Annotated in this window: 111 protein-coding genes (1 of these 111 running past the window's edge); 64 read left to right on the top strand and 47 right to left on the bottom strand. The window is 36.0% G+C overall.

Going from position 1 to position 115,343, the window contains the following annotated elements; all coding sequences use genetic code 11:
• The 3 genes from WBG21_RS09175 to WBG21_RS09185 all read left to right on the top strand — a co-directional run.
• Positions 1 to 1,423, top strand: a 1,423-nt coding sequence (locus WBG21_RS09175; protein ID WP_340077138.1) for a T9SS type B sorting domain-containing protein, incomplete at its 5' end; no start/stop codon positions are given.
• A 12-nt stretch (positions 1,424 to 1,435) separates the two neighbouring features.
• On the top strand, positions 1,436 to 2,356 hold the full coding sequence (locus WBG21_RS09180; protein WP_340077140.1) for a PorP/SprF family type IX secretion system membrane protein: 921 nt from the start codon (positions 1,436 to 1,438) through the stop codon (positions 2,354 to 2,356).
• Positions 2,357 to 2,387: 31 nt separating this feature from the next.
• Complete coding sequence (locus WBG21_RS09185) at positions 2,388 to 4,295, top strand: OmpA family protein (protein ID WP_340077142.1); 1,908 nt, start codon at positions 2,388 to 2,390, stop codon at positions 4,293 to 4,295.
• A gap of 31 nt (positions 4,296 to 4,326) precedes the next feature.
• Here WBG21_RS09185 and WBG21_RS09190 read toward each other — a convergent pair whose 3' ends face one another.
• Positions 4,327 to 4,650: a hypothetical protein gene (locus tag WBG21_RS09190; protein WP_340077144.1), complete on the bottom strand. Its 324-nt coding sequence runs from the start codon at positions 4,648 to 4,650 to the stop codon at positions 4,327 to 4,329.
• A gap of 41 nt (positions 4,651 to 4,691) precedes the next feature.
• Positions 4,692 to 8,132, bottom strand: a complete 3,441-nt coding sequence (locus WBG21_RS09195; RefSeq protein ID WP_340077146.1) for a hypothetical protein — start codon at positions 8,130 to 8,132, stop codon at positions 4,692 to 4,694.
• 120 nt (positions 8,133 to 8,252) lie between these two features.
• Here WBG21_RS09195 and WBG21_RS09200 point away from each other — a divergent pair, with 120 nt between their 5' ends.
• The 3 genes from WBG21_RS09200 (at position 8,253) to WBG21_RS09210 (ending at position 11,147) form a co-directional block, all read left to right on the top strand.
• The gene (locus WBG21_RS09200) at positions 8,253 to 9,017 is read left to right on the top strand and encodes an exodeoxyribonuclease III (RefSeq protein WP_340077148.1); all 765 of its coding nucleotides are present in this window, start codon (positions 8,253 to 8,255) and stop codon (positions 9,015 to 9,017) included.
• A gap of 11 nt (positions 9,018 to 9,028) precedes the next feature.
• On the top strand, positions 9,029 to 9,988 hold the full coding sequence (locus WBG21_RS09205; RefSeq protein WP_340077150.1) for an OmpA/MotB family protein: 960 nt from the start codon (positions 9,029 to 9,031) through the stop codon (positions 9,986 to 9,988).
• A 121-nt stretch (positions 9,989 to 10,109) separates the two neighbouring features.
• Positions 10,110 to 11,147 (top strand): NADP(H)-dependent aldo-keto reductase, encoded by a 1,038-nt coding sequence (locus tag WBG21_RS09210; protein WP_340077152.1) that lies wholly within the window; start codon positions 10,110 to 10,112, stop codon positions 11,145 to 11,147.
• 593 nt (positions 11,148 to 11,740) lie between these two features.
• Here WBG21_RS09210 and WBG21_RS09215 read toward each other — a convergent pair.
• The 9 genes from WBG21_RS09215 to panC all read right to left on the bottom strand — a co-directional run bounded on the left by WBG21_RS09215 (position 11,741) and on the right by panC (position 20,046).
• A complete protein-coding gene (locus WBG21_RS09215) occupies positions 11,741 to 13,288 on the bottom strand; it encodes a M20/M25/M40 family metallo-hydrolase (protein ID WP_340077154.1) in 1,548 nt (515 codons plus the stop codon).
• Between the two features lie 133 nt (positions 13,289 to 13,421).
• On the bottom strand, positions 13,422 to 13,832 hold the full coding sequence (locus tag WBG21_RS09220) for a PIN-like domain-containing protein (protein ID WP_340077156.1): 411 nt from the start codon (positions 13,830 to 13,832) through the stop codon (positions 13,422 to 13,424).
• A complete protein-coding gene (locus WBG21_RS09225; protein WP_340077158.1) occupies positions 13,829 to 14,500 on the bottom strand; it encodes a DUF433 domain-containing protein in 672 nt (223 codons plus the stop codon). The genes WBG21_RS09220 and WBG21_RS09225 overlap by 4 nt, the downstream gene beginning before the upstream one ends.
• A 31-nt stretch (positions 14,501 to 14,531) precedes the next feature.
• Positions 14,532 to 15,893 (bottom strand): DNA repair protein RadA, encoded by a 1,362-nt coding sequence (gene radA / locus WBG21_RS09230; RefSeq protein ID WP_340077160.1) that lies wholly within the window; start codon positions 15,891 to 15,893, stop codon positions 14,532 to 14,534.
• A gap of 211 nt (positions 15,894 to 16,104) precedes the next feature.
• Positions 16,105 to 16,635: a DUF6265 family protein gene (locus WBG21_RS09235; RefSeq protein ID WP_340077162.1), complete on the bottom strand. Its 531-nt coding sequence runs from the start codon at positions 16,633 to 16,635 to the stop codon at positions 16,105 to 16,107.
• A gap of 39 nt (positions 16,636 to 16,674) precedes the next feature.
• A complete protein-coding gene (locus tag WBG21_RS09240; RefSeq protein WP_340077164.1) occupies positions 16,675 to 17,823 on the bottom strand; it encodes an alpha/beta hydrolase in 1,149 nt (382 codons plus the stop codon).
• A 42-nt stretch (positions 17,824 to 17,865) separates the two neighbouring features.
• Complete coding sequence (locus WBG21_RS09245) at positions 17,866 to 18,831, bottom strand: lysylphosphatidylglycerol synthase transmembrane domain-containing protein (protein ID WP_340077166.1); 966 nt, start codon at positions 18,829 to 18,831, stop codon at positions 17,866 to 17,868.
• Between the two features lie 2 nt (positions 18,832 to 18,833).
• Complete coding sequence (gene panD, locus WBG21_RS09250) at positions 18,834 to 19,184, bottom strand: aspartate 1-decarboxylase (RefSeq protein WP_340077168.1); 351 nt, start codon at positions 19,182 to 19,184, stop codon at positions 18,834 to 18,836.
• Positions 19,185 to 19,197: 13 nt separating this feature from the next.
• A complete protein-coding gene (panC, locus tag WBG21_RS09255) occupies positions 19,198 to 20,046 on the bottom strand; it encodes a pantoate--beta-alanine ligase (protein ID WP_340077170.1) in 849 nt (282 codons plus the stop codon).
• 107 nt (positions 20,047 to 20,153) lie between these two features.
• Here panC and WBG21_RS09260 point away from each other — a divergent pair, with 107 nt between their 5' ends.
• From WBG21_RS09260 to WBG21_RS09295, 8 genes are all read left to right on the top strand, one after another.
• The gene (locus WBG21_RS09260; RefSeq protein ID WP_340077172.1) at positions 20,154 to 20,969 is read left to right on the top strand and encodes a glycogen/starch synthase; all 816 of its coding nucleotides are present in this window, start codon (positions 20,154 to 20,156) and stop codon (positions 20,967 to 20,969) included.
• A gap of 11 nt (positions 20,970 to 20,980) precedes the next feature.
• The gene (locus WBG21_RS09265) at positions 20,981 to 22,825 is read left to right on the top strand and encodes a DUF4270 domain-containing protein (RefSeq protein ID WP_340077174.1); all 1,845 of its coding nucleotides are present in this window, start codon (positions 20,981 to 20,983) and stop codon (positions 22,823 to 22,825) included.
• 3 nt (positions 22,826 to 22,828) lie between these two features.
• Positions 22,829 to 24,676: a glutamine--fructose-6-phosphate transaminase (isomerizing) gene (gene glmS / locus WBG21_RS09270; protein WP_340077176.1), complete on the top strand. Its 1,848-nt coding sequence runs from the start codon at positions 22,829 to 22,831 to the stop codon at positions 24,674 to 24,676.
• Between the two features lie 90 nt (positions 24,677 to 24,766).
• Positions 24,767 to 27,526: a TonB-dependent receptor gene (locus tag WBG21_RS09275; protein ID WP_340077414.1), complete on the top strand. Its 2,760-nt coding sequence runs from the start codon at positions 24,767 to 24,769 to the stop codon at positions 27,524 to 27,526.
• A 22-nt stretch (positions 27,527 to 27,548) separates the two neighbouring features.
• Positions 27,549 to 29,033, top strand: coding sequence for a G-D-S-L family lipolytic protein (locus WBG21_RS09280; protein WP_340077178.1), 1,485 nt, complete (start codon positions 27,549 to 27,551; stop codon positions 29,031 to 29,033).
• Between the two features lie 242 nt (positions 29,034 to 29,275).
• Positions 29,276 to 30,784, top strand: coding sequence for a F0F1 ATP synthase subunit beta (gene atpD, locus WBG21_RS09285; protein WP_340077180.1), 1,509 nt, complete (start codon positions 29,276 to 29,278; stop codon positions 30,782 to 30,784).
• A 91-nt stretch (positions 30,785 to 30,875) separates the two neighbouring features.
• Positions 30,876 to 31,154, top strand: coding sequence for a F0F1 ATP synthase subunit epsilon (locus WBG21_RS09290; RefSeq protein ID WP_340077182.1), 279 nt, complete (start codon positions 30,876 to 30,878; stop codon positions 31,152 to 31,154).
• A gap of 52 nt (positions 31,155 to 31,206) precedes the next feature.
• Entirely contained in the window at positions 31,207 to 31,998 is a 792-nt protein-coding gene (locus WBG21_RS09295; protein WP_340077184.1) for a LytTR family DNA-binding domain-containing protein, read from the top strand.
• Positions 31,999 to 32,037: 39 nt separating this feature from the next.
• Here WBG21_RS09295 and WBG21_RS09300 read toward each other — a convergent pair whose 3' ends face one another.
• Positions 32,038 to 33,831 carry a M61 family metallopeptidase gene (locus WBG21_RS09300; RefSeq protein ID WP_340077186.1) on the bottom strand — a complete coding sequence of 598 codons (1,794 nt, stop codon included), beginning with the start codon at positions 33,829 to 33,831 and terminating at the stop codon, positions 32,038 to 32,040.
• Positions 33,832 to 33,929: 98 nt separating this feature from the next.
• Here WBG21_RS09300 and WBG21_RS09305 point away from each other — a divergent pair, with 98 nt between their 5' ends.
• The 9 genes from WBG21_RS09305 (at position 33,930) to WBG21_RS09345 (ending at position 42,993) form a co-directional block, all read left to right on the top strand.
• Positions 33,930 to 35,150: an aminotransferase class I/II-fold pyridoxal phosphate-dependent enzyme gene (locus WBG21_RS09305; RefSeq protein WP_340077188.1), complete on the top strand. Its 1,221-nt coding sequence runs from the start codon at positions 33,930 to 33,932 to the stop codon at positions 35,148 to 35,150.
• A 13-nt stretch (positions 35,151 to 35,163) separates the two neighbouring features.
• Positions 35,164 to 35,799, top strand: coding sequence for a dethiobiotin synthase (gene bioD / locus WBG21_RS09310; RefSeq protein ID WP_340077190.1), 636 nt, complete (start codon positions 35,164 to 35,166; stop codon positions 35,797 to 35,799).
• A 5-nt stretch (positions 35,800 to 35,804) separates the two neighbouring features.
• Positions 35,805 to 36,497, top strand: a complete 693-nt coding sequence (locus WBG21_RS09315) for a DUF2490 domain-containing protein (RefSeq protein WP_340077192.1) — start codon at positions 35,805 to 35,807, stop codon at positions 36,495 to 36,497.
• Positions 36,498 to 36,504: 7 nt separating this feature from the next.
• On the top strand, positions 36,505 to 37,773 hold the full coding sequence (bioA, locus tag WBG21_RS09320; RefSeq protein WP_340077194.1) for an adenosylmethionine--8-amino-7-oxononanoate transaminase: 1,269 nt from the start codon (positions 36,505 to 36,507) through the stop codon (positions 37,771 to 37,773).
• 26 nt (positions 37,774 to 37,799) lie between these two features.
• Complete coding sequence (locus WBG21_RS09325; RefSeq protein ID WP_340077196.1) at positions 37,800 to 38,390, top strand: SET domain-containing protein; 591 nt, start codon at positions 37,800 to 37,802, stop codon at positions 38,388 to 38,390.
• A gap of 84 nt (positions 38,391 to 38,474) precedes the next feature.
• The gene (locus WBG21_RS09330) at positions 38,475 to 39,671 is read left to right on the top strand and encodes a beta-ketoacyl synthase N-terminal-like domain-containing protein (RefSeq protein ID WP_340077198.1); all 1,197 of its coding nucleotides are present in this window, start codon (positions 38,475 to 38,477) and stop codon (positions 39,669 to 39,671) included.
• 11 nt (positions 39,672 to 39,682) lie between these two features.
• Positions 39,683 to 40,795, top strand: coding sequence for an AbiH family protein (locus WBG21_RS09335; RefSeq protein ID WP_340077200.1), 1,113 nt, complete (start codon positions 39,683 to 39,685; stop codon positions 40,793 to 40,795).
• A gap of 177 nt (positions 40,796 to 40,972) precedes the next feature.
• Positions 40,973 to 42,067 carry a biotin synthase BioB gene (gene bioB, locus WBG21_RS09340; RefSeq protein WP_340077202.1) on the top strand — a complete coding sequence of 365 codons (1,095 nt, stop codon included), beginning with the start codon at positions 40,973 to 40,975 and terminating at the stop codon, positions 42,065 to 42,067.
• Positions 42,068 to 42,126: 59 nt separating this feature from the next.
• Positions 42,127 to 42,993, top strand: a complete 867-nt coding sequence (locus WBG21_RS09345; protein ID WP_340077204.1) for a cupin-like domain-containing protein — start codon at positions 42,127 to 42,129, stop codon at positions 42,991 to 42,993.
• On the opposite strand, the gene WBG21_RS09350 is transcribed toward WBG21_RS09345, so the two are convergent.
• The 3 genes from WBG21_RS09350 to WBG21_RS09360 all read right to left on the bottom strand — a co-directional run bounded on the left by WBG21_RS09350 (position 42,983) and on the right by WBG21_RS09360 (position 45,588).
• Entirely contained in the window at positions 42,983 to 43,456 is a 474-nt protein-coding gene (locus tag WBG21_RS09350) for a regulatory protein RecX (RefSeq protein ID WP_340077206.1), read from the bottom strand. The two genes, WBG21_RS09345 and WBG21_RS09350, sit on opposite strands and share 11 nt — an antisense overlap.
• A 29-nt stretch (positions 43,457 to 43,485) precedes the next feature.
• Complete coding sequence (locus tag WBG21_RS09355) at positions 43,486 to 45,039, bottom strand: ribonuclease E/G (protein ID WP_340077208.1); 1,554 nt, start codon at positions 45,037 to 45,039, stop codon at positions 43,486 to 43,488.
• Positions 45,040 to 45,297: 258 nt separating this feature from the next.
• The gene (locus tag WBG21_RS09360) at positions 45,298 to 45,588 is read right to left on the bottom strand and encodes an HU family DNA-binding protein (protein WP_340077210.1); all 291 of its coding nucleotides are present in this window, start codon (positions 45,586 to 45,588) and stop codon (positions 45,298 to 45,300) included.
• A 138-nt stretch (positions 45,589 to 45,726) separates the two neighbouring features.
• Between WBG21_RS09360 and mutY the strand changes: the two genes are divergently transcribed.
• The 5 genes from mutY (at position 45,727) to WBG21_RS09385 (ending at position 50,137) form a co-directional block, all read left to right on the top strand.
• Positions 45,727 to 46,764: an A/G-specific adenine glycosylase gene (gene mutY / locus WBG21_RS09365; protein ID WP_340077212.1), complete on the top strand. Its 1,038-nt coding sequence runs from the start codon at positions 45,727 to 45,729 to the stop codon at positions 46,762 to 46,764.
• A gap of 45 nt (positions 46,765 to 46,809) precedes the next feature.
• Positions 46,810 to 47,262: a single-stranded DNA-binding protein gene (locus WBG21_RS09370; protein WP_340077214.1), complete on the top strand. Its 453-nt coding sequence runs from the start codon at positions 46,810 to 46,812 to the stop codon at positions 47,260 to 47,262.
• A 25-nt stretch (positions 47,263 to 47,287) separates the two neighbouring features.
• The gene (locus WBG21_RS09375; protein ID WP_340077216.1) at positions 47,288 to 48,604 is read left to right on the top strand and encodes a gliding motility-associated protein GldE; all 1,317 of its coding nucleotides are present in this window, start codon (positions 47,288 to 47,290) and stop codon (positions 48,602 to 48,604) included.
• Positions 48,601 to 49,161 carry a gliding motility lipoprotein GldD gene (gene gldD / locus WBG21_RS09380; RefSeq protein WP_340077218.1) on the top strand — a complete coding sequence of 187 codons (561 nt, stop codon included), beginning with the start codon at positions 48,601 to 48,603 and terminating at the stop codon, positions 49,159 to 49,161. The genes WBG21_RS09375 and gldD overlap by 4 nt, the downstream gene beginning before the upstream one ends.
• Positions 49,162 to 49,252: 91 nt before the next feature.
• A complete protein-coding gene (locus WBG21_RS09385; protein ID WP_340077220.1) occupies positions 49,253 to 50,137 on the top strand; it encodes a DMT family transporter in 885 nt (294 codons plus the stop codon).
• A gap of 52 nt (positions 50,138 to 50,189) precedes the next feature.
• Here WBG21_RS09385 and WBG21_RS09390 read toward each other — a convergent pair whose 3' ends face one another.
• Positions 50,190 to 52,259 (bottom strand): M16 family metallopeptidase, encoded by a 2,070-nt coding sequence (locus tag WBG21_RS09390; protein WP_340077222.1) that lies wholly within the window; start codon positions 52,257 to 52,259, stop codon positions 50,190 to 50,192.
• Positions 52,260 to 53,585, bottom strand: a complete 1,326-nt coding sequence (locus WBG21_RS09395; protein WP_340077224.1) for a M16 family metallopeptidase — start codon at positions 53,583 to 53,585, stop codon at positions 52,260 to 52,262. It lies immediately after the preceding gene.
• A 217-nt stretch (positions 53,586 to 53,802) separates the two neighbouring features.
• Between WBG21_RS09395 and WBG21_RS09400 the strand changes: the two genes are divergently transcribed.
• From WBG21_RS09400 to rpmA, 3 genes are all read left to right on the top strand, one after another.
• The gene (locus WBG21_RS09400; protein WP_340077226.1) at positions 53,803 to 54,267 is read left to right on the top strand and encodes a DUF4199 domain-containing protein; all 465 of its coding nucleotides are present in this window, start codon (positions 53,803 to 53,805) and stop codon (positions 54,265 to 54,267) included.
• Positions 54,268 to 54,355: 88 nt separating this feature from the next.
• Positions 54,356 to 54,931 (top strand): 50S ribosomal protein L21, encoded by a 576-nt coding sequence (gene rplU / locus WBG21_RS09405; protein WP_340077228.1) that lies wholly within the window; start codon positions 54,356 to 54,358, stop codon positions 54,929 to 54,931.
• 30 nt (positions 54,932 to 54,961) lie between these two features.
• Positions 54,962 to 55,222: a 50S ribosomal protein L27 gene (gene rpmA / locus WBG21_RS09410; RefSeq protein WP_340077230.1), complete on the top strand. Its 261-nt coding sequence runs from the start codon at positions 54,962 to 54,964 to the stop codon at positions 55,220 to 55,222.
• Positions 55,223 to 55,315: 93 nt separating this feature from the next.
• Here rpmA and ahcY read toward each other — a convergent pair whose 3' ends face one another.
• On the bottom strand, positions 55,316 to 56,632 hold the full coding sequence (gene ahcY, locus WBG21_RS09415) for an adenosylhomocysteinase (RefSeq protein WP_340077232.1): 1,317 nt from the start codon (positions 56,630 to 56,632) through the stop codon (positions 55,316 to 55,318).
• A 59-nt stretch (positions 56,633 to 56,691) separates the two neighbouring features.
• On the opposite strand from ahcY, the gene WBG21_RS09420 reads away from it, so the two are divergent.
• The 5 genes from WBG21_RS09420 to WBG21_RS09440 all read left to right on the top strand — a co-directional run bounded on the left by WBG21_RS09420 (position 56,692) and on the right by WBG21_RS09440 (position 62,614).
• Positions 56,692 to 57,324 (top strand): 4'-phosphopantetheinyl transferase family protein, encoded by a 633-nt coding sequence (locus tag WBG21_RS09420; RefSeq protein ID WP_340077234.1) that lies wholly within the window; start codon positions 56,692 to 56,694, stop codon positions 57,322 to 57,324.
• Positions 57,325 to 57,434: 110 nt separating this feature from the next.
• Positions 57,435 to 58,067, top strand: a complete 633-nt coding sequence (pnuC, locus tag WBG21_RS09425; protein WP_340077236.1) for a nicotinamide riboside transporter PnuC — start codon at positions 57,435 to 57,437, stop codon at positions 58,065 to 58,067.
• Positions 58,028 to 58,597, top strand: a complete 570-nt coding sequence (locus WBG21_RS09430; protein ID WP_340077238.1) for an ATP-binding protein — start codon at positions 58,028 to 58,030, stop codon at positions 58,595 to 58,597. The genes pnuC and WBG21_RS09430 overlap by 40 nt, the downstream gene beginning before the upstream one ends.
• Positions 58,590 to 60,140 (top strand): DUF4301 family protein, encoded by a 1,551-nt coding sequence (locus WBG21_RS09435; protein WP_340077240.1) that lies wholly within the window; start codon positions 58,590 to 58,592, stop codon positions 60,138 to 60,140. The genes WBG21_RS09430 and WBG21_RS09435 overlap by 8 nt, the downstream gene beginning before the upstream one ends.
• A gap of 248 nt (positions 60,141 to 60,388) precedes the next feature.
• The gene (locus WBG21_RS09440) at positions 60,389 to 62,614 is read left to right on the top strand and encodes a TonB-dependent receptor (protein ID WP_340077242.1); all 2,226 of its coding nucleotides are present in this window, start codon (positions 60,389 to 60,391) and stop codon (positions 62,612 to 62,614) included.
• A 12-nt stretch (positions 62,615 to 62,626) separates the two neighbouring features.
• On the opposite strand, the gene WBG21_RS09445 is transcribed toward WBG21_RS09440, so the two are convergent.
• Entirely contained in the window at positions 62,627 to 63,073 is a 447-nt protein-coding gene (locus WBG21_RS09445) for a Rieske (2Fe-2S) protein (protein WP_340077244.1), read from the bottom strand.
• A gap of 113 nt (positions 63,074 to 63,186) precedes the next feature.
• On the opposite strand from WBG21_RS09445, the gene greA reads away from it, so the two are divergent.
• Both greA and WBG21_RS09455 read left to right on the top strand, forming a co-directional pair.
• On the top strand, positions 63,187 to 63,663 hold the full coding sequence (gene greA, locus WBG21_RS09450; RefSeq protein WP_340077246.1) for a transcription elongation factor GreA: 477 nt from the start codon (positions 63,187 to 63,189) through the stop codon (positions 63,661 to 63,663).
• Between the two features lie 2 nt (positions 63,664 to 63,665).
• A complete protein-coding gene (locus WBG21_RS09455; RefSeq protein WP_340077248.1) occupies positions 63,666 to 64,058 on the top strand; it encodes an HIT family protein in 393 nt (130 codons plus the stop codon).
• On the opposite strand, the gene WBG21_RS09460 is transcribed toward WBG21_RS09455, so the two are convergent.
• Both WBG21_RS09460 and WBG21_RS09465 read right to left on the bottom strand, forming a co-directional pair.
• Positions 64,051 to 64,407 carry a hypothetical protein gene (locus WBG21_RS09460; protein WP_340077250.1) on the bottom strand — a complete coding sequence of 119 codons (357 nt, stop codon included), beginning with the start codon at positions 64,405 to 64,407 and terminating at the stop codon, positions 64,051 to 64,053. The genes WBG21_RS09455 and WBG21_RS09460 overlap by 8 nt on opposite strands.
• On the bottom strand, positions 64,407 to 65,552 hold the full coding sequence (locus tag WBG21_RS09465) for a sensor histidine kinase (protein ID WP_340077252.1): 1,146 nt from the start codon (positions 65,550 to 65,552) through the stop codon (positions 64,407 to 64,409). Before WBG21_RS09465 ends, WBG21_RS09460 begins: the two co-directional genes overlap by 1 nt.
• A gap of 118 nt (positions 65,553 to 65,670) precedes the next feature.
• On the opposite strand from WBG21_RS09465, the gene WBG21_RS09470 reads away from it, so the two are divergent.
• The 4 genes from WBG21_RS09470 to aat all read left to right on the top strand — a co-directional run bounded on the left by WBG21_RS09470 (position 65,671) and on the right by aat (position 69,226).
• On the top strand, positions 65,671 to 66,543 hold the full coding sequence (locus tag WBG21_RS09470; protein WP_340077254.1) for a flavin reductase family protein: 873 nt from the start codon (positions 65,671 to 65,673) through the stop codon (positions 66,541 to 66,543).
• 4 nt (positions 66,544 to 66,547) lie between these two features.
• Entirely contained in the window at positions 66,548 to 66,922 is a 375-nt protein-coding gene (locus WBG21_RS09475; protein ID WP_340077256.1) for a DUF3127 domain-containing protein, read from the top strand.
• Between the two features lie 99 nt (positions 66,923 to 67,021).
• Positions 67,022 to 68,398: a short-chain fatty acid transporter gene (locus WBG21_RS09480; RefSeq protein ID WP_340077258.1), complete on the top strand. Its 1,377-nt coding sequence runs from the start codon at positions 67,022 to 67,024 to the stop codon at positions 68,396 to 68,398.
• 192 nt (positions 68,399 to 68,590) lie between these two features.
• Complete coding sequence (aat, locus tag WBG21_RS09485) at positions 68,591 to 69,226, top strand: leucyl/phenylalanyl-tRNA--protein transferase (RefSeq protein WP_340077260.1); 636 nt, start codon at positions 68,591 to 68,593, stop codon at positions 69,224 to 69,226.
• 2 nt (positions 69,227 to 69,228) lie between these two features.
• Here aat and WBG21_RS09490 read toward each other — a convergent pair whose 3' ends face one another.
• On the bottom strand, positions 69,229 to 69,801 hold the full coding sequence (locus WBG21_RS09490) for a DNA-3-methyladenine glycosylase I (protein WP_340077262.1): 573 nt from the start codon (positions 69,799 to 69,801) through the stop codon (positions 69,229 to 69,231).
• Between the two features lie 93 nt (positions 69,802 to 69,894).
• Between WBG21_RS09490 and WBG21_RS09495 the strand changes: the two genes are divergently transcribed.
• Positions 69,895 to 70,497, top strand: a complete 603-nt coding sequence (locus WBG21_RS09495) for a thioredoxin family protein (RefSeq protein WP_340077264.1) — start codon at positions 69,895 to 69,897, stop codon at positions 70,495 to 70,497.
• A gap of 12 nt (positions 70,498 to 70,509) precedes the next feature.
• On the opposite strand, the gene WBG21_RS09500 is transcribed toward WBG21_RS09495, so the two are convergent.
• From WBG21_RS09500 to WBG21_RS09540, 9 genes are all read right to left on the bottom strand, one after another.
• Entirely contained in the window at positions 70,510 to 72,201 is a 1,692-nt protein-coding gene (locus tag WBG21_RS09500; protein WP_340077266.1) for a hypothetical protein, read from the bottom strand.
• Positions 72,155 to 73,156, bottom strand: a complete 1,002-nt coding sequence (gwsS, locus tag WBG21_RS09505; protein ID WP_340077268.1) for a grasp-with-spasm system SPASM domain peptide maturase — start codon at positions 73,154 to 73,156, stop codon at positions 72,155 to 72,157. Before gwsS ends, WBG21_RS09500 begins: the two co-directional genes overlap by 47 nt.
• A 181-nt stretch (positions 73,157 to 73,337) precedes the next feature.
• Positions 73,338 to 74,306 carry a grasp-with-spasm system ATP-grasp peptide maturase gene (gene gwsG, locus WBG21_RS09510; protein ID WP_340077270.1) on the bottom strand — a complete coding sequence of 323 codons (969 nt, stop codon included), beginning with the start codon at positions 74,304 to 74,306 and terminating at the stop codon, positions 73,338 to 73,340.
• Between the two features lie 67 nt (positions 74,307 to 74,373).
• Positions 74,374 to 74,550: a hypothetical protein gene (locus WBG21_RS09515; protein ID WP_340077272.1), complete on the bottom strand. Its 177-nt coding sequence runs from the start codon at positions 74,548 to 74,550 to the stop codon at positions 74,374 to 74,376.
• A 208-nt stretch (positions 74,551 to 74,758) separates the two neighbouring features.
• Entirely contained in the window at positions 74,759 to 75,481 is a 723-nt protein-coding gene (locus tag WBG21_RS09520; RefSeq protein WP_340077274.1) for a hypothetical protein, read from the bottom strand.
• Positions 75,482 to 75,523: 42 nt separating this feature from the next.
• Positions 75,524 to 76,231, bottom strand: a complete 708-nt coding sequence (gene truB, locus WBG21_RS09525; RefSeq protein WP_340077276.1) for a tRNA pseudouridine(55) synthase TruB — start codon at positions 76,229 to 76,231, stop codon at positions 75,524 to 75,526.
• Positions 76,232 to 77,029, bottom strand: a complete 798-nt coding sequence (locus WBG21_RS09530) for an undecaprenyl-diphosphate phosphatase (RefSeq protein WP_340077278.1) — start codon at positions 77,027 to 77,029, stop codon at positions 76,232 to 76,234.
• 42 nt (positions 77,030 to 77,071) lie between these two features.
• Positions 77,072 to 77,344 carry a DUF3098 domain-containing protein gene (locus WBG21_RS09535; RefSeq protein WP_340077280.1) on the bottom strand — a complete coding sequence of 91 codons (273 nt, stop codon included), beginning with the start codon at positions 77,342 to 77,344 and terminating at the stop codon, positions 77,072 to 77,074.
• Between the two features lie 47 nt (positions 77,345 to 77,391).
• Positions 77,392 to 78,270 (bottom strand): cell division protein FtsX, encoded by an 879-nt coding sequence (locus WBG21_RS09540; RefSeq protein WP_340077282.1) that lies wholly within the window; start codon positions 78,268 to 78,270, stop codon positions 77,392 to 77,394.
• 336 nt (positions 78,271 to 78,606) lie between these two features.
• Between WBG21_RS09540 and WBG21_RS09545 the strand changes: the two genes are divergently transcribed.
• From WBG21_RS09545 to WBG21_RS09555, 3 genes are all read left to right on the top strand, one after another.
• Positions 78,607 to 81,684, top strand: a complete 3,078-nt coding sequence (locus WBG21_RS09545; protein WP_340077284.1) for a leucine--tRNA ligase — start codon at positions 78,607 to 78,609, stop codon at positions 81,682 to 81,684.
• Positions 81,685 to 81,775: 91 nt separating this feature from the next.
• A complete protein-coding gene (locus tag WBG21_RS09550; protein ID WP_340077286.1) occupies positions 81,776 to 82,201 on the top strand; it encodes a VOC family protein in 426 nt (141 codons plus the stop codon).
• A 141-nt stretch (positions 82,202 to 82,342) separates the two neighbouring features.
• The gene (locus tag WBG21_RS09555) at positions 82,343 to 83,047 is read left to right on the top strand and encodes a zinc metallopeptidase (protein ID WP_340077288.1); all 705 of its coding nucleotides are present in this window, start codon (positions 82,343 to 82,345) and stop codon (positions 83,045 to 83,047) included.
• A gap of 155 nt (positions 83,048 to 83,202) precedes the next feature.
• On the opposite strand, the gene WBG21_RS09560 is transcribed toward WBG21_RS09555, so the two are convergent.
• The gene (locus WBG21_RS09560; RefSeq protein ID WP_340077290.1) at positions 83,203 to 83,673 is read right to left on the bottom strand and encodes an Lrp/AsnC ligand binding domain-containing protein; all 471 of its coding nucleotides are present in this window, start codon (positions 83,671 to 83,673) and stop codon (positions 83,203 to 83,205) included.
• A gap of 54 nt (positions 83,674 to 83,727) precedes the next feature.
• Positions 83,728 to 85,098, bottom strand: coding sequence for a saccharopine dehydrogenase family protein (locus tag WBG21_RS09565; protein WP_340077292.1), 1,371 nt, complete (start codon positions 85,096 to 85,098; stop codon positions 83,728 to 83,730).
• Between the two features lie 88 nt (positions 85,099 to 85,186).
• Here WBG21_RS09565 and WBG21_RS09570 point away from each other — a divergent pair, with 88 nt between their 5' ends.
• Entirely contained in the window at positions 85,187 to 85,579 is a 393-nt protein-coding gene (locus WBG21_RS09570; RefSeq protein ID WP_340077294.1) for a DUF423 domain-containing protein, read from the top strand.
• 81 nt (positions 85,580 to 85,660) lie between these two features.
• Positions 85,661 to 87,256 carry a phosphoenolpyruvate carboxykinase (ATP) gene (pckA, locus tag WBG21_RS09575; RefSeq protein WP_340077296.1) on the top strand — a complete coding sequence of 532 codons (1,596 nt, stop codon included), beginning with the start codon at positions 85,661 to 85,663 and terminating at the stop codon, positions 87,254 to 87,256.
• A 47-nt stretch (positions 87,257 to 87,303) separates the two neighbouring features.
• Here the strand turns inward: pckA and WBG21_RS09580 are convergent, their stop codons facing one another.
• The 3 genes from WBG21_RS09580 to WBG21_RS09590 are packed head-to-tail and all read right to left on the bottom strand — an operon-like array spanning position 87,304 to position 90,401.
• Positions 87,304 to 88,050 carry a uroporphyrinogen-III synthase gene (locus tag WBG21_RS09580; protein WP_340077298.1) on the bottom strand — a complete coding sequence of 249 codons (747 nt, stop codon included), beginning with the start codon at positions 88,048 to 88,050 and terminating at the stop codon, positions 87,304 to 87,306.
• 10 nt (positions 88,051 to 88,060) lie between these two features.
• The gene (locus tag WBG21_RS09585; protein WP_340077300.1) at positions 88,061 to 88,723 is read right to left on the bottom strand and encodes a DUF4271 domain-containing protein; all 663 of its coding nucleotides are present in this window, start codon (positions 88,721 to 88,723) and stop codon (positions 88,061 to 88,063) included.
• Positions 88,710 to 90,401, bottom strand: a complete 1,692-nt coding sequence (locus tag WBG21_RS09590) for an ArnT family glycosyltransferase (protein ID WP_340077302.1) — start codon at positions 90,399 to 90,401, stop codon at positions 88,710 to 88,712. The genes WBG21_RS09585 and WBG21_RS09590 overlap by 14 nt, the downstream gene beginning before the upstream one ends.
• Before the next feature lie 134 nt (positions 90,402 to 90,535).
• Here WBG21_RS09590 and WBG21_RS09595 point away from each other — a divergent pair, with 134 nt between their 5' ends.
• From WBG21_RS09595 to WBG21_RS09605, 3 genes are read left to right on the top strand one after another with little or no spacing between them, the layout of a single operon-like run.
• Positions 90,536 to 91,276, top strand: a complete 741-nt coding sequence (locus WBG21_RS09595; RefSeq protein WP_340077304.1) for a polyprenol monophosphomannose synthase — start codon at positions 90,536 to 90,538, stop codon at positions 91,274 to 91,276.
• Positions 91,273 to 92,610: a dihydroorotase gene (locus tag WBG21_RS09600; protein WP_340077306.1), complete on the top strand. Its 1,338-nt coding sequence runs from the start codon at positions 91,273 to 91,275 to the stop codon at positions 92,608 to 92,610. Before WBG21_RS09595 ends, WBG21_RS09600 begins: the two co-directional genes overlap by 4 nt.
• Complete coding sequence (locus tag WBG21_RS09605; RefSeq protein WP_340077308.1) at positions 92,610 to 93,020, top strand: DUF4296 domain-containing protein; 411 nt, start codon at positions 92,610 to 92,612, stop codon at positions 93,018 to 93,020. Before WBG21_RS09600 ends, WBG21_RS09605 begins: the two co-directional genes overlap by 1 nt.
• A 1-nt stretch (position 93,021) precedes the next feature.
• Here the strand turns inward: WBG21_RS09605 and WBG21_RS09610 are convergent, their stop codons facing one another.
• On the bottom strand, positions 93,022 to 94,017 hold the full coding sequence (locus tag WBG21_RS09610) for an NAD-dependent epimerase/dehydratase family protein (RefSeq protein ID WP_340077310.1): 996 nt from the start codon (positions 94,015 to 94,017) through the stop codon (positions 93,022 to 93,024).
• Positions 94,018 to 94,214: 197 nt separating this feature from the next.
• On the opposite strand from WBG21_RS09610, the gene tyrS reads away from it, so the two are divergent.
• Positions 94,215 to 95,510, top strand: a complete 1,296-nt coding sequence (gene tyrS / locus WBG21_RS09615; RefSeq protein ID WP_340077312.1) for a tyrosine--tRNA ligase — start codon at positions 94,215 to 94,217, stop codon at positions 95,508 to 95,510.
• 6 nt (positions 95,511 to 95,516) lie between these two features.
• Here tyrS and WBG21_RS09620 read toward each other — a convergent pair whose 3' ends face one another.
• The 6 genes from WBG21_RS09620 to WBG21_RS09645 all read right to left on the bottom strand — a co-directional run bounded on the left by WBG21_RS09620 (position 95,517) and on the right by WBG21_RS09645 (position 103,457).
• Positions 95,517 to 95,900: a hypothetical protein gene (locus WBG21_RS09620; RefSeq protein ID WP_340077314.1), complete on the bottom strand. Its 384-nt coding sequence runs from the start codon at positions 95,898 to 95,900 to the stop codon at positions 95,517 to 95,519.
• A gap of 11 nt (positions 95,901 to 95,911) precedes the next feature.
• Positions 95,912 to 97,531, bottom strand: a complete 1,620-nt coding sequence (locus WBG21_RS09625; RefSeq protein ID WP_340077316.1) for a glutamate synthase-related protein — start codon at positions 97,529 to 97,531, stop codon at positions 95,912 to 95,914.
• 86 nt (positions 97,532 to 97,617) lie between these two features.
• Positions 97,618 to 98,598 (bottom strand): acyl transferase, encoded by a 981-nt coding sequence (locus tag WBG21_RS09630; RefSeq protein ID WP_340077318.1) that lies wholly within the window; start codon positions 98,596 to 98,598, stop codon positions 97,618 to 97,620.
• Between the two features lie 86 nt (positions 98,599 to 98,684).
• Positions 98,685 to 99,047, bottom strand: a complete 363-nt coding sequence (locus WBG21_RS09635) for a T9SS type A sorting domain-containing protein (protein WP_340077320.1) — start codon at positions 99,045 to 99,047, stop codon at positions 98,685 to 98,687.
• Between the two features lie 175 nt (positions 99,048 to 99,222).
• Positions 99,223 to 100,581: a multidrug transporter gene (locus tag WBG21_RS09640; protein WP_340077322.1), complete on the bottom strand. Its 1,359-nt coding sequence runs from the start codon at positions 100,579 to 100,581 to the stop codon at positions 99,223 to 99,225.
• Between the two features lie 38 nt (positions 100,582 to 100,619).
• On the bottom strand, positions 100,620 to 103,457 hold the full coding sequence (locus WBG21_RS09645; protein WP_340077324.1) for a TonB-dependent receptor: 2,838 nt from the start codon (positions 103,455 to 103,457) through the stop codon (positions 100,620 to 100,622).
• A 180-nt stretch (positions 103,458 to 103,637) separates the two neighbouring features.
• Between WBG21_RS09645 and WBG21_RS09650 the strand changes: the two genes are divergently transcribed.
• From WBG21_RS09650 to WBG21_RS09670, 5 genes are all read left to right on the top strand, one after another.
• Positions 103,638 to 104,324, top strand: coding sequence for a response regulator transcription factor (locus WBG21_RS09650; RefSeq protein WP_340077326.1), 687 nt, complete (start codon positions 103,638 to 103,640; stop codon positions 104,322 to 104,324).
• Positions 104,324 to 105,367 (top strand): sensor histidine kinase, encoded by a 1,044-nt coding sequence (locus WBG21_RS09655; RefSeq protein ID WP_340077328.1) that lies wholly within the window; start codon positions 104,324 to 104,326, stop codon positions 105,365 to 105,367. The genes WBG21_RS09650 and WBG21_RS09655 overlap by 1 nt, the downstream gene beginning before the upstream one ends.
• 69 nt (positions 105,368 to 105,436) lie before the next feature.
• Positions 105,437 to 106,111, top strand: a complete 675-nt coding sequence (gene trmB / locus WBG21_RS09660) for a tRNA (guanosine(46)-N7)-methyltransferase TrmB (RefSeq protein ID WP_340077330.1) — start codon at positions 105,437 to 105,439, stop codon at positions 106,109 to 106,111.
• Entirely contained in the window at positions 106,111 to 106,752 is a 642-nt protein-coding gene (locus WBG21_RS09665) for a LysE family transporter (protein ID WP_340077332.1), read from the top strand. The genes trmB and WBG21_RS09665 overlap by 1 nt, the downstream gene beginning before the upstream one ends.
• A complete protein-coding gene (locus WBG21_RS09670) occupies positions 106,739 to 107,071 on the top strand; it encodes an MGMT family protein (protein WP_340077334.1) in 333 nt (110 codons plus the stop codon). Before WBG21_RS09665 ends, WBG21_RS09670 begins: the two co-directional genes overlap by 14 nt.
• Here WBG21_RS09670 and WBG21_RS09675 read toward each other — a convergent pair.
• Positions 107,068 to 107,475: a hypothetical protein gene (locus WBG21_RS09675; protein WP_340077336.1), complete on the bottom strand. Its 408-nt coding sequence runs from the start codon at positions 107,473 to 107,475 to the stop codon at positions 107,068 to 107,070. The two genes, WBG21_RS09670 and WBG21_RS09675, sit on opposite strands and share 4 nt — an antisense overlap.
• Positions 107,476 to 107,823: 348 nt before the next feature.
• Here WBG21_RS09675 and WBG21_RS09680 point away from each other — a divergent pair, with 348 nt between their 5' ends.
• The 5 genes from WBG21_RS09680 to WBG21_RS09700 all read left to right on the top strand — a co-directional run bounded on the left by WBG21_RS09680 (position 107,824) and on the right by WBG21_RS09700 (position 111,177).
• The gene (locus tag WBG21_RS09680; RefSeq protein WP_340077338.1) at positions 107,824 to 108,954 is read left to right on the top strand and encodes an Mrp/NBP35 family ATP-binding protein; all 1,131 of its coding nucleotides are present in this window, start codon (positions 107,824 to 107,826) and stop codon (positions 108,952 to 108,954) included.
• Between the two features lies 1 nt (position 108,955).
• Positions 108,956 to 109,195 (top strand): NifU family protein, encoded by a 240-nt coding sequence (locus WBG21_RS09685; protein WP_340077340.1) that lies wholly within the window; start codon positions 108,956 to 108,958, stop codon positions 109,193 to 109,195.
• A 135-nt stretch (positions 109,196 to 109,330) separates the two neighbouring features.
• Entirely contained in the window at positions 109,331 to 110,383 is a 1,053-nt protein-coding gene (locus tag WBG21_RS09690; RefSeq protein WP_340077342.1) for an NAD(P)/FAD-dependent oxidoreductase, read from the top strand.
• A gap of 50 nt (positions 110,384 to 110,433) precedes the next feature.
• Positions 110,434 to 110,781 (top strand): four helix bundle protein, encoded by a 348-nt coding sequence (locus WBG21_RS09695; RefSeq protein ID WP_340077344.1) that lies wholly within the window; start codon positions 110,434 to 110,436, stop codon positions 110,779 to 110,781.
• 75 nt (positions 110,782 to 110,856) lie between these two features.
• Positions 110,857 to 111,177, top strand: a complete 321-nt coding sequence (locus WBG21_RS09700) for a 2Fe-2S iron-sulfur cluster-binding protein (protein ID WP_340077346.1) — start codon at positions 110,857 to 110,859, stop codon at positions 111,175 to 111,177.
• On the opposite strand, the gene WBG21_RS09705 is transcribed toward WBG21_RS09700, so the two are convergent.
• Together WBG21_RS09705 and WBG21_RS09710 are read right to left on the bottom strand one after the other, a co-directional pair.
• The gene (locus tag WBG21_RS09705) at positions 111,174 to 112,151 is read right to left on the bottom strand and encodes an NHL repeat-containing protein (RefSeq protein ID WP_340077348.1); all 978 of its coding nucleotides are present in this window, start codon (positions 112,149 to 112,151) and stop codon (positions 111,174 to 111,176) included. The genes WBG21_RS09700 and WBG21_RS09705 overlap by 4 nt on opposite strands.
• A gap of 213 nt (positions 112,152 to 112,364) precedes the next feature.
• Positions 112,365 to 112,793, bottom strand: a complete 429-nt coding sequence (locus WBG21_RS09710; protein WP_340077350.1) for a hypothetical protein — start codon at positions 112,791 to 112,793, stop codon at positions 112,365 to 112,367.
• A gap of 207 nt (positions 112,794 to 113,000) precedes the next feature.
• Between WBG21_RS09710 and WBG21_RS09715 the strand changes: the two genes are divergently transcribed.
• Together WBG21_RS09715 and WBG21_RS09720 are read left to right on the top strand one after the other, a co-directional pair.
• Positions 113,001 to 113,726, top strand: a complete 726-nt coding sequence (locus WBG21_RS09715) for a glycerophosphodiester phosphodiesterase (RefSeq protein WP_340077352.1) — start codon at positions 113,001 to 113,003, stop codon at positions 113,724 to 113,726.
• Positions 113,723 to 114,946, top strand: coding sequence for a BaiN/RdsA family NAD(P)/FAD-dependent oxidoreductase (locus WBG21_RS09720; RefSeq protein WP_340077354.1), 1,224 nt, complete (start codon positions 113,723 to 113,725; stop codon positions 114,944 to 114,946). Before WBG21_RS09715 ends, WBG21_RS09720 begins: the two co-directional genes overlap by 4 nt.
• On the opposite strand, the gene WBG21_RS09725 is transcribed toward WBG21_RS09720, so the two are convergent.
• A protein-coding gene (locus WBG21_RS09725; RefSeq protein ID WP_340077356.1) for a TspO/MBR family protein crosses the window boundary here: on the bottom strand, positions 114,943 to 115,343 show its 3' portion. The gene runs 76 nt beyond the window's last position; 401 of the gene's 477 nt are visible here — the last part of the coding sequence; its start codon lies off the right edge, out of view; its stop codon occupies positions 114,943 to 114,945. The genes WBG21_RS09720 and WBG21_RS09725 overlap by 4 nt on opposite strands.

Here is a 115,343-nt window from a genome sequence, read left to right on the forward strand (position 1 = left end):
GACCGATACAGCTACTGTGGTGCCTTTACGATCCGATTTAGTAATGAACAAAGTAGTAGACAATGGCACTCCGAATGTAGGGGACAATGTGGTGTTCACCTTAACGGTTACCAACAATGGCCCTAGTGATGCTACGGGCGTATCGGTCACAGACAATCTTCCCAATGGTTATACCTATGTAAGTGATGATGGCGGCGGAGCGTATACCAATGGTACGGGCGTATGGACTATAGGAAACCTCAACAATGGAGCTACAGCCACCTTAAACATCACAGCAACGGTATTAGTAGCAGGCAATTATGTAAATAGTGCCACAGTTACAGGTAATGAACCCGACCCGAATCCTGGTGATGAGGCTGATACAGCCACTACAACTCCTGTTAATACTGGAGGTGCTGATTTAATAATGAGTAAAACAGTAAATAATACGAGCCCTAATAGAGGAAGTGAAGTAGTATTCTTCTTGACTGTCATTAATGAAGGCCCTGAAAATGCGACAGGTGTTATAGTAATGGATGTATTACCTAATGGATATGCCTATGTAAGTGATGATGGGGCAGGGGCTTATAATTCAAACACAGGAGAGTGGAATGTAGGAGATTTAAATGTAGGAGATCAGGTTATACTTGGTATTACTGCAATGGTTAATGATTCGGGGGATTATATTAATATAGCTAGTGTAAGTGCAGATCAAAATGACCCCAATCCTTCAGATAATACAGATAGGGCAAATACGATTCCTGTAACAGCCCTTATATCAGATTTAGGAATAGTAAAAAGTGTTAATGATACATCACCTGATATAGGGGATGATGTAATTTTCACCTTAACCGTAACGAACAATGGCCCTGACGATGCTACAGGTGTTATAGTGACAGACTTATTACCAGATGGATATATTTATGTATCTGATGATAGTGGAGGAGATTACGATGTAAATTCGGGAATATGGGATATTGGAAGTATAGCGAATCAATCTACAGCAATTTTAAATATTACTGTAACGGTTAATGATTCAGGAGACTATCTGAACATAGCTGAAGTGGTTTCAGATCAGTTGGATAATGATATTAATAACAATACATCATTAGCAGCGGTAATTCCAAATGAACCTACCGTAGATAATGTTGTTCCTGAAAAAGGAGTTTCACCAAACAATGACGGAACAAATGATTCGTGGATTATTCAGGGGATTGAAAACTATCCTGATAATAAGGTCAAGCTATTTAATAGATGGGGGAACCTTATTTGGGAAATAGATCAATACAATAATATTGACAGGGTGTGGCAAGGGATTGCAAATGAAGGGCTGTTTATAAGCGAAAGTTCTACAACCCCTGTCCCTGATGGTACTTATTTCTATGTGATAGACCTTGGCAATGGAGGGAAACCTTTGAGTGGATTTATAGTGATTAAAAGATAAAAAGAAAGAAAAGTGAAGAGAAGAAAGATCGTTTATTTATTTCTGTTAGGAACTATCTTGTGTACAAAAGTAGAAGCACAGCAGCAAGTGATGTTTACACAATATATGTTTAATGGAATGGCCTTAAACCCGGCGTATGCAGGTACCCATAACGCTATTTCGGCTACCCTGTTAGCAAGGGAACAATGGGTGGGATTAGATGGGGCGCCTAGCACCCAAACATTTACGGTACACTCACCAATTAATGAAACAAAGAAGGTAAGCTTAGGGGCAATGGTATTGCGCGATGAGATAGGGATAACAGAACAAACATCATTTACACTTGCATTTGCCTATCGGTTGCAATTAGGCGTTAATACACAATTGTCTTTTGGTTTGCAGGGGAATTATAACAATTTTAACTCGCGTTATAGTGATTTAAACATTAATGATCCTGTGTTTACAAATGCGGATGTAACAGTTAGCAAATTCAATTTTGGAGCAGGCGCATATTTATACACAGATCAATTTTTTCTTGGGGTATCTTCTCCTCAATTAATTAGAAATGAATTTGATAAAAACAATGCAGATTCTGATTCTTTTCTGGAAAGACATTATTTTGCATACACGGGATATGTATTCCCTATTTCGGAAAACGTAAAAGCAAAACCTAACGTGCTCATGAAATATGTTGAAGGAGCACCTGTAGAATTTGACATCAATGCAAACTTTTTATTCTATGAAAAGTTATGGCTGGGGCTTTCATACCGCTCTTTTGACTCTTTTGATGCCATAGCCCAATTTCAAATAACAAAACAGTTACAGATAGGCTATGCATATGATTTTGCTACAACAACAGATTTAAGAAGGGTAAATTCGGGTTCTCATGAATTCATGTTACAATTTAATTTTAATTTTTCAAGGGACAGGATTATTTCCCCTCGATACTTTTAAAACTAGGGTTTAACCAAAAAGATACCAAGAATTGAAAAAGATACTATTTATACTATTTATCATATCTTCTCATACCTATGGCCAATTGACATCGAGTATCAGTGTTAAAAGGGCAGACAAATTATTCAATGAATATGCGTATGCAGCGGCAGCGGAAATGTATGAAAAATTAGCTGAAAATGATCCTCAGAATAATTACCTGAAAGTTCAATTGGCGACATCATACAGAAAGATGAACAATCCTGAAAAAACGGCATATTGGTATGCCAAAGCTGTAGAAGCAGGAGAAGTAAGTGCTGTAGACAAACTGTATTATGCACAAGCCTTAATGGCTAATCAAGAATATGAAAAGGCAGAAATTTGGATAGAAAAATACCAACAAGCTATAAATACCGATAGGAGGGCAGACGCGTTAATTACTGGAATCAAAAATATAAAACAATTTTATACAGATTCAGATGTATATCTTATAAAACCAGTAGAATTTAATTCTCAAGCAGCAGATTTTAGCCCTTCATATTACAGAGAAGGATTGGTTTTTGTTTCTGCTCGCCAAGTAGGTAATATAGGGGGCAAAATATATAAATGGGACAAGTCTCCTTTTTTGGAAATATTTTTTGTGGACATGGAAGACAGCACAGGTATAAAAGCAAGGTTATTTGATTATGAGCTTAATACCAGGTACCATGAAGGGCCACTTTCATTTTACGAGAATGATAACAAGGTAATATTTACCCGTAACGATTATAATGGGGAAGTAGGAATGAGCAGTAAGAATGAAGTTACATTAGAACTCTATTTATCAAATTGGCAAGAAGAAAAAAAGAAATGGGCAAAACCCACAGAGTTTCCATATAATAATAAAGAATATAGCTTAGGGCACCCAAGTATTACTCCCGACGGGAAAACACTATATTTTGCTTCTGATATGCCCGGAGGGTATGGAGGAGTAGATTTGTATATAAGCGAATATAAGAGTGGAGGATGGACAACTCCGGTCAATTTAGGGTCTGAGATTAACACTGAAGGAGATGAAGAGTTTCCCTATATAAAAGGAGAAGTATTGTATTTTTCTTCCAATGGGCATGAAGGACTTGGAGGGTTAGATATTTATAGTACACCAATAACCTCAGGGAAAATAAAGGTACAAAACATAGGGTATCCTATTAATTCCAGTAAAGATGATTTTGGGATCATATTTAATAGAGAAAATACCGGAGGATATTTTTCGTCCAATAGGGACGGGGGCATGGGGAATGACGATATTTATTCATTTTTCATAACAAACCCCAATGCATTAACTGAAGGGTGTTTCTTTAAGGGGTTTATTTTAGATACAGAAACCCAAGAGGGTTTAAGTAATACAAAAATCACTATAAAAAATAAAGATACAAACGAATTTCAGGAGATATATACCAATGAAGAAGGGTACTTCGAAACAGAAATAGTATTAACCACAAAAGGACATGAAATTGAATTGACTAGACAAGGCTATTTTCCTAGGAGAGAACTACTTATAAAGCATGAACCATCTTGCGGGACTACAGAAATACATTATGAGTTGAGAAAGATAAAAGTAAATGATGTGTATCGAATAGAAAATATTTATTTTGATTTAGACAAATCGAATATCCGACCGGATGCAGCTTTTGAATTAGACCGATTGGTAGAGTTCTTAACAGAAAACCCATCTGTTAAAATTGAACTTAGTTCGCATACTGATTCTAGAGGAAGCGATACGTACAATCTTGCATTATCTGATAGAAGGGCAAAATCATCTGTAGAGTATTTAATATCAAAAGGAATAGCTAAAAACAGGTTGATATCAAAAGGGTATGGGGAAACTCGCTTGGTTAATCGATGCGAAAATGGAGTTAAATGTTCTGAAGCAGAACACCAGTATAACAGAAGGACAGAAATAAAGATATTGGATTATTAAAAAATCTAGGGATTTGTGGACTCTTTATTTGTCATTGTTCTCTTTTCTGTATATCTAAAATAGTTACCGGAAGTGCATTAGCACAACGATTAGGCCTTTTTAAAGAAGCATATTTAACCCATATTTTATCGTAGGTTTTTTGTGTCTCATTTAAATTTATGGGATCGTATAAAATCGTATTCTGCCCATCAATTTGAAACACATATGGGCATGAAGCATTACTGTAAGCAAATAAAGTAGCTGGAAAATAGCCATTATTTATAAACTTCTGGTTAGTGGTTGTCGTGGCGTGCTTTTTAGTAGTACAATTTAATATGAATATAGAAATGAAAGTGAATGCGAATATTCTATACATGGTCAAAAGAGCATAAGAGTTTCTATAAAGATAGTAAATACTTAAAAATACGCTTTAAGTTGAATGGTTCCAGTATGGATAGTATCAGACCCTTCTGATTTTCTACCAAAATAAGAAAGGTTCAGGTCTAGAAATTTTGTTAACCGTTTTTGTGCCAGAAAGTTCCATGTGAAATTATTTCCAGGCTGTAACCCTTCTAAAAGCTGATATCCGACAGGGGAAAAAGCATTTCCTTCAAAATTATTTTTAAAAAAATTAAAAGCACCACTTATAGAAACTTTTTGCTCGTTTGCGTACGAAAAAGAAACACCAAAATTTTGCCTTATAAGCGTTTCCATATTTCCCAGTTGATTTTCTTTACTTTCAAATTCATAAAAGACACTAAATCGGCTATTTTGTGTTGCTAGATAGGATATCTTAGGGCTTAAAGACATAGAAACAACATCAAAATTTCGAGAGGTAAAATTTTCGGAAATACTCTCCGCAATGGAAGAAATTCCTGTTAAGTTAATTAACCAAAAAGTATTGAGTTTATGTGAAAATTGTAATTGATGCGATTCCAATATGTTTTCTTGTGATCCTGTGATGAGCAGACTTTTAGATTTAGTACGTAAATAAGTATAGGAAGTAGTATAATTTTGCTTGCCCCTGTTATAGAAAAGGACATTTCTGAAATTTTGGTTAAGCCCTAATAAGTCATCTTTGTTGGCATTGAAAGGGTTCAAATTAAAATTATCGCCCTCTCTTCGGATTTTTCGGTCAATCAAATAAGCAGACTGATTATAGAAATGTGAAAAGAATTTTTTAATACCGTTACTGTTACTCCATTTAGCCAGATTCATAGTAATAGATTGACTAAATTTATTCTGGTGAGTTTTAATAAATATTTGATTGGGCAATAAAACCCTTATATAGGTTGCCTCATCTTGAAACAATGCTTCTTCAAATTCATCCAGCTCTTGAATACCATTGTTATTATAATCATTCCACGTAAATGCACCTTGGCCCGGATCAACTTCTATATAAGTGAAATTTTGTTGAGGTAGTGTGCCGGAATTGGTTTCATAAACAGTATTTACAGCGACCATTTTTTTTAATAGAAATTGGTTGTATAGCACCCTGGAATTAAGGGATTTTTCATTAGAAATATCCGGATCGGTGTTCTCAAAATCCCGAAAACTTATGAATGCAGCTAAGTTTGTACTTTCATTGGAAAGAAGCTTAGAGTTTAGGTAATATGTTTTTGAAGTGTTGACTTTCGCTAACTTGTTTAGCTGGATACTATCATTTATGCGGTATTTATATCCAACCTCAATAAAAGTTTTTGTACTGTCACCAACCCCGAAAAAGCTGCCATACTCATTGAATCGTTGAGAAATAGGCGTTAAGCTATCATTGCTTTTGGCCCGTTGCCGATTATCTTCTAACCGGACATTAACACCTGCCCACGCCTTATGAAAACTATATGTCGTTCTTGAAAACAACCTGAAAAAAGTAGAAGAGGAAGTTATGGCATCATTTTTTAATAAACTGGCATTTCCCTGAATATGAAACTTATCTAATATTAAATCAGTATTTATTAAATGTCGGGTTCCTGTAGCAAACTCTTTAAAATCCAGAAACTCAAATTGGTAAGACGCATTGCCTTTACTGGGATGGTAAAAAGCAATTCCTGATTTTAACAACTGCTGATCTCCTAAAAGGCCACTCAAATTTTGTAACTGATTATTAGGGCGGTTAGGAAGGTTCCAATCACGGCTAAACTCTACCTGATACAGGCCTTCCATATTGCGGAACTCCTTTTGTATATAATCAAAACTTCCGTGAAAATTACTTTTCCATGCTTTATTAAAAAGGTTTTGCTTCAATGAAACCCTTCCTGCTAAACCAGTATTATCGCTATCATCTATATTAGAAAAAAGGTTGAGGTCATTAGCGCTGACAGCCCCTTCAAAAGAAACAGTAGTTTTATCAGAGGGATTATAAAAACCGTTTAAAACAGCAATCTGCAGTCGGGTAGGGGCATTTAAGGGGACAATGGGCTCATAACTTCCCTGCGGGATGCCATTTGCTGGAGGGATATATTCAAAAACCCTCCCTCCTGCAATAGTGGTGTTTAAAATATAATTTCCTTGATTAGTACCTACGTTTGTAAAGCGCACACTAAATAACTCATCTTCCGGATTGGTAGAAAACACAAATATTTCTTCATTGTTTAGGGTTTCTTTACGGTATAAGACGCGATTTTCAGAAAAAGAGGCAGGTATTGCAGAAGGCGCATTCATAAGCGAAGGGTCATCTCCGGCAGCAACTAAGATTCTGCCTTGTTCTTCAGTCAAATCCTCTTGCATTGGCTGATTTTTAGCATCACTTTCAGAATACAGGTATGTCCCTAAAGTAAATGTATTTGTTTTGTGTGTTGCTCCGGCATAAGCGATAAAACGTGTGTAATTGTTGTTGGTAAATTGATACTCAACAGTAATACGCATGTCCGAAGTAATGGGGTATTTAGAAGTGAAAATGATTTCACCTGCGTTATAATCAATAACATAATCATTGTTTTCACCTCGTTGTAAAGGCAGGCCATTTACATAGACACGTTCACTTCCGGAAACAATCAAGATGAACAATTCATCATTAGGCCCTAATAATTTATAAGGCCCTTGGTTGCCTTCTTGTCCTTGAAATTGACTTTGTGTAAAATTTCCCCGTACCAATGCCCCTGCACCAAAAATTTGTGTAGCGGCATTTTTATGGTTAATGGTAGCATTTAAGGAAACACCTTGTATCTTTTTAGTGAATTGCATAAAATAGGAATCTGTGTTTATAAGATCAACATCCCCTGCACGGATATTCCAGTTTTTACTTTGCAACTCAATAAAAATTTGGTCAAACTCATCCAATCGCTGAGAATATCCACTTTCCTGTAAAGGGATATTAGCATCTCTTATCGAAGCGCTTAATAATATATCATTAGAGATCTTCCCTGAAACTTGAAGGTCTAATTGTGAATTGAGCACTGCATTTTGATTGTTCCCTACCGTTATTCCCCTAGAAATACTCCCGCTTGTAGTCAGACCATCAAAAAGTTCAGGAGATATGCTTTCAGGCTCTTTTAAAACATAGCGGTCATTTAGGTCAACAGGGCCATCTACAATAAGGCTTCGATCTAATAAACGGTATTTTTTAGTTAAAAAATCAGGATAACGGAGATATTCTATGACAATGGAGTCAGAAGGGGGCAAAAAGTGTTGCTTTAATAGCAGTAGCGCATTCTCATAATCTACATTATAAAAGGAACTATCAATTTTTTCACCTTGGTTATCATAAAGCTTAAAAAAAGAGTTATTAATATTTACAGAGTCAATAACAATGGTATCCTGCACAGCAACCTTTTTAGTTCTGTAATTAGATGGAATTTCTTGTGAAAAAGAAAAAGAACCACAAATAAGAAAAAATAGTAAGAATGTATAAAACCGCATTAATAGCTAGAACTAAGTTCTATCAAAAATATTTTAAATATTCCAGAAATTAATTTTAAAATAGTTTTAAGTTTTAAAAGAAAGGCATTAATTAAATTAGCAAAAAATAGAAAATACCATATGAAGATCATTTCTTATAATGTAAATGGAATCCGCGCAGCTATTAATAAAGGCTTTTTAGACTGGTTACAAAGCGCCAACCCGGATGTAATTTGTTTGCAAGAAATCAAAGCACATAAAGAACAACTGGAACTAGAACAGTTTGAAGAAGCCGGATACAAACACCATTATTGGTTCAGTGCCGAAAAAAAAGGGTATAGTGGCGTAGCCATTCTCTCTAAAACAGCTCCCGACCATGTGGAGTATGGTACCGGCATTGATTATATGGATGCTGAAGGGCGTAACATTCGCGCAGATTTTGGAAATGTTTCTATAATGAGTTTATACTTGCCTTCAGGAACTAATATAGAACGTTTAGAACACAAACTACAGTACATGGCTGATTTTCAGGAGTATGTAAATAAACTCAAAAAAGATATTCCCAATTTGGTTATTTCTGGGGATTATAATATTTGTCATCAAGCAATAGACATTCATGACCCGATCCGTAATGCCAAGGTTTCCGGGTTCCTTCCGGTAGAGCGCGAATGGATAGCTAATTTTATAAAGAGCGGCTTTATAGACAGCTTTCGGCATTTCAACAAAGACCCGCATCATTATTCTTGGTGGAGTTACCGCGCCAATGCAAGAAACAATAACAAAGGATGGCGAATCGATTACAATATGGTAGCACAACCATTACAAGAAAAATTAAAAAGAGCCGTTATATTGCCGGAGGCAAAACATAGTGATCATTGCCCTATTTTAGTAGAATTGGAACAGTAAAAAACAGAAACATGATTAAAAGGATTTTTTTAGGAACATTTATTATCGCAACAATAACCTCATGTGTATCCGCAAAGGTATATAAGGATTTAGAGGAACGTTACACCAATTTAAAAAGTAATCATGAGCGCTTGACAGAGGAAAACGAGAAACTAGAAAATAGGACGAATCAATTAACCAATGACTTTTCATCACTTCAAAAAAAATACGACGAACTTCTTGCAACAAAGAATAGACTTGAACAAGATTATACAGCTACAAAAAACAATTTAACAAACCTGCAAGCCTCCTATGATGCATTGGAAAAAAACAGTAGTGCTGCTATTGCAGAAAATATAAAAGCCAATCGGAAGTTACTGGCAGATTTAGAGGCTAAAGAAAAAGCTTTAGCAGAAGAAAACAAACGCTTAGGAGAATTAAAACAACAATTAGCGTCCCGTTCTAAACAGATTGATGAATTAGAAAGCCTCATAGCGGCTAAAGACAGTGCTATGAAAAACTTAAAAGAAGCCCTGTCAAAAGCATTGCTCGATTTTGAAGGGAAAGGCCTCACAGTAGAAGAACGTGACGGGAAGGTATATGTATCACTCGAAAATAAATTATTGTTTGCCTCTGGGAGTTGGGCAGTAGGCAGTGAAGGCCGGCGTGCAGTAGAAGAATTAGGAAAAGTATTGGCGCAAAACCCTGATATTGCCATATTGATAGAAGGTCATACCGATAATGTTCCGTACAAAGGCAGCGGACAGGTAAAAGACAATTGGGACCTTTCTACGAAGAGAGCAACAGCAATTGTCCAAATTTTAAGAGAAAATAAAGATATAAAACCTGAGAACCTTACTGCTGCCGGGAGAAGCGAACATGCTCCTGTAGATACAAATACAACTCCTGAAGGACGCTCTAAAAACAGGCGTATTGAGGTGATTTTAACCCCTAAGCTAGACGAAGTAACTAGATTACTAAATGAAATATAGAAAGATTGATGTTTACACAAAGGCTTTGCTTTGTGTCACATTGATGTCCCGATAATTATCGGGATCGAAATGTGATATGAGCATAGTTTATTTTTAAATAAAATCCTGATAAAAAGGCTAAATGAAATACACAAAACTACCACACACCGATATTAAAGTAAGTAAAATATGTTTGGGCACCATGACCTGGGGTGAGCAAAATACCGAATCCGAAGGCCATGAACAAATGGACTATGCCATAGAACAAGGCGTTAACTTTTTTGATACGGCAGAGTTGTATTCTGTCCCGGCAAAACCCGAAACACAAGGGTCAACAGAGAAGATTATAGGAAACTGGTTTAAAAAAACCGGAAAGCGCAAAGAAATTATTTTAGCAACCAAAATAGCCGGCCCCGCAGAATTTACCAAGCATATCCGTACCGGAGGGTTTAAAAAAGAAGAACTGAACGATGCCGTCAATAAAAGTTTGCAACGCCTCCAAACCGACTATATAGATTTGTACCAATTGCATTGGCCGGAGCGAAAGACCAACTTTTTTAGTCAGCGAGGCTATACCCATGACCTCGACGATGCTTGGGAAGATAATTTTAAAGAAGTTTTGGAAAGTCTGGATCAATTGGTTAAAGCCGGGAAAATACGCCATGTAGGCATTTCCAATGAAGTGCCTTGGGGCACAATGCGTTTTGTAGAAGAAAGCAGAAAGCATGCCCTTCCCAGAATGATTACTATTCAAAACCCGTATTCATTGCTCAACCGTACCTTTGAAGTGGGCAATGCAGAAGTATCCATCCGTGAAGGAGTAGGGTTACTAGCCTATTCATCTTTAGCTTTTGGAGTGCTTTCCGGGAAGTATCTGGGAGGCAAAAGGCCCCCTAACGCACGGATTACCCTTTTCCCCAACTTTTCTAGGTACATAGGTGAAAAAGCTACCGAGGCGACACAACAATATTATGATTTGGCAAAAGAAAATGATATTTCGTTAGCACAAATGTCCCTAGCCTTTGTGAATCAACAACCTTTCGTAACCAGTAATATTATTGGGGCCACTACTATAGAGCAGCTAAAAGAAGATATTGATAGTATTCATGTAAAATTAGATAACGATTTGCTGGAAAAAATCAATGCTATTCATAACGCAATCCCAAACCCGGCACCGTAGAGAATAACACTCCATTTTCGTAAGAATGATGAGATAGTAAAAGATAAATGAGGTTATCTGATAAACCTATTAAAGTATGCGAATACTTTTGCCCCTAAACCTTTTACCGCTTCTAATGCTTGTGCGTTAGGATTGCCAAAAACCTCAAATCGAGTAATTTTACTACATCCTAAAAGTTCTGACAAAACATCACTTACATTTTGAAGATGCATTAACAATGATTCGGAACTTGATTGCCATTCTGCCGTATAACATTTAGATTCATCATCATTAAAGTATCATTGGTAACCTTTCATGCCAGGTTCATTATCCTGTACTATTTTAATTGCTTGATTAGCCAAGTTTTTAAAAGTATCTAGTTTTCCAGGCTTAATGGTTCTTTCTACGGGGTATTGAATTTCACTTATCATAATTATAGTTTTTGTCATTAATAAAAAAGATGTTTTATATGCTTGCTCACTTAGCTAATTTTTGGACATGACTTATGGGCTATAATATAATTAAAAACCCGGACCCACTATTTACTGAAACAATACATTTACCAAATTCTTTATTTTGGCAGATACTGAAAAGCTAATGGAATACTTGCAAACTCAATCTCTAGGCATCAAATCGTTCCTATTGGCAACGGTATAAATAATATAGGCAGCCACGATGCTGGCTTGTTTTAAATCGTCAAAAGAAAGGTGGTCGTATGTGTCTAATTGACTATGTTGTACTCGTAATTCATACTCTAAGGGATCCTGAATGAATGTGAATGCAGGAATATTGTTCGCGTAAAAAGGCAAGTGGTCTGAACTTCCTGTAGCAGAATGGCGGGCGCCTAACACCCCCAAATCTTTTATAGGAGCTAAAATGCTGTCTAAAACTGGCTTAGAAGAATGAAAGTATTGATCTCTAACACCTACAATTTTCCCGGTACCGTTGTCAAGGTTGAAATAAGCACTTATCTTATTATTTAGATCGATATGAGAAGCTACCCATTTCTGGCTACCGAGGATCCCTTGCTCTTCCCCTCCCCAAAATGCTGCAAGTATGGTACGTTTGGGTTTTATGTCGAGTGCTTTTAAGATACGCATGGCTTCCATAATAATCAATACCCCGGATCCATTATCAATAGCTCCCACTCCCCACGTCCAGGAATCCATGTGTGCTCCTAGAACAACATATTCTTCAGGCAGCATACTTCCTTTTATCTCCCCTAAGATGTTGAAACCAGTATCTTCAGGGTAAAATTTGTTTTCAATGTCTAGCTCTATCTTCACTTCCTGTCCATTGCTCACGGTCCGGTATACCCAATTGTATTGTTCTTTAGACAAAACAATCCTGGGGAGAATGTTGGTGCCTTCTTCTGCTCGTATACCGGCCCAGTTTCCATGATGCCTGATAACGCCATGATCTCTGGTGGAAGGAAGAAGTACCGCTTTTACCCCTGCTGTTGCCAAAATCTCTTCTTGTATGGCATGTTTTTCGTAGAGCCCTTCAATCAGTTCATTAATAAGGTTCAAATTAGCAGCAGGCTTCTCTGCGTCAACTGCGTGTTCCCTTGAGCCGAAAAAATCCTCCTCACTCAAACGAAAACGGTAATTGGCGTTATCTTCGATAGTGATTTCGCTCGGAGGGCGTAACATAACAATCGACCCCTCCAAATTTCCTTTGACAGCTTTAAGGTGATCAGAAGTGGTAATCTCAGGATAACCACTTGCATCTTTATTCTTAATTGGCGCCAAAGAAACAGGAGCAGTTATTTTACCATTGGTGCTTCCTGACCAGGGCATGGCCAACCCTTGCAGGGGTTTAATAAACGGGGTTAAAACCCGGCCCGAAAAGTTAATTTGCTTCCAACCCTTACCGAATGTTCCCCATTCTTCCATTCGCACATTATCCATATTCCAACTGTTGAGTTTTTTCTGCATCCATTCCCCTGCTTTTCTGATTCCGGGAGATGCAGTTAAACGGGGACCATTGATATCGAATAAATAATGTGCCATCACCTCCAGCTCCGAATTCTTGGAGGCTTCCTCTTTGATTTTATCGATTAAAAGTTTACTAGAATCGACTTCAGTTTGTTGACCAAATGACAGAGACGTTGTTAAAAAGCAAGCAAAAAGGGAGGTTAAGAATAATCTTAGGGATTTCATCTTATAATTTATTTGTAGGGAACCGTGTGACTAATAAGCCAAATATAATTAAAAGTTTGTTTTTATTTGAAAGCCTTTAAAGTATGATCTTGAACGGATTACAAACCCGTGCTAGGTAGTGAAAGTATAACCCTTAAAGCCTTTTAACTCCTCCCCTCAAAGTGATTTGATACATAAAGGGCTTTTTTTGAGTTATAAGAATTTTACATAATTGAGGCCAATGTTTAACTAATAAAGCAAGCATGTCCCAGTATTTAAAACCATTTTTGGCGGGAGGGCGAAAATAAAACATTCCTAGTTTATTTTCTTCACAAAGCTTGTTTTGATGGTAAATTCTTCTAATATTATAATCTTGTGTAATTACACAAGCTCCTTTTTCACCAGCTAATGGAATCCACTCTTCATCAGGGATTCCTTTTCCGAACTCATCTTTAATCGATTTTACCTCAATTGTATGATTTAGCTTTATATTTTCAGGCTTTTGAAGAATATTAAAACCTCTAGCTAGATAAGGAGACATATTTTCATCTATATATACTATCATGCGGCATTACAATAATCAATGGCATCTTTTACTGATTTCTCATCAATTTCATATGTGAAAGCAATAAAACTTATCGGTTCTCCTGCCTTATGTAGATTATATAAAGTTTCAGGATAAATACTAGTGTCTTTTATAGTGGGATGTCCAAATTGTTTTTTAGGATCAACAATAATATTTTTTTTTCTTCCTAATGGCCAAAACCTTGAGGCAATGGAATCATCATCAAAGTCTAAATTTTTAAAAAATTGCTTTATAAACCCAAGGTTTAACTGCTCTGTTCCATCAAGAGAAATAGTATCCCCATTTAATTCAAGAAAAATTTTCTTTCCATCTGTGTGGATTTTTTTCAAAATCTCTTTTTGGGCAAAAGGAAAAGCGGTATTAAATTTTTTAGTCAATTCGATATGAGCATTTAGTACATCACGAGTTTTAACTCCGGCTTCAGCAAATAGTATAAGGATATAAAATTCGACTAGTGTGTGAAAACTTATAGCTTTTGACTTATTTACTGACCATGAATACTTACCTTTAAAAGCTTTCCCTAATTCTCCATCCCAGTAATTATTGACCCATAGGTTAACTTTATGATATGGTAATCTCAAGATTTTTGCAACCTCTGGAATTGTGTATACACCATTACCAATTGTAAGACTATTTTCGAATATCACGACACTTTTATTTGTGCGAAGTTATACATTTTTAACCAAACAACACACTCACCACATCCTCTATCTTGGCTACCAATTGTATGGTGATGGTGGTGTTTTTTAAGGTTATCTTATTGTGTTTGGAGACAAATATAGTGGCAAAGCCCAGTTTTTCGGCTTCTAAAATACGTTGGTCCACCCGGGTTACGGGACGTATTTCCCCGGCAAGGCCTACTTCGGCAGCAAAGCACATATCTTTTTCAATGGCAATGTCCTCATTGCTGGAGAGGATAGCAGCTACTACGGCAAGGTCAATGGCAGGGTCATCTACAGAGATGCCCCCGGTAATATTAAGGAACACATCTTTGGCCCCCAACCGGAAGCCGGCCCGTTTTTCAAGGACCGCTAAGAGCATGTTCAAGCGTTTGGCATTATAACCGGTAGTACTGCGCTGTGGTGTGCCATATACGGCGGAGCTTACCAGGGCTTGTATTTCTATCATGAGTGGGCGCATGCCCTCCAGCGTGGCGGCAATGGCGGTGCCACTAAGGCCCTCGTCGTGTTGGGAGATGAGTATTTCTGATGGGTTGGCCACTTCCCTAAGGCCGTTGCCCTGCATTTCGTAGATGCCCAGCTCGGCAGTAGAGCCAAAACGGTTTTTTAATGCCCGCAGGATGCGGTATACATGGTTTCGGTCACCCTCAAACTGTAAAACGGTATCGACCATATGTTCCAGTATCTTGGGTCCGGCAATGTGACCATCTTTGGTGATGTGTCCAATAAGGATAACGGGCGTAGCAGTTTCTTTGGCAAATTTAATGAGTTCGGCAGTACACTCACGGATTTGGGAAATGCTCCCGGCAGCAGATTCTATGTAATCGGAATGCAAGGTTTGTATAGAATCGATGATGACAATATCCGGGACAATGGTTTCAATCTGCTTGAAGATATTTTGGGTTTTTGTCTCGGTGAGGATGTAGCACTGTTCACTTTCGGGTTGAATCCGTTCGGCACGCATTTTTATTTGCTGTTGGCTTTCTTCGCCAGAGACATACAGGGTTTTATAAGGGAGTTTTAGAGAGACTTGTAAAAGTAAAGTACTTTTTCCAATACCGGGTTCACCACCAAGCAGGGTTAATGATCCAGGGACAATGCCTCCACCTAGCACGCGGTTAAGTTCGTTGTCTTTAGTATTCAACCGGGCTTCCTGCGATGTGTCTATTTCTTTGATCTTTAACGGCCGAGATGTTTTTTTTATTTCACCTGAACTGGTTTTCCAGCTTACCTTTTCTTCTTTTTGGATGACTTCTTCTACAAGGGTGTTCCATTCTTTACATGCAGTACATTGCCCAAGCCATTTGGCATATTGTGTACCACAGTTTTGACAGAAGAAAGCGGTTTTTGTTTTGGCCATTGGTTTTAGTGGAAAGTTTTAAAGTTAAAAGTTTAATGTTTTGTTTAGTTGTTTATGTGTTTAGAAGTTTAGGTTATATTGAGCACTCTTCGACAGCCAGCCTATTCCAGTCGAGGCGAGTATTCAGAATGATATTTAATTATTAATTCATAGAGGGGTGTTTTTCTAGTTGCTGAATAAAAGTTACATATAACATTAAATGTGATGTGTATTATTCTTTTGTTCTTTTGTAATTGAATTTTACTTCGCGTTTATTTTTATCCCTATTACTAATTACAACATATAAATTTACTTCATTATCATCAACTTTTTCGAAAGTAAACTGATCGAAATAAACTTTGTTCGGGGTTACTTTTACTAATGGGAAGTCAACGGTTTTGTCTTTTTCTTCCCATCCCATAAGGTTAGCATGAAAGTGTTTCAATCGGAGCATTAATGTCTCATTTTCTTCAGAGAGGATCAAAAGCTCATAAAAACTGGGCTTGTTATTAACTACCAATTTAAAAGCACCCATCATAGTTCCGCCCAATGGAGGGGTCCATACTTCTTCAGTAATCCCACCAAAGGCTTTACCCCGCCAACTCCCTTCCATCCACTGGATATCTTTTAATGATGCTTTTGGCGAGCCAATAAGACTATCATAAACTAGGGTGTTTTGAAATTCTTGTTGGGCATATCCTATTTTGGTAATTAGGATTAGTACTATAATCAATAATTGTTTTTTTGTTTTTATAATACGCATCACTTTATGCTTTTCTTTTGGTCATTATTTCGATATTTTTTACCATCCAAAATCAGCTTTAATGGCATCGATTTTATCTAGCGCCATGTCTTTAGTAAGAAAATCTATTTCTTCCATTCCAAATGCTTTTTCATAGGTACGCATGGCTTTTTTGGGTTCACCGACTTGTTCGTAATACTCAGCTTCAAAATAGTAGCCAAGCATGGTGCTTGGGTACTGTTGTTTTCCTAATTTGGCTAACCGCTCCAATGAAGGCATGTCTTCTTTTTGTTTTATAGCGGCATAGATTGCCATGATGTCGTTCAAACTTACTTGTTTTTCAATGCCAAAAAGTGTTTTTATGGTATTGTACTTCTCCTCCAAATAGTCATAAATGGGCGTTTCCAGCATTAATATTTTTTCTTTGTATTCAGTTACGGAAATGGGTTTGTAAATGCCAAAGATTTGATCTAATGCTTTTGGAACGGCATAGGAAGCTAGCGAAATATGAGTGGCCCCTTTAAAGTCATCGAAATAGTATTGAATGTTTGGTTTGTCTACTGTTTTCATTTGTTGGTGAAGTGAGTATATCCGTTCACTGTTTTCCTTTAGGTCTTCTTGTGCAGTTGCGAGATAGTAGAAGAATTTTTTGTCTTGAAAAGTAGCAATTCGTTCAGGAATATGCTCTTCCATTAAAGGAGCTAAAGAAGGGCTTAGGTTAATATAACTGTCAAATAATGGTTTTTCTTTGAAGAGGTAATAATTGATGAAGTTTGAAGTAAGGGAGTGCCCTACGATCACTTTAAAATTAGCTAATTTATACTGTTCATCAAGATATGGAATGAGCTCCATCCCGATGAACTCAAAAAAATCGTTTCCTTTTCCGGAAGGGAACCCATTTTCGTCGCTATACTCGCAATCTTTCACGCGGATATTGTCATAATTTTGGTTAATACCTACTACGATCGCCTGTGGCATTTCGTCCCAATAGCTATAAAACTTTGTATTGGAAACAACAATGTCAAATAAGTATTCGGCATCCAATACTACAATAAGCGGATAGCTTTTTTCTTCATTATAATTTTCAGGGACATATACTTGAATAGGCCGTTCTTCATTTAGTTTATAGGAATTAAAAGGAGTCTGTTTGACTTGTGAGAACCCTATAAAAGTATAAAGGGATAAAAATGCAGTATATAAGATTTTCATTTCGTAAAGGGGTTTTACCTATAAACGAAGCAATTTATAAAATTATTTACTTCGATTGTAAATAGGTAGAAAAAGAAACGATAATGCCCCTATAAAAACAACTAGTAGGGTTTGGGAAGTCCACATAATCCAGCCAAAGGCATCAGCTGCGGTTTGTGAAATACCATAAATTACCAATATTTTGCCAACTGCAATAGGATACAGGCCAACACCTCCATTGGTGGTAGAAATGGCAAAGGTGCCGGCAATAAAGGCAGTGATGATGGCACTAAAAGGAAGATTTTGTGTTTCAGGCATACTATAACGGATAACCCAAAACATAAGAACATACATAGTCCAAATGAAAAATGTATGAAAAGCAAAAAGTCCCCTTCTTTTCATTTTAAAGATACTGGTTGCCCCTTCTAGCAAACCTTTTATGAATTTTTTTATCTTAATTGCAAAGGAAGCCTTGGAGCGCTTTATGAACCTGATAAAAATAAATAGACAAAAAAGCCCGATGCCTATAAAGAGTAATAGTATATTCAGGTTGAACCCTCTCTCTATGAAGAAACCAAGAATGGTTTCTGTTTGGAAAATGAATGCAAGCAGCACTATTAAAAATAACATAAACAAATCGACAACACGCTCTGCTACAATAGTGCCAAATGCTTTTTGAAAAGGGACATTTTCATAAGAAGCGAGGGTAGTTGCCCTTAATACTTCTCCTGAACGGGGAACACCCAAATTTGCAAGATAGGCAATAGCGACTGCCATAAGGTTGTTTGGATATCTTGGTCTGTATCCCATAGGCGCTAATAAAAAGTTCCATCTGTAGGCTCTTGACAGGTGGCTAAGTCCTCCCATTACTAAGGAAAGAAAAACCCAGAAGTAATCGGCATTTTTAATAGAAGTATATATTTTGTGGCGATCTTCTTCAGAAGTATTATAGTATGAATATGCTATGAAAAAAACTCCCAACAATAGCGGGAGTATAATTTTAGCATATTTTATAATTTTTTTGTTCAATATCAGGTTAATGAGTTATCTTTTTCATTGGGAAAAATCAATGTGGGCTTAAACGATTTTGCTTCTTCAAAATCCATAATTCCATATGAAATGATGATGATGATATCCCCTTTTTGGACTTTTCTGGCTGCAGGCCCATTTAGGGTAATTTCACCACTGTTTTTGTTCCCTTTTATAACATAAGTTTCAAGGCGCTCGCCATTATTGATATTTACAATCTGAACTTTTTCCCCTTCAATAATATTAGCTGCATCCATCAATGACTCATCAATGGTAATACTGCCAATATAGTTGAGCTCAGCGCCGGTAACCGTTACCCGGTGAATTTTTGATTTTACTACTTGTACTTGCATGCCGCAAAGGTAATTAATTTAAAGCGATATTATCTATTAGTCGTATTCCTTCTGCATATACTGCAATAAAAGCCCTATATTTTTTTTCAGGGTCTTTTATGCGGATACGTTTTAGGGTGTTGGTGTCCACTATTTCAATATATTCCAACTTGAACAATTCTTGATTTTTAAACTGGTTTTGTACCCAATGTTTTATGTCTCCTGATTTTTCTACAAGAAAACGTTCCTTAATTTTTAAAAGGATGTTATAAATAAAAGAGGCTTTATAACGGGTGTTATCTGAAAGGCGTTCATTTCTTGAACTCATTGCAAGTCCATTGTGCTCTCTTACAATAGGGCATCCTATAATTTTTATGGGAAGCTTTTCTTTTTTAACCAGTTTTTTAATAATGAATAATTGCTGATAATCTTTTTCTCCGAAATATGCCCGTTTTGGGTTCACAATTTCAAAAAGCCGTTTGACTACAGTTGCAACACCATTGAAATGCCCGGGCCTAAACTTTTCTTCCATGATAGATGCAACTCCTTTAAAGTTATACTCTTCAGAAATAGCACCATCAGGATACATCTCTTTTACGGAAGGGGCGAAAACAATGATATCATCATTTAGATGGTTCAGTTGAATAATGTCCCGCTCCAATGTGCGAGGATATCTTGAGAGGTCATTGGGATTATTAAATTGTGTAGGGTTTACAAAAATACTGACAATAACAATATCATTCTCAGCGAGCGCTTTTTTAACCAATGATATGTGTCCGGCATGGAGTGCTCCCATAGTAGGCACCAAGCCAATCTGATTTCGTATATTTTCATAGAGCTTTAGGTGCTCATCTAACGATGCAATATCTTTACAAACTTCCATTCACGAAAAATTAACAGCTTGCAAACTTATATATTTTAAAGGAATTAGGCATAATTTTTGTAATTTTGCATGCTTTAATAAAGTCACGAAGAAAACAGTTCAATTATATGACAAATAAGAAAGTATTATTTGTTGCTTCTGAAATGGTTCCATACTTGCCAGAGAATGAAGTTTCACTGATGGCATATGAAAGTCCGAGAATGGTAAATGACAGAGGAGGACAAATACGTATATTTATGCCTCGTTTCGGAAATATTAATGAGAGAAGACATCAGCTGCACGAGGTAATCCGGTTGTCAGGAATGAACTTAGTGGTAAATGACATGGATATGCCGTTAATTATAAAGGTGGCATCAATCCCTAAAGAGCGAATTCAGGTCTATTTTATAGATAATGAAGAATACTTTAAGCGAAAAGCTACATTTACTGATGAAGAAGGAAATCTTTTTCCTGACAATGACGAAAGGGCAATATTCTTTGCAAAAGGAGTCGTTGAAACTGTAAAAAAACTTAACTGGTCTCCAGATATCATCCATGTACATGGATGGTTAGCTTCCTTAGTTCCTATGTATCTCAGAAATTATTATGCAGACGAACCTTTATTTTCGGAAAGCAAAATAGTTACCTCCGTTTATAGTAATGGATTTGAAGGAGTTCTGGATAAAGAAATGGTAAATAAAGTATATATGGATGGAATTGATAATGAAGAAATGACATTTTTAGAAACTCCTGATTACTCGAATTTATTAAAAGTGGCTATTGCTAACTCAGATGCAGTAGTAGTAGCTTCGGAAGATATTCCAAGTGCTATACAGGAATATATTAATGAGATAGGAAAGCCATCACTTCCATATGTTTCAATATATGAATTTGAAGAGGCATATACTAATTTCTATGAAAAAGAGGTTTTAGGTAATAAATAGAAATGAAATTTATGAGAATATTGAGAAAAAGTGTGATAAGAGTATTTTTATTAGTGTGTTTTGCAGCAGTAATGTACTCTTGTGATGAAGATTTTAATACGATAGGGATTGATGTAGTTGGAAACAGCAATTTTGAAACAGATAAAGTAGTTTTTGATGTATATGCGCAAACTAAAACTTTAACTAGTGTCAGGACAGATGGTTTGCCATTATATCAATTGGGGAGGCTAAACAATCCAATATATGGGACTAGAGAGGCGCGTATTGTTACGCAGGCTTTTCTTCAGCCACCGAATCCGGTTTTTGGTTCTAGATCCCAAACTCTTGAAGATGTTCATGCTACAGATGATGATGAAGAAACAATACCAGAAAATGAAACAGTTAAAAAAGTATATCTAAATGTCCCATTTTTTAATAGCGCTCCTGAAGATGCTGATGGTGATGGGGTTCCCGATGATATAGATGTAGATCCTGACAATCCTGAAAGTGATACTGATGAAGACGGTGTTACTGATTTTGATGAGAGCAGGAATGGTACAGACCCACTAAATCCAGATACTGACGGAGATGGTATAGGAGATGCGGAGGATACCGATACAGCATCAGATATAGTCCCTGAGATTTTCAAATTAGACTCTATATATGGTAATAAAGAAGCGGTATTTAATGTACGTGTCGATGAACTTACATTCTTTCTAAGAGATTTAGACCCTAGTAGTAATTTTGAGGAAGCCCAAGAGTATTTTTCTAGTGCAGATTTTTCAGGATCTATAGGTCAAAATTTATATGATGGTGTTTTTCAGATAAACAATATTGAAACATTAATTTTTAATGAGGATGATCCTAATACCGATGCTGATGAGTCCACAACAGTTTTAGAGAGAGTTCCTCCTGGAATAAGAGTTGAACTCAACCCACAATTTTTTCAAGAGAAAATATTGGATAAAGAAGGAGCTAATGAACTGGCTACGAACAATAATTTTAAGGATTTTTTTAGAGGGGTTATTATATCAACAGACAATTTCTCAGAAGATATTTTAATGCTGTTAGATTTTGCAAAAGCTAATATTACCATTGATTATGAATATGACCGTTTAGATACAAACGGAACTTCCGGAAATACTTCCGATGATACCATAATAAAAGAGAGAGACACCTATAGGATATTGTTATCTAATACGATTTTGAACAGTATAAATACAATGATAAGTGATCTATTACCTGGAGATATTACTGCTGAAATAGCTAAGGGGATAAATGCTTCTCGTCTATATTTAAATGGAGGTTCCGGATCATTTGTTGAGATTAATTTATTTGATCCTGAAGGAGTTACAGAAAAACTAGAAGAGGTAAGAGCGAATGATTGGTTAATTAATGAGGCAAACCTTACCTTTTATATTGATAGAGCAGTAATGAATTCTTCGAGTAGCATAATAGAACCAAAAAGATTGTATTTATATAATCTAACGAATGGGACGACATTAATTGATTATGAGATTGACTTTTCTCAAGGTCCAGATCCAAATGGTTCCCGTAGTAACTATGGAGGGATTATTCAAACAGATGATGATGGGAAGGGGATTAAATATAAAATACGTCTTACAGAACATATTAACAGAGTACTCAGAAAAGACTCTACCAATGTAAAATTAGGCCTAGTGGTTACTTCAGACATTAATAATCCTGTGAATGTTACAGGAATTATAGAAAACATGGAAGAAGTTCCAATTCCTCAGGCCTCAGTTATAAACCCATTTGGTACTGTTTTATTCGGAGGGAATGCAACTACTCCTGAAGAAGAAGAGAAAAAACTGCGATTAGAGATATTTTATACAGACCCAACAAATGATAATTAATTTATGTGTGGAATTGTTGGATATATAGGTAAAAGGGAAGCATATCCTATCATTATGAAAGGATTGGAACGGCTTGAATATAGAGGCTATGATAGTGCAGGGATTGCTTTATATGACGGAACTAATATAAAACTATCAAAGACTAAGGGTAAAGTACAAAAACTTAAAGAAAAAGCAGAAAAAGAGATAACCATTTCAGGGAATTTAGGAATTGGTCATACCAGATGGGCAACTCATGGAATTCCCAATGATGTTAATTCACACCCTCACTATTCAAATTCAGGAGAACTGGTAATTATTCATAATGGCATTATTGAAAACTATGAACCATTAAAAAAAGAATTAATAAAAAGAGGGTATCATTTTGTTTCTGATACGGATACGGAAGTACTCATAAATCTTATCGAAGATGTTAAGAAAAATGAAGGTGTTAAACTGGGTAAAGCTGTTCAAATTGCATTAAACCAAGTTGTTGGAGCATATGCAATTGCTGTTTTTGATAAAACAAAACCTGATGAGATTGTTGTAGCCCGTTTAGGAAGTCCACTAGCCATTGGTATTGGAGAAGATGAATTTTTTATTGCCTCTGATGCAACCCCTTTTATTGAGTTTACTAATAATGCTATTTATTTAGAAGATGAAGAAATGGCCATAGTAAGAAGGGGAAAAGAGGTAAAAGTTAGAAAAATTAAAGATGACTCATTAGTCCATCCATATATCCAAGAACTTCAATTAAGCCTTGAGCAAATAGAAAAAGGAGGTTATGATCACTTTATGCTCAAGGAAATATATGAACAGCCTAATGCGATTAAGGATACGTATAGAGGAAGGTTAAGAACAAATCAGGGAATTATAAAAATGGCAGGAGTAGAAGATCATATAGAAAAATTCCTGAATGCAAACCGGATTATTATTGTTGCATGTGGAACCTCCTGGCACGCAGGCCTTGTTGCTGAATATATATTTGAAGATATTGCCAGAATTCCTGTTGAGGTCGAATATGCCTCAGAATTTCGTTATCGAAACCCTGTTATTTCAGAAAAAGATGTCGTTATAGCTATTTCTCAATCAGGAGAAACAGCAGATACGTTAGCAGCTATAAAACTTGCAAAAGAAAAAGGGGCTTTTGTTTTTGGAGTATGCAATGTTGTAGGGTCTTCCATTGCTAGAGAAACACATGCAGGGGCATATACACATGCAGGGCCGGAAATAGGAGTGGCCTCTACTAAGGCGTTTACTACACAAATAACGGTTCTAACGCTTATTGCTTTGAGATTGGCAAGTGAAAAAGGAACACTGTCCAAAACGCAAATACACCAGTACCTTATGGAATTGGAGGCTATTCCTGAAAGGGTGAAGAAGACATTGAACATAGGAGGTAAAGTAAAAACTATTTCAAAAATATTTAAAGATGCTCGAAACTTTCTTTATCTGGGAAGAGGATATAATTTTCCTGTAGCATTAGAAGGGGCATTAAAATTAAAAGAAATCTCATATATACATGCTGAAGGCTATCCGGCAGCAGAAATGAAACATGGGCCTATAGCATTAATAGATGAGCAGATGCCCGTAGTAGTCATTGCGACTAAAAAAGGACATTATGATAAAATAGTCAGTAATGTACAAGAAATAAAATCCCGCAGCGGTATCATTATAGCTATAGTTACAGAGGGAGATACTACAATAAAAGCACTAGCAGACTATACCATTGAAGTTCCTGAAGTAGCAGAAACACTTTCGCCACTAGTAACCACTATTCCATTGCAATTATTGTCATATCATATAGCAGTAATGAGAGGTTGTAATGTAGATCAACCACGAAACCTAGCAAAATCAGTTACTGTAGAATAATTGCGATTTTCATAAAATTTACAGTCTGCTATTAAAAAATAGCAAAAATCTGTATATTGTTCCCTCGAATTTATTAATCAAGACAAGATGATGAGAACATTATTTTTTGCAATTGTATTGTTGATAGGATCATTTTCATATGCTCAAACAACAATAAATGGTAAGGTTGTTGATGAAAATAACCAACCTATTCCTGGAGCCAATGTGGTAATTACAGGGAAAGCCATAGGAGCTGTTACAGATTTTGATGGTGTGTTTGTACTAACCACCTCAGAGATTCTGCCATTTGAATTAACGGTATCGAGTCTGGGGTATGCCTCGGCAACTGTAGACATTACATCAAACAACCAAAACGTAACGGTTACATTAAGTGAGCAGAACACACAGCTAGATGAAATCGTTATTTCTGCTTCTAGAACTCCAGAACGTATATTTGAATCACCCGTGACAGTGGAGCGTTTTGGCCTTAGAGAAATTAAGAATACGGCTTCGGCCGAATTCTATGATGGGTTAGAAAACCTTAAAGGGGTTGATATCAACACCAATAGTTTAACTTTTAAAGCACTAAACACCAGAGGGTTTGCTACCTTTAATAATACGCGTTTTGTGCAGTTGGTAGACGGTATGGACAATACATCTCCAGCCTTAAACTTTGTGTTGGGTAACTTACTGGGGATGACGGAATTGGATGTAAACAGTGTAGAACTTTTGCCTGGAGCCTCCTCTGCATTATATGGAGCGAATGCCTTTAATGGAATACTTTTCATGACCAGTAAAAACCCATTTGACTATCAAGGAGTGAGTGCATATTTTAGGTCTGGAGTTACTTCACAGGAAGCAGCTGGTGACAATGGATACTACGATTTTGGATTTCGGGCAGCACATGCTTTTTCCGATAAATTTGCAGCAAAAGTAAATTTCGCATATTTAAAGGGAACAGATTGGTTTGCTGTTAATGAACAAGATGTCCTTGCTCCTGGAAGTACAAGGGTTAATCCCAATTATGATGGATTGAACATTTATGGGGATGAAGTAAGCACAAATATAAGAGAAGTGGGAGAAACACTAGTAGGATTAGGAATTCTTCCTTCAGGTGCAGAAAATTTATTGCCCAATGAAAATGTTAGTAGGACGGGTTACGCAGAACGGGATTTAACCAACTACAATGCAGAAAGTATAAAAGCAGATTGGGCAATGCACTATAGGCCTTTTGCAGATGATTTTGAAATTATTTACGCAGGAAAAATAGGGTCAGGATCTACAATCTATCAGGGAGCGAACCGATATGCTATTAAAAATTTCTTTTTACAACAACATAAGATAGAAGTACGGAATGATAACTTCTTTGTTAGGGCTTATGCCACAAGTGAAGATGCTGGGGACTCTTATGATACCCGTTTTACAGGGATCAATATAAATAGGCTATGGAAATCAGATGAAACTTGGTTTGGTGAGTATGCAGGAACTTTTGTACAAGCGTCTTTAACAGGTGCTACCCCGGTACAAGCACACGCAGCGGCCCGGCAAGTGGCAGATACAGGAAGGCTTATTCCCGGAACAGCGGAATTTCAAAATGCATTCAACACAGTTACCTCTGACCCTGATTTGACAACAGGCTCGAAATTTCAGGATGAAACACAATTACGTCATGTAGATGTTAATTATAATTTTGCACATCTTTGGGATGTTGCCGAAATCCAGGTTGGGGGGTCCTTTAGAGAATATAAATTAAATTCTTCAGGAACTATTTTTACAGACATAGACGGCCCCATTAAATATTCTGAAGTAGGGGCATATACACAAATCCAGAAAAAATTGGCAGATGACCGGTTAAAACTTACAGGCTCTGTTCGATATGATAAATCACAATTGTTTGATGCCAATATTTCTCCACGTTTCTCTATAGGATATACAGCAGGGGCTGAAAGGGAACATAATATTCGTTTTTCTATTCAGACCGGGTTTAAAAACCCAAGTACACAAGACTTGTTTATAGGATTAGATGCAGGAAGGGCTATTTTAGTAGGATCAGCACCTGATAACTTAGACAGGGACGTAAGAACCTATACATTAAGCGGAGATGGGGCTGGCATAGTTGGTGCACCAACAGTGGATATTTTAGGGAGAGCAGCCTATGAAAATGCATTTTCACTAAATTCAGTACAAAACGGAACACCTACGGCTGCAGATGTAGGCTTGGTGCAACCTGAAGAAGTAACTGCCTATGAAGTGGGATATAGAGGGAAAATAGATAAGTTTATTATAGATTTTAATGCGTATTACAATAAATACAAAAATTTTATTTCCAACGAAAATGTAATAGTACCTCTCTATGGGACAGTAGGAGACAACACATTATCATTGTTAGCTTTAAATAATGATGACTTCCAAGTATACCAAACCTATACAAACTCTGATGCAGATGTAGAATCGTTAGGGGCTTCTATTGCAGTGAGCACCAAAATATTTGGAAACTATGATTTAAGTGCTAACTACACTTTTACAGAACAACATTTTGATCAAGCAGCAAACCCTGATTTTAGAACAAGCTTTAACACACCTAAACATAAAGTAAAAGCTTCTTTTGGAAACACAGATGTTATAGAAAACCTAGGGTTTAATATAAGCTATCGTTGGAGTGATTCTTATTTCTGGCAAGCAACCTTTGCTGATGGTTCTGTCCCTTCGTTCAATGTATTTGATGCACAAATCAATTACAGGGTTCCAAGTCTAAAATCTACCTTCAAAATAGGAGCATCTAATATATTAAACGATGAGTATTTTACCGCTTTTGGAACTGGAAACGTAGGGGCACAATATTATATCTCATGGTTTATAAACAATCTGTAAAAGAATTAAAAAACAATAGAATATGAAAACAAAATATAATTATAAAGGGCTGTTTTTAGTTGCTATTATAACTTTAGTAGCCTGTAATTCAGATGACGATGCAGTAGTTGTAGAACCACCGGTCGTCGTAGTACCGGGAAGTGCTGATTTCTCAAACTATGTAGCAGTTGGAAATTCATTAACTGCGGGATATACAGATGGTGCACTTTTTATTGCAGGACAAAACAATTCCTTCCCGAATATGCTGGCAGGACAATTTGCTTTGGCAGATGGAGGAAGCTTCACCATGCCTTTAATGGGAGACAACCTTGGAGGCGTATTATTGGCAGGAACTCCTATTCTAGAGAATAGGTTGTTTTTTAATGGTGCTGGGCCTGCAAGACTTCCCGGAGCTGCAACTACAGACATTACCAATGTGCTTACAGGGCCTTTTAATAACATGGGGGTTCCTGGAGCCAAGAGCTTTCATTTAGTAGCTCCCGGATATGGAAATATTGCTGGAGTACAGGCAGGGGCAGCAAACCCTTATTTTGTGAGGATGGCTTCAAGCCCTGGAACTACTGTAATGGCAGATGCAATGGCACAAAGCCCAACATTCTTTACGTTATGGATAGGAAACAACGATGTATTAAGCTATGCTACATCGGGAGGTACAGGAGTTAACCAAGCCGGTAACTTGGATCCATCTACCTATGGTTCAAGTGATATTACAGATCCAAATGTATTCGCTTCGGTATATAGTGGGTTAATCACAACATTGACTTCCGGCGGGGCCAAAGGGGCTGTGGCCAACATCCCAGATGTTACTACCATACCTTTTTTTACGACAGTACCTTATAATCCTATACCAATGGATGCTTCTACAGCAACGGCAGTAAATGCTGGGTATGCTGCATACAATGCAGGGTTAGCATTAGCGCTTACGGGATCACAAGCGGCGGATGATGAACGAGCTTTAAGAACCATCAATTTTGTAGAGGGTCAGAATGCAGTAGTAATAATTGATGAAAGTTTAACTGATCTATCAGAAGCCGGACTTCCCTCAATACGACAAGCTACGGAGAGTGATTTTCTATTATTAACGAGCTCTACATTAATAGGGACACTCGTTGGAGAGAATCCACAGTTGATTAATGGAGTAACGGTTCCTTTAGCTGATGAATGGGTTTTGTCCAAAAGCGAAGTAGAAGAAATAAAAACTGCTGTAGACTTATATAACATGACAATAGAAAATGCCGCCTCAGATGCCGGTTTAGCTTTTGTAGATGCCAATGGCCTGTTGAATGAAGTTTACGAAGCGGGCATCCCATATGATAACGGAAGGTTTACGTTAACATCAGCTTTAGTTTTTGGAGGCGCATTTTCATTAGATGGAGTACACCCAACCTCAAGAGGGTATGCATTTATAGCAAATGCATTTATGGAAGCCATCAATGAAACATATGGATCTAATTTACCTCCGGTAGATATATTGGATTTTCCTAATTTATTCCCTCCGTTACCATAAAAGAGTAAAATATAGAACTTTATTGGACCTCACAGGTTTTAAAACCTGTGAGGTCTTTATATTTTAAAACTGTCTATTTCTAACTTATTATAGCCATTTAAACCTGTATAAAAACCAATTCAAAAACCTTAAAAAATACCTCAAAACCCTATTCATTTTTCCAATTAAAAGTATATCTTTGCACCCTGAAAACAAGCTGCTTGCACAGCACACAAATAGTCAACAAGTAAATACACTAAGTAATGTCAAAAGTTACAGGAAAAGTTACTCAAATTATTGGTCCGGTAGTAGATGTTTCATTTTCCTCGGGATCAGACCTTCCAAAAATTTATGATTCGCTGGAAATTTCAAGACAAGACGGGTCTAAATTAGTATTAGAAGTCCAATCGCATATTGGTGAAGGTACAGTACGTACCATCTCTATGGACTCTACAGATGGTTTAAGTCGTGGAACAGAAGCTGTCGCTACACAGGCACCGATTCAAATGCCGATAGGAGAGGATGTTTATGGACGTCTTTTCAATGTTATTGGAGATGCTATTGATGGTTTAGGAGATTTGCCAAAAGCAGGAGATGACGGATTGCCGATCCACCGGGAAGCACCAAAATTTGAAGACCTTTCCACCGCTACAGAAGTACTGTTTACAGGAATTAAAGTCATTGATTTGATTGAACCCTATGCAAAAGGAGGTAAAATTGGTTTATTTGGAGGCGCAGGAGTAGGAAAAACAGTATTGATACAAGAATTGATCAACAATATTGCGAAAGGACATGGAGGATTATCGGTATTTGCAGGCGTAGGAGAACGTACCCGTGAAGGGAATGACCTTTTAAGAGAGATGTTAGAATCAGGTATTATCAAGTATGGAGATGATTTTATGCATTCGATGGAAGAAGGAGGATGGGATCTTTCTAAGGTTGATAAAAAGGCAATGAAAGAATCAAAAGCAACGTTTGTGTTTGGACAGATGAACGAGCCTCCGGGAGCGCGTGCACGGGTCGCCTTATCAGGGTTGACTGTAGCAGAGTATTTCCGTGATGGAGCAGGTGATAGACAAGGTAAAGATGTGCTATTTTTTGTTGACAATATTTTCCGTTTTACACAAGCAGGTTCTGAGGTATCTGCACTATTAGGACGGATGCCATCAGCGGTAGGATACCAACCGACCTTGGCAACAGAGATGGGTGCCATGCAAGAACGGATTACCTCTACCAAAAAAGGATCCATTACATCAGTACAGGCGGTTTATGTTCCTGCGGATGACTTGACCGATCCTGCACCGGCAACAACGTTTGCCCACTTAGATGCAACAACCGTACTTTCCCGTAAAATTGCAGAGCTAGGAATTTACCCGGCCGTAGATCCGCTAGATTCTACTTCAAGAATTTTAACAGCGGAAATTTTAGGAAAAGAGCACTACGAATGTGCACAACGTGTGAAAGAACTATTACAACGCTATAAAGAATTACAAGATATTATTGCTATTCTCGGTATGGAAGAACTTTCAGAAGAAGATAAGCTTGCTGTATCACGTGCAAGACGGGTACAACGGTTTCTTTCACAACCATTCCATGTAGCAGAACAATTTACCGGTATTCCAGGAGTATTGGTAGACATTAAAGATACCATTAAAGGCTTCAACATGATTATGGATGGTGAATTGGACCACCTTCCTGAAGCAGCATTTAACCTGAAAGGAACTATTGAAGATGCTATTGAGGCTGGAGAAAAAATGTTAGCAGAAGTATAGATAACAGTTTACAGTTGTTGAAGGGTCATTATGGACCGACATACAAGCCAACAATTAAGAAGCTAAAAACCAAAAACCTAAAGACTAAAAAATGTATTTAGAAATAGTAACCCCCGAAGCTACATTATTTAGTGGAGATGTTGATTCAGTTGCTGTTCCCGGGATTAACGGAGAATTTCAAATGCTGAATAATCACGCACCGATTGTATCATTATTAGGCAAGGGGACCGTCAAGATATACGGAGAAATAAAATTATCAAAAGGAGTAAAAGATAAATTCACAAAAGGAGATAAGAACGAAACATTATTGGCAATTCAATCAGGTACCATAGAGATGAGTGCTAACAAAGTGATTGTGTTAGCTGACTAACCTTTCAAGAAATTTAGTATATTAATCCTCATTTTTTAAATGAGGATTTTTTATGCTCAAAAAACAAATTCCATTTGTTAACAATTGGTTTAAACAGACATTAATAGGTATTTTAATAGCATTGTTCTTGGTGTTCATTCTACTTTACCTACAACCGTTTGACACATTCATGTTTAAGCATCCTAATAAAACCCTTCTTTTTTTGGGGTATGGAGCATGCTTATTGACTACACATATGCTTCTTTACAGGCTTGAAAAAATAATATATTTTCAGAACCACAACCGATGGACAATAGGGAATGAGGCACTATTTGTTATAATGTATTTTTTGATAGGGACACTTGTTATAAATATATACCATGTTTTGGTCATTAAAGAAGTAGCCTTTGAGTGGAGTAATTATGGACGCTTTCTATTTCTTTTTTCACTTCCCATTGCTATTATTATACTTCCGTTTCTTATGTATCTCCGATATAGAACAGGAGTATTGCCTACTATGCAAGAGATCATAACCATAGAAGGAAGTAACAAAAAAGATATTTTTACAATTGAAAAATCTAAACTGCTCTATGCCAAATCATCTGATAACTATGTAGAGTTTCACTTTTTAAACTCAGAAGGAGAAGTAGAAAGCTTTTTGATGCGGAGTACCCTGTCCAATATATTAAAGCAAGCCTCTTTTTTAATGAAAATACACCGGTCGTATTTAATAAATCCATCATATGCTAAAGCATTGTCAGGCCATTCACAAAATGCGTTTCTTGAATTAAAAAAAGGCTCAAAAAAACTTCCGGTGTCAAAAACCTACTATAAAAAACTTCAAGGCTATATAAATTCGCCATAAAAAAATGATTTTACCAAAAACAAAAGGGCTATAGTTTCTTTACTTTAACCACTTTTTACGGTTTTTGAGCATCTCTTTAGAGGGGGGTAGGCCAGCATCTTCAAATAGCTTTATAATATAAGTAGGGTTATTTCCCAGCGTTACTTTTGTTTGCCTTTGTTCTCCAAAACGGTTATAAAAAATGACCACTTCATCATTTGGGAGATAACGCTCCAATAATTCATCCAAATCTGTTGATGGATATATGGTAGTATTGCCAAAAGAAATGAGCAGGTCCCCTTTTTCTAGGCCGGCATTATATACCGGGGTTCCCTTTTTTGGATTTTTAGTAATAATCTTGCTTTTTATAACAGCCCCAAAATAAGCTTTAGTATCATCAATTTTTAAGGAAACACCAACACTTTCAAACAGCTTTTTATAATCGGGCATTTTACTTTTATAGATATAGGTATTGAAAAAATGGTCCCCAAATGCCTTTCCCGCATACTTATTCAAGGCATTATGAAGGTTTTCTATGGTATAGGGGGTTTCAGTTTTTCCAAAGGTATTCCAAACCAATTTCATATAACCGTCTAGATCTAGGTTTGCTGCTTCATTTCGTAAAGATAAATCCAGGGCTAGCCCTAAAACACTTCCGTATGAATAATAGGAAATAAATGTATTTTCGCGGTTCACGGGGTCTACTGAAGTTGCAGCATCAACAAAAGGTGCCTGATAGCTCATCTCAATAGGGTTGAAATAACTACGTGCAGGGGAATTCCACACATAATTAAAAGTTGATTCTAAACTTTTTATATATTCTTTAGGGGTTATAATACCAGCTCTACATAAAATCAGGTTGGTATAATAACTGGTAAAACCTTCAGCAAACCAAAGCTCACCACTCATATTGGCTTCTTTATAGTTAAAAGGGTTTAGTGATTTCGGGCGGATACGCTCTACATTCCATGCATGAAAAAATTCGTGTGAAACAGTTCCGATATTATTTTTCATACCGCCCTCAGAAAGACTTCTTGTGCTGGTAAGTATGGTAGAATTTCGGTGTTCCATGCCATCTCCGGAAGCATTATCAATATAACAAGCTAAGAAGGTATATTCGCCATAATCAAATTCAGGGAGTTCTCCATAGACCTTTTTTTCTTCCTGAACGATTTTCTTTACGTTTTCAAAATATTCATCAAGTTCGGCCTCCGTACCTTTATGGTGCAATACGAAACGGATGGTATAATTTTTTCCGTTGGAAGTTTCGGTAAACTGCCGTAGGCTATAATTGCTTATCTCAACAGGGCTATCCATAAAATAATGGAGGTTGGGGGCAAAGTATAGGTTACCTTTTATATGTTTTAACTGGGTGGCTACTTTCCAATCCAAATCTTCCCGAAGATTAAAATATACCTCAATAGGATTCTCCGCAAGAAGAGGGGCATACATAAAAGTTGCTGGAATATTTAAGTGGGCATGGGTCTCATCAATTTGCGAATAAGTGCCGTCACCCCTATTCCCATACAAAGTATATTTTATGGAAACAACACCATCATGCCCGCTCACATTCCATTGGTACGGATTGGGACGTGTTATTTTTAAAGGATTTCCTTTGCTGTCAGTAACAGTTACACCATATACATTTTTAGCAAATTCATGTAGTGCGTATCTTCCTGGAGAAGTCCTGCTCATTCGTAACTCAACAACACTATCTGTTAAATTACTGAAAGAAGCTGTTATCTCTGCTTCATGGTGAACTGCATTTGGGAATGAAATAGTATACCTGCTTGATTGCGCAGAAAGGAAATGTACAATCATAAAAAGAAGCCCGAAAAAAGAAAGTTTAAACATAAAAATACGGTTTTTACACAACGAAGATATTAATTATAAATCGGATTGCTTTTTCTTTTTGAAGACAGAAACAAAAAATGATGTATTACTTTTGCGGCATGAACAGATTTCCAAAAAAACTAACTTTTAAACTAGCTTCAAGGGAAAAAGAAGGGCTTTTAAGAAAATTACCAGAGGCTGGGGAAGGGAAAATAGATTTTTCTTCCAATGACTATTTAGGATTAGCAAAGTCTGAAGTTGTTTCTCAGCACGCACATCAATTGCTAAAAGCCCGAAAAATGCTGATGAATGGGGCAACAGGCTCACGGTTGCTTTCGGGAAATTATCCTTTATATAAAGAAGCCGAAAAAACACTATGTGAATTTCACGACACAGAGGCAGCATTGATCTATAATTCAGGTTATGATGCCAATCTGGGATTGTTTTCTTCCGTTCCGCAGCGGGGAGATATTATTCTTTATGATGAATTGGCCCATGCGTCCATTCGCGATGGGATATCCATGTCCAAAGCAAAAGCATACAAGTTCAGGCATAACAAATTGGAGCACTTACAGCAATTAATAGTACGTTGCCAAACTGAGCGCAGTCAAAATAATGAAGAACAAGAAATCTATGTAGTGACCGAATCGGTGTTCTCTATGGATGGGGATAGTCCAAACCTTAAGGCATTTGCAGAAATCTGTTTGGCAGAGAATTGTCATTTAATTGTTGATGAGGCCCATGCCATCGGTGTTTATGGGGAAAATGGACAAGGGCTTGTCCAAGCATTAGGGTTAGAGAAAAAAATATTTGCCCGTGTTATTACTTTCGGAAAAGCCTTGGGATGTCATGGTGCAGCCATTCTAGGGACGGAAAAACTAAAAGACTACCTTATTAATTTTTCCAGAAGTTTCATTTATACCACAGGTTTGCCCCCTCATTCATTAGCCACGACTTTAGTAATCTATAAAGCTCTTGCTGTCATTTCAAATCCCGATGGCTATCGGGAAGAGAAATCTGATTCAATCGCTTTGATAATTAAAAAAAATATCGAAAAACTCCATCAAAACATTGCTTTTTTTAATAAGGAAGTCGAAAAGTACCAACTCCAAGATTGTTTTATTCCCAGTACTTCAGCCATTCATTGTTGTATTATTTCAGGGAATGAAAATGTAAAAACAATTGCCACAATCATACAAGAAAAAGGCTTTGATGTAAAACCTATTCTTTCCCCGACAGTCCCTCAAGGACAAGAACGGCTTCGTATTTGCTTGCATAGCTACAATTCTGAAAAAGAACTATCGAAATTTTTAAGCCTATTAGCTACTTTTACAAAATAAATAAAGAACACTTTTGAAAAAACTATTTATCACTGGAATTTCCACAGAAGTAGGCAAAACAATTGCTGCAGCCATTATAACAGAAGCCCTAGAAGCGGATTATTGGAAACCTGTTCAGGCAGGGGATTTGGATAATTCTGATTCCGATAAAGTGAGTGCATTAATTTCTAACCCCAAAACAACCATTCACCCAAACAGTTATGCTTTGCAGGTTCCCATGAGCCCGCATGCTGCTGCTGAAAAGGAAGGTATTGAGATAAACCTTGAGAAGATCAACCCTCCAAAAACAAGCAATCATTTGGTCATTGAAGGTGCCGGGGGAGTGCTGGTCCCGTTAAACACAAAAGATACGATTATGGACATTATTCGTCCGGATTACAAAACAATTATTGTTTCCCGGCATTATTTAGGGAGCATCAACCATACATTGTTGACCATAGAGGCATTAAAAAGTAGGGGATTGACCATAGGGGGGATTATTTTTAACGGCTGTACCCATGACAGTTATCAACATAAAACAACTGAAGAGATTATCATAAAAATGACAGGCGTACCGGTAATCGGAAAAATATATGAAGAACCCCAATTTGACAAGGAAACCATAAGGCGATATGCTACCTTATTGAAACCAACACTAGAAACACTTTAATAAATATGAAAAGAAAAATAATCACCATAAGTATTGTAATGATTATGGCTTTTAAAGGCTATAGCCAAGTTGATGAAGATAAACTAGGAGCTTGGTATATGTATTTTTGGAACACCACCCTAAAAGAAACTTCTTGGGGCTTTCAAGGGGATATTCAATACAGGAATTGGGACCTTATCGGGGACTTGGAACAACTATTGCTTAGAGGGGGAGCCACCTACCAACCTAAAAACACCAATGTAAAGTTCACATTAGGATATGGCTATATAAAGTCAGGAGCCTTTGGATCAAGCGATGCCACTTCTGAAGAAAGCCGGATCTACCAAGAAGCCTTGTTACCACAAAAAGTAGGAAATAGAGTTTACTTAACACATCGGTTTCGGTACGAACAACGTTTTGTAGAAAATCAAAACTTCAGGACACGGTTTCGGTACAATTTTTTTATAACAGTCCCATTGAATAAAAAAGACCTCGAGCCGGGTGCCGTATATGTCGCATTTTACAATGAGTTGTTTATCAATGGACAGCAAGCTATCGGAAATGGAAATAGTGTGACATTGTTTGACCGTAACCGTACATATTTCGCGTTAGGATATAGTATCACTAAAAATTTAAAAGCACAGTTTGGTTTTATGCAACAAACCACCAATACATTGCACAAACAGCAATTACAGTTAAGTTTGCACCATACGTTATAATTTGCCTATGACACTATCAAAACGTGACCAAAAACATCTTTGGCACCCCCTTACCCAACATAAGCTGCACCCTGAAGCTATAGGGATTGTAAAAGCCAAAGGGACTATCTTATATGACGAAAATGAAAATGAGTATATAGACGGCATTGCTTCCTGGTACACCTGTATGTATGGTCATTGCAATGCGTATATTATAAAAAAAGTGCGAGAACAGTTAAGCATTCTTGACCAAGTGGTGTTTAGTGGGTTTACCCATGAGCCTGCGGTGAAACTTTCCGAAGAGCTTATAAAAATATTACCCGATAACCAAGCCAAACTCTTTTTTTCCGACAATGGTTCTACTGCTATAGAAATAGCCATAAAAATGGCTCTTCAATATCACTTCAACAAAGGGAATAAACGCAATGTAATTGTTGCATTTAAAGAAGGCTTTCATGGCGATACCTTTGGCGCGATGTCCGTTTCGGGCCTGTCCATTTACAATGGTCCATTCAAAGAGTTTTTTATTACTGTAGAAAGGATTCCTGTACCAACGGGGAAAAACAATGACAATATTCTATCACAATTAAAAAAGCTGATTGCCAAAAACAATGTTGCCGGATTTATTTTTGAACCCTTGGTACAAGGGGCAGCTGCCATGAAAATGCACGATGTAGGAGGATTGGACCAGTTGATCCGTTTGTGCCATGAAAACGAGGTAATCACTATTGCTGATGAGGTAATGACAGGTTTCGGAAAAACAGGAAAAAACTTTGCTTCCGGATATCTACAAAATCTCCCCGATATTATCTGTCTGAGCAAAGCGCTTACTGCCGGGGTAGTACCTATGGCAATTACGTCTACAACCCAAAAAATATACGATGCTTTTTATAGTGATGAAATAGCCAAAGGGCTTTTTCATGGGCACACCTATACAGCCAACCCCATTGCTTGTACGGCAGCACTGGCTGGCATAGAATTGCTTCAATCCAAAGAAATACAGGAAAGCATACAGCGGATTATTAAATCACACCAAAAATTTGATAACCGTATCAAACAACATCCCAAAGTAGCAGCTACCCGCCAGCGCGGGGTTATTTATGCCCTTGATTTGAACGTGAAGATGGAACGCTATGGAAACCTGCGAGATAAACTCTTTAATTTCTTCATGAAAAATGGAGTGTTCCTTAGGCCTTTGGGCAACACTATTTACATCTTACCACCTTATATTATTACCGAAAAAGAATTACAAAAAATTTATAATGTCATTGAATCAACATTAGAAAAAATACTATAATTTAGTAATATGATTATAGATAATTAATGATTCACCCGCATACCGAGCTACAATTTATTTCCGATGAAATAGGTTATGGCGTTGTGGCAACACAATTCATCCCGAAAGGCACCATCACTTGGGTGCAGGACAAGTTGGATGTTGTCCTTACACAAGCTCAAATTGATAAAATGAGCGAGTTCTACCAAAACGTTTTAGACTATTATACCTTCAGGAACCAAAAAGGCAAGTACATTCTCTGCTGGGATTTGGCCAAGTATGTCAACCACAGTTTTAAAAGCAATTGCTTGACCACACCGTATGATTTTGAGATCGCCATTCGGGATATTTATCCAGGGGAAGAACTAACGGACGATTATGGCTACCTGAACATTGCAAAACCCTTTAAAGCAAAAGATGAAGGGACCAAACGAAAGGTCGTTTATCCTGACGATCTTTTAAAATACCATTCAAAATGGGACAAGGCCATTGCTGCTGCTTTTCAACATATAGAAGAAGTAGAACAACCGTTAAAAGAACTTTTGCCTGAAAAAACGGTTTTAAAAATTAAAAAGATCCAAAAAGGACAACAGCCGATAGACTCTATTTTGACCTGCTACTTTCCAAATAATAAATAAGGTTTAAACAAAAAAATAACCCTTTGTGTATACGTATAAATAGCATTAGTTTTGCCACATTGAACAAATGTGACCGATTACTAAATGAAGAACCCAATCTCAATAACTGCTGTCGCTTCCCTATCCCCTTTGGGAAGTAGGCTAGAGAAAATATGGGAAGCATATCAAAGCCCAAAGCATTACATCATTGAAAAGGAATTTAGTGCTTTTACAGCGCTTGTTTCCGAATTGAACGAGCAGGATAAAACAGCTATTGCAGGGCTCCGGGATTCCGAGGCTAAATACAAGGCATTGGATAACACCGTTTTGTATGCCATTTATGCATCAAGGAAAGCAGTAAAACAGGCTAGTTGGGGAAAAGGAACACATTTTGGGATAAACATAGGATCCTCAAGAGGGGCCACTTCCCTTTTTGAAAAATACCATAAAGATTTTTTAAGCCGAAAAAAGACAAAGACCCTTAGTTCGCCTACTACCACTCTTGGGAATATTTCATCATGGGCAGCACATGACTTGCAAAGTACAGGCCCTGAAATATCACATTCCATTACCTGTTCCACCGCATTGCATGCCATGCTCAATGGTATTGCTTGGCTGAATGCAGGTATGGCTGATAAATTTTTGGTAGGAGGTAGCGAAGCTCCGCTTACCCCATTTACCATCGCCCAAATGCAAGCCTTAAAAATATATGCAAAACTAGATAAAGAGAAGTTGTCATCTCGAGCGCAGTCGAGAGATCAATTATATCCATGCAGAGCTTTTGACCTTGAAAAAAAGAAAAACACGATGATATTGGGAGAAGGTGCAGCGGTGGCATGTTTAGAAAGTGGTATAAAAGAAAATGCATTAGCTCTTGTAGAAGGGATAGGATATGCCACAGAAATTTTAGAACACAATATTTCTATTTCTGCGAAGGCCGATTGTTTCCAAAAATCGATGAAAATGGCTTTGGGAGATGTTGCTCCTGATCAGGTAGACGTTATTGTGATGCATGCCCCTGGAACTATAAAAGGGGATATATCGGAATACAATGCCATAAAAAAAGTATTCCAACATGAAGTGCCGGCACTTACCACCAATAAATGGAAAATAGGCCATACGTTTGGAGCTTCCGGGATGTTAAGTATAGAATTGGCTATTTTAATGATGCAGTACCAGCAATTTATAGGAGTGCCATTTAACCCTGCAGTAGAACCTCCGAAACAAATTAAAAAAGTGCTGATAAATGCGGTAGGCTTTGGAGGAAATGCAGTGTCGGTACTATTAAAAACACCGGACTAAAAATTAAATATATGAACAGACTTATTTTAATAGGAAATGGTTTTGATTTAGCGCATGGTTTAGAAACAAGGTATGAAGACTTTATTTTGGATTATTATAGAACAGTTATTGAAAATTTTTGCAATAAAAAAATACCCTACTCAGATCCTTTTTTTAAGTTAAATCATAATGAAACCCCCAATATTTATAGAATGTCCCTACCAAGATCAATGAATGATATAAACGATATAAAAAAGTTTATAAAAAATTCCAAAGAGTATAATATTAGAATAGATCTTTTGTCAAGGCTTATGAGATTAGGTCTATATAATATAATGATGAATAATTGGGTTGATATAGAAAGGGAGTATTATGAATTCCTAATAAAATTTTTAAAAAACAATAACCGTTCAGCAACCCCAACCCCTATTCCTCCAGATATAGTTCAATTAAATAGTGATTTAGAATATGTAAAGGAAAAACTGGAAAAATATTTAACTAGATTGAATATTCAAAATATGAAGCATATAGAAGATAACAGCGATGCATTTAATAAAGTTTTTTTTGAAGAAATTAAAACAGATGAAATAGTAGTTCAAAAAACATTGATGGAAGACAAAGAACCTGAAACTATTTATTTTTTAAACTTTAACTATACATCTACTATAAACCATTATCAAAAATGGGCAGGAGGCAGAACTTTACATGTTAATCATATTCACGGAGAATTAAACAATGAAAAAAACCCAGTCATATTTGGCTATGGAGATGAATGGGACAAAGAATATTTGGAATTTGAAAACCTGAAAAATGATGATTTATTCAAACATGTCAATGAACATATTAAATCCTATAGGTATTCTCAAACATCGAATTATCATGAAATGGTCCGCTTTGTGGAGTCAGGTGAGCTGCAGATATATATTATGGGGCATTCGTGCGGGTTATCAGACAGAACCATGTTGAGGTTTATTTTTGAACACGAAAATTGCAAGTCAATAAAAATATTTTTTCATCTCAAAGATGATGGGACAGATGATTATACAGATAAAGTATATAATATCTCTCGGCATTTTAGAGATAAAGGGTTAATGAGACGCAAGGTGGTGCCAAAAGACAAATCCAAACCAATGCCAAAATTATAAAAAACTATATTGGTTTTATCTACTGTAGGTTGATAAAAACACCTTGGGAGAGATACTTTTTTGGATCGCTTTCCATGGATTGAACAAGCAAAGAAAATGAACAAATAAATAACAAAACGAAACGAATTTGCTACTTTTGAAAGTCGATAGAGAGAAGATATAATTTTTTAAATATTTATGAGGAATATCAAACACAACTGGACAAAAGAAGAAATCTTAGAAATATATAACAAACCTTTAATGGAACTGCTTTATGAAGCAGCGACTATTCATCGGGAGCACCATGACCCTAATACAGTACAAGTTTCTACCCTGCTATCAATAAAAACAGGAGGTTGCCCTGAAGATTGTGGGTATTGCCCGCAGGCAGCCCGTTACCATACCGATATAGAAGGCAATGGTTTAATGTCTGTACAGCAGGTAAAAGCACAAGCACTAAGGGCAAAAGCATCCGGTTCTTCAAGGGTATGTATGGGAGCTGCATGGCGAAATGTAAAAGATGGTAAAGAGTTTGATGAAGTCTTAGAAATGGTACGTACCATCAACAAATTGGATATGGAAGTATGTTGTACATTGGGAATGCTTACCGAAAATCAGGCAAAACGATTGGCCGAGGCCGGATTGTATGCCTACAACCATAATTTGGACACGTCTGAAGAATATTATAAAGAAGTGATCTCTACCCGTGGGTATGAAGACCGTTTGCAGACCATAGAAAATGTTCGTAAAACGAATGTTACAGTATGTAGTGGCGGGATTATAGGCATGGGTGAAAAATTAGAAGACCGGGCAGGTATGCTAGTCGCTTTAGCTACACTAGACCCACATCCAGAATCAGTGCCTATTAATGCATTGGTTGCTGTGGAAGGGACACCTATGGAAAATGAGCAGCCAATTGAAATATGGGAAATGGTCCGGATGGTAGCCACTACCCGAATTGTAATGCCCGAAACACAAGTACGCCTATCAGCAGGAAGAACAGTGATGAGTAGGGAAGGGCAGGCACTATGTTTTTTTGCTGGGGCAAATTCTATTTTTGCTGGGGACAAACTATTGACCACACCCAATCCGGATGTAAACGAAGACATGGAGATGTTCAAGCTTTTGGGCCTAAACCCACAAAAACCATTTACGAAAAAAGTACAACCACAAACAGTTGAAGCTCCTGATTCAGAGTATAAACCTTTGGGAGAAAAGCCTAAATGGAGTCGTCCTGGACATGTCATAGAACGAAATGAAGAAACTAAAGAACGGGCTAAATTATCAAAGTGACAGGTTATTAAAACAATAGAAACCTTTTCTTAACTTTGCGGGATTGTATTTGGTAATATATGACTTTACAGGAAATTCCTCGAGTAAAATCCCTTACGAAAGAAACGTTTATACGGGATTATCTAAAACCACAAAAACCGGTCGTAATAGAATCGTTAACTAAGGAATGGGAAGCCTATCAAAAATGGGATTTAGATTATATTGCTCAGATTGCAGGAGAAAAAATAGTTCCTTTGTATGATGATCGTCCTGTAGATTACAAAGAAGGGTTTAACGAACCTCATGCAAAAATGAGGATGAAGGATTATATATCGCTTCTTAAAAAAGAGCCGACCAATTATCGGATCTTTTTGTACAATCTTATGAAAGAAGTTCCTTCCTTACAAAAAGATTTCCATTGGCCCAAAATAGGCTTGAAACTTATCAAGCAGCTGCCCATGTTGTTTTTTGGAGGTGAAAATAGTAAGGTTTTTATGCACTTTGACATTGATTATGCCAATATTCTTCACTTTCATTTTCATGGTGATAAGCAGTGTATTATTTTACCCCCTGACCAATCAAAATACCTATATAAAATACCACATGCTTTAATATCACGGGAAGATATCGATTTTGATACTATAGATTTTGATAAATGGCCGGCACTAAGGTATGCTAAAGGATATATTGCAAACATGAAGCATGGGGAAGTGTTGTATATGCCGGAAGGCTATTGGCATTACATGAAATATGTAACCCCGGGGTTTTCTATGAGCTTACGGGCATTGCCTAAAAATCCAGCCAACTTATTAAAAGCGGCTTATAATGTGTTCATTATGCGCCATTATGATAATTTTATGCGTAAATGGAAAGGGCAAGACTGGATTGATTATAAAAATGAACAGGCTATTATACGTACTCATAAAGACTTAGGGGTTACGGCATAAGTTCATTTATTTTCTCATAAATAAGGTTTGGTTCCCAGCCACGATATAAAAGATAATCGGCAAGCTTTCTTTTTTTTTCTAAAACACTTTTATCAGAAAGTTGAAAAAGCCTTTTTGTAGCAAGAGTGTGTAGTGTTCGCATATAATCACCGTCCTCAATTTCTTTTAAAGCATTTTCGATATTGTATTTTGAAATATCTCGGGTTTTTAATTCTTGCACAATTTTTCTTTTACCCCATTTTTTAATATTGAATTTTCCTCTGGCAAAATTTTTCGCAAAGCGTTCTTCATTTAAGTAATTGTTTGTAATGAGGTGTGCAATTATAACATCGATAGCCTTTGGGATCATATGCATCTCCGTTAGCTTAGTAAGGACCTCTTTATGGCATCTTTCCTGATATGCACAATAGGATTCCATTTTTTTGGTCGCCTCCTCCAGGGTATATGATTTTGAAGAATTCATACAGACAAAAATAAAAAAAGGTGCCTGTTTTATACAGGCACCTTTATATTGGTTCCGTTTTTATCTTTAAAACGATATTCTAAATACGTGTAAGCATCTCTGGGTTGAACTTTAACCCATTTTTTATGTTCTAAGAACCACTTAGAACGTACGGATGGAAATCCTTTGGTTATGTAGGCTGCAATAAATGGATGTGCGTTAAGCACAATACCATTTTTATGCTTTTTACTTTGAACTATTTTTTCAAGCTCGAAAGTCATCTTATTAATTAATGTAATAGGTGCTTCAATTTCACCATTACTCCCGGGGTTTTCTTCTCGGGTTTTAATATTTCTTTCGGGCCTTACGCGTTGTCTAGTAATCTGTATGAGTCCAAACTTGCTCGGAGGCAATATTTTATGTTTGGCTCGGTCTTCTTTCATTTCTTCTTTTAAATGTTCGTACAATTTTCGTCGATTTTCACCATCGGACATATCGATAAAATCTACAACAATAATACCTCCCATATCTCTTAACCGAAGCTGTCGCGCTACTTCTGAAGCAGCAATGAGGTTGACCTCCAAGGCTGTTGCTTCTTGTGTTTTAGCTTTGTTAGAACGGTTGCCACTATTTACATCAATAACATGCATGGCTTCAGTATGTTCTATAATTAAATAAGCACCTTTGGTTGTGGACACGGTTTTTCCGAAAGAGGTTTTAATTTGACGTTCTATTCCAAACTTTTCAAAGATAGGAGTAGAAGACTCATACAATTTTACAATAGATTCTTTTTGAGGTGCAATTTCTTGCAAATAGTCTTTAATTTGATAATACAAAATTTCATCATCTACATGAATTCCGGTAAATGAATCATTAAAAAGGTCTCTCAAAATAGAGGAAGCCCTGTTCATTTCACTTAAAACTTTGGAAGGGATGTGAGCTCTAGGCATTTTTTTACACATCGTTTTCCAACGATTTAGCAAATTCTGTAAATCTTTATCTAATTCTGCAACTTTTTTTCCATGTGCAACAGTACGGACAATGACTCCAAATCCTTTAGGCCTAATACTTTGTATTAAACGTTTTAATCGATCTTTTTCTTCTTTTTCTTCTATTTTTTGAGAAATAGAAATACGGTCTGAAAAAGGCATTAGAACAAGATACCTTCCGGCTATGGAGAGCTCAGAACTAATTCTGGGCCCTTTGGTAGAAATAGGTTCTTTAGCAATTTGCACCAATATTGGTTGATTGGCTTTTAGAACATCTGTAATACTACCATTTTTGTCAATATCTGCTTCAAATGGAAAGTCTTTCAAATTAAATGACTTTAATTTACCTGTGCTTACACGTTTAACAAATTTCATCAAAGAAGCTAATTGAGGGCCTAAATCATGATAATGCAAAAATGCATCTTTTTCATAACCAACATTGACAAAGGCTGCATTCAGCCCTTGAACTGGTTTTCTGATTTTAGCCAACATTATATCGCCAACAACAAAATTATTATTGTCTTTTTCTTTGTGTAATTCTATTAGTTTTCCATCCTTTAATAAGGCAAAATCAACCTCAGAGGAACCAGATCGGATAATTAACTCTTTATTCACTCTGAATTAATTTGTATCGATCCGTCATAAACGGATGATGGATTAAACAATAATTTTCACAGGTTTTTATACCCGGCGAAATTCTATTGGAAATAGAATTTCTATTTCAATGAACGTTCTGTTTTTTAGAAAAAGCAATAATGTGACTACTTTTTCTTGTGGCGGTTAGCTCTTCTTCTTTTTTTACGCTTGTGCGTGGCTACCTTATGTCTTTTTCTTTTTTTACCACTTGGCATATTAAACTCTTTATATTAATATTTATTTTACCTCTACATTACTTTTTACACTTTCAACAAATACTTTTGAAGGCTTAAAGGCAGGAATATTATGTGCAGGAATTTTAATAGTTGTATTTTTAGAAATATTTCTGCCTGTTTTTTCTGCTCTTGTTTTAATTATAAAGCTTCCAAAACCTCGTAAATATACATTGTCGCCACTTTCAAGCGAGCTTTTAACTTCATCCATAAAGGACTCTACAGTAGCTTGCACATCTCCTCTTTCAATACCTAGCTTTTCGGAAATTCTGGACACAATATCTGCTTTCGTCATTTTTACAGTGTTTTATTTTTATATATTAGATTTTTAATTCAGGGGTTGCAAATATATAATTAATTGAACAAAATCTACACCCTAATCGATTAAAATTTAATGAGATAAACGCTTTTGGCTTTTGGCTTTCCCTTACAAATGGATTTTACAAAAATAATTACAGGCTGGTATAAAAAAAATAAACGTGATTTGCCATGGAGAAGAACAAAAGATCCCTATAAAATATGGCTTTCAGAAATAATGTTACAGCAAACACGTGTAGACCAAGGGTTACCTTATTATCTAAAATTTATAGAGAACTATCCAAAGGTTAATGATTTAGCAAATGCTGAGGAAGCAGCGGTTTTAAAATTATGGCAAGGATTAGGATATTATTCAAGGGCCAGAAACCTTCATCATACAGCTAAAGTTATTGCTTTTGACAATAAAGGTTTTTTCCCGGACACATACAGTGAGCTAATTAAGCTAAAAGGAATAGGAGACTATACAGCGAGTGCCATTGCTTCTATTTGTTTTAACAGGCCTACTGCGGTAGTTGATGGAAATGTATACAGGGTTTTGGCCCGCTATTTTGGAATTGACATCCCTGTCAATTTATCTAAAGGGATAAAATATTTTAAAGATTTAGCTATTGAATTGATTGACCATAATGACCCCGGAACCTATAACCAGGCTATTATGGAATTTGGAGCAAGACAATGCAAGCCACAAAATCCTGATTGCTCAATATGCCCTTTAAACAAAAGTTGTGTGGCACTTCAAAAGAATGAAGTAAAAAAACTTCCCAAAAAACTCAAAAAAGGAAAAATTAAAAAGCGGTATTTTAATTATTTAATTCTATCGAATGGAATAAATACCATTATAGAACAGCGAACAAAAAAAGATATTTGGCAAAACTTATATGAATTTCCATTATTAGAGACACCCAAACCAATAAGTATAGAAGAAATACAATCAGATCAAAAGTTTAAAGATTACATAAAAACGAATGATTATGATATTCGGCTTCATAATGATAAAGACATTGTTCATAAGCTATCACATCAGCATATATATACACGTTTTTGGGTTCTAGATATAGAAAACCTACCCAAAAAAGGAGTTGAAATTTCAAGAATAAAAAGATATGCTATGCCGGTACTTATCGCTAATTTTGTAGAAGAATACAGTTTTTAGAATTAGTCAAAATTTAGTACATTTGATTAAAACACAAACAAAGTTATGAGTGGCACACTGAATAAGGTAATGTTGATAGGGCATTTAGGCGATGATGTTAAAATGCATTATTTTGAAGGAGGAAATTCAATAGGTCGTTTTCCTTTGGCAACCAATGAAACATATGTTAACAGGCAAACAGGGGAACGAGTTACTAATACAGAATGGCACAATATAGTTGTTCGCAATAAAGCGGCTGAAATATGTGAAAAATACCTTAGCAAAGGCGATAGGATATATGTTGAAGGGCGGATAAAAACACGTCAGTGGCAGGGAGAAGATGGCAATACTCGTTATTCAACCGAAATTCATGTTACTGATTTTACTTTTTTGACTACAAAGAAAGAATCAGGAGGAAATATAACAGGTTCATCCACAGAAACAAAACCCCAACAACCGGAAGTTAAAAATGCGCCTGTGCCAACCTCTCCTGAAGAAGACGATGACCTACCATTTTAATGATGTTTAACTAAAAGCATGCCATTTGGACCCTGAACCCCCGAGTGTATTGATTTTTCTCAGCGCTATAGGTGGAGCTGCTATTTTAAAGTTTGTACTTGTGCTTTTTCTCTTAGCATGTTCTGCTCTGATATCAGGTGCAGAAGTAGCACTCTTTTCGCTATCACCGTCTGATATTAATGGAGAGGAAAAGACTGTAAAAGGCACTATCATATCTCAACTTCTGCAGAAACCTAAAAAATTATTAGCAACTATTTTAGTAGCTAATAACTTCATAAATATAGCTGTTGTCCTTCTATTTGATTCGGTCAGCGACTTGCTTTTTAAAGGAATTGATTATAAATGGTATGGATTTATAGATGTTAAGTTTTTCTTAGAGATTATTGTCATTACATTTCTGATATTAATGTTTGGGGAAATCCTTCCTAAAATATATGCAAGCAGGAATAAAGTGAAATTTGCTTACTTTATGGCACACCCTTTAAATATTTTAGATAAATTATTTAGCCCATTAAGCCTACCAATGCGTAGTATAACACTCTATCTTCAGGAAAAATTAGGCAAACAAAAATCAAACCTTTCAGTAAACCATCTTTCACAGGCCTTAGAGCTTACCTCGGAAGAAGATACCACAAAAGAAGAGAAAAAGATACTTGAAGGCATTGTCTCTTTTGGAAATACGGATACTAGACAGGTTATGCGCCCTCGTATTGATATATTTGCTTTAAATGAAGAAATTGCTTTTGAACAGATTATTCCGGAAATCATAAAGAATGGGTATTCCAGGATTCCAGTTTATAAAGAGAATATGGACAATGTAACGGGAGTACTCTATGTAAAAGACCTTCTGCCATATATTAATAGGAGTTCTTTTAATTGGGTAAAACTGAAAAGAGAAGCTTATTTCATTCCTGAAAATAAAAAACTGGATGACCTCTTAAGGGAGTTTCAAGAAATGAAAAATCACTTGGCGATTGTGGTTGATGAATATGGGGGTACTTCCGGACTGGTAACTTTAGAGGATATCATAGAAGAAATAATGGGAGAAATAAGTGATGAGTTTGATGATGAAGATCTTATTTATTCGAAGTTAGACGACTATAATTATGTCTTTGAAGGGAAAACGTCTCTGAAAGATTTTTATAGAGTACTTAAGGTGCAAGATGAAGAACCCTTTGAGCATCAGAAAGGAGAATCAGAGACCATTGCCGGATTTGTATTGGAGATTGCTGGCAAGTTTCCAAAACGAGGGGATAAAATAACATTCAATCAATATGCGTTTACAATAGAAGCGTTAGACCGAAAACGGATTAAACAGATTAAAGTAAGCGTACAATCATGAAAGCAAGATGGCTTTTTATTTTCTTAACGATTCTTTTTTTTGGTGCTTGTAAGAAGGAGACACTCCCAAAGCCTAAAGCAATGCTTAGGTTAGAATATCCAAACGCTGCTTATGAATCGTTTACAACAAAGTGTCCTTATTTTTTTGAAAAAAATTCCATAGCTCAAGCAAAAAACTTAAAAGATTGCCATGTAGAAATTACATATTCGGCAATGAAAGCCACAGTTCATATTACCTATATGCAAATAGAAAATAATTTAGACAGTTTGTTACGAGATGCACAAAAGCTCACCTATGAACATGTCGTAAAAGCAGATGCGATTATAGAGCAACCCTATATAAATGAAGAAAAAAAAGTGTATGGGATGTTATATGAAATAGATGGTGATGCAGCTTCACAATCACAATTTTATATTACAGATAGCACAACACATTTTTTGACTGGGGCATTATATTTTTATGCTAAACCTAATTATGACTCCATACTGCCTGCAGTTGCCTATCTTAAAAAAGATATCAAAAAGATAATAGAAAGTATGGAGTGGAGGAAGAATTAGTAAAATGGGATATTCATAAAAAATATAACCTACCTCATTAATTTCCTTATATATAACCTACATATTTGCATATAACTGAAAATCTTATTAAGTGAGTGTTCAGGCAACAAAGTGGTTTTATCTTATTTTGCTTTCCATTATATGGGGGAGTTCATTCATTCTTATAAAGAAGGCATTAATAGGATTGTCACCATATCAATTAGGTGCACTGAGAATACTCTTTACTACTTTTTTCTTGTTTTCTGTGGGTTTTGGGAGCTTAAAGAAAATCAAAAAGAAAGATTGGAAGTGGATTGCATGGTCAGGATATTTGGGTTCTTTTTTCCCACCATTTTTATTTGCAATTGCACAAACCCGTATTGATAGTGCAGTAGCATCTATATTAAATTCGCTCACACCGCTAAATACATTTATAACCGGAGTATTATTTTATGGAGTTTTAGTAACCAAAAAACAAATACTAGGAATTATACTGGGGTTGTTGGGGACAGTTATCCTAATTGTTTCTTGTTCAGATATCAATACAAGTCAAAATAATTGGTATAGTATTCTCATAATTTTAGCGTCCATAGGATATGCATTGAATGTTAACATGATAAAAGTACATTTAGAGCATCTTAGTGCAATGAGTATTACTGCCGGAACATTTTTATTGATTTTCTTTCCAGCATTGGTAATATTATATACTACAGGTTTTTTTAGTACAGTAGCGTCGTCTTCTGAAATGCAAATAGGATTGGTTTATGTAGTTATTCTATCCTTTTTTGGGACGGCAATGGCCAAAGTAGTGTTTAATAAACTCATTAGTATTTCAACCCCTGTTTTTTCATCATCAGTCACTTATATGATGCCTTTGGTTGCTGTTTTATGGGGATTGTTAGATGGAGAAAAATTAGACATTTATCAATTGATAGGGGGGGTAATTATCATTGTCGGGGTTTATCTGTCAAACAAGAAAAATAGGGTTAATAAATAAACCTCACAAGTATTAAACCTGTGAGGTTTGGTAAATTTAGAGAAGCATTACTTTATTTAAAATCTTCTTCGGTAACGCCTTCATTTATTTTTATTTCCTTAATAGTAAACTCGATACTCTGAGGACCAAAAGATTGTTTTTGTGTAAAAGGAAATGAAATCCCCGATACTTCCTGATAATTTCCAAGTCCAACCTCTTGAGTGATTACTTGTCCCTGCGCTTCAATCGTAGTGATTTCTTTCACTTTCAAACCTGTTTCAACATCATAATAATTTACTTTATTATCGGCAACTTTAACAACATAGGCGCTTTTCCCTTCTAAATCTTCAATTCCATCTATTACGAGGTCATCTTTAGTAAGGTAATAGAGCTCGGGGAAAGGCAATGAAGCATCTTTTATTTTACTAAATTCTTCTTCCGGAATGGGCATTTGTTGCCCTTGTGCCATTATATATCCGGAGTCACCGTTTATAACTTGTTTGCTTAAAGAGTTCCCCATCATCTTTAAATCCATGGCAAACTGGTTTTTACTAGTGACTTTAACCTCCATATTTAGGGCCATGCCCTGTGCATTGCCTTCCGCATTTATAAACAGGGAGTTGACCGCTTCTACTTTTTTCTTCCCTCCAATGGCATTGATGTATTTTTCAATAACTGATTTCGCAGAAACACCTTCAGGGGTTTTTACCTCATATACCGGACGATCTATTTTATTGGCATATTTGTCAAAATAGCTGATCGGAATCCGCTTTCCTTTATAAGTGTAATTTTCTAATGATTTTAATACGTCACTGCCTTTTCCGGTAATTACAATACGCATATTATCTACTGAGAAGTATTTTTTGGCTGCTTCCTGCACTTGTTCGGCAGTTACTGCATTTATTTTAGATAAATAACTGACATAAAAATCCTTTGGCAATCCTTCAGTTTCAATATTTAAGGCATATCGAGCAATAGTTTCCGGCCTTTCAAGTGCCATCACAAAGCTTCCTACATAATCTGCCTTTGCTAAAATGAGGTCTTGTTGTGAGACCCTTTCATTTCGAATTCGGTATAATTCATCTAAAAATGCGGTAACAGCACTGTCCGTAACAGCGTTTCTAACACTTGCAGATGCTCTGAAACGAGAAGCGTACCTATCAGCACCAACATTTGAATAAGCCCCGTACGTATAGCCTTTATCTTCTCTGAGATTCACAAAAAGCCTTGCTTCAGCTCCTCCTCCAAGTATTTTATTTGCAATTAGTACCGGAAAATAATCTTCATCCGTCATTTTAAGGTCAACAACATTTTGCACTGCAATTTCGGATTGCACGGCATTAGGCATGTCCAAAAAGTTGATCTGGGAATATAAAGGATTTTTTGGCTTTGAATAAGACACTGATAAAGGAGCACGTTTTTCCCACCCTCCGAAGTATTTAGTCACTTGTTGTTCAACAGTTCTGTAATCAACATCGCCCACAACAACTAAGTAAGCATTTTTGGGAACAAAGTAATTCCGATAGTATGTGTTTATATCATTTAAAGTAACATTGTTTACAGTCTCTTGAGAAACATATTCACCATAAGGGTGTTTTAATCCATAGGCCAATGCTGTTTCCACCCTTCGGGCTGCAGTAGTTACACTTTTTTCATTTGATTTTAACCCCTCCAATAAAAGATCTTTTTCTTTATTGAATTCTTCTTCTGTGAAATTCGGGTTGATAGCTGCATCGGCCATAAGCTCTAATACGCGTTCGGCATATTTAGAAAGCCCTCTTGCAAACCCACCTTCTGCATTAAAACTGATAACAGCGCCCATATAATCAACTTCTTCATTATAGGTGTCTTTATCTATTGAAGCAGACCCTTTTCCCAATAAACTGCCCATCAATTGCCCTACACCAGCCTTAGCGCCTTCTGTATGCGGGGGGTTGTCAATGGTCAAAGTATAAGAAACCCGAGGAAGCTTATGGTTCTCCACGACCAATACCTTAAGGCCATTGGCTAATTGAAAGGTTTGTGGAGTGCCCAAATTAATAACCGGAGCAGGTCCCGGAGTGGGTTGTTTGGTGCGGTCTATTTGCGCATTGACCGCAAAAGCAGCCAATATAAAAATATATAATACGGTCTTTTTCATCATCTATTGGTTTTCTTTTTGACTTTCTGGTAAATAATTTAGTAATAAACGCTGGTCTTTGCCCAGGTATTTGAGGGCTACCTCTTGAATTTCTTCTCTTGTGATGGACCTGTAGAGCTCTATTTCTGTATTGATTAAGTTCGTGTCACCATACAGTAAATAATAATTTGCTAAGGAACCGGCAATACCTTCTACACTCGCATTTGCATTTACGAAGCGACTCTCAAACTGATTTAATAATTTTTGATGGTCTTTCTCTGAGATTAATGTTGTTTGCAATTTCTCAATTTCTTCATCAAATTCCGCAACAAGTGCATCTAATGTTACATTGCCAAGAGGTAAAGCAAACAAAGCATAAATACCATAATCTTCTTGGCTCAGGTTTACAGCTTGTACGGCTAATGCCATTTTTTTATCATCTACCAGCTTTTTATAGAGCTTAGAACTGTTCCCGCCACTCAAATAAGTAGAAATCATGTCAAGGATTCTGGAATCACGGGTAGTAAAATCAGGAGTTCTATAGCAGGCTACAATAGCTGGGATTTGAATGTTAGGATCGTAAGCTCTTGCTGTAAACTCCTCTGTTATGGGATCTTCCTTGGGAAAATTTCGGTGGATCTCTGCTCCTTTTGGGATGGTTCCGAAATAATCCTGTATCATTTTTTTTGTTTTAGCAATGTCAATATCGCCGGCGACAACTAATACAGCATTATTAGGAACATAGAATTTTTTGTTAAAAGCTAGAAATTCATCCAATGTAGCAGCATCCAAATGATCCATAGATCCAATGGTCGTCCAACGGTATGGATGCTGTTTAAACATATTTTTCTTTACTTCAGCTAAAATATTTCCATAAGGTTGATTGTCAACACGTAGTCTTTTTTCTTCCTTAACCACTTCATTCTGGGTATCAACCCCCACTTGCTCAATAACCGGATGGAGTAAGCGTTCAGATTCCATCCATAGGCCTACTTCTAAGGCATTGGAAGGAAAAACCTCATAATAATAGGTGCGGTCATCATTGGTAGTTGCATTGTTTCGACCACCGTTTGATGTAACGATCTTGTCCCATTGCCCTCTTTTAATATTTTTAGTCCCCTCAAACAATAAGTGTTCAAAAAAGTGTGCAAACCCGGTACGCTCAGGATCTTCATCTTTTGCACCTACATGGTATGCAACAGAAGTTACCACAATAGGTGCAGTATTGTCTTGGTGTAAGATTACATGCATGCCATTATCAAGGTCATACTCTTCAAAATTTACTTGCTGTGCATTTAGTATGGAACCTATACATACCACAGCAATCATAATCAGTGTTCTTTTTTTCATTATGAATGTAGATTTAATAATTTTAGTTAGATCGTTTGGCCTTAAAAGTCAAAATTTATTACGAATTTTAACACAAAACAAGGTCGTCGCAAATGTAAATAATAATCGATAATTTTAACTATTAGTTATTGAAATTAACAAGAAATTAAGCGATGAAAATGGTATTTTTTGTAATTTAAATGGTTGTAAACGATATTATTATATAAAAACAAAGAAAATGAATACACATAAAATACATATCCGTTATGGAATCATTACAGCAATCGTATTGATTTTCTATTTTTTGTTTGTAAAACTTTTTGGCTTGCATGAAAATCCGTGGCTTCGAATACTTAATGGGGTGATTGTTGCATATGGAATATATGCTTCTATCCGTTTCAGGAGGCTTATTGAAGGGAGCAATTTCAATTATTATGGAGGGTTCCGCACAGGGCTATATACCGGGTTTTTGGCTACCATAGTATTTGTGGTGTTCATGGCAGTATATATGTTTCATTTAGACCCTACATTTACTGAAAAGTTAATGGATAGCTGGATGAAGGAATACAATCAAGGCCCGGGAATTTTGTTATTTGTATTGGCAGTAGAAGGATTTGCTTCTAGCGTGGTGCTGACGCTCACTTTTATGCAAAAATTTAAGCCCAGTTGGAACACCACAAAAAAAGCAGCTCAAAAAACATAAACGGTTTGCAGTTTAATGAATTAGATGTATATTTGCACCCGCCTATTGAATAGGTGTTATTAATGTCAATTTAATTAAACAATACACTATGTATGCAATCGTAGAGATAGCAGGGCAGCAATTTAAAGTTGCAAAAGACCAAAAAGTGTACGTTCACCGTTTATCCAATGACGAAGGAAGTAAGGTATCTTTTGATAATGTACTTCTTTTAGACGATGCGGGGAAAGTAACTATTGGCGCCCCGGCTATAGACGGAGCCGCAGTAGAGGCAAAAGTCGTAAAACACTTGAAAGGTGATAAAGTCATTGTTTTCAAGAAAAAAAGGAGAAAAGGATACCGTGTTAAAAATGGCCACAGACAATATTTAACAGAGCTTTTGATTGAAAGCATTGTGGCTTCTGGAGCTAAAAAAGCGTCTAAAGCAACAGCAGCTCCTAAGAAGGAGGTGGCAAAAGCTAAGGAAGCTATAACTGAAAAGCCAAAGGCCAAGAAGGCAACTGAAACAAAGAAAACTACTGCCCCTAAGGCTAAAAAAGAAGTAAAACCGGCAGCAGATTTAAGTAAAAAAACAGTAGCAGAATTAAAAGAAATGGCTAAAGCAAAAGGGATACAAGGTATTTCTTCTATGAAAAAAGCTGATTTAATTGCTGCTTTAAATAAGTAATATATTATACACTATTAAAACCGAAATAAGATGGCACATAAAAAAGGTGTAGGTAGTTCCAAGAACGGTAGAGAGTCAGAATCCAAACGCTTGGGCGTTAAAATATATGGAGGGCAAGCAGCTATTGCTGGAAATATTATTGTAAGACAACGTGGTACGGCGCATCATCCGGGAGAGAATGTGTATATGGGGAAAGACCATACATTACACGCCAAAGTTGATGGGGTTGTAAAATTCACTAAAAAGAAAGACAACAAATCATATGTTTCTATTGAGCCTTTTGAGGCATAGAAATAGAAAAACAGTAAGATTTAATAAGTAATAAAAAAACCTTTTTCAATTGAAAAAGGTTTTTTTATTGATTTATATAGATTTGAAGTCTTTTTAATACCTATAATATTCAGGTTTATAGGGCCCTTCTACTTTAACGCCAATGTATTTTGCCTGATCTTCATTTAGTGTTTCCAATTCTACACCTATTTTATCAAGATGCAAGCGAGCCACTTTTTCGTCTAAGTGCTTAGGCAACATATACACTTTGTTTTCATATTTATCAATGTGATTCCATAATTCAATTTGTGCCAATGTTTGATTGGTAAATGAGTTGCTCATTACAAAACTTGGATGGCCGGTAGCACAACCAAGATTTACCAATCGGCCTTCAGCCAATAAGATAATATCATTTCCATTCACAGTATATTTATCTACTTGAGGTTTGATATTTACAAAGGTGTCTCCGTGGTTTTTCTTTAACCATGCAACGTCAATTTCGTTATCGAAATGCCCAATATTACAAACAATGGTTTTGTCCTTCATCTTTTCAAAATGACGGCCAGTAACAATATCTTTATTTCCGGTAGTGGTAATAACTACATCGGCTTTAGAAACCACATTGTCAAGTTTTTTCACCTCAAAACCATCCATGGCTGCTTGTAATGCACAGATAGGGTCAATTTCGGTAATAGTTACAATAGCACCAGCTCCTCTAAAAGAGGCAGCAGTTCCTTTACCTACATCACCATAGCCACAAACGACTACTCGCTTACCGGCAAGCATTACATCAGTAGCTCTACGAATAGCATCTACAGCACTTTCTCTACAACCATATTTGTTATCAAATTTTGATTTGGTAACAGAATCATTTACATTAATGGCCGGGATAGGCAACGTGCCGTTTTCCATTCTTTCATATAACCTATGGACTCCGGTAGTAGTTTCTTCAGAAAGCCCTTTAATACCAGAGACTAATTCAGGGTAGCGGTCTAGAACCATGTTAGTGAGATCACCACCATCGTCCAGAATCATATTGAGTGGTTTCCTTTCTTCTCCAAAGAACAGTGTTTGTTCAATACACCAGTCAAACTCTTCTTCTGTCATACCTTTCCATGCGTATACGGGTATTCCAGCAGCAGCAATAGCAGCAGCAGCATGATCTTGTGTAGAGAAAATGTTGCAGGAACTCCAAGTAACTTCAGCACCTAATTCTATAAGGGTTTCAATAAGCACGGCTGTTTGTATGGTCATATGTAAACAACCTGCAATTCGAGCTCCTTTTAAAGGCTGCTCATTTTTGTATTCTTCACGAAGTGCCATTAAACCAGGCATTTCAGCTTCTGCTAATTCGATTTCTTTTCTTCCCCATTCAGCTAGTGACATATCTTTTACTTTACATGCTACATACGGGATAGTCTTTGTACTCATATTGTTATCTTTGTTAAGCTATTTTAGACTGCAAAGGTACATAATAACTTCGAAAAGAAATGCCTCTTTATAAAACTATAACAATCAATTCTACCACTAACTTATTGATATGGAAGATAGAAGAACCTTATGAAATCCTTTTAGAAGGAATTGAATTAACGGAAAATTGTAAAGAACGGTTGAGCCATATGAAGTCTGAGATTCATCGTCGGGGATTTTTAAGTGTCCGTCAATTATTAAAAGCAGCCGGCTATAAATCTTCTGATTTGTTTTATGATAACAATGGGAAGCCACACTTAAAGGATGGAACCCATATTTCCATAACACATTCTTTTATTTTTTCAGGAATCATAATAAGCAGTAATATTGGAGTGGGAATTGATATTGAAAAACAACGGGACAAAATCCAAAAGATTGCTCATAAATTTGTGGGTTATGAATGGAACTACCTCAGTAATGAAAGGCTCACAGAAAAATTAAGCGTTATTTGGTGTGCAAAGGAAAGTATGTATAAAGATTTTGCCACTAAGGGGATGAGTTTTAAGAAGCATACAAAAGTAATCCCTTTTGACCTAGAAGAAGGAAAAACAGTAGCTTGGGTTTTTTATAGAGGAACGGTTCAAAAATATAAGGTACATTATTTTCCTGTTGATGGTTTTATGTGTGCGTATGCATTGAAGTCAAAAGTTTGAGTAATATGCTAGCAATTTTGATCAATTTTCACAGAGATTCATTAGACCATAAAAGCGGTATTGTAAAAAGAATTCTTGCATTTATGGCAAAGACATAAAATACTAGCTGAATGAATTCACCTTACGATTTCTTTTTAGAGGCATATAAAAACACATCTACACTATTCATTATTTTAGAAGCAGTAGCTTTTGTATTTGGGATTTTAAGTGTGTATTGTGCTAAAAAAGAAAATATCTGGGTATACCCCACAGGACTTATAGCAACAACCATTACGGTATATCTACTCTATGAAGCCCGTTACTTTGGTGATATGACTATGAATGGATATTATTCCCTGATGAGTATTTATGGATGGTATAACTGGTCGAGGAAAAAAGATGAAAAATATATAATCCCTATTTCGAGGACAAATACAAAAGAAAAAAGTATTGGGGTTATATTATTTTTCATAACAATCTTTATCACATACGGCGTATATCAATTTTTTGATTATGAAATAAAAACAGAAAACTACATTGATATTTTTACTTCAGGGATCTTTTTTACGGCTATGTGGTACATGGCAACGAAGAAAATAGAGAATTGGACATTATGGATACTGGGCGATGTCATTACTGTTCCTTTATATGCCTATAGAGGTTTGGGAATGTTATCTTTGCAGTATTTAATTTTTACGATACTGGCCGTTCAAGGATACATTTCATGGAAGAAAAACTTAAACAGCAACCCAGCAACATCATAAAAATAGTATTATTTGGTCCGGAATCTACCGGGAAAACCACGCTTTCAAAGCAATTGGCCAAACATTATAATACTGTTTGGGTCCCTGAGTATGCCCGTGAATACCTACAAAATAAATGGGACAATAAACAAAAAACCTGCGAGCCAAAGGACTTAATCTCCATAGCCGAAGGGCAAATTCGATTGGAAAACAAGCTTACCATGAAAGCATCGCAGATATTGATATGTGATACAGATTTGTTAGAGACCAAAGTCTATTCAGAAGTGTATTATACTGGAAGCTGCGATCCGGAATTAGAAAAATTCGCCCTACAGAACAACTATGATTTTTATTTTTTAACGTATATTGATACTCCGTGGGAAAAAGATGATTTACGAGACAAACCGGACCAACGAATGGAAATGTTCAATCATTTTAAAAATACGCTCGATCGTTATAACCGTTCGTATCAAATACTAACAGGAACAAAAAAAGAAAGACTTAAAACAGCCATTACTACCATAGATAAATTATTGCAAGCCAATGTTTAATAAAAAAGATTTAGAACAGTTTCAAGAAAAAGGAATTACAGCACAACAGGTTTTACACCAAATAGAAACATTTAAGAAAGGGATTCCGTTTGTGCAGTTAGTGGATGCTGCAACTATAGGAAATGGAATATGCAGATTTTCCGAAGAAGAAAAACAGCAATATATTTCAACTTTCAATGCTAAGAAGGACTCTCTGGAGCTACTTAAGTTTGTTCCTGCATCGGGTGCAGCTACCCGCATGTTTAAATCACTTTTTAAATTTTTAGAAACATTTAATATAGAAAAAGAAAGTTTTAATGCATATCTGAATAAAAATAAAGCTCATGAAATAAAGACTTTTTTTGTAGGGCTGGAAAAATTACCATTTTACGAAAAAGTGATGCAGAAGTTGGCTTCAAAGAATTATTTACAATCAAATACATCAGAAGATTATCAAAAATATCTTTTTGTACAAGAAATGTTGACGGCGGATGGACTGTATTATGGAAATTATCCAAAAGGGCTGTTGCCTTTTCACAAGTACAATAACCACATAGCCACTGCTTTTGAAGAACATTTGTACGAAGCAATTAAGTACTGTGAAACAAAAAGCATGGCAACATTGCATTTTACTATTTCTGAAACACATAATAATCTTTTTAGAAAAACGCTAGATGAACTAAAAAGGACAATAGCAAAACAAACGGATGTGTCTTTCGATGTCTCGTTCTCATATCAGAAACCATCAACGGATACTATTGCAGTAACATTTGAAAATGAACCATTCAGAAATGAAGAAGGGATCTTGTTTTTTAGGCCTTCAGGTCATGGAGCACTTATTGAAAACCTTAATGAACAAGATGCAGATATTCTTTTTATTAAGAATATTGACAACGTAGTAGTTAGTAAATACAAAAATGAAATAGCTAATTATAAAAAAATGTTAGCCGGAAAACTCATAGAGGTTCAGGAAAAAACATTTAATTACGCAAAAATGCTAGATGAAAAAACTCTAAATGAAGCAGAATTAAAAGAAATAATGACTTTCTTGGAAAAAGAATTAAACCATTCCATTACGGCAGATTTTAATAAATATTCAGGGGAAAACCAAATAGCATATTTAAAAAGTTGCCTTGACAGGCCAATAAGGGTTTGTGGGATGGTAAAAAATGAAGGAGAACCCGGAGGCGGTCCTTTTTGGGTGCGTGATGAAAAAGGACAAGTATCACTACAGATCATTGAATCTGTTCAAATTGATAAGAGCAATGAAAAGCAAAAAGAAATCTTAAAAACAGTTACACATTTTAATCCTGTGGATTTGGTTTGTGGAGTGAGAAATTATAAAGGGGAAAAATACAATTTATTAGATTATGTAGACCCGTCTCAAGGGTTCATTAGTCACAAAACATATAAAGGAACCCCCATAAAGGCATTAGAATTACCGGGACTTTGGAATGGTGCTATGGCACATTGGAACACGATTTTTGTAGAAGTGCCGTTGATTACCTTCAATCCGGTAAAAACTATTAATGATTTACTAAAATCAACACATCAGGTATCCTAAATAAATTATATCTTTGCCTTATCTCAAAGGGGTGCTGAATTTTTGTTCAGAAAACAAGAATGAAAAAAAGCTGAGATCATACCCAACGAACCTGGGCGGGTAATGCTGCCAAGGGAAAGGGCGGAATTAAAGAATTCCGTAAAATACATTGCCGTTTTCAACATTTTGGTAAGATCAAGATGAGGGAATCTCAAAAATTAGTTTAACATAAGAATAACAACCCCTTTTATTTGTACAATACATTACGAATGAAAAACATAGTTATTTTTTTAAGTGTCGCATTATTTTGTGTATTCACAACAAAAGGGCAGGAAAAAGCAGTTATCGATTCTACAAAAAAAGAAACCATAAAGTTAGATGAAGTTTTGGTTTCGGCGGTTCGTGTAACCAATCAATCACCTGTAACATTTTCTAATCTAAAGAAAGAAGATTTTCAATCTCGAAATTTAGGTCAAGACATTCCTTTTATCATGAATTTTTTGCCCTCTGTAGTCACTACATCTGATGCAGGTACGGGCATAGGGTATACAGGTATCCGTGTTAGGGGGAGCGATGCCACACGTGTTAATATCACTATTAATGGCATTCCATACAATGATGCCGAGTCACAAGGTACTTTTTGGGTAAACCTTCCGGATTTTGCCTCCTCTGTAGAAAACTTACAATTGCAACGCGGTGTGGGAACCTCTACAAATGGCGCAGGAGCTTTTGGAGCCAGTTTGAATCTCTTAACAGATGCTGTTTCAGAGAAAGCTTCAGGAGAAATTTCCAATTCTTACGGAAGTTTTAACTCTAGAAAGCACACACTTAAATTCGCCACAGGAAAGCTTAACAACCATTTTGAATTAGCGGGCCGGTTATCCGTTATAAAATCAAATGGCTATGTAGATAGGGCCTCAGCTGATTTAAAATCCTATTTTCTGCAAGGAGCCTATGTAGATAAGCATCGACTGATAAAGGCAGTGGTATTTGGCGGACATGAAATTACCTATCAATCGTGGTTTGGAGTTGATAAACAAACATTGAAGACGGATAGGAGATTTAACGCTGCAGGGCAGCAATTTGATGAAAACGGCAATTTTATTGGGTTTTATGAAGAACAAGTGGATAATTATCGACAAGACCATGCACAACTTCATTGGAATGAAAAAATAAACGATAACTGGAGCACAAACCTTGCTTTCCATTATACATTAGGCAGGGGATTCTTTGAAGAATATGTAGATGAATGGTATTATAACAATGTATTGTTTTCACCGGATGCTACATTTGATTTTTTAGGATTAGCCCCTGTTGTTATAGATGGGCAATCTATTAATGCGACAGATAATGTGCGAAGACGTTGGCTTGATAATGATTTTTATGGAACTACATTCTCTGTAAACTACAAAGATCAAAATATAAATGTGGTATTTGGTGGTGCATGGAACCGTTACATAGGTGATCATTTCGGGGAAATTATTTGGGCACGCTATGCAGGCAATTTAGAACCTTTTGATCACTTGTACGAGAGCATTTCTTTCAAAACAGATTTTAATATGTATGGAAAAATAAACTATCAATTATCCGATAAAATAACATTATTCGGAGACCTTCAATGGAGGCATGTCACTTATGAAGCAGAAGGGAGCCTTCTCGGAAATGTTCCTTTTGGTGTAGATGATAGCTTTAGTTTTTTCAATCCTAAAGCGGGGCTGACCTATCAGCTCAACAGATCAAACAATTTCTATTTTTCATATGCCCGTGCCAATCGGGAACCTAACAGGACAGATTATGAAAATGGCAATCCTGAACCCGAACAATTGAACGATTACGAACTAGGATGGCGCTATATTACTCCTGAAATTCAGATAAATACCAATATCTATTATATGCGCTATAAAAATCAATTAGTGCTTACAGGGGAGCTGGACAATTCGGGATTCCCTATCCGGGCAAATAGTGGCGACAGTTACCGCTTAGGTCTTGAAATAGATGCCAACGTCAAACTTTCTGATAAATTTACAATACAACCTAATATAGCATTAAGTACCAACCGCAATATTGATTTTGTTTTTCAAAAAGATGGCGTACTTCAAAATTTAGGAGAAACACATATTTCGTATTCTCCCGGGATCATAGCCGGAAATATACTTGCCTATAGACCGATTGAAAGCGTACAACTATCATTTTTGTCAAAATATGTAGGGAAGCAGTATATGGGAAATATTGATGCAGCCTCATCAATACTGGAGAGCTATTTTGTGAATGACATTAACCTGCAATATGAGCTGAAAACAAGGGCATTTTTTAAATCAATTGTATTTAATGCCCTTATAAACAATGTTTTTGATGAGCAGTATGAATCTAATGGTTTCTTTTTTACTTTTGATGATGATTTCTCGAATCCGGGAACGGTAACAACAGTTGAAGGAGCTGGTTTTTACCCGCAAGCAGGAATCAACTTTCTTGCAGGCGTTACGTTTAAGTTTTAATAAAAAAGAAGCTTAATTAGAAATAGTAACAATGTCACCAACTATAGTAGTTCGATAATTTAACAACCCATAAGTGCGTTCTGCTTGGGGCTCACTCAGTAATTGTCCGTTGAATAAACTATATTCATAATCTTCACAAGCACAGACACAATTGGTTCCACCATCAATCGTCATTGTAGAGCAATTGTTGGGGGCATGGTTAGGGCAGCTTGCTTCCCAAGCAAAAAATGGATTATTCCCTAAGCCAGTGTTAATAACAAAAATACCACGTGTTCCTACTCCGGAATTCCCTATATAGACAGCATTTCCTATAGTGTTCAGGCTATTATATAAAGGCAGGTTTAGATTAATTTCAAATCTAAAACCAATTTCTTGTAAAAATGGGTTTCTATCGGAAGAACTATCGCCACTGCAAGCAATGAACAACAAAGTGGTAATAAACATGAACTTCTTCCTCATTATTTTTTCTTTTAATGCAAGGTACACAAAAAAGCAAATTGAATAAAAATTTTGTATATTTGTTTTGAATCCGCTCGTTGAGGGGATTTTTTGTATTTATAAAAGATGAGGTTATGAGCAATGTATCATACTATACAGCAGAAGGCTTAAAGAAATTAAGAGAAGAACTCGATCACTTAAAAAGTATAGAGCGGCCTAAGGCATCACAAGCAATTGCTGAAGCCAGAGATAAAGGGGATTTGTCTGAAAATGCGGAATACGATGCTGCCAAAGAAGCACAAGGGCTTTTGGAATTGAAAATCTCGAAATTAGAAGAAACATTATCCAATGCAAGGCTGATAGACGAATCACAATTAGATGTATCTAAAGTATTGGTATTATCTACGGTAAAGATCAAGAATCAAATAAATGGTATGGAAATGACCTATAAGTTGGTGGCTGAGAGTGAGGCAGATTTAAAGACAGGAAAAATTTCAGTGAGCTCACCTATAGGAAAAGGCTTGTTAGGTAAATCAGTAGGGGAAATAGCAGAAATAAGTGTTCCCAATGGAACGCTGAAATTTGAGATATTAGAAATTACCAGGGAATAATAATGGCGAGCATATTTACAAGGATTATAAATGGAGAAATACCTTGCTACAAAATAGCGGAAGATGAACGTTTTTTCGCTTTTTTAGACATTAACCCCAATGCAAAAGGGCACACACTATGCATTCCTAAAAAAGAAGTAGATAAGATTTTTGATTTGGATGAAACCATGTATGAAGGGCTTATGAAGTTTTCTCGCAAAGTAGCTAAAGCATTAGAAAAAATAGTCCCTTGTAAACGTATTGGAGTAGCTGTAGTGGGGTTAGAAGTGCCACATGTACATGTACACCTTATCCCGTTAAACGATATGAAAGAAATGACTTTTCAACACAAAGTAACCCTTTCGCCTCAGGAATTTGAGTTATTGGCAAAGGAAATACAATCAAAAATCAATTAACATATATTAACCATAAGAGTATCCCGCTGACAGCGAGTAGGCCAATAACAATACTAATTAGAGCAAAAAAAGTATACCTTGAAGATGTTTTCTTGGGTTCTACAAGTTTTTCATAATAAGACAGCACACGCTCCATATCATTGTCCCAATCAACAGGGTAAATAGGAGAACCACACTTTTCACAGGCTACGGTTTTACTAATTTCATCAGTAATTTTAACCAAAAAAGGTGTTTTAATAAGTTTTTGATGGAACGATAGGATCAAACCATCATTTGAAAAACAAACTGGACAGTTGTTCGTCAAGGGAATATCTTTAATAGGGACTTGTCGTTCTTCAGAAGTAAACATTATGTAATTATTTTTAATAAAACCTCCATGGTAGTACCCTTATCCATTTCAGAAGATACTACACTGATTTTTCCTTTATGGTAATCTTCTACAATTCGCTTTACCAATGAAAGGCCTAATCCCCAACCTCTTTTTTTAGTAGTGAACCCTGGAGCAAATATTTTTTTGTGATTTTTTTTTGAAATGCCTTTCCCGGTATCAGTAATCAATATTTTTACATATCCCCCATCAGGTATGACACTAATATTTAGAGTACCCTGTCCTTTCATAGCGTCAATACCATTCACTACTAAATTCTCGATGGTCCAGCTAAATAGCTGAGGGTTCAAGAGAACAGGGACAGGTTCTTTAGGGGCATTAAACTCAAAACGGATTAATTTTGAATTTCTTGCTTTTAAATAATTATAAGCTTCTTTTGTTTGGGTTACAACATCCATTTTTTTAAGTACAGGGACTGATCCTATTTTGGAAAAACGCTCAGCAATGGTCTGTAAACGGCCAATGTCTTTTTCAATTTCCTCTGTGATGGAAGCATCAATATTTTCAGTTTTTAGTATTTCAGCCCAACCGAGCAGCGAAGAAAGTGGCGTGCCTATTTGGTGTGCAGTCTCTTTTGCCATTCCTGCCCATAATTTGTTCTGTTCCATTACTTTAGAAGTCCTGTAAAAGAAGAAAATAACAGCTCCAAATAAGAAAATAATGAGCAGCAATGCTAAAGGATAATATTTGAGCTTATTAAGAAGCTCAGAATTTCCGTAATAAAGTGTTGCCAGTTTTACATCTTTATCTACAACTTCTATCGGGGTATTTTGAGCAGAAAAAGCCTTTATTTTTTTCTGGATATAAAGGCTATCCATTTCCTTTTTTTCGAAATTACTGGTAAACACTTTACCCTTTATATTTACCAGGATCATAGGATTTGATGTATTAGAAGCAATGATTTTAAGAGCAAGCTCTAAATTAGCATCTTCTGTAGCTGTAATAAGTGTTTGTTGAGCAGCAGCCCATACTTGCATTTTGGTACGTTCTTCTTCTTTAACTCTTTGAAAAAACACATATGTATTCCATAAGATAAGTGATACAATTATGAAAGAAGAGACAATAAGAATCCACTTAACATTATTTTTTCGATTGCCTAATGCCATACATAACAAGTTTCTAACACTAAATATAAAGTAAAACCATTAGAAATATTGTTTACATACCGAATCATTTTTTAAGCTCTTATACTTTCGTTACTTTTGTAAGAGAAATTGCAAGAAAATGTATTCCATTATTCCGGGAGAAATACCGACCTCAAAGCTTCATGGATATCTACTTGGTGCAGTAGCACCAAGACCTATTGCATTTGCCAGCACTGTAAATGAGGATGGAGTTCCAAACCTGTCACCGTACAGCTTTTTTAATGTATTTAGCTCTAATCCTCCTATCATGATATTTTCACCTAACAGGCGGGTGCGCGATAATACAACGAAGCATACATTAGAAAACATAAAAAGGACAAAGGAAGTAGTCATAAATGTGGTCGATTATAATATTGTTCAACAAATGTCACTATCGAGTAGTGAATACCCTGAAGGGATAAATGAATTTGAAAAATCAGGGTTGACAATGTTGTCTTCTGATATTGTAAGACCATTTCGTGTAGCAGAATCCCCTGTTCAGTTTGAATGTAAAGTCCGGGAAGTCATAGAATTGGGAAAAGAAGGGGGAGCAGGGAACCTGATTCTTTGTGAGGTAGTAAAGATTCATATCAATGAAGCTGTTTTAGACGAAAATAAAAGTATAGACCAGCACAAAATTGATTTGGTAAGCAGAATGGGAAGAAACTGGTACTGTAGGGCAAATCAAGGAATGTTTGAAGTCCCAAAACCATTAGCAACACCCGGTATAGGGGTTGACCAAATTCCTGATGCTATTCGTTATAGTAATGTCTTAACAGGAAATGATTTAGGAAAATTAGGAAATATTGAGAAGCTGCCTTCAAAAGAGGAGGTAGATGATTTTGTAAATAATTCAATTGAAATAAAAACAATTTTAAGTGCCGATGATGAAACTAAAAAACATCAAAAGGCCCAAGAATATTTAAACAACGATGATATACTTTCAGCATGGAAAGTACTTTTAGCAAATTAAAATTATGGAAATACAAGGAAAAATTAAATTCATTGATGAAACCAAAACATATGGAGCCAATGGTTTTAGAAAAAGAGAACTGGTCATTACAACAGAAGAACAGTACCCACAACATATTTTGGTTGAATTTATTCAAGAAAAATGTGATTTATTAGATGCTTTTGAAGTAGGGCAACAAGCCAAAATCAGTATTAATTTAAGAGGAAGGGAGTGGGTAAATCCTCAAGGAGAAACAAAATATTTTAATTCCATTCAAGGATGGAGAATAGAAAACCTGCAGCAAGATACTATGCCTGACAATGGGTCGGTACCTCCCATGGATGCTTTTGAGCCTGCAAATGACTTTAAAGAAGAAGAGCATGACGATTTGCCATTTTAGTCACATAAAATAAAATGATTAACTAAAAAAAGAGAGGTTAAGACCTCTCTTTTTTCTTTTTAGCATGAATGTAGTATTTTGACAAAAATTTAATAACATATGAATATTGTCAACACAGTTGAGACACTTTTTAAAAAATATTTGCCGTCCCCTTTTACTATAGCAGTATTGTTAACGCTACTTACAATGGTATTGGCCTTTTTTTTCACAACCTCCCCTGAAGGACAAAATCATGCAGTAAATATCCTCAAATATTGGGAAGGCGGAATCTGGAATACGGGACTTTTGGTATTCGCCTATCAGATGATGCTGATTTTGGTATTGGGGCATATATTAGTACTTAGTAAACCTATTAGTAGGGTTATTCTATACATCACGCGATATGCAAGCAATACATCAAATGCAGCAGTGTTGGTAAGTGTAACCACCATGCTGGTATCTTTTTTTAATTGGGGCTTAGGTCTGATTTTCGGAGCCATACTAGCACGAAAAATAGGAGAACATGCACAACAAGAAAATATTGAGATAAACTATCCTATTATTGGAGCCTCCGGTTATGTAGGGTTAATGATATGGCATGGAGGGCTTAGTGGTTCAGCACCACTAAAAGTAGCAGAGGAAGGGCACTTAAATAATTTGATGACAGGGATTTCAAATGTTGATATTTTAGAACAGTTGCCTAATTTGATCTCTACTCAGGAAACTATTTTCAGTTGGTGGAATATAACACTGTTTGTGGTGCTATTGGTGATAGTGCCCTTTATCCTATTTCAAATAGGGAAGAAAGCGAAACATACAAAGATGGACTTAAAAGAATATCGTTTTGAGTCTTCTTCAGCTAAAAACATTAAAGGAGCAGAGCGGCTGGACTATTCTATGGTAACAGCGATTATCTTTGGAGCGATTATACTTGGAACATTCATTGTACAATACCATTCTTCATTAAGCGCATTGAATATTACACCTAACTTGTTAAACTTCTTTATGTTAGGCATGGCAATACTATTTCACGGAAGCTTTCATAGCTTTTTAAAGGCATTGGATGAAGCCATAAAAGGAGCAACAGGAATTCTTGTTCAATTTCCTTTATATTTTGGGATTATGGGTATTATGAGCAGTAGTGGAATGGTCAATGAGATTGCCGGCTTTTTTGTTTCCATTGCCAATGACACCACATTGCCCATAGTTACTTTTTTCAGTGCCGGATTGGTAAATATTTTTGTGCCCAGTGGAGGAGGCCAATGGGCCATTCAAGGGCCTATTGTAATAGAATCAGCTATAAAACTTGGGGTTTCATTGCCTAAAATAGTAATGGCAATGGCATACGGGGACCAAATCACTAATATGCTACAACCTTTTTGGGCACTCCCCTTGTTGGGGATTACCAGACTAAAGGCAAAAGAAATTTTACCTTACACATTATTACTAATGTTGTGTGGCATGGCTGTGTTTCTAATAGGACTGTTATTAATGTAAAAAGCCTCGGCATACACCAAGGCTTAATGTTGTGGTTTTAGGTATGTCTTTACACCAAACTCAAAAAGCAATGATGAAAAATAAATTTATGTGCAAAGACAAACACAAATTTCAATAAAATAATTAAGACTTCAAAGAAAAAAGTGTTTTTTTGAACAGAAAGTAATAAATGCTTTATTCATTTAATAATTTATGTACCATCTAACAGAAGAAATAAAATTTCCCTCAATAAAAAATGCAACAAAAGAAGGCATTATAGCTATTGGAGGGAACCTTTCCGTAAAACGGCTTCTTTTAGCGTATAGAACAGGTATTTTTCCTTGGTATGAAGAAGGTACTCCAATTATATGGTGGAGCCCCGACCCTAGAATGGTGTTATTTCCGAACAAGCTGAAAATTTCTAAAAGCATGCAGCAAATAATGCGGAACAACACTTTTCAAGTTACGTACAATGAAGCCTTTAAAGATGTGATAACCCATTGTGCACATGTAAAACGAAAAGATCAAAAGGGAACGTGGATTACAAAAGATATGATAACAGCCTATTGTAAATTGCATGAAGCAGGTCATGCTACCTCTGTAGAGGTGTGGAAAGAGAGTGAATTGATAGGAGGGTTGTACGGAGTGGATTTAGGCCATATTTTTTGTGGAGAGAGTATGTTTTCTATAATTAACAATGCCTCCAAAGTAGCCTTCATCCATTTAGTGCAAAGATTATATTCAGAGAACTATAAATTAATTGATTGTCAGGTTTACACTAAACACTTAGCCAGCTTGGGCGCTGAAGAAATTCCGCGAGCGGATTTTTTAAAACTACTATCTAAATAAAACTACAATGTTTTAACTTCTTCATATCTGAAACAACCCACCTCATGATCGTTTACCATTCCGGTAGCTTGCATATGTGCATAGATAACCGTAGTCCCTACAAACTTAAACCCACACTTTTTCAAGTCCTTACTTATTTTATCCGATAATGGAGTATTTGCGGGGGCATCTTTATAACTTTTAAAAGTATTCTGTATTGGTTTCCCATTGGTAAAGCTCCAAATGTAATTGCTAAAACTGCCAAATGCTTTCTGTACGTCCATAAAAGCTTGTGCATTGGTAATTGTTGCCTTTATTTTTAGTTTATTACGGATAATGCCTTCATTGTTTAGCAAACGCTCATAATCAGCATCTCCATAGGCAGCAATTTTTTTATAATCAAAACCATCCAATGCTTTCCTGAAATTTTCCCGTTTCCGGAGGATAGTAATCCAACTCAATCCGGCCTGAAAAGCTTCCAGTATTAAAAATTCAAACAAAGTAGCATCGTCATATACAGGAACGCCCCATTCCTGGTCATGATAAGCTTCATAAAGCGGGTCGCCTACACACCAGCCACATCGGTGTTTTTCCATAATCTGATTTTTTGTAAGGATTCATTAAAATAACCACTAATGTAACAACTGTTACCTAAAAAACAACAAGACATTTTTAATTTTGCTTAAAATATGCAAGTCACAATAGAAAATATACTAGAAGAAAGTCTCCAAAAAGCCATGACTTATGGCGAATACAGAACATTGGTAGCTGAACTGGTTTCAGAGGGAAAATCAACAGGGAATGAACAAACAGAAGCCCTTAGCAATTATTCCATGCTGAACGACCGGCGAATGAAACGTTTGGATAAAACAGTTAAATTATCTGAGGAAGTAATAGAAAAAGCCAAAAGCTTTAAGGGTGATATTACATGGCTGGTACTGACGGAGAGTTGGTGCGGTGATGCAGCCCATGCAATGCCGGTGATGCAAAAAATAGCGAACCTTAATGAATGGATTGACTTTAAGGTAATCCTGAGAGATGAAAACGATGAATTAATGAGCCAGTTTTTAACAGATGGAAATAAATCCATTCCTAAACTCATTATGATTGATAATAATACCAAAGAAGTTATAAATTCATGGGGGCCAAGGCCTTCTATAGCCACAAGAATGGTAAAAGCCTATAAAGAAACACATGGAACACTTACCCCTGAGTTCAAACAGGATCTACAGCTATGGTATAACAAAGACAAAGGGCAAAATACAGCAGCGGACCTTAGTCAATTATTGTAAAAAAGGAAAATGTTAATTTGTTGATTTAGTGATGTTTTGAGGAATAGTAATTTGTTTTTCCAGAATGAGGTTATTTTTAACATCCCTTATTTTTAGATGGTAATTTCCTAAAGGCAATGTTAAGTGAACTGAATCATTATTGATTGTAGTTATCCTGTTCAATATAGGAACACTACTAGATTTAAATCTTTTATATTCATCCAGAAAATATACTGAAATTAAGAGTTCTTCATTTTTATGTCTATTAATAATGTTTTCTTTTATGCAATATGAAGAAAGTTGAGAAGCATCATATAGTTGTGTTAATGATGGTTTTATGTTATTAATGACAAAGAAATCGACATTAGTCTTTATTTTTTCAATATTTTTAAAATAACCCGTCTCTATGAGTGCAACTTCATGGCCTGCATCACCAACTATTTCTACCTGGTCTATGGTGAGGGGATCAATGCCCGTATATTCTTTAAAATATTCGGCCATTCTTTTTTTAGGGGGATTGTGTTCTAATATATGGTCGATTCCTGCATAAACAAAAACTTTTGCTTCGGGATCTTCATCAATGATTTTTTTTAAGTTTTTTGCTTGAGCTTGTTCTCTATCTCCCGAAGAAAAATCATCGTAACTTACAATTTTATACCCTAATTTTAAGGCTTCCCGTATTAAAATCCCAAAATAAGGTTCATTGGTATAATATCCGGCAGTTTTTATGGGAAATGTTCTTTTGTTCAACAAACTATCGACGCCTTTGTCCAATGCTTCAACGGCTAAATATGTATAACCACTTTCTTTAAGGGGCTTTAGAAGTTTATGAGCTAAAATCCGGTGCTTAGGGTGCCAGTGCATCTCGTTTAGCATTACAACTTTTTGATTGTCTGCTATTCTTTTAATTTTGGTTAAAGCATCCTGGCCGGCACTAATTTTGTCGATATTTTGATCAATATATTCTGATAGGCGTTTACTTCGGGGAGAATCATACCTGTCAATCATTTCATTGTACCTCCCATATTCCGCGTCATTTGATAAAACTGTAACCAATAATTGAAACTTCATCCAATCATTACCTTCAATAGGGGCTTCATCAAACTTATTCATCACATACAGGTAATTATCTTCATCTTTATACGTATTAAATATGTCCATATAACTCAACGCCTTTTTTTTGTCGCCATCAAAACGTACAGTTTCAATCATTGATTTTCCGTCTTGTAATAGGGTGATATTAGACTTGTGGTTGCCTAACGCACTTAAATAGAGATATATACTTTTGTTCTTTATTTTTTTTTTGTATAACACTCTTTTACTGTCAAGACCGCTTAAAAGTAAGGTGTCAACTACTGTATCATAACTGCCATGTTTTTTTTCTTTGTTATTGTAAAACAACAAAACATTGTATAAGGGAGATACAAAAGTTTTACCAGAAACCAGCAAGTTTTTATATTTAAGTTCTTTTAACCCTTGTATCTCATTTTTTATGGTTTTTCTTTTTGGGGAGTAAAACGCTATATCCCCAGTAAAAGAGACATTTAGTTTTAACGAATCATTGTATAAATCCCCTCCATTAAAATAGTTGTATTTTGCAAAAGATCTTATGGAAGGTTTGCACGATATAAACGTTATAGATATAGAAAAGAATAAAATAAAAAACCTAAAATTAAGACTACTTCCACGTAGCTGTTCTAGGGTTGTAATTACAATTTGTTTCATGAAAATAAGAATTTTTTTCACCACTTTTTTTGATAGGAGTTCGATTATCGGGACATATGTATCTAAACTCACATTGTTTACACTCATCAATTTGATTTTTTGTTATCTTCCATAACTCTTTATACTCATCAGTAGTTATTATATCTATAATACTGTCCTGCTCTATATTTCCATAGGTTTTGGCTTCCCCAAAATAATGCTTTATGTTTCCCTTGTCATCAATATAAACTTTTCGATTATAGAACAAGTTATAATTGAGAGACTCTAAATACCCTCCTAGATTCAAAATAAAATCTGTCATTTTGGATATTCTTTTGGTCATTAATTGGTTAATATCTTCTAAACTATATTTAATAGATTCATTAGGAGGCTCATTTTCTAGAGCTTCATAGAATGTCATCTCCCGTAACCTTGGAAATACGGATTGTAATTGTATGGATTCAGCAACAACTTTTTCATCATATTTTGTAACAAGGCTAATGATTTGAATCTTTGAATTTTTTATAATCTCCAAAATACTCTTCATAATCTTCGTATCGATTTTACGGTGGGTTAAAAGAACGATTTGAATAGCTCCTATAGAATCAATATTTTCTAAAACTTCTCTTTTAATTAGAGAAAAAGTGTCTATTTCTAAAAAAAGGATATCTATAAAGAAAGGCTTTATATAATTTGTGCTTATTTCAGGAAAAGAATCAGGAGTTTCAGTAAAAAAAATAAGTTCATTTTCAAATAGGTAGTTTAAGTACTTGTCTATTAAACTTTCTTGGGATGAATATTCACGATATATAGATGAGATTTTGTTGTTAACATTTCCTGTAAGCATCTCTATAACTGAATTAGGAATAAAATAAAGATTATCTCTTTGTAAATCATATATTACTCCTCTTTGAACCCCTTTTACAGGGATACAAGAATCATAAAACCGGATATACTTATTTTTATCAGGTATCATATAAATGCAGGTTTGTAGAAATTATAACATCTCATTTTTTTAGTATTATATAGGTGAGAAGAGACAAAAACCAAATCATTTCTTTTAATAGGAGATGTGTTCTTTCCTTTTGCAAAGAACACATTTACGGGGAGGCTATCCTTGAACTCATGGGGTATTTCCTCAATTAATTTTTTTTTAGTCATTTTTCATTTAATTTATTGGTCAAATATTGAGCAACTTTCTGATGTAGATTGTAATTGCAAGGAAGCCCTGTCATTCCAAATTGCCCTGAAGGATTAATCTCTAGAAAATAATACTTACCGTTTGTACTTTTAATCATGTCAATAGATCCCGTGTTTAACCCAATTGTGTTCATTAATGTTAAAAGCTTTTTTTCTATATGCACAGGCAACTTATAACATCCAACCCTATTTGGGTTTTCAAAATCATAATTTCTAAAGTCAATTTTTGTTTTTTCATTGTTTTGGGAATAGATGACCATAGGGTAAAATTTGTTATCTAAAAAGAAAATTCTTAGTTCGTACTCTTTTTCAATATATTCTTGAAAAAGAGAAGGACTAAACTTTCCCTGAACATTTTTTAACGAAGTTATCTTATGGGTATAAAAAGCATAAGTTTTGGAAAGGTGTTCTATATGTTTTCCTTCGTTAATTGATTTTGTAATAATAGAAGAATGATGCTTTTCAAAAAAACGATTCAGCTCTTTTTTCTCGGAAGTTATTATACTATCAGGAATATTTAAACCATATTGGCTGGCCATGCTGAGTATTTCAATTTTTGTGAGCATATTACTCCTTTTAAACAGCCAATCTTTATCTTTTAATAATTTTACAATATGGTTCCGGATGATTGAAAATTCAGAATAAATATATCTTGTGATGTCATTATTCTTACCAAGAGTGCCTTCATAACTTTTAAAAAATCCAAATTTTCTAAACCAAACAACTTTTATATCCTTAAACAAGATCTTGTTATTCTTATCTTTAATATAAGCTTGCTGAATGTTTTTTGGGTTCATATTAAATGAAACATGACCGGTCATAATATCCTCATCATTCAATCTGTAGAAAGGGGTATCATTAAAAGAAAGCCAATCAATGACCAATTGCGTATCATAATCTCTTGGGGTACTAAGTATTAGAATCATTAAAATGATGTGTCATTTTGTTAAAAATGGTTGAATATGAAATTATTCATATTCAACCATTAAAATTTTATTGCATGCTCCAAGGGTCATCACCTTCATCATCGCCATCATTTCCATCTTTAGGAGCACCAGGCCCTACCGTAACAGTATTGGAATCATAAGTACCCATAATGGAGGCAGCCTGCCCTCCATAGATAGAATTTAAATCTACTTTTTCGCAATAAAAATTATCTAATTTTTTCATTTTAAGAAATAATTTAATTATACTTACTCTATTCAAGGCTTTTCAGTTTTCGCCTAAAAAACACGTATTTTACTTACAAAGTAAAGTAAAGTATATTTTTAAAAACTATCATATTTTAAAATTTTTTATATAAAAAATTTAACCGTTTTATACATGCGTTTTTTACGTATATAAAAAATAGATTAATCTTATAAAATAAGAAGAATGTTCAATCACGAACAAATAAATAGGTAATGGTTCCTATTTGTTCTGGCTTACCTGCGCTAGATTCAAATTTAGAAGAAAGTGCATAAGTAAGGGCATTATCTATAAGGCAGCCATTTGCAGAGGTAGAACTTGCTTTGTTAAAGCTGGCATCAATAACATTACCTTGGGTATCTACTTTAATATTGACCACTATTTTTCCACTTTGCGCACAGGTATAGATGGGATTGGGCAGTTTCGTATGCAGCCGTCCCTTTAAGGAGTAATAAATAGAGGTGTTTTTATTGGCCACATTACTTTTTGTAATGGCTTCATTAGTATCTTTTCCGGTAGAAAGCACTTCTTCCTTTTTAGTTTCAGTGGGTAAGGCCCCTTCTGTAGTAGAGGGGTTATTATCGTTAGGGTTGTTCTCGGTTGTTTCCTCGCTTTTTTTGCCTTCCTCTAAGAGTTCATCCAGAGTTTTAAATTCTTCCACTTCTTCTTCAAAACGGCTCTTGGCAGTTTCATTGTATGCCATATGGGTTTTGATGAGTTGCTCTTCCGGAGGTTGCTCTTCGAGTAGTTTTAGAATTTCTTCAATATCTTCTTCCAAGGCAATTTCAAACAGGGGCTCGGGTTCTTTAATGCCTCCTAAATGAATATTAAAGAGGATTAACACCACTATACACATGGAGAATGATGTAATGATAAGCGATAATTGGCGGTTGTCGTTCAAATCAAGCTTCATATAGTCAAAACTTTAAAGGGGGTAAAAAAGTATTTAAAAATACTAATTATATTTTTTTTCACTAAAAAGCTGTTCATGAAACTCATCGGGAGTTACTGCATTATGTACGTTGTAATTCCCAATTTTAGTTCTTCGAAGGCTGCTTAAATAGGCTCCTGACTGTAATGCTTTTCCAAAATCATGCGCCAATGATCGTATGTAAGTACCTTTACTGCAAACCACTCGGAAGTGGATTTCCGGAAGGGCAATTTGCGTAATTTCAAATACATGGATCGTTACCTTTCGAGGCACTATATTGACTTCTTTCCCCTCACGGGCATATTCATACAACCGCTTACCCTCTTTTTTTAAAGCAGAAAAAACAGGCGGAAGTTGTTCAATGTCGCCTATGAATTTTTTTGTGGCCTGGGAAATGAGTTCTTCACCAATATGTGCAACGGGAAAACGCTGATCAATTGTTGTTTCCAAATCATACGAAGGCGTTGTGGCACCAAGGGTAAAAGTTCCGGTATACTCTTTGAGTTGTCCTTGCAACTCAGGAATACGTTTGGTAAACTTTCCGGTGCATATCAGGAGCAATCCGGTGGCCAAGGGATCTAACGTGCCGGCATGACCTACCTTGATTTTTTTGAGCCCAAACCGTTTCCGGATAACCCATTTTATTTTGTTTACTGCCTGAAAAGAAGACCATTTTAATGGTTTATCAATCAATAAAAGCTGTCCTTCTTTAATGGCTTCCTCGGTGTACATCTAATCGTTTATAAAAGCAAAAATAATGGCAATGCCACCAACAATCATGCAATAAATGGCGAAATACGTAAGTTTACTTTTCCGCACCAATTGTATCATCCAAGTACAGGCAATGAGCCCGGAAACAAAAGCAGCTAGAAACCCGATAAGCATTGGTGTAATTTGCTGGCTTTCAAATGTAATTCCTCCACCTATAAGCGTTTTGGCAATGCTCCCAAAAATCAATGGAACGACCATTAAAAATGAAAAACGTGCCGCTTTGGTTTTATCAATTCCGAGCAATACAGAAGTAGAAATAGTGGCACCACTCCTCGAAATGCCTGGTAATATGGCAATAGCCTGTGAGAGGCCTATAATAAAAGCATTGCTATACGTTACATTTTTGGAAGTGTCCTTTGCCCGATCTGCTAAAAATAAAAGCAACGCAGTAATCATAAGCATAAACCCTACAAGTTGAATGTTTTCGCCAAATAGGCTTTCCAACTCTTTTTCAAAAAACACACCAATAAACACAGCAGGAACCATAGAGATTATAATTTTCACAGAAAACTGGCTTTCCTCATTCCATTCAAATTGAAATAACCCCTTTATAATTTCTATGACTTCTTTTCTAAAGACAACTAAGGTACTTAAGGCAGTAGCAAAATGAAGGACAATAGTAAAAAGTAAACTTTCCTGTGGGATAGATGCATCACCCAAAATAGCCTTTCCCAATTCGAGGTGACCACTAGAAGACACTGGGAGAAATTCCGTTAACCCTTGAATAATCCCTAAAATAATTGCGTCAATAACATCCATGAATAAAAATATCGCGATTCAAAATTAGCAAAAGACAACATGCTAGTTGCCTTTTTTCTTATTGGGATCAAGAAGAATAGCATATACTTCAATAGCAAAACCAATTAATACAAGGGTAGGTGCTAAACGAATTCGTCTGAAGCTGAAAATATCAGGATTAAACACATTAGGGTCGTCACTACCACCACCACTCATTAAAATAAACCCGATAGCAATAAACGCTAATCCGATGAACATAATGATATAGTTTTTTTTCTGGAAGATAAACTCCTGCTGTGGTGGTTTGTTTTTCTTTTGGATTTTATCTTTTTTCATGTGTTTACGTTTAAACTTTCAACTTTTCACTATTAACTAACTGTACACTAATAATACAAATCATCAGTCCTTAAATTCAAAAACCGTTGCGTGGCAAAAAAGGTGCTGATCCATGTAATAATAATACCTAGCAAAAAAATACCTGTAAACAATCCGACCAGCAATATGGGTTCTTGAAACAGGTTTAACTGAGGAAAATAACGGTCTAGATAATAAAGGCCTCCTGCCACACCTGCCATTGCCAATAATGCACCTGCCATTCCCAGTTGTACACTCCTCAGTATAAAAGGCTTTCGTATAAAACTTTTAGTAGCCCCTACCATTTGCATGGTTTTTATAATAAATCGTTTGGAGTAGATAGAAAGCCGTATAGAACTATTGATCAGTAATACAGCAATTAACGTGAGCACCCCACTGGCAATCAATATCCATAGACTTATCCGCTTCACATTGTCATTTAACAACGCAATTAATGGCTTGTCATACGATACTTCGGAAATATATTCTTTCTTGGAAATCTCGGCAGTAATAATATCTAAACTATCTAACGATACATAATCAGCTTTTAGGTGTACGTCCATAGAATTCTGCAATGGGTTATATCCCAGAAAATCCATGAAATTTTCTCCTATTTCTGTACTATGTGTTTCGGCCGCATTCTCTTTAGAAATAAACTGAACCGATTTGGTATAAGCAGCCAACGTTAAACTTTTCTGAAGCTGGTCAATTTCTACCTCTTTTGCAGCATCTTTTATAAAGATAGTAATAGCAACCTGTTCCTTGAAATGGTCGGCCAGTTTTTTGGTATTCAAAATCAATAGTCCTAAAATCCCCAAAAGAAATAGGACGAGGGCAATACTCAACACTACCGAAAAATAGGAAGAGATCAATTTCCGTTTTTGATATCGTTCAAAAGATCGACTCATGAAAATAGAAGGCTAATTGTTTTTGTAAAAGTAATAAAGTAAATTCACTTTCCTAAACAGAACGGAGATCAGATGCATATTGTTGTATATAGTAAGCAAGCCTTCAAATAAAATTAGCCTCTTGGTTAAATCAGAGTGATGTAAAAACTAAGAATTTTATAATTTCGACTTCCCACTAAACGAACAATAAGTATTTCACACAATAACACTATTTTTGCGCTAGATTAATTTAGTGTCATTTCGAGCGCAGTCGAGAAATCTATGTATTTACAAATAGATTTTTCTAGTTATTAGTTCGATTATGGCGTAAATGGTTTTATACTAAAAATTAGATAAGTGAAGTACAATTTCAATGAAATTGAAGCCAAATGGCAAAAAAAATGGGCTAAAGAAGAAACTTTCAAGGCAGAAAATAATTCTGAAAAACCAAAATATTATGTACTGGACATGTTCCCATATCCATCCGGGGCAGGATTGCATGTAGGCCATCCATTAGGCTATATCGCTAGCGATATTTATGCGCGCTTTAAGCGACATCAGGGATACAATGTTTTGCATCCCATGGGATATGATTCTTTCGGACTTCCTGCCGAACAATATGCCATTCAAACCGGGCAACATCCTGCAATTACAACAGAAACCAACATAAAACGATACAGGGAACAACTCGATAAAATAGGCTTTTCTTTTGATTGGAGCCGAGAAGTACGTACTTCGGACCCTGAGTATTACAAATGGACCCAGTGGATATTTATTCAATTATTTAATTCATGGTACAATAAGGACACCGACAAAGCAGAGGATATTTCAACATTGATTGCTCTTTTTGAAAAAGAAGGCAATGCCAAAGTCAATGCCGCCTGTGATGAAGGCATAGCGGCCTTTACCGCCGAAGAATGGAACCGCTTTTCCTCTGAAGAACAGCAAAGAATACTCTTAAAATACCGTCTTACGTATCTAGCGGAAACCGAAGTGAACTGGTGTCCTGCATTGGGGACTGTATTGGCCAATGATGAGATTGTAAACGGCGTTTCTGAACGTGGCGGACATCCCGTGGTACGTAAAAAAATGACCCAGTGGAGCATGCGCATTTCTGCCTATGCCGAACGATTATTAAAAGGATTGGATACCATTGATTGGCCAGAACCCTTAAAAGAAAGCCAACGCAATTGGATAGGCAAATCGGTAGGAGCGAGTGTTCGCTTTGAAGTAGCTGACACATCAGATGATGATTATATAGACGTTTTCACTACCCGTCCCGATACCATTTTTGGCGTGAGCTTTATGACATTGGCACCGGAACATGAATTGGTAGAAAAAATCACGACACCCGAACAAAAAGAAAAAGTACAAGCCTATATAGAAGCCACGGCACGTCGTAGTGAGCGTGAACGTATGGCCGATGTGAAAACTATTTCCGGCGAATTTACCGGAGCCTATGCCATCCATCCGTTTACCGGAAAAAAAGTACCGATCTGGATAGGCGATTATGTATTGGCAGGTTACGGAACCGGAGCTGTTATGGCCGTGCCTTGTGGCGACCAACGCGATTATGATTTTGCCAAACATTTTGGGATTGACATTCCGAATATTTTTGAAGGTGTAGATATTTCCAAAGAAGCGTTTGCCGATAAAGAAAATACCGTTATTGCCAATTCCGATTTCCTGAATGGCCTCTATTACAAGGAAGCGACCAAAAAGGCGATTGAAAAACTGGAAGAAATAGGGCAAGGCAAAGGCAAAACAAACTACCGTTTACGTGATGCCGTGTTTAGCCGGCAACGGTATTGGGGAGAACCCTTCCCTGTATATTACGTGAACGGTTTGCCACAGATGATAGATGAACAATATTTACCATTAAAACTCCCCGAAGTAGAAAAATACCTTCCCACCGAAACCGGGGAGCCACCACTGGGCAACGCTACCGTTTGGGCTTGGAACACAAAGAACAACGAAGTCGTTGCCAATGATCGTGTCACCCTGAGCGCCCGCCTGACGGACGGACAGGCAGTCGAAAGGAAGGAGGGCATCTACCCCTTAGAACTCAACACCATGCCCGGATGGGCAGGCAGTTCCTGGTACTTTAACCGCTATATGGATGCCAAAAACCCGAACGAATTTGCCTCGCAAGAAGCCTTAAATTATTGGAAAGATGTAGATCTATACATTGGAGGTAGTGAACATGCTACCGGGCACTTGTTATATGCGCGTTTTTGGCAAAAGTTTTTGTTTGACCGCGGTTATGTGCCTGTGGATGAATTTGCTAAAAAATTGATTAACCAAGGGATGATTTTGGGAGAAAGTCCAAAAGGGCTGTTATTACCAAAATATTTAGATAAGAATATAGGATGGAATCTTATTCATAAAAAAGGATTAAGAAAAGATCCTTTCGGACAAAATATAGGTGCTCCAGATATTGTTAATAAAGGTGGAGAACCTACTCAATATAGAGACTGGATACTTTACCCTATAAAAATCAATGAAATTTATGATTTTGGAGAGTCTAAAATTGATACGATTCCTTATGATGAAGTAGGAAAGGATGGAGCTAAAATATATATTACTGAAAAGAATATAGGGAGGTTAAGAAAAAAATATGCAAAGTTCAATAATTTGCAATTTGGAAATAAAGAACACTTAGCAAAGTTAATAGGGGATAAAGATATTTTAAATAAGGTAGAAGGGTTATTAGAAAATGATAGAGTATCATTAGACATTGAGATTGAAAAAATGTCCAAATCCAAACACAATGTCGTCAACCCCGATGATATTTGTGAGCAGTATGGGGCAGATACCCTACGCTTGTACGAAATGTTTTTAGGGCCTTTGGAGCAAGCCAAGCCATGGAACACGGCTGGGATTACCGGAGTGCATTCCTTCCTAAAAAAACTCTGGAAATTATACCATTCAGGAACTGATGAAGCCTTTTACGTTTCAGAAGAAGCACCTTCCAAAGAATCATTAAAGACCTTGCACAAGACCATTAAAAAAGTAACGAAAGATATTGAGAACTTCTCTTTTAACACTTCTGTAAGTTCCTTTATGATTGCTGTAAACGAGCTTACTGCACAAAGATGTAACTCCCGGGTCATATTAGAGCCATTGGCAGTTATCATGGCGCCTTATGCACCACATATTGCCGAGGAGCTTTGGGAGAAACTCGGACATAAAAGAGGGATTACTTTTGCGCTTTTTCCGGAATATGAAGAAAAATATTTGGTAGAAAGCACCAAAGAATATCCGGTATCCTTTAATGGTAAATTACGTTTTAAGACGGAGCTTTCGCTTGATCTGTCAAAAGAAGAGATTGAAAAGATTATTTTGGCCGATGAACGCACCCAACAGCAACTGGCTGGCAGGACACCTAAAAAAGTAATTGTAGTACCCGGAAAGATTATCAATATCGTGGGCTGATTTTCATAAAATCCTTCAAGAGCATCGTTTATTGCCTTTCTTTGTATATTGCATATGGTCAAACATATAATTGTTGTTTGTCATTTAAAAAATGAAGGCTAAAGACAATAGGATATCAATTAACTTTTTAGATCATGTAGCTATTCGGGTAAAAGATTTGAATGTTTCTGCGGATTGGTATGAAAAAGTTCTCAGTTTAAAAAAATACCAGCTTCCCGAATGGGGCGAGGTGCCAATTTTTATGCTTTCGGGCAAATCCGGAATCGCTCTATTTCCGGCAAATCTCGATGATACTGAACTTGACCCGAATTCAAAAAATGTAAAAATTGACCACTTTGCATTCAACGTTACAGAAAAAAACTTTGAAAAAGCAAAAAAGCGATACGCCGAATTGCAATTAGATTTTAATATTCAGGACCATCATTATTTTCACTCTATTTACACAAAAGACCCTGATGGGCATACGGTTGAACTAACAAAAATTGTGGTAAATGAAGATGAGTTTTATCATAAATAGGGAATAAAAACTGTACATAGTACTGGCCAATGCCATTATTGTATGCTAAACCTGACAAAACATCCGATTGTTAAAACCACGCTAAAATTGGAGCGCTTTTTGCTATGAATATTGTAACTTTAAATAAAAAATTGAAAAACGATGTATTACGGTCTTGACCCTTTTTATTGGATAGTAATTGGTGGCTTTATGTTGGTGAGTATGATAGTAAGCCAACAATTAAAAAGCAAGTTCAGAAAATATTCCAAACTACAATTGCGGAACGGAATGAGCGGTGCAGAAATTGCAGAGAAAATGCTTGCAGATAATGGTATTCATGATGTAAAAGTAGTTTCTACTCCCGGAATGTTGACAGACCATTATGATCCGAGAAAGAAAACAGTAAACCTAAGTGAAAGTGTATATACACAACGCAATGCAGCGGCGGCGGCGGTGGCGGCACATGAATGTGGACACGCAGTACAACATGCCAAAGGTTATGAATGGTTACAAATGCGCTCAAAGCTGGTGCCAGTGGTAAATGTAGCTTCCGGATTGTCAACGTGGTTGATTTTTGGAGGTTTTATCTTGGGGGTTTCCTCAGGTTTTGGATATAGTATAGCACTTGCAGGAGTGGCTTTGTTTGGTTTTGGAACACTATTCAGTTTTATCACCCTTCCTGTGGAATATGATGCCAGTAACCGTGCACTGGCATGGTTGAAGGCTAAAAATATGGTAAGCCAACAGGAATACGCAGGGGCTGAAGATTCTCTTAAATGGGCTGCCCGAACGTATGTGGTAGCAGCTATTGGATCGTTGGCAACACTCTTGTATTTCGCATTACGGGTATTGGGAAGCCGGGATTAAGCAAAAACTATATGTCATATGAGGCTGTCTGAAAAGTGCTTTTTTTGTCAATTCGAGCGCAGTCGAGAATTCTATCTTTTTGATAATCAGATATTTTGACTGCGCTCAATATGATATATTTAAAACTTTTATGCCTTTTTAGACAGCCTCAATTTTTATATAGAAATTTGCCGATCTATTTGTTGATTGAGCGAGATAAAGGTTTCTGTTCTTGACACACCTTCTATAGCTTGTATTTTATGATTGAGGAGGTTCATTAGATGCTCGTTGTCTTTACACAAGATTTTAATGAAGATACTCCAATTTCCGGTGGTATAATGACATTCAATCACCTCAGGGATCAGTTTTAACTGTTTAACGGCTTCCGGGTTTCGCATGGCCTTATCTAAAAAAACACCTACGAACGCTAGCGTAGAATAACCTAAGACTTTAGGGTTTACAATAAATTTTGATCCTGCAATGAGTCCTGAGCTTTCTAATTTTCGCAACCGTTGATGAATGGCTGCTCCGGAAATCCCAATTTTTCGGGAGATTTCAAGAATGGGTTTTCGGGCATCTTCCATCAAATAACGAAGAATCTCTTTGTCAATTCCGTCAATAGATACAATTTCGTTATCGATTTTCATTTTTAAAGTTTCAAATAAGAACGAAATATATCAAAAATATATGTAAACTATAATTTATGAGGTTATATTTTCAGGGTTATAGCCAATATACGGGACTTCTTTTTCTTTGAATAAGATGCCATATTGCGCTAACTCATCAAGGATAGGGTTATAGACTTCTTTATGAATGGGAATATGTATGCCGGGAGTTTTTATTTTTTTGTTCAGTATATTGATAGTAGCTATTGCCACAGGTAAACCTACCGTTTTTGCCATGGCTGTATAGGTACGGTTTTCGCCCTTAACAACCATATGGGCATCTATTTGTTTCTTCTTTCCATCTAGTTCGTAACCAAATTTGTGGTACATAACGATCATGTCTTTGTCATTCTCTTCAAGAGACCAACTGTCTTCCAATATTCTTTGGAGGATTTGTGCAGGTGTAGCGTCTTTTAATCCTACTTTTTTATCAGCATTGAATAAATTTAATTCTTCCAGCTTGTGCCACATGATGTCATCTTGGTCAATTTTAAGGTAATGGCGCATTTTTAATTCCACAGAATCGGTCAACGAATAAGGTAAAAATGAATTTACATAATCGCGATAGCTCATATGTTCTGACCCTTCCATAGTATAGGTGTCATCTGTCATTCCCAATTGAACAAACATATTCCATGCTTTGGAAAACCCAACACGTCTGATAGTTCCCCGATATAGTGTCAGCACATCGTCTAATCCATAAGTACTTCTGTATTTTAATGAATCCCGGTTTGCATAGGCCTCAAATTTTCCATGTTCATCAATATCCAAGAATTCAGTTCGACGGAACAAGCGATGGTATGGGATGTATTTATATGTGCCTTCCTGGATAAATTTTGCAGCACCTCCTTGTCCGGCCAATACCACATTGCGCGGGTTCCAGGTAAACTTATAATTCCAGCGATTGGTGTCACTTTCCGGAGCGATGAGACCACCTGTAAAAGATTCGAACAACAACATTTTTCCTCCACGTTCCCGTATCCGGTCAATCACTTTCAAGGCACTCATGTGGTCAATTCCCGGATCAACGCCTACTTCATTCATGAAAACAAGCCCTTTTTCTTTAACTTCTTCATTTAGTATTTCCATCTCACTGCTGACATAGGAAGCAGTTACCATATTTTTTTTAAACTTTATACAGTCTTTTGCTACTTCTATATGCATTCTGGCAGGGAGCATAGAAATTACAATATCACTTTTTTTGATGGCATTCTGCCGTTGAATTTCATTAAAAACATCTAATGATATTATGGATAGGTTTTTGTGAGAAGCAATATTTTTTTTAATAGTTTCCGGATGGAGATCACCAATTATGATGTGTAAATTCTCCTTTTCAGCATTATTTTTTAAATAATTAATAAGATAAGAAGTTGACTTGCCTGCACCAATAATAAGAATGTTTCGCATAACTGTTTTTGTTCCGTAGCTTTGCATTAAGAAATATAACACGAATGTAGCGAAATGTTATATTTATAAAAAATTATAACGTATAGTTATGAACAAAAAGATATTGCTTGTTGGAGCTTTATTAGGTTTTTTTGGGGTTGTTCTAGGTGCTTTTGGGGCACATGGATTGAAAGGATATATTACAGATGCTGCATTAGATACTTTTGAGACAGGGGTTAAATATCAAATGTATCACGCTTTTGTACTATTGTTTGTTGGGATAATAAAGGTGTTTAAAGAAAGCACGAAAAAATATCTTTTTTATCTTTTTTTAGGAGGGATTTTGTTGTTTTCAGGATCTATTTATGGATTGGCTACAAATGAGCTTACAAGTTTTTTTGATTTTAAGAAAATAGGTTTTGTAACCCCTGTTGGAGGAACACTCCTCATAATAGGTTGGGCGGTAATGGGATATCAATTCATGAGGATGAAAACCAAATAAAATTGTAGCTCAAACGTTTGAAATATAATATAATTCTTAATTTTGCTCCATTAAACAACACAATAAGAAAACCAAAAATTAATGGTACATAATACAGTCTCCACAAAAACAATTTCATTAGATGAGTATGGTATTTCAAAAGCAAAAGTGCGATATCAATTATCTCCAGATAAACTGCATGAAATAACAATAGCAAAAGAACAGGGAGTAGAAGCTTCTTCCGGGGCACTTGCAGTAAATACAGGAGAGTTTACAGGGCGTTCTCCAAAAGACCGCTTTATTGTTAAAGATGAGGTTACGGCTGGCAGGGTAGATTGGGGAGGCATAAATATTCCTTTTGATCCTGATAAGTTTGATAGGTTATATGAAAAAGTGGTTGATTATTTATCAGGAAAAGAAGTTTTTGTACGTGACTGCTATGCATGCGCAGACGAGAACTATAGGACAAACATCCGTGTAATGAATGAATATCCCTGGAGCAATTTGTTCGTTTATAATATGTTTTTACGTCCGAAACAAGAAGAACTGGAAGATTTTTCGCCTGAATGGTTAGTAGTGAATGCTCCGGGATTTATGGCAAACCCTGAAGAAGATGGAACCCGTCAGCATAACTTTGCCATTCTTAATTTTTCAAAAAAGATAGCTTTGATAGGGGGTACCGGTTATACCGGAGAAATTAAAAAAGGGATATTTTCAGCACTCAATTTTATGCTTCCTGTATATAAAAATACGTTGCCCATGCATTGTAGTGCCAATGTTGGAGAAGATGGTGAAACAGCTATTTTCTTTGGACTTTCCGGGACGGGAAAAACAACGCTTTCTGCAGATCCTGATCGTAAGTTGATTGGAGATGACGAGCATGGATGGACGAATGAAAATGCAGTCTTCAATTTTGAAGGGGGGTGCTATGCAAAAGCCATTAACCTTTCAGAAGAGAGCGAACCTGAAATATATCATGCAATAAAAAAAGGAGCAATCCTTGAAAACGTGATATTGGATGAAGAAGGAAACGTGGATTTTGCGGATACTTCCATTACACAAAATACTAGGGTGAGTTATCCGATTTACCATATAGAGAATATTCAACAACCGTCTATAGGGAAGGATCCCAAAAATATATTTTTCTTGACAGCAGATGCTTTTGGGGTATTGCCTCCTATTTCTAAGCTTACACCTGGGCAGGCTGCTTACCATTTTATATCAGGCTACACGGCAAAAGTAGCAGGTACGGAGGAAGGTATAGATGAGCCCGTTCCTTCATTTTCAGCATGTTTCGGAGCTCCATTTATGCCATTGCACCCCACAAAATATGCAGAAATGCTTAGCAAAAAAATGACGGAAGCAGGAGTCAATGTATGGTTGATTAATACAGGGTGGACGGGAGGCCCATATGGAACAGGAACAAGGATGAAATTAAAATATACAAGAGCAATGATCAAGGCTGCACTTAATCATGAATTGAGTAATGTAGTTTATGAAACACATTCCGTTTTTAAGCTTGCAATCCCCAAAGAATGTCCAAATGTGCCATCAGAAGTACTTAACCCCCGTGACACGTGGGAAAACAAAGAAAAATATGATATGACAATAAATAAGCTCGCGACATCGTTTAAGAATAACTTTGAAAAATATAAAAGCTATGCCAACGAAGAAATTCTTAGCGGCGCACCTGAATAATTGAGAAATGTTTCAAAACAAAAAACCTCCTTTTAAAGGAGGTTTTTTTATTTCTTGTTTGTTTTACTTATATATTTTTCCAATGCCATTGTCATAGAAGGCGTTTCCGGAGTAGGGGCTTCTATATCAATACGGAGATTGGCATCTTTGGCTGCCCGTACAGTAGAATTTCCGAAAACAGCAATACGGGTGTTATTTTGTTTAAAATCAGGGAAGTTTTTAAATAAAGACTCAATTCCTGAGGGACTAAAAAAGACTAATACATCATAAAAAACATTTTTTAGGTCAGAAAGGTCACTGATCACTGTTTTGTATAAGACAGCTCTTTTCCAATCAATATTTAATGTATCTAAAATTTCGGGAACAGCATCTTTTAAAACATCCGAGGAAGGCAAAAGGAACCTTTCATCTTTATACTTTTTGATTAACGGAACCATATCCTGAAAAGCCATTTTACCGACATATATCTTCCGTTTTCTATAAACAACATATTTTTGGAGATAGTAAGCAACAGCTTCTGATTGACAGAAGTATTTCATGCTGTCAGGTACTTTAAACCGCATTTCTTCAGCCACCCTAAAATAATGATCGACGGCATTTCTACTGGTTAGGATAATAGCAGTAAATTTAGACAAATCTATTTTTTGTTGTCTTACATCCTTAGCATCTACTCCTTCAACATGAATGAATGGTCTGAAATCAATTTTCACTTTTTGTTTTTCTATAAGTTGAAGGTATGGTGAATTTTCTGTTTTAGGTTCTGGTTGAGAAACCAAAATTGTCTTCACTTTCATATAAACTATATTAGCTTAATCCGTTGTTATAAAACACCAATTTAATAGCAATTACATAAGGTGCTATTTCGAGAGCGCAAAGGTACAAAATAAAATAGAACAATCTAGGAAGTATTATTTTTTGGTGGTTTAAGATTGTGAGAATAAAAGCAATAAAATTTAATGTCAGAAATATGAAAATGACTGTCCACAGAAGTACAGGGCTATTTAAAGGGCTATAAATATAAAGCGCGATAAGAGGAAATATAATAATTGCAATGAAGCTTCTGTAGCTTACTTTATGGAAGTTATACTGCTCGGAAAAAGCTTCGGCCATGACTATAGTAGCAATCAATTTCTCAAAATAGTACTTAAATAAGACAAAAAGACCTAGAGAAGCGATGATGGTAAAAAGAGGATATGAAACAGGGAGTTTATAATAATCAAAAACAAATTGTGCTAAAAAACCATAAATAATAATCTGAACAATGAACAACAGAACATTAAATAGGCTAAAATTTAAATTAACCTCTTTCCCGTATACTTTGAAGTATTTATTAGAAAATAAAAGTGTAATAAATGTCTGAAAACGTTCTTCAAATAAAATTTTAGAGATAACAATTAATGCACCGCACAAAAGCAGGAGGGATGTTTCTAAGGTATAATATTCGATATGCCTGTTAATTATTTCCACGGAGCGTTTCTATATTAATGATATTCCCCTGAAACCCGAAAGGCATATTATTTTCTGAGATCGTTATCCTGAAAAATGGCTCTCCTTCCAATTTCCCCAGCTCTTTCAACTTGGCTTTTACTTTTACAATACTTTTAGCCGGAATAAAGCCGGATGAATGCTTTTTTGAAAGATCTATCGCAAGAGTATCTACTCGCCTCTTTTTATCATTCAATGTCAAACCATAGAACTTTAAGTATTCAAATGCAATGTCTTCATTGTATGGGTTATTGATGGTAAATGATATGGAATCTTTATAGTTTTTAAAATCGTTTTCCTTTAATTGTGCTTTCAATTTTCGCCATGAAATGAAATCATCTATAAAAACTCCTTTCCATTTACGCTCTTTGTAATTTCTTATCACTTTTATTACTGAATCAGCGTCTTTAGAATAGGATAAAAAAGCTACTTTTTTATGTTGAAACTTGTATTCAGAACTATCTATATCAAATTGATTTTCTCTAAAATGAATTCCATTAAATGAGAATATATCAACTCCTGAATAGAAACTGTACATAGTTGCATCACTATAAGAATTTTTAAATACTACAGGGAGCCCCTTTGTTTGTTGGTACAGCTCTTTTACCCATTTTTTATTTCCATGAGTTTCATAAGTAATAGGAGAAACTTGTTCATATACTAAGGCAAAACGTAAAAATAATATTGCTATTAAGGAAATACTACTTGTTATAACCAACCATTTCTTAAACTTTTTATGATGTATTGCATATGAAAAGGCAATGATAATAAGAGGAATACTTACTAATACCGGCCATTGTGCTTGTGTCCTTCTATTAAAAGAGGAAAATAAAAAGAATATAAAAACACCATAAACAAGATATTTTAATGCATTGTCAAAAGAGTTTTGTGTTTTGTGTTTAAGAAAAGCCCAATAGATCAATGGAAAGGCTACTCCCATGATACCAAAAAAGCTAGCTAGGTAGTCTAATGTAAAATTTAATTTATATTGACTATCAGCACGATCTACAAGGTGATACCGTAAAGAAACAAAATCTGTTTCATAAAGCCAGTTTAGATGTGGTGCGTACAATAAGATAGCCAATAGGATGGCAGCCCAGAATTTCCGTTTGAGAAGTATTTTAAAGTTTGATAAAATAATGAGTATAATAAAAAGCGCTGCGTGATATTTACTATACATCATCCCTGCCATACTGATACTTAAGATAATAACAACCCACCAATTCTGTCTGTGCAAAAATTGTTTGTAACCCCATAAAAAAAGTGCTGCAAAGAAAAATAGAGGGGTATCAGGGAGCATGAAAAAACCATACACATTAAAAAGTGCAACAGAACCGGTAAGAAGACAAAAAAGGATAATATGTTTGTACTTAGAAGGGTCATCAATTAATTTCCAAAGCAATATGATTGTTCCTGAAAACAAAAAACTGGCAAAGAAACGAATCCCCAGCTCTCCTTTAAAAAGAACACTGCCAATTTTTACAAGAAGAGCCACCATTGGTGGATGATCAAAATAACCCCAGCTTAAATGCTGGGAAAAATACCAATAATAAGACTCATCAAGAATTAATTCGGTAGCATAACCTTGAACCAGATTAACAATAGTTAAAACAAAAATAAAACTATAAAAAAAATGTACTGGCTTTTGATTTTTATACATAATATGAATTGCATTTCAGCAAAAATACTTATTTATAATCAGGAAATCATCAGCGTTAATTTCTTATTAAATCGATCATTTATTAGCAAAAGCACTTTAATAGCTTATTTTTGTAGACAACTTAATTATTGCACATGCATTCGGATAGCCTGGTAATTATTCCGACATACAATGAAATTGAGAACATTGAAGGCATTATAAAAGCTGTTTTTCAGTCAGAAAAACCATTTCATGTGTTAGTTGTCGATGACAGTTCCCCTGATGGGACAGCTAATCAAGTGAAAAAAATGCAAAAAGAGTTTCCGGAGCGTTTGTTTCTTGAAGAAAGAAAGAACAAATCGGGTTTGGGGACTGCCTACATACATGGATTTAAATGGGCTCTAAAGCAGGCGTATCACTATATTTTTGAAATGGATGCTGATTTTTCCCACAACCCACAAGATTTAATACGCCTTTACAAAGCATGTCATGAAAATGGTGCAGATGTAGCTATAGGTTCCCGTTATGTAAAAGGGGTTAATGTGGTTAATTGGCCTTTGCACCGTATATTGTTATCGTATGGGGCATCTTTCTATGTAAAACTAATTACCGGAATGAAAGTGCATGACCCTACTGCTGGGTTTATTTGCTATAAGCGGGCCGTAGTAGAAGCGATAGATCTTGATAAAATTCAATTTATAGGATATGCGTTTCAAATAGAAATGAAGTTCAGGGCGCATCTCAAAAAGTTTAAAATTGTAGAGGTGCCTATCATTTTTAGAGATAGGGTCAGAGGCACTTCTAAAATGAATGGGAAGATTATAAATGAAGCTATTTTTGGCGTATTAGGAATGAAACTAAAAAGTATTTTCAATAAAAAAGCATATTATTCATGAATAAAATACTAATAAAGAATGCTCATATTATAAATGAAGGGATTACTTTTAATGGGGATGTGTTAATAGAAGGAGAATATATTAGTAAAGTAGATAAAAGTATATCCGCAGACCATACAATGAAGGTAATTGATGCAGGAGGGAAGTTCCTTTTACCTGGAATTATAGACGATCAAGTACATTTTCGTGAACCGGGGCTTACCCACAAAGCGACCATTGCTACGGAAAGCAAAGCGGCTATTGCAGGGGGCATAACTACATTTATGGAACAACCCAATACTGTTCCGCAAACAACTACCATAGAAAAATTAGAAGAAAAGTTTGCCATAGCTGCTAATACGTCGTACGCTAACTACTCATTCATGTTCGGAGGAACTAATGATAATTTAGAGGAACTAAAAAAACTTCCAAAAAAATCTTGTGCAGGAGTAAAATTGTTTTTAGGTTCATCTACCGGAAATATGTTAGTAGATGATGAATCAGTCTTAGAAAAGATATTTTCAAATACAGAAATGGTCATCTCTGCACATTGTGAAGATGAAAGTACCATAAGAACAAATTTGGAGAAATATGAAGCTATATACGGTGATAACATCCCTATAAAATACCATCCGATAATACGAAGTGAGGAAGCATGTTATTTATCATCTTCAAGAGCAATTGCACTAGCAAAAAGGACCGGGGCACGATTGCATGTATTTCACGTATCAACGGAAAAGGAAACCCATCTTTTTCGAAATGATATTCCATTAAAAGAAAAAAAGATCACTGCAGAAGCCTGTATTCACCATCTTTGGTTTACAGAGGATGATTATGAAACAAAAGGAACACTTATAAAGTGGAACCCTGCAGTTAAAAAAGTGACAGATAGAACAGCATTGTGGGATGCCTTGTTGGATGACCGTATTGATATTATTGCTACAGACCATGCCCCGCATACACTTGAAGAAAAACAACAACCATATACTTCAGCACCCTCAGGAGGGCCTTTAGTACAACATGCGTTTCCTGCTATGTTGGAGAAACATAAAGAAGGTAAAATAACATTAGAGAAGATTGTAGAAAAGATGTGCCATAATCCAGCTATCTTGTTTCAAATAAAAAATAGGGGATATATAAGGGAAGGGTATTATGCAGATATGGTGTTGGTAGATTTAAATGCTCCTTGGACAGTATCTGAAGAGAACATTTTGTACAAATGTGGTTGGTCGCCCTTTGAAGAGGCTACATTCACCTCAAAAATTACTCATACATTTGTGAATGGAAACCTGGCATATGAAAATGGAACATTTTCTGAGATCAAAAACGCAAAACGGCTTGAATTTAACCGATAATGAAAAACTTGGTATATAGTTTATTGTGTATTACAGTAATAATTTCATGTAAAGAAGAGGTGGTAGAGAAACCTGAAGACCTCATTAGTGAAGATAAAATGGTTGAAATCATATACGATTTAGCCATTTTTAATGCAGCAAAAGGAATTAGTATTGCGAAGTTGGAAGAAGGGAATGTGAAATTGGAGACGTTTATCTATGAACGTTATCATATTGATAGCACCCGGTTTGCTAATAGCAGCATCTATTATGCATCGGAGCCGGAAATACATTTGGGAATTTATAAAAAAGTAGAAGAACGCTTGAATAAATACAATGATGTATTAAAAAAAGCGGAAGAAGAACGGCGCAAACTAAAAGACTCGACTCAAAAAATAGTGAGGGACAGTATTAAATTGATTAAAAATTGAATTAATATCTGCTACAAATAATTTCAATTGTTTTTGAAAGAGGTTTGAAATCAAACTCTATTGCCTTCTTTATTTTTTCACTGCTATAATAATTGCTTCTGAATGCTGCATGTACAGAAGCCTTTGTAAAGGTCCGTTTGGATCCTGTAAAAAAACTTTTCAGCCAATCTATATAACACAAAACATATAATATAAAAAATGGAGCCTTTTTATATGGAGGGACTTTCCCAAATTTTTCAGCAATTGTTGTAAATAACTTTTTAAAACTCCAATTTTCACTCACAAGAATAAATCGGTCGTTCTTTATAGCACTTTTCATCAATGTAACCATGGCAATAACCACATCTTCAACATCTACAAATCCGGTGATACCGGTAGTATAAAATTTCATTCCGTTATGAATTCGCTTGAAGATTTTACCACTTCCTTTATTCCAGGATCCGGCTCCAAGAATTATCCCGGGATTCACAATTACCACATCTATTCCTTCTTGAGAAGCACGCCATACCTCCATTTCAGCCCCGTGTTTAGAGATTGCATATGCATTGTTTTTTGCTTCTGGGTTCCAAGGGGTCTTTTCAGTGATTGGTTTTTTGTCAAGGGTTTTGCCAAGCGCAGCGATAGAGCTTGTATAACATAGTTTTTTTATATTATTGGCGATACATAGGTTGACAATATTGGAGGTACCTTCTATGTTTACCTTACGCATTTTGAAATAATCTTTTGGATCAAATGAAATCAATGCTGCTGTATGATAAACGTATGTAATATTCTTAAATGCCTTAGTAAGTTTAGGAAGGTCATTAATATCAGCTTCTACCCATTCGATTTTTGAAAAAAGCTTTTCTACATCTTCTGTGAAGAAAGCAAAAATAAGCTTTACAGTATTTAAATCACTATCTTTTCTATGAATAGCCCTCACATATTGTCCATCAGCAGTGAGTTTGTACAATAAATGAGCACCTACCAAGCCTGTTCCTCCAGTTACTAATACCATACTGCTAAATTAGGGTTAAAAGCAATCAGATAAAAATAAATAAGCGAACCTAAGTGGATCTCACAGATTTCTTGAAATTGTGAAGGTTAAACAAAAAATAGCAATTCGTTATATGTATCCACTCTTTTTCTTTTTATTCTTCTTCTTTTTTAGCAATCCCATTATCTTTGCGTTTGATCATTATAAATAAAACTAAGATGCCAAAGAATTTTGTTGAGGAACTGCGCTGGAGAGGGATGATACATGATGTCATGCCCGGAACGGAAGAACACTTATTGGAAGGAATGAGAGCTGCTTATGTGGGGATTGACCCTACGGCCGATTCCCTTCATATCGGACATTTAGTAGGCGTAATGATGTTGCGACATTTTCAGTTGTGTGGGCACAAACCTTATGCATTGGTTGGTGGTGCTACGGGAATGATCGGTGATCCGTCAGGAAAATCAAATGAACGGAATTTATTGGATGAGGCAGCCCTCCGCCATAACCAAGAAGCTATTAAAAAACAATTGGCCAAGTTTCTTGATTTTGATTCGGAAGCTTCCAATGCGGCAAAACTGGTAAATAACTATGACTGGATGAAAGATATTTCCTTTCTTTCATTTATCAGGGATGTGGGCAAGCATATTACCGTTAATTACATGATGGCAAAAGACTCCGTTAAAAAACGCTTATCTTCTGATGATGCCGAAGGGATGTCATTTACTGAGTTTAGCTATCAACTCGTTCAAGGGTATGATTTTTTACACTTATACAGAGAAGGGGGATGCTCATTTCAAATGGGCGGGAGTGACCAATGGGGAAACATTACCACAGGAACTGAACTCATTCGGAGAATTGCAAATGGAAAGGCGTATGCACTTACCTGCCCATTAATCACCAAGGCAGATGGCACCAAATTTGGAAAAACAGAAGGGGGCAATGTATGGTTAAGCCCTGAGAGGACATCACCTTATAAATTCTATCAATATTGGTTAAATGTTTCTGATGAAGATGCGGAGAAATACATAAAAATATTTACTTTTTTAACAAAAGAAGAAATAGAAGAATTGGTCACATCACATAAAGAAGCCCCTCACCAAAGATCCTTACAAAAGCGTTTAGCAGAAGAAATTACAGTAATGGTTCATTCTAAAGAAGAACTTGAAAATGCTATAAAGGCATCCGAAATATTATTTGGAAATTCTACATCGGAAGACTTAAAAAGCTTAAATGAACAAACTTTTCTAGATGTTTTTGAGGGAGTACCACAAGCAACGGTATCGAAAGCAATGATTGAAGAAGGGATAGACATTGTTGCAGCCTTGGCAGAAAAGACAGGGTTTTTAAAATCAAATGGGGAAGCTAGGCGGGCATTAAAAGAGAATTCCATCTCTGTAAATAAAGAAAAGGTGCGAGAAGGGCATATCATTACCTCATCTGAACTTATAAACGATAAATATATACTGTTACAGCGTGGAAAGAAAAATTACTTTATTCTCGCTGCTTCCTAAAAAGGGTTAGTGAGGGATATTATCAAATTGATCATGCCGTATCCGTACTGCATGGATAGAAAAAGTGATCAGCAAACCGATGGATATGAATAGGCTAATGGTCCCTGCCAGCATAAAAATAGTTGCTACCCCTTTTATAAGTGTGATATAGTTTCGGATCCCGGCCGTAATCCCTGCAATGACCATAGTCCCCGCAGCAAGGTATAACCCTACCATGGCCTTGGTCAATAAGCTTAATTGCTTTAGTTTTTTAGCTGTCAGGTCAGGGTTGGTATTCTCCTTAATAAGTTTGGAGATTTCATTACTGAGTGCTATCAACATGTTGGACGTTGATAATATGAGGAGGGCTATTCCGGGTAATATGGTGATGGGGACGTACCAGTTATCCATATGGATTTTTATTAGTGATTAACGATACCAGCATACGAAATTCCGGTTAAACGGTGCATGTCATAGTTGAAGGTGGAGAGGTCTTCTCTACTAAACTTTGAAATAGTATTATGCCCGCAAGCCCGGGCAATAACCTTAATAAGGTCATTTGTGGCATTAAAATAATTATAAAGTTGTTTTGCAGAAGATTCGATAATAAGCCTAGTCCGCAAGGACTCTTTTTGAGTAGCAATACCTACAGGACAATTGTTCGTGCCACAAGCCCGCATACCCAAACAACCGATGGCCTGTAATGCGGAATTAGAAACAGCAATAGCATCTGCCCCTAACATAAGTGCTTTTGTAAAATCTTCTGCAATCCGGAGCCCTCCGGTAATAACAAGTGTAATATCTGTAGCCTTTTGTTCATCCAAATATTTTCGAGTTCTTACCAAAGCAGGAATGGTAGGGATATTAATATTATCTCTTAAGATAGTGGGCGCAGAACCTGTACCTCCGCCTCGTCCATCAAGGATGATGTAATCTACACCCACATCTAGGGCAAATTGAATATCTTTTTCTATGTGGCTTGCTGCTATCTTAAAACCAATAGGGATACCTCCGGTTCGTTCTCGTACTTTTTCTGCAAATGCTTTAAAATCTTCCACACCATGAAAATCAGGAAAAGTTGCCGGTGAAATAGCTGTTTCTCCTTTTTTCAACCCTCTTACCCGTGCAATTTCCTCACTTACTTTGTTTCCTGGCAAATGCCCACCAGTACCTGTTTTGGCCCCTTGTCCTCCCTTAAAATGAAATGCTTGTACGTTATCGAGCTTATCCCATGAAAACCCAAATTGAGCAGACGCCAACTCATAAAAGTATTTTGAGTTGTTTTGCTGCTCTTCCGGGAGCATGCCCCCTTCTCCGGAACAAATGCCCGTTCCGGCCATTTCAGCCCCTTTTGAAAGCGCTATTTTGGCCTCTCTGGAAAGTGCACCAAAACTCATGTCTGAGACAAAAAGAGGGATGTCTAAAATAAGTGGTTTTTTAGCTCTTGGACCAATAGCAACCTTAGTGGCAACCGCCTCTTCATCCAACAATGGCCTTGAAGCCAATTGTGCAGGTAAAAATTGGATGTCGTTCCATTGGGGAAGAGTGTTTCTGTCCACTCCCATTGAAGCTGAAAATCCATGGTGACCAATATTTTTCAAGCCGTTTTTGGCCAATTCTTTAATATACCCGGTGTAAGGTTCAGTGTCTTCAGGATGTGTGTCGGCATAGGTTCCCAAATAATCATTTCTATTAAAAGGCTGGGGATGTGATTTTTCAAATTCCGTAATTTCATTTTCATCAATCAAGAGGGAACCACCTTCTATGTATTCTTTAAATTTATGAAGTTGTTCATCATTGTTATATTCGCTGATCCCTGTATCATACCGGTAATCCCATCCATGGACCCCACAAATGAGGTTTTGTCCATCGATATGGCCATCAGCAAGTAAAGCGCCTCTGTGATGGCATCGCCCGTAGAGTACAGATATCCCTTTTTCATGCTTTATAATGACTAAATCGGTATTCTTTACCAAAGCATACGCAGGGTTTTTTTCTTTTAGTGAACTTATTTTTGCAATTTCAATCAGCTTCTTTGACATTTAGAAAAAGTATATGTTAGTAGTCTTGTAAGTTACTATTTTATGTCGGAATAGATGAGTGGTAATTACATTTGCTTAATTATGGATTATATCGCCATCAAATTACATCCCCTTATATCGGAATGGTCAAAACGGCCCAATACTTCAAAGTTTCCGTTGGAGTAGATTTTTCCTAAGTCTTGCGTAGCAATAAATGAGCAGGAGTTTACATTGGCAAGGTCAATGATATTGATCCCCCCGGTTTTTTCCGGTTGTTGAAGCGACAGGGCATCTTCCGTATCACGTGTGAAAACTTTCATCCATGGAGGGCATTTATAGATTCCATTTTCTTTTGAATAGGCTTGAGAAAGGAGTTCGGTCATGCCATATTCGGAATGAATGGAAGGAACACTAAAACCCTTGCAAAGAATGGTATGCAGTTCTTTACGGATAAGCTCTTTTCGCCTTCCTTTCATACCACCGGTTTCCATAACAATTGTATTTTTTAAAGAAAGAGGAGGGAATGCTTCCACAAAGTCTAGCAATGCAAAAGAAACGCCGATGAGCATTACTTTTTTGCATGTTGTGTCTAGCCATTGGAGTTTTTCATAGAGTTCTTTTGTATTGTGAAGGTAGAAACCGCTTTCGGGATTATTTGTTTTTTTTATAAGCTCAGTAACCATGTAAATGAGTGATGAGCCTTCTCTTTCCAGATAAGAAGGGAGCAATGCCAGGATAATGTATTCGCTTGGGTCACCATAAAAATATTTAAAACTTTTTAAGAAGCTTTTTTTATAAATATTGAGATCGTAGACATAATGTTTACTAGGCTCAACTCCGGTGGTGCTACTGCTTGTAAATACTTTTTGTGCTTTTTGACTTCCTGAGATAATTTGATGTGTTTTGAAAAACTGAATAGGCAAACAAGGGATTTCGATACTTTTACAAATTTTGGAAGGGATTATTTTTAAATGATCACAAAAGGTTTTATATGTCTTGTTGTTATTATACTGGTAATCAAAAATTTGAAGAGCTGTATTTTCAAATTCAGCATTAGAAGCGATATTAAAAATAGAAGCACTATCCATTGAAAGAAATTATAAGACAAATGTAGATAAAATAAAAAAGCCCTTCTCTACTAAAAAGAAGGGCTTTTATAATTTTTAGGGTTTCTTTATCGTATTACAAGTTTCCGAGTGATCGTGGTATTTTCTTCGGTTACTTTTAGAAGATATACTCCGGAACTTAATTCAGCTAAATTTAATGTATTGTTATTAGTTAATTGTGTTTTTAGGACTTGTTTTCCTAACACATCATAAATTGAAATGTCTTTTGCAAAATTCTTTTTAGTTATAATTGTTAAATACCCACTGGTAACAGGGTTTGGGTACATTTTAAAACCTTCAATATTAGGCTGTTGAATTACTTCAGAAGTTAATGAAGCAGAGTTGGTCGGGTTTTCATAAAGATCGGGCTGTCCCGGGGACAGTTGCATGACTAATAGGGCAATAAAAGTCAGCACGTAATGTTTTTTCATGGTTCAAAATCTATTTATTGGTGTTAAGTTATAAACAAATATAATAAATTTTGAGTATGTACGTTTCTAAAACTTTATTAAAATTTTGACTTTTAACTGATTGAATGTTAAATATATGAAAAAAGTACCGCCAGTAGAGCGGTACTTTTTATTTATATATTTTAACAGTACTTAATTATAATCTTACCCAGCCGTCTGTCCAAGTATCTGTATCCGTTAGTGCACCTGCATATGGAGCAGAAGTAAAGAAGCCTCCTAAGGTAGCAGGATCAAAATTATTTACACCATCCGTAGCATTTGTATACTGATAGGTTCCTCTAAACCCGCTTACTGAGAAACCAGCAGGGATGTCTGTACCTGCAGTATTAAATGGCACTCCTGAGCCATCTAATGTATAGTTATAGAAGGTAGCAAAATCATTTAAATCGATAGTAGCAGTACCTCCATGATCTAAATCAAAAGAGCTTACATTATTGATGATAGAGAAAGACACAGAAACTTCACCATTGTTATGGTTAATAAGTGTTTGGTCATCATCCACTTCAATTCCTTTTCCGGGGAACCCTTGGATGATTACATTGTATGCTGTTACTTTAGTTCCTGCACGGAATTCAATCCCTTTGTTTTCACCATCACCATCATCAGCACCTATTAACGTTACGTTTGAAATCGTTGGGTTTGAGAAAGGAGCGGCATCCGGATCAGAAGACAAGTTGTCTGCTTCAATACCTTTATCACCATCTACGGAAGATTGCTGTGCGATCCAAAATTGACCATTACCAACCCATCCGTCAGTCCAGTCAAAAGAATCATCTTGTGCACCTGTAGATACTAGATATTTTGCATTTACAGTACCTCCAAAGAATTCGAATCCGTCATCTAACCCCTGGAATACTTGTACAAATTCAATAGTAGTAGCATCTCCTACACCGTATAGCGAAAGGCCGTTGAATTCAGATTCTGCATTAATTTTACCACCGGTATATTCTAAACGCACATAACGTAAAGTTCCTGAGTTGTCATTGGCATCACTTCCTCCGTAAGTAAGCCCTGCTACTTCTGCAGTTGCTGTAGTTCCTCTGTTTATAGGTGCTCTACCGGCAATTACCAAGCCTCCCCAGTCGCCAGGGTTTGGTGTAGACTGATTGGAAGTAAATACGATTGGGTTATTAGCAGTTCCTTGTGCATCAATAGTGCCTCCTTGACGGATCGCTAAGAAAGAAAACACCCCATTTTCACTTCCGGCCTCAATGCGTGTTCCAGCAGGGATGGTTAAAGTTACCCCATCGTTAATGAAGACACCTCCTCTTAATTCATAAGTGATATCAGCATCTAATGTCATGTCAGTAGTAATGTCACCGATAAGCTCAACGCGGTCATTTCCATTATTACCACCAGTATCGGGAGCATTATTGTTGATAGTATCGCCTTCAATAATAATATCTCCAATACTATCGTCATTTTGTGTACATGCTTGGAATACCAATGTTATAGCTATCAGTACTCCTAAAAATAGTTTATTAGTTTTCATCATTTTTAATTAATTTAATTGTAATTGTTTTTTATTTGTATTTAAAATTTATATGTAAGGCCTAGACTAAAATCCATTCCCAGTTTAAAAGAGCTTACGGTAAATTCGCGATTTAGATCTTCTTGATCTTGATAGCGTTCAATAGTAGGGTTTAATAAATTTTTCCCTTTTATAGAAACCTCCCAATGGTCGCCAATACTATCTTGGAAATTAAAATTCAAGGTGCCGAACCCTTTTTCGAAAACATCTCCGATGGTGTTTCCTCCTGCAGCATAGATCCGGTCACCAAAGAAATTAAAGTCAAGCGTAGAGGATATTTTATGATTGCCAAATTCTTTAGCATAATTGATGTCAGCATTTACGATATAGGGCGATGCTCCTTGTAACTTTCTTTTGGTATTGGTAGGCACAATAGATACTGGTTCGCTGGAACCTCCTAAATCAAAATCAATAGTAGTATTAGAGTCTATGGATACTTCAGTAATCATACCGGTAGCATTTACACCAAACGTCCAATTGTCCCACCCGGTATCTTCTCCCCCTCCAAACCATTTACTGAGTTTTTGGCGGTATTCAAATTCGATCCCGAAGATGGTGGCATCTTCTGAGTTGATAAAAGAGTTATTGTTATTTGCAGAAGACGTACGCACTTTTTCAATAGGCTTGTCTAGGTATTTGGCAAAAGCTGTAAAGGCAATGAGTTCTCCTGCTTCTGGGAATATTTCGTATTTAATGTCTACATTGTAATTGTCAGAATTGACCAGACCGGGGTTACCAATAGTTACCTCAAAGACATCTTCATCTAAAAAGGGTGCTGTTTCTGTGAATAATGGCAGTGTAACTGTTTTACTGGCTGCAAAACGAAGGTTAGAGGTTTCGCTAAGTGCATATTTAAAACCTAATGAAGGCAAGACAAATGTTTCATCGATGGTTCCTTTTAAGAAGTCCAAGGAAATACTTCCTTCAGGACGGAAAAAGATGTTTTGGGTAAATTCTTCTACACGTATACCGGCTAATAGTGTAAACTTATCACTTGTAGCCCACTGAAGGTCTGCAAACCCGGCATAGTTGTCAAAGTCAGCCTTGTATGTATTTTGTGGTCGTTGGAACTCTAATACATGATAGGTTTCGTTTTCAAAATTTTCTTGATTTAAAAGTGCATCAGGATTGTTAATGTCAACAGGTACATTCTCCAGTTGGTCAAAAATGATATTTAGCTGATTGGCTTCAAAATTTCTTCGTTTGTCGCGCACATTGCTACCTATAGTCAACTTGCTTTTATATAAGCCGTCTTCATCTTTATCAAAGTTGATATCTAAACTTACGTTTGTAGAAATATCATGCTCTGTTAATTCTTGCCAAAAGCGTTGGTTGTTACCGGCGTCAGGGTTTCCAATATTTCCAAACACGACGTCTCCATTAGCTAATTCAGTAAAAAATAATTGACGCCTGTCTGGAATATTGCCTAATGTATAATTGTATGCGGTGCCCCAATTCAATACATATTTTCGATCATTGAACTTATGTTGTCCTTTTAACTGGTTCGTAATCAAGCTATTTTGCTGATAGGTACCTCTTCGTATTGATAAAATAAGCTCGTCTAACTCTCCGGGCTCTCCGGCAATTTCCCTAAGCTCGTCTTGGGTGTCGTTTACCCAAAGGGTGGTAAAGGAAAGTGTATTATTAGGGTCAAAACGGTACGTAAGACTTCCTAAAGCGGTTGCATTGGTTTTGTATGTATAACGCTCATAGAAACCTTCGAGCGAGGACCTGAAGATTTCACCATCTGCATTTCGGACAGTTTCAAAACCATCTTCGGTAGCGTTTCGTTCAGAACTGAAAGCCAAGCTAAAAAGGAGATCTAATTGGTCTTCATTTTTAAAATTGAAGCGTTTTCCACCTGAAATACTTAACCCAATATTTGGAAGGTTGTTGAAACGTTCTTCCGGGTTGAAAGAAGTATCGAATTGATATATGGGTATTAATCGGCTATCGTAAGATAGATCAGGGATTCGTTGAAATGCTTTTACAATGGATGGGATCCTGCGGGCACCGTCGTCAATTCCGAAAAAGTCATATTTTCCACCATTCAATAAGAAGAAATCCCCAAAAGTAGCATTGGAGTTAGCACCTGTGCTTAAACCGATTTGTAGAAAACCAGCTCCAGGGTTCTCTTTGGTATTGATATCAACACTTGCGCCGGCATAATCACCATATAAAAGTGGAGAATATGTTTTGAAGATCCCTAAATTTTCCACAATATTCGTTGGGAAAATATCCAGGGTTATCAATTTTTGTTTGGGGTTTAGTGAAGGCAATGGAAACCCGTTCAAATAAGCATTGTTGTAACGGTCCCCTAAACCTCTTACATACAGTTTATTACTTTGTGTAGCAACACCACTTGCTTTTGAAAGCCCGGTAGCCACATCACTAATACCTCTTATAGAGAGCTCTTCTGAACCTATTTTAGTTTGAATGGTAGCAGCATTTTTTTGCTCTAGCAAAAGGGCTATTTGCGATTCTTTCCTTACAGTAGTAGTGATAACCACTTCGTCTAATGCTTGTGCATCCTGGCTTAACCCGGCATTTATTTCAGTTACTTTACCGGCAACAACTTCTACATTTGGAATTTCCAGTGTTTGATAACCTATAAAACTTATAACTACTATATACGTTCCCGGGGCTATATTTCCAATTTGGTATAACCCGTCAAAATCAGTAGTAGTCCCTTTTGTAGTTCCTTTTATGAGGATATTTGCAAATGGGAGCGGGTCATCATTTAGCTCTTTATCAGTTATTTTACCAACAATACTTCCTTGCTCTTGTGCTAGGGATGCAGTAGTAATCAAAAGTGCTAACAGTATAAATAGGTACTTCATCTTGTTTTTTATAAATTCACGAGGCAAATAAACAAGCTGATTGTAAAGATGGAGTTATACACAAGTTAAACGTCCGTAATCTAAATGTTACCTTTGTGTTATGATATTAAATGAATGTTAACCGCTTCTCTTTTTTAATATTATCTTTATTTTTGAGAGAAAATCACAACCAAAATCACAATGAAAAAAAAGGATATTAAAATTCTACTTGTTGATGATGAACCGGATATATTAGAGATTATTGGGTATAATTTAAGTACAGAAGGATATCAGGTCTCAACAGCTAAAAATGGTGTTGAGGCTGTTTCAAAAGCTAAAAAAGAAGAACCACATCTTATCATTATGGATGTAATGATGCCTGAAATGGATGGTATTGAAGCTTGTGAGCAGATAAGAAAAATCCCTAAGTTAAATAATGCCATCATTACTTTTTTGACTGCCCGGGGAGAAGATTATTCGCAAGTAGCAGGGTTTGAAGCAGGAGCAGATGATTATATTACAAAACCTATAAAACCTAAGGTGCTGGTCAGTAAGGTAAAAGCATTGTTAAGGCGATTAAAAGAGGAAAGTCAAGAAGCGTCCACTATTAACAAAATAGGAGATTTAGTGATTAATCGTGATGAGTATAAAATTGTAAAAAATAGTAAAGAGATTATTTTACCACGCAAAGAATTTGAACTCCTCTCATTATTAGCTTCTAGACCAGGTAAAGTTTTTAAAAGAGAAGAGATTTTAGACAAAGTATGGGGCAACGAGGTAATTGTTGGGGGGAGAACTATAGATGTCCATATTCGAAAACTTCGGGAAAAGATTGGGGATAACCACTTCAAGACAGTAAAAGGAGTAGGTTATAAGTACGTGCTTTAATGGCTAGAAAATTAAAAAAATCATATCGTTTTGCGATAAGAACATCTTTGTTTATCACAGTGTTTTCAGCACTATTGGCAACACTGCTCATGTATTTCTTGTCTGAAATTAATATCCTTTTTATAGTTGGTCTTGCTTTTTTAATTTTTAGTATTTCTTTTATTGTTCTTCAACAGAGTGTAGAAAAATTTATTTACAGACGTGTTAAAAAAATCTACGATGATGTTTCCTTACTAGAGTCCAGCACATTTCACAACCAGCCTATTACAACAAACATGACAACGCTTACCAGAGAGATCGAAAAGTTTGCAAAGGATAAAAAATTAGAGATCGAAACATTAAAAGTCCGGGAAGCATATCGTAAAGAATTTATGGGGAATGTATCTCATGAGTTAAAAACCCCACTTTTTACAGTTCAAGGGTACATTCATACGCTGTTAGATGGTGCTATGGAGGATAAAGCAGTAAGGAAAAAATATTTGCAACGGGCAGCTAAGGGAGTAGAGCGGTTAATATATATTATAAAAGACCTGGACATGATCACCAAGCTTGAAATAGGAGATGTGCGTTTAGAGTATGAAGATTTTAACATTGTAGAACTCATTAGCAATGTGTTTGAGTTGTTAGAGATGAAAGCTTCCAAAAAAGAAATTACATTGATGTTTGATATGGACTATAATAAACCCATATTAGTACATGCAGATAAAGAAAAAATACAGCAAGTACTAACCAATCTGATTGTAAACTCTATAAAATATGGCAAAAAAGGCGGCACCACAGAAGTAAGTATCGAGAACTTAATTAAAAATAAAGTAATTGTTAGGGTAACAGATAATGGTGAAGGTATTGAAAAACATAATATCCCACGGTTATTTGAACGCTTTTTCAGAGTTGATAAGAGTGGTAGCCGGAAAGAGGGGGGTTCAGGGTTAGGACTGTCCATTGTTAAGCATATTATTGAAGCACACAATGAAAAAATATATGTAGAAAGCGTTTTTGGTGTTGGCTCTGAGTTTTCCTTTACACTTGAAAAAGCCAAATAATACCCCAACCCTATTCCAAGAGTAATCTATAAGATTTCCTTAATTTTGTCGAAGTGTTAAAATATTATCTTGGGGAGCAAAAACAAATTAAAGCGTTTTAAAGAAAACGAAACTTTTGAAAATGTTATTCAGCCAAAAAGAGAGGCGCTATTAACAGGCGAATACATTTATAAAGGGAATTGGCATGAGTTGGTCTTCAAGAATGACAATCCTATTGTTCTTGAATTAGGTTGTGGGAAGGGTGAGTATACCGTAAACCTTGCAAGAAAATATCCCGAAAAAAATTTTATAGGAATTGATATAAAAGGTGCCCGATTCTGGAGAGGGGCTAAAACAGCTACGGAGGAAGCCTTAAAAAATGTGATTTTTATCCGGACACAAATAGAATTAGTAGATCTTGTTTTTGGAAAAGGGGAAGTGTCAGAAATATGGATAACATTTCCCGACCCACAAGTAAAATACAAACGTACTAAACACCGGCTCACAAATACGGTATTTCTGGAAAAATATAAAATCATTCTTAAAAAAGAAGGGGTTCTTCATCTAAAAACAGATAGTGAATTTATGCATGGCTATACACTTGGCTTGTTACATGGATTGGGATATGAAATTATATATGCACACCATGATATATATAGCAATGCACATGCCCCTGAAGAGGCAACAGCTATAAAAACATTTTATGAGATGCAGTACTTAGAGCAAAAAAAGCCCATTACATATATAAAATTTAAACTTGAATAATGGTACACTTGGTTATTTTATTCTTTGCTACATTTTCAGCTGCATTGATGGCTACAGTACCTCCGGGATTGTTGAACATGAATGCCGCTAAGATAGCTGTTAAAAAAGGAAAATCAGACGGTATTTTATTTTCTTTAGGGATATCTACAACCGTAGTTTTACAGGCCTATGTAGCAGTGCTTATCTCCAAATATTTATATAATAACCCTTTTGTTCTTGATATTCTTTTAAAAATAGCCATTATTATATTTGCCGGATTTGCCATTTATTTTTTCCTTATGGCAAGAAAAAATAGGAAAAAAAAGATAACAGTACGGGATGTAAGCAAAAAAAACAGTTTTTTTAAAGGGCTGTTGTTGGCTCCGCTAAATGTTCTTATTATTCCTTATTATTCGGGATTGAATGCGGCTTGGAATGTCTCAGGGTGGATAAAATTTGAATGGCAGGACATCCTTATTTTCATATTAGCAGCCGGAATGGGTACTTTTTCAATGTTGTATATGTATGTAGTTTACTTTAATAAGATGGAATCTAAAACAAATCGTTTTTCAAAATACTCCGATTATATTTTGAGTGTACTCATGCTAATTTTGGTGGTTATAACCTTTATCAGAATTATTTATAGAGATGAGGCCGGATAATCAAAACTTTTTCCAACGCGTGTATGATATAGCAGTGCTGATTCCTTACGGTAGGGTAACCTCTTATGGAGCTATTGCAAAATACTTAGGGGCAGCAAGAAGTGCCCGGATGGTTGGTTGGGCAATGAACGCATCTACAGGAATAGAGCGTGTTCCTGCCCATAGAGTAGTGAACAGAAAAGGAATCCTTACCGGAAAACATCACTTTCAAGGAACCGATCTTATGCAACAGCTTTTAGAAAATGAGGGTATAAAAGTGGAGAGCAATCAAATTATTGATTTTGAAAAACATTTTTGGGATCCTTCAAAAGAACTTTAAACGTTGAAATGTTCTTTTACTGCAGCCACTATTTGATTTTCAGTTAAACTATCAGAAGTAGCAACATCAATTTTCTTGTTATTAAATGCTACTCTTGTATCCAACAACTTTTTCAACTCATTTTTTGCCTCGGCAGGCCCAAAAATAAATAATGCTTCCGATTGTGTTACAGCATCTGCCACTTTTGAATAGTAATCGTTTAGCTGTTTCTTCAATTTACTTTCATTGGTCTTTTCATGATTTCCGTATTGATCTCCGAAGCGGGTATAGGATTTACCCTCACCCTCTTCACGAACTTGAAAGTCAATATCGGACTTTATGTTAGTTATATCATGTTGTCCTTCATTTAATATTACAATAAAAGCTTGTTTTTTATCAATCCATATACCTGTTTGAGCACTCATATTTTATAAAATATAGTTTTAACCATTCCGTAATGCAAGATAAAAAAATAATCAACAAAGAAAATATGAGAATTATCAGGTATACTCCCTTCATTTTTTCAATTCTTTGCACTTAATGGATAAGCCTGTTTGGACATTGCCGAATTCTATGAAGAAGCTTTACAATATCGAATGTATCATCTATCTTTGTAATTTAGAATCAATTTAATTAAAAAGAGAGCCAACATTGGGGATACAAGGGGCAATTAGATATTAAATAAAACTAGCAACGGTAACCTAGAAAAATAGCAAATAAAGTATTTAACGGTGAACTGTTAGCTATAAAGCTGTCAACTATAAAGAACAAAAATGAAGTTAGACAAAAAAGAAGTACAAAAAGCGTTGGAAACCATATCTGCTCCCGGAGAAGGGAAAAACATGATAGAAAGCGGGGCAGTTACTAATATAATGACATTTGGAGATGAAGTTGTTGTAGATGTTACCATAACAAACCCTAGCCTTCAGGCGCGAAAAAAGACAGAAGTAGAAATCCTAAAAGCAATTCATGAGCATGTTTATGAAAAAGCAAAAGTGAAAGCGAATATAAAGGTAGAAACTTCTGAAAAGCCTACCATAAAAGGAAAACCCATTCCGGGGATTAATAATATCATTGCAATAGCTTCCGGAAAAGGAGGAGTAGGAAAATCTACTGTTACAGCCAATCTGGCAGTTACGCTTGCTAAAATGGGCTTTAGTGTTGGCTTGTTAGATGCAGATATCTATGGCCCGTCCATACCCATTATGTTTGATGTAGCCAATGAGAAACCATTAGCAGTTACCATAGAAGGAAAATCTAAAATGAAGCCTGTAGAAAACTATGGCGTTAAAATATTGTCCATAGGGTTTTTTACTCAGCCCAACCAAGCAGTAATATGGCGGGGGCCAATGGCTTCAAAGGCGCTTAACCAAATGATTTTTGATGCTGCTTGGGGAACGTTGGATTTCTTATTGATAGACCTTCCTCCGGGAACTGGGGATATCCACCTGAGCATTATGCAGTCCCTTCCCATAACAGGTGCGGTTGTAGTAAGTACCCCTCAAAATATTGCATTGGCCGATGCAAGAAAAGGCGTCGCAATGTTTCAGCAAGAAAGCATCAATGTCCCTGTTTTGGGAATTATAGAAAACATGGCCTATTTTACACCGGAAGAACTCCCTGAAAATAAATACTATATTTTCGGGAAGCAAGGTGCTAAGAACCTCTCAGAAGATCTAGACGTGCCCTTTTTAGGAGAGTTGCCATTAGCACAAAGTATCAGGGAAGCAGGTGATGTTGGCCGCCCGGCGGCTTTGCAAATGGCCACCCCTTTAGAAGAAGCATTTGAAACTATAGTGAGGAATGTAGTACAGGAAGTAGTGAAAAGAAATGAAAATCTCCCTCCCACAGAAGCTATAAAGATCGCAACTATGGCAGGTTGTGCAGCAGTTAAAAAGAAATAGGATGACAACACAAGAAATTAAAAAAAATGTAGAAAAAGCACTGGATGAAATCCGTCCATTTCTCGAAAGTGATGGAGGTAATATTTCATTAGTTTCTATAGATAATGATAAATTGGTAAAGGTTCGTTTAGAAGGTGCTTGCGTAGGGTGCAGCGTCAATCAAATGACGTTGAAAAGCGGTGTAGAAATGACCATCAAAAAATATGCGCCACAAATAGAAGAAGTCATTAATGTAGAATAATTAAGAAATGCGTTATGAAGCTGTCTAAAAAATATGTTTTTCTGTCAATTCGAGTGCAGTCGAGAATGCTATCAATATGATGTATTTAAAAGTTTTGCGACATTTTAGGCAGTTTTAGCTTATAGACATATGAATATGATAAAAACTGACATACTCATCATAGGAGCAGGCCCTACAGGGCTTTTTGCCGTTTTTGAAGCCGGATTATTAAAACTGAAATGCCACTTGATAGATGCACTTCCACAACCTGGAGGGCAATGTGCTGAGATTTATCCCAAAAAGCCTATCTATGATATTCCTGGCTTTCCTGAGGTTTTGGCAGGGGACTTGGTAGACAATTTAATGGAACAAATCAAGCCTTTTTCGCCGGGATTTACCCTTGGGGAACGTGCAGAAATGATTAAAAAACAAGAAGATGGCTCTTTTATTGTGACTACCAATAAAGGAACACAACATCAGGCACCTATTGTGGCTATTGCAGGAGGGTTGGGGAGTTTTGAGCCGCGGAAACCCCTTATTGAAAACATTGTTGATTATGAAGATAAAGGAGTAGAATACATTATCCGAAACCCTGAAATGTATAAAGGGAAGAAAGTTGTCATTGCTGGTGGAGGCGATTCAGCGTTGGATTGGAGCATTTATCTGGCAGCTACTGCTGATGAAGTAACCTTGGTACACCGCAGAAATGAATTTAGAGGAGCGCTCGATTCTGTTGAAAAAGTACAAGCACTTAAAAGAGATGGGAAAATTAACCTAATAACCCCTGCTGAGATTGTAAAATTGCAAGGAGATGGAAAATTAGAGGCGGTTGTTATTCAAAAAGAAGGGGAAGAAATTTTAAAGGAAACAGATCATTTTATCCCATTATTTGGACTTTCCCCTAAATTAGGACCCATTGCAAATTGGGGATTGGAGATAGAGAAAAATGCGATTAAAGTAGACAATAGCTTAGATTACCAAACCAATATTCCCGGTATCTATGCCATTGGCGATGTGAATACTTATCCAGGAAAGTTAAAGCTCATCCTTTGTGGGTTTCATGAAGCCACCTTAATGTGCCAGAGTGCCTATCAGCGGATATTTCCCAATAAAAAATACGTCATGAAATATACTACAGTAAGTGGTATAGATGGTTTTGATGGAAGTAGAAAAGAAGCTGAGAAAGCAGTAGTGCGGACTATCGAATAGGAATTAGGAAGCAAGGGATTAGTAAATTCAGTAAAAAATGAAAACTGGTAATGGCTATAAAAAGATTTGAGGAGATGATTTTATGGCAAAAATCACAAGAATTTGCTGTTATTGTTTATGCTCATTTTTCCGGATGTAAGGATTATGGTTTTAAAGATCAGATTACGCGAGCTTCTGTTTCTATATCCAATAATATTGCTGAAGGGTTTGAACGAAACACCAATCCTGATTTTAAAAGGTTTTTGTATTTTGCAGCGGGTTCTAATAGCGAGGTGAGGTCAATGTTGTATTTAGCAGAAAAGTTGACTTTTATATCAGCAAAAAAATCAGAACAAATGATTGAAAAATCTAATGAGATAAGCAAAATGATTTATGGACTTATCAAGTCACTTAAATAAAACTTCAATTATTAAAAAATCCTTCACCGATGTCTTTAACCCCTAACCCTTAATTATTAACTACTAATTCCTAGAATGGACATTAAGATCAAGATAAAAGACAGGGAAGGTGCTGTACATGAAGTAGCTGCCCCTACCGATATGGCGATGAACCTTATGGAGCTATGCAAAGCCTATGAGTTACCAGTAGAAGGCACTTGCGGTGGTATGGCGATGTGTGCTTCCTGCCAGTGCTATATTTTATCTACGGATATCTTACTGCCTGAAAAGAGCGATGATGAAGAAGCCATGCTTTCAGAAGCCTTTTATGTAAAAGAAAATAGCCGGCTGGGATGTCAGATACCTATTACTGAAGAATTGGATGGGCTAGAAATAGAACTGGCTCCGGAGGCTTAATTAATTTTCAACCGGCGGATAATAATATTGTCAAGACTATCGATAGGTTGAATACTTCTTTCTTTATAATTTACACCACTTCTTATTTGGGAATTAACAATAAAATGATAGCTACCTAATCCTATTTCTCCTGTTGTAGAAGAATCAAATTCTTCCCCTGAGTCAAGCAATTCAACCTCAGTGATGGCTGTTCGGTTTTTATTTAAATAAAATTTTGAAACTTTTATGCTTTGATGACCTATTAGCATGTTATCATAATAAGTAAGGCCATCAATACCTTTTGCATTAATAGAATTAGGGGTATCTATAAGTTTATATTCTTTAGTATTCGGATCAATATTAATAATCCCTTGAGTAGAAGACACAAATAATGTATTTGTTGATTGGTCATAAGTGATTCCATTTAAAAAAGAAAATCCTTCGGGTTTGAGAAAAACTTCTAGGTTATCTTTTTCATGTTTAATTCTATATACTTTATTTGTTATACTTTCCGTGATATAAACATCACCATTAGGTAAGACAGTTAGATCATTAAAAAATACTTTGGGTTTGTTCAAAGAATAAGATTTTAAAAGCTTTCTTTGCTTTGTATCAAAAGCTATGACACTTGTCATCCAATCTTCCTTTTTATGAGGATCTAATAATGGCATTACTTCATTAGCATGTGAATTGTTTACCCACAGAATGCCTCTAGCTTCATCTACTTCCATACCTGTAGGACTCCATATATCTGTATCCTTTTTATAAGAATAAAAATCTTTTATTTTCCCTTGGGGAGTAATTGCTATTATTTTTCTTTTATGAGTACTTCCAATATATAAAACCCCTGTTATAGTATCGAAAGCAACTCCTTCAGGGATAAGGTCTTTTTCTGTTATAATAATATCTTCATTGATGAAACTTTTAGGAGCTTTTTTGTTACAACTAAGAATAATAAAAGCTGATGATAAGATAAGAAAGCTAAAACGGTTCATATTATACAGGGTTGAATGAGTAGTCAAGTATATTTAAAACTGGACGATAATTATGATGAAAATATTATAAAATTAAAATGATGGGTACTAACAAAGCTTAGATAAGTTTGGTCACAAAAAAATATCGAAGAAGTATAAGAATCTTATAAATACATTCTATTTATAAAGATTTTAAATACCCTTCGATACTTTGATACTTTTTTAAATCGTTTCTTATTCTTTTTTTGCCATTCCTTTATATACTAAAGCAATAGACATGCCAATTATACCATAATGTATAATGCTCCATACACCATCTACAGCTCTTGCTGTCATGTCATCAGCATCCATAACACCATACATGAGTATCCACACACCAAAACCTAAGAAAAGGCCTATCCATGCACCAAATTCAAACCCTTCTTTAGCGCTATGGATCCCTCTGGCCCATTTGGAATAAACTGTTGACATAACAAATGCTTGTATTAGGCATCCCAATGCAATAAATAACATATTGGGTTCTGCCCGCATAATGGCTTTAGCCCCTTCAGTAGTGTGGCTGTCGAAAAAACTGGCAGCGATCATGTCATAAAAAATCCAACCACCGAAGAAAAGAATAATAAACCCTACGATGGTGGCAACTAAATTTGCTTTTGAAAACATATGAATTGATTTTTAGTTAGTTACTATATTACGAATATAACAATTTATTTTTGAGAATATTACAAAAATTTAACATTAAAAATATCAAATTCTCATTATTAAAATTTAAGATTGCTACTGCATTATTTAAACCAAGAAATCATGAAAATGATCCTCTTAAGAATCTTCCTTACCTTGTCACTGTTTATGACCATAACCTGTGTTGATATGAAAAAAGAACTAATCAAAAATGAAAACCTTCTTGTTATAGGACATCGGGGAGCTATGGGTTATGAGACTGAAAACACATTATCATCTGTACAAAAAGCATTAGACTTCGATGTTGATGCCATAGAAATTGATGTATTTAAAATTGAAACCGAAGAAATTATAGTTTTTCATGACTCAAGGGTAGAAAGGCTTACGAATGGTTTTGGAAAAATAGAAAATAAAACCCTTGCACAAGTAAAAAAGTTAACACTTAAAGGCGGTCATATGATCCCGTTGCTAGAAGATGTAATTAAGCTCATAGATGGGAGCTGCAAATTGAATATCGAATTAAAAGGAGCAGGTACGGCAAAAGAAGTGAAACAAATTATTGATAAGGCGGTAAATAATAAATCGTGGAAAGAGGAAGACTTTATTATATCCAGTTTTAATTGGGACGAATTAAGGTCTTACAGACAGTTAGATGAAAAAGCTTTGATAGCCATATTGACAGAAGGAAACCCTATAAAAGCAATACCTGTTGCAAAAGAATTAAATGCAATAGCCATTAACCCTAATTACAAAGACCTAACCCCTGAAAATATTTCTGAAATTCACAAAGAAGGATTTAAAGTTTATACATGGACAGTTAATAAACCAAAACACATTGAAAAAATGAAACGACTGGGTGTAGATGGTATATTCACGAATTATCCTGACAGAATAGAAAAAGTTGTTGAAGAGTGAAGAAAGATGTTATTATTGTAGGAGGAGGAGCGGCTGGTTTTTTTGCAGGGATACATATAGTAGAAAGAAATCCTAGCCTTAAAGTAGCCATACTGGAACGAGGAAAAGAAGTACTTACAAAAGTAAAAATATCAGGAGGGGGCCGTTGTAATGTAACACATGCTGAGTTTGATCCTTTTGAACTAAGTAAACATTATCCCAGAGGAGCAAAAGAATTGCGGGGCCCTTTTCATTCGTTTTCTCCCAAAGGTATAATTGCATTCTTCCAAAAGCGAGGGATAAAATTGAAAACAGAAGCAGATGGGCGTATGTTCCCTGTTACCAATTCATCTCAAACCATTATAGATTGTTTTGTTTCAGAAACCCAGCGTTTAGGAATAGACATATTAAAAAACCATTCCGTAAAAATTATCAAAAAAAGTCAAGATGATTGGAAATTATCAACCAATCAAGGAATTTTTGAAGCGGAAAAATTGTTGATTGCCTCAGGGAGCAATCCAAAAATATGGCAAAACCTTAAACAATTGGGACACCATATCATTCCACCCGTTCCTTCATTGTTCACTTTCAATATAAAGGATGGCAGGATTGAAGGACTGGCAGGATTAAGTGTTTTGGCAGCCATTGAAGTGGTATCAGGGATTAAAAAGAAATTAAAAATTGAAGGCCCTTTGCTCATCACACATTGGGGCATGAGTGGTCCCGTTGTTTTAAAGCTTTCTGCTTGGGCCGCAAGAGAATTACATGCTTTAGAGCACCAATTTCAAATACAAATAAACTGGTTGCCTGGAGAAACTTTTGACTCAGTAGGGAGTGTATTAAAAAAACACAAACAAATAGAAGCTAAAAAATTAGTGGTTAATATATGTCCTTTCGACTTTCCCAAACGCTTATGGCAACGATTGGTGTTGGTTTGTGGTATTCAGGAAGAAGACCGTTGGGCAGAAATCACTAAAAAACAACTAAATGAATTATGCAATCAACTTACACAAGGAGTTTATCAAGTAAAAGGGAAAAGTACGTTCAAAGAAGAATTTGTGACCGCCGGAGGGATCGATTTGAAAGAAGTCAATTTTAAAACGTTTGAGAGTAAACTTCATAAAAACCTCTATTTTGCAGGAGAAGTATTGAATATTGATGCGATTACAGGAGGATTTAATTTTCAAAATGCCTGGACAGGGGCTTATATGGCTGCAAATGCCATAGCGGCAACTACTTAATTCAATTCCCAGATTTTATAGTTAAGAACTGCAGCAAAACACACCCAGAGTAGATAAGGAACCATAAGATATGCAGCAGTTTTATCAATTATTTTGAACCACTTTATAGTAAGAACGATTAAAATAAGTAAGGTTAAAATTATCAGTAATGCCCAAAAGGGTTCTTTAAAACCAAAAAAAACAATACTCCACAGTCCATTAAAAAGTAGCTGGAAGCCAAAATGATACAAAGCTGTTTTTACCCAAACATGGTAAAAACCTCTTGCCCATACAATCCCTGCAGCAATTCCCATCATTATGTAAAGAACGGTCCAAACAGGGGCAAAAAGCCAATTAGGAGGTGTAAAAACAGGCTTGTTTAATGTTACGTACCAATCATTTACAGAGCTTCGGGTAG

The sequence above is a fragment of the Leptobacterium meishanense genome, from assembly GCF_037645805.1.
In the GTDB taxonomy this organism is placed as follows: domain Bacteria; phylum Bacteroidota; class Bacteroidia; order Flavobacteriales; family Flavobacteriaceae; genus Leptobacterium_A; species Leptobacterium_A meishanense.

What these genes read in the sequence shown, in the direction of transcription:
- WBG21_RS09190 (WP_340077144.1), bottom strand. Translation starts at nt 4,650, where the DNA reads ATGTATAGAATATTCGCATTCACTTTCATTTCTATATTCATATTAAAT.
- WBG21_RS09195 (WP_340077146.1), bottom strand. Translation starts at nt 8,132, where the DNA reads ATGCGGTTTTATACATTCTTACTATTTTTTCTTATTTGTGGTTCTTTT.
- WBG21_RS09200 (WP_340077148.1), top strand. Translation starts at nt 8,253, where the DNA reads ATGAAGATCATTTCTTATAATGTAAATGGAATCCGCGCAGCTATTAAT.
- WBG21_RS09205 (WP_340077150.1), top strand. Translation starts at nt 9,029, where the DNA reads ATGATTAAAAGGATTTTTTTAGGAACATTTATTATCGCAACAATAACC.
- WBG21_RS09210 (WP_340077152.1), top strand. Translation starts at nt 10,110, where the DNA reads ATGAAATACACAAAACTACCACACACCGATATTAAAGTAAGTAAAATA.
- WBG21_RS09215 (WP_340077154.1), bottom strand. Translation starts at nt 13,288, where the DNA reads ATGAAATCCCTAAGATTATTCTTAACCTCCCTTTTTGCTTGCTTTTTA.
- WBG21_RS09220 (WP_340077156.1), bottom strand. Translation starts at nt 13,832, where the DNA reads ATGATAGTATATATAGATGAAAATATGTCTCCTTATCTAGCTAGAGGT.
- radA (WP_340077160.1), bottom strand. Translation starts at nt 15,893, where the DNA reads ATGGCCAAAACAAAAACCGCTTTCTTCTGTCAAAACTGTGGTACACAA.
- WBG21_RS09235 (WP_340077162.1), bottom strand. Translation starts at nt 16,635, where the DNA reads ATGCGTATTATAAAAACAAAAAAACAATTATTGATTATAGTACTAATC.
- WBG21_RS09240 (WP_340077164.1), bottom strand. Translation starts at nt 17,823, where the DNA reads ATGAAAATCTTATATACTGCATTTTTATCCCTTTATACTTTTATAGGG.
- panD (WP_340077168.1), bottom strand. Translation starts at nt 19,184, where the DNA reads ATGCAAGTACAAGTAGTAAAATCAAAAATTCACCGGGTAACGGTTACC.
- panC (WP_340077170.1), bottom strand. Translation starts at nt 20,046, where the DNA reads ATGGAAGTTTGTAAAGATATTGCATCGTTAGATGAGCACCTAAAGCTC.
- WBG21_RS09260 (WP_340077172.1), top strand. Translation starts at nt 20,154, where the DNA reads ATGACAAATAAGAAAGTATTATTTGTTGCTTCTGAAATGGTTCCATAC.
- WBG21_RS09265 (WP_340077174.1), top strand. Translation starts at nt 20,981, where the DNA reads ATGAGAATATTGAGAAAAAGTGTGATAAGAGTATTTTTATTAGTGTGT.
- glmS (WP_340077176.1), top strand. Translation starts at nt 22,829, where the DNA reads ATGTGTGGAATTGTTGGATATATAGGTAAAAGGGAAGCATATCCTATC.
- WBG21_RS09275 (WP_340077414.1), top strand. Translation starts at nt 24,767, where the DNA reads ATGAGAACATTATTTTTTGCAATTGTATTGTTGATAGGATCATTTTCA.
- WBG21_RS09280 (WP_340077178.1), top strand. Translation starts at nt 27,549, where the DNA reads ATGAAAACAAAATATAATTATAAAGGGCTGTTTTTAGTTGCTATTATA.
- atpD (WP_340077180.1), top strand. Translation starts at nt 29,276, where the DNA reads ATGTCAAAAGTTACAGGAAAAGTTACTCAAATTATTGGTCCGGTAGTA.
- WBG21_RS09290 (WP_340077182.1), top strand. Translation starts at nt 30,876, where the DNA reads ATGTATTTAGAAATAGTAACCCCCGAAGCTACATTATTTAGTGGAGAT.
- WBG21_RS09295 (WP_340077184.1), top strand. Translation starts at nt 31,207, where the DNA reads ATGCTCAAAAAACAAATTCCATTTGTTAACAATTGGTTTAAACAGACA.
- WBG21_RS09300 (WP_340077186.1), bottom strand. Translation starts at nt 33,831, where the DNA reads ATGTTTAAACTTTCTTTTTTCGGGCTTCTTTTTATGATTGTACATTTC.
- WBG21_RS09305 (WP_340077188.1), top strand. Translation starts at nt 33,930, where the DNA reads ATGAACAGATTTCCAAAAAAACTAACTTTTAAACTAGCTTCAAGGGAA.
- WBG21_RS09315 (WP_340077192.1), top strand. Translation starts at nt 35,805, where the DNA reads ATGAAAAGAAAAATAATCACCATAAGTATTGTAATGATTATGGCTTTT.
- bioA (WP_340077194.1), top strand. Translation starts at nt 36,505, where the DNA reads ATGACACTATCAAAACGTGACCAAAAACATCTTTGGCACCCCCTTACC.
- WBG21_RS09325 (WP_340077196.1), top strand. Translation starts at nt 37,800, where the DNA reads ATGATTCACCCGCATACCGAGCTACAATTTATTTCCGATGAAATAGGT.
- WBG21_RS09330 (WP_340077198.1), top strand. Translation starts at nt 38,475, where the DNA reads ATGAAGAACCCAATCTCAATAACTGCTGTCGCTTCCCTATCCCCTTTG.
- WBG21_RS09335 (WP_340077200.1), top strand. Translation starts at nt 39,683, where the DNA reads ATGAACAGACTTATTTTAATAGGAAATGGTTTTGATTTAGCGCATGGT.
- bioB (WP_340077202.1), top strand. Translation starts at nt 40,973, where the DNA reads ATGAGGAATATCAAACACAACTGGACAAAAGAAGAAATCTTAGAAATA.
- WBG21_RS09345 (WP_340077204.1), top strand. Translation starts at nt 42,127, where the DNA reads ATGACTTTACAGGAAATTCCTCGAGTAAAATCCCTTACGAAAGAAACG.
- WBG21_RS09350 (WP_340077206.1), bottom strand. Translation starts at nt 43,456, where the DNA reads ATGAATTCTTCAAAATCATATACCCTGGAGGAGGCGACCAAAAAAATG.
- WBG21_RS09360 (WP_340077210.1), bottom strand. Translation starts at nt 45,588, where the DNA reads ATGACGAAAGCAGATATTGTGTCCAGAATTTCCGAAAAGCTAGGTATT.
- mutY (WP_340077212.1), top strand. Translation starts at nt 45,727, where the DNA reads ATGGATTTTACAAAAATAATTACAGGCTGGTATAAAAAAAATAAACGT.
- WBG21_RS09370 (WP_340077214.1), top strand. Translation starts at nt 46,810, where the DNA reads ATGAGTGGCACACTGAATAAGGTAATGTTGATAGGGCATTTAGGCGAT.
- gldD (WP_340077218.1), top strand. Translation starts at nt 48,601, where the DNA reads ATGAAAGCAAGATGGCTTTTTATTTTCTTAACGATTCTTTTTTTTGGT.
- WBG21_RS09390 (WP_340077222.1), bottom strand. Translation starts at nt 52,259, where the DNA reads ATGATGAAAAAGACCGTATTATATATTTTTATATTGGCTGCTTTTGCG.
- WBG21_RS09395 (WP_340077224.1), bottom strand. Translation starts at nt 53,585, where the DNA reads ATGAAAAAAAGAACACTGATTATGATTGCTGTGGTATGTATAGGTTCC.
- WBG21_RS09400 (WP_340077226.1), top strand. Translation starts at nt 53,803, where the DNA reads ATGAATACACATAAAATACATATCCGTTATGGAATCATTACAGCAATC.
- rplU (WP_340077228.1), top strand. Translation starts at nt 54,356, where the DNA reads ATGTATGCAATCGTAGAGATAGCAGGGCAGCAATTTAAAGTTGCAAAA.
- rpmA (WP_340077230.1), top strand. Translation starts at nt 54,962, where the DNA reads ATGGCACATAAAAAAGGTGTAGGTAGTTCCAAGAACGGTAGAGAGTCA.
- ahcY (WP_340077232.1), bottom strand. Translation starts at nt 56,632, where the DNA reads ATGAGTACAAAGACTATCCCGTATGTAGCATGTAAAGTAAAAGATATG.
- WBG21_RS09420 (WP_340077234.1), top strand. Translation starts at nt 56,692, where the DNA reads ATGCCTCTTTATAAAACTATAACAATCAATTCTACCACTAACTTATTG.
- pnuC (WP_340077236.1), top strand. Translation starts at nt 57,435, where the DNA reads ATGAATTCACCTTACGATTTCTTTTTAGAGGCATATAAAAACACATCT.
- WBG21_RS09430 (WP_340077238.1), top strand. Translation starts at nt 58,028, where the DNA reads ATGGAAGAAAAACTTAAACAGCAACCCAGCAACATCATAAAAATAGTA.
- WBG21_RS09435 (WP_340077240.1), top strand. Translation starts at nt 58,590, where the DNA reads ATGTTTAATAAAAAAGATTTAGAACAGTTTCAAGAAAAAGGAATTACA.
- WBG21_RS09440 (WP_340077242.1), top strand. Translation starts at nt 60,389, where the DNA reads ATGAAAAACATAGTTATTTTTTTAAGTGTCGCATTATTTTGTGTATTC.
- WBG21_RS09445 (WP_340077244.1), bottom strand. Translation starts at nt 63,073, where the DNA reads ATGAGGAAGAAGTTCATGTTTATTACCACTTTGTTGTTCATTGCTTGC.
- greA (WP_340077246.1), top strand. Translation starts at nt 63,187, where the DNA reads ATGAGCAATGTATCATACTATACAGCAGAAGGCTTAAAGAAATTAAGA.
- WBG21_RS09455 (WP_340077248.1), top strand. Translation starts at nt 63,666, where the DNA reads ATGGCGAGCATATTTACAAGGATTATAAATGGAGAAATACCTTGCTAC.
- WBG21_RS09460 (WP_340077250.1), bottom strand. Translation starts at nt 64,407, where the DNA reads ATGTTTACTTCTGAAGAACGACAAGTCCCTATTAAAGATATTCCCTTG.
- WBG21_RS09465 (WP_340077252.1), bottom strand. Translation starts at nt 65,552, where the DNA reads ATGGCATTAGGCAATCGAAAAAATAATGTTAAGTGGATTCTTATTGTC.
- WBG21_RS09470 (WP_340077254.1), top strand. Translation starts at nt 65,671, where the DNA reads ATGTATTCCATTATTCCGGGAGAAATACCGACCTCAAAGCTTCATGGA.
- WBG21_RS09475 (WP_340077256.1), top strand. Translation starts at nt 66,548, where the DNA reads ATGGAAATACAAGGAAAAATTAAATTCATTGATGAAACCAAAACATAT.
- WBG21_RS09480 (WP_340077258.1), top strand. Translation starts at nt 67,022, where the DNA reads ATGAATATTGTCAACACAGTTGAGACACTTTTTAAAAAATATTTGCCG.
- aat (WP_340077260.1), top strand. Translation starts at nt 68,591, where the DNA reads ATGTACCATCTAACAGAAGAAATAAAATTTCCCTCAATAAAAAATGCA.
- WBG21_RS09490 (WP_340077262.1), bottom strand. Translation starts at nt 69,801, where the DNA reads ATGGAAAAACACCGATGTGGCTGGTGTGTAGGCGACCCGCTTTATGAA.
- WBG21_RS09495 (WP_340077264.1), top strand. Translation starts at nt 69,895, where the DNA reads ATGCAAGTCACAATAGAAAATATACTAGAAGAAAGTCTCCAAAAAGCC.
- WBG21_RS09500 (WP_340077266.1), bottom strand. Translation starts at nt 72,201, where the DNA reads ATGAAACAAATTGTAATTACAACCCTAGAACAGCTACGTGGAAGTAGT.
- gwsS (WP_340077268.1), bottom strand. Translation starts at nt 73,156, where the DNA reads ATGATACCTGATAAAAATAAGTATATCCGGTTTTATGATTCTTGTATC.
- gwsG (WP_340077270.1), bottom strand. Translation starts at nt 74,306, where the DNA reads ATGATTCTAATACTTAGTACCCCAAGAGATTATGATACGCAATTGGTC.
- WBG21_RS09515 (WP_340077272.1), bottom strand. Translation starts at nt 74,550, where the DNA reads ATGAAAAAATTAGATAATTTTTATTGCGAAAAAGTAGATTTAAATTCT.
- WBG21_RS09520 (WP_340077274.1), bottom strand. Translation starts at nt 75,481, where the DNA reads ATGAAGCTTGATTTGAACGACAACCGCCAATTATCGCTTATCATTACA.
- truB (WP_340077276.1), bottom strand. Translation starts at nt 76,231, where the DNA reads ATGTACACCGAGGAAGCCATTAAAGAAGGACAGCTTTTATTGATTGAT.
- WBG21_RS09530 (WP_340077278.1), bottom strand. Translation starts at nt 77,029, where the DNA reads ATGGATGTTATTGACGCAATTATTTTAGGGATTATTCAAGGGTTAACG.
- WBG21_RS09535 (WP_340077280.1), bottom strand. Translation starts at nt 77,344, where the DNA reads ATGAAAAAAGATAAAATCCAAAAGAAAAACAAACCACCACAGCAGGAG.
- WBG21_RS09540 (WP_340077282.1), bottom strand. Translation starts at nt 78,270, where the DNA reads ATGAGTCGATCTTTTGAACGATATCAAAAACGGAAATTGATCTCTTCC.
- WBG21_RS09550 (WP_340077286.1), top strand. Translation starts at nt 81,776, where the DNA reads ATGAAGGCTAAAGACAATAGGATATCAATTAACTTTTTAGATCATGTA.
- WBG21_RS09555 (WP_340077288.1), top strand. Translation starts at nt 82,343, where the DNA reads ATGTATTACGGTCTTGACCCTTTTTATTGGATAGTAATTGGTGGCTTT.
- WBG21_RS09560 (WP_340077290.1), bottom strand. Translation starts at nt 83,673, where the DNA reads ATGAAAATCGATAACGAAATTGTATCTATTGACGGAATTGACAAAGAG.
- WBG21_RS09565 (WP_340077292.1), bottom strand. Translation starts at nt 85,098, where the DNA reads ATGCGAAACATTCTTATTATTGGTGCAGGCAAGTCAACTTCTTATCTT.
- WBG21_RS09570 (WP_340077294.1), top strand. Translation starts at nt 85,187, where the DNA reads ATGAACAAAAAGATATTGCTTGTTGGAGCTTTATTAGGTTTTTTTGGG.
- pckA (WP_340077296.1), top strand. Translation starts at nt 85,661, where the DNA reads ATGGTACATAATACAGTCTCCACAAAAACAATTTCATTAGATGAGTAT.
- WBG21_RS09580 (WP_340077298.1), bottom strand. Translation starts at nt 88,050, where the DNA reads ATGAAAGTGAAGACAATTTTGGTTTCTCAACCAGAACCTAAAACAGAA.
- WBG21_RS09590 (WP_340077302.1), bottom strand. Translation starts at nt 90,401, where the DNA reads ATGTATAAAAATCAAAAGCCAGTACATTTTTTTTATAGTTTTATTTTT.
- WBG21_RS09595 (WP_340077304.1), top strand. Translation starts at nt 90,536, where the DNA reads ATGCATTCGGATAGCCTGGTAATTATTCCGACATACAATGAAATTGAG.
- WBG21_RS09600 (WP_340077306.1), top strand. Translation starts at nt 91,273, where the DNA reads ATGAATAAAATACTAATAAAGAATGCTCATATTATAAATGAAGGGATT.
- WBG21_RS09605 (WP_340077308.1), top strand. Translation starts at nt 92,610, where the DNA reads ATGAAAAACTTGGTATATAGTTTATTGTGTATTACAGTAATAATTTCA.
- WBG21_RS09610 (WP_340077310.1), bottom strand. Translation starts at nt 94,017, where the DNA reads ATGGTATTAGTAACTGGAGGAACAGGCTTGGTAGGTGCTCATTTATTG.
- tyrS (WP_340077312.1), top strand. Translation starts at nt 94,215, where the DNA reads ATGCCAAAGAATTTTGTTGAGGAACTGCGCTGGAGAGGGATGATACAT.
- WBG21_RS09620 (WP_340077314.1), bottom strand. Translation starts at nt 95,900, where the DNA reads ATGGATAACTGGTACGTCCCCATCACCATATTACCCGGAATAGCCCTC.
- WBG21_RS09625 (WP_340077316.1), bottom strand. Translation starts at nt 97,531, where the DNA reads ATGTCAAAGAAGCTGATTGAAATTGCAAAAATAAGTTCACTAAAAGAA.
- WBG21_RS09630 (WP_340077318.1), bottom strand. Translation starts at nt 98,598, where the DNA reads ATGGATAGTGCTTCTATTTTTAATATCGCTTCTAATGCTGAATTTGAA.
- WBG21_RS09635 (WP_340077320.1), bottom strand. Translation starts at nt 99,047, where the DNA reads ATGAAAAAACATTACGTGCTGACTTTTATTGCCCTATTAGTCATGCAA.
- WBG21_RS09640 (WP_340077322.1), bottom strand. Translation starts at nt 100,581, where the DNA reads ATGATGAAAACTAATAAACTATTTTTAGGAGTACTGATAGCTATAACA.
- WBG21_RS09645 (WP_340077324.1), bottom strand. Translation starts at nt 103,457, where the DNA reads ATGAAGTACCTATTTATACTGTTAGCACTTTTGATTACTACTGCATCC.
- WBG21_RS09650 (WP_340077326.1), top strand. Translation starts at nt 103,638, where the DNA reads ATGAAAAAAAAGGATATTAAAATTCTACTTGTTGATGATGAACCGGAT.
- WBG21_RS09655 (WP_340077328.1), top strand. Translation starts at nt 104,324, where the DNA reads ATGGCTAGAAAATTAAAAAAATCATATCGTTTTGCGATAAGAACATCT.
- WBG21_RS09665 (WP_340077332.1), top strand. Translation starts at nt 106,111, where the DNA reads ATGGTACACTTGGTTATTTTATTCTTTGCTACATTTTCAGCTGCATTG.
- WBG21_RS09670 (WP_340077334.1), top strand. Translation starts at nt 106,739, where the DNA reads ATGAGGCCGGATAATCAAAACTTTTTCCAACGCGTGTATGATATAGCA.
- WBG21_RS09675 (WP_340077336.1), bottom strand. Translation starts at nt 107,475, where the DNA reads ATGAGTGCTCAAACAGGTATATGGATTGATAAAAAACAAGCTTTTATT.
- WBG21_RS09680 (WP_340077338.1), top strand. Translation starts at nt 107,824, where the DNA reads ATGAAGTTAGACAAAAAAGAAGTACAAAAAGCGTTGGAAACCATATCT.
- WBG21_RS09685 (WP_340077340.1), top strand. Translation starts at nt 108,956, where the DNA reads ATGACAACACAAGAAATTAAAAAAAATGTAGAAAAAGCACTGGATGAA.
- WBG21_RS09690 (WP_340077342.1), top strand. Translation starts at nt 109,331, where the DNA reads ATGATAAAAACTGACATACTCATCATAGGAGCAGGCCCTACAGGGCTT.
- WBG21_RS09695 (WP_340077344.1), top strand. Translation starts at nt 110,434, where the DNA reads ATGGCTATAAAAAGATTTGAGGAGATGATTTTATGGCAAAAATCACAA.
- WBG21_RS09700 (WP_340077346.1), top strand. Translation starts at nt 110,857, where the DNA reads ATGGACATTAAGATCAAGATAAAAGACAGGGAAGGTGCTGTACATGAA.
- WBG21_RS09705 (WP_340077348.1), bottom strand. Translation starts at nt 112,151, where the DNA reads ATGAACCGTTTTAGCTTTCTTATCTTATCATCAGCTTTTATTATTCTT.
- WBG21_RS09710 (WP_340077350.1), bottom strand. Translation starts at nt 112,793, where the DNA reads ATGTTTTCAAAAGCAAATTTAGTTGCCACCATCGTAGGGTTTATTATT.
- WBG21_RS09715 (WP_340077352.1), top strand. Translation starts at nt 113,001, where the DNA reads ATGAAAAAAGAACTAATCAAAAATGAAAACCTTCTTGTTATAGGACAT.